Origin of the sequence: Acetobacter aceti NBRC 14818, from assembly GCF_000193495.2 — a bacterium.
Classification (GTDB): Bacteria; Pseudomonadota; Alphaproteobacteria; order Acetobacterales; family Acetobacteraceae; genus Acetobacter; species Acetobacter aceti.
Genome location: NZ_AP023410.1, coordinates 115343 through 230141 on the forward strand (window position 1 = coordinate 115343; position 114799 = coordinate 230141).

The window sequence follows — 114799 nt, forward strand, 5'->3', positions numbered from 1 at the left end:
GATACTCTGGAGCAGCTTGAAACGGCGCTTGAGCACGGCGGAGCCGATGCGTTTCTGCTCGATAACATGAGCACGGATCAGTTGCGGACAGCGGTTGCTCTGATCGACGGCCGTGCCGTTGCAGAAGCCTCAGGCGGGATCCGACCGGATACGGCACGGGCCATAGCTGAAACTGGCGTTGATATCCTGTCTCTCGGCTGGCTCACGCAGACGGTAACGGCTCTCGATATCGGACTGGACATCGCGTAGGTCGATTCAGAGACTTCATGACTTTGTGAACTGTGCGCCTGCTGCGTGCTATGGGCGTAAACGCACAAAACTCTGAAGCGCCCGGGCGAAAACCGCCCCGTCTGTTTCCGGCCCCGTTACAATAAAATGAGTGGGCCGACTGTGGTCTGATAGCCGATAATCACCCTGTAAAGAGCGCAAACAGCCTTGCATTTTTATGCATTGATTCTCTCTGCGCTGAGGAAACTTCGGGTTGGAGAAGGCGTTTTATCCTTTAGTGAATGTCCGCAGATCATAACGCTTAGAGGATACGATGAACAAGATGTATGGGCCCTTGCCGGGATTTTGATACTTCAAAATGTAACTAAAGGTTTCTTTTGAAGGTAGTAAATCGACATACCGGTTTGTACTGAACCGATCACATTTGATGATCGACAGGGATAGTTGAAGGAGTGCCGATGTCTTCGCGCTCTCGTCTCGCAGCATTTACGGCCTCCCTCCTGCCAGCTGCCATAGATGTCTCAGTTACGGATTACTGCAACGCTGATTGTGACTTTTGTGGATTTGCAAAGTCGAAGATGAAGGGGAAACCGCGTCATTTCATCGACACCGATGAATTTGTCCGCGCTCTTCCCATCCTTGTCGAACGTGGTATTTCCTTTGTGGACTTTCAGGGCGGCGAGCCATTGCTTCATCCCGAAATCATCCGGATGGTTTCCGCCGTTCGCGACCATGGTATGAAGAGCAATCTGATTACGAACGGCTGGTCACTGCCCACTCATGCCCGGGATCTTGCCGAAGCCGGTCTGAAGGCTCTTTTTATTTCCATCGACAGCCATGACATGGTTCTTCATGAGAAGAACAGAGGTCTGAAGGGAGTTGAGGAGCGCATCAAGGACGGAACTGCCCTGATGAGCTCTTACGGCATCCCGGTCATGGCCTCAGTGACCGTGTCGCGTCTTGTCGATATACGCAGATTGCCTGACACTCTGGGCTCGTTGGGGTTCAGTGGAGTGACCTTTTCCTATCCACGGCGTGAGGCGTTTGAGTCTTCATCTCTTGTTTTCAACGAGAATAGCGAACTGATTGATTTCACTGGCGCGGAACTGATTGCTGTGCTCGATCAGATTCTGAAAATGAAAAAAGAGTTTCCAGTCCTGAATCCAACAGCTTCCGTGCAGGATATCCAGCGCCATATTCGCGGCGAAAAAGAGCATTTCCCCTGTGTAGGAGGTTTCAAATACTTCTACATGGACTGGGAACTGAATGTCTGGCGGTGTGAAGCCTGGAACAAGCCGATGGGTTCTGTCTTTGACTTCGCCAAATTCCCGGATGACAGAACCAGGTGCACTGCCTGCACGATGTCCTGCTACCGTGATTCCAGCACCATGATGTTTGCGCCTCTGGCAGCCTCGGCTGCTCTGGACAAGCTGGCTCATGCTGAACCGGTACAGGCGGTCAAAACCCTGTTTGACCCTCGTGTTATGGAATCAGCAAAATCGGCCATGCAGGAAGCTGGCCTGTTGCTCCGTATGTGCAAGGGTTACGCCAGAAACTGAGGGCTTCTTTCCTGAACAGTGGAAAACTGTTCAGGAAATCTCTAGAGGTTAGATCTTCAGTCCCGCTCGTCCGCATAAGGGTTTTTCGTCCCCCGTAACTGCAGACGGATAGGCACGCCGGTCAGACCAAAGGTCTCACGTAGGCCATTCACCAGATAACGCTTGTAGTCGTCAGGCAATTGTTCGGCGCGGGTGCCGAACACCAGAAAGGTCGGAGGACGACTTTTGACCTGCGTGATGTAACGCAGCTTCAGGCGTCTGCCCTGAACCAGAGGCGGCGCGTGACGCTCCAGCATCATGTCGAACCAGCGGTTCAGTTCGCCTGTCGGGACGCGACTGTTCCAGATCTCGGCAGCGTGGCGGACAGCAGGGAGCAACTTCTGCACGCCCGCACCGGTCTTGCCGGAGAAGGAAACGACTTCGATCCCCTTCATCTGGGCCAGTGAGGTCTGGAGACGATCATAGATCGCCTGACGCGTGGCGGTGCGATCTTCCACCGCATCCCATTTGTTCAGAGCCAGCACGCAGGCCCGGCCTTCACGCTCGATCAGGCGGGCGATCTGGAGATCCTGCTCGTGCAGACCGAGCGTGGCGTCGATGACCAGAACAACGACTTCGGCACGCTTCAGCGCTTCAATGGTCGCGGAAGTGGACATCTTTTCCAGATGCTCTTCAACCCGCGCTTTCTTCCTCAGACCTGCCGTATCGACAATCTGCACTTCACCATGTTCGTCACGAAGGAGAACGGCAATCGAGTCACGCGTCAGACCGGGTTCCGGCCCGGTAATCATGCGTTCCTCGCCGAGAAGGCGGTTCATCAGGGTCGATTTGCCAGCATTTGGCCGCCCGACGAAGGCGATTTTCAGAACTCCCGGTTCTTCGGTCTCGTCTTCAATGAAAACGGCTTCTTCTTCAAACTCTTCCGGAATCTCGTCAGCCTCGCCTGTCAGCGTGGCAAAACTCACCGTTTCTTCAACCGGAGCTTTCGGTTTCTCTTTCTTTTTGACAGGTTTCTCTTCAGCGACAGGCGGCAGTATACCCTGCGGCAGGGCATCAACAATTTCCGTCATCAGATCGGAAATGCCTTCGCCATGTTCAGCGGAAATGCCGATGGGCGTGCCAAGTCCCAGGGAGAAGGCTTCCATTGCGGAAGCCGCACCAGCACGTCCTTCCGCCTTGTTGGCGACCAGCAGGACCTTGCGGTTCTGGCGACGAAGCCACGTAGCGAAATGCTGGTCGGCTGGCGTGATACCGGCCCGGGCATCAATGCAGAACAGGATCAGATCAGCCTGCTGCACCGCCAGCGCAGAAGAGTTCTGCATCCGTCCGAACAGCGAGTCAGGAGCCGCTTCTTCCAGCCCTGCCGTATCGATCAGACGGATCGTACGGCCGCGCATCAGGGCCTCGCCTTCCTTGCGATCGCGTGTGACGCCCGGGAAGTCCGCAACCAGCGCATTCCGTCGTCCGGTCAGACGGTTATACAGGGTGGATTTTCCGACATTCGGGCGTCCGGCGATCACGACGGTCGGCAGACCAGAGGCAGGAAGCGGGGCTTCCGGTCTCATGGGTTGTCTTGGTCCGCGCTTTCCGGACTTTGTGCGTGGGCGATCAGCCATAGGAATTGAGGTCGCCTCGGTTATCGATGATCAACATTTGTCCGTCAGAGAAGATGGGCTCGACCGTGGTCGGCGCGGGAAGAGTGTCGATGGAAAGAATTTTACCTGTGACAGGATCGAGAGAAACGATGCCGTTTGCAGGAAGTGTGCTGACGCAGAGCAGTTTGCCGCCCGCCAGAACCGGTCCCGTCCAGGCGACACCATCTTTTCGTGCGTCAACGCGGGCATACTGGCGCAGCTGGGTGATCCAGCGGACCTGACCGGTAATACGGTCAAGGCAGGCCACCTGTCCATCAAGGGTGATGACATACAGCCAGTCCTGCACGACGAGAAGAGGAGAGGCGCCAGCAATGGCCCGCTCCCAGAGACGTCGCCCGGAACGCATGTCAAAAGCGACCAGCGAGGCTGAGACGCTCATGGCGTAGGCTGTGCCATTCTGAATGACGGGCAGGCTGCGGACGCAGGAAAAGTCGCCTGCGGCCGATATGCTACTGCCAGCGCCCAGCGTGTCACTCCAGACGACTTCGCCACTTTCCTCACGCAGGGCGACGATATCGCCGGAGCCGAAGCCGGCCAGCACAATCCCGTCCACGACAGCGGGAGCGGGAGCGCCGAACATCACTGTCGGCGCCATGCTTGCGGCATAGGTCCAGAGCTGATGCCCGGATGTCGCATCAAGAGCGAAGAGGCGGGCGTCAATCGTGCTGAAGAACACACGGTTCTTTTCGATGGTCGGAGCCGAGCGACCGGGCGTGCCGACGTTGACGCGCCATTTTACCTTGCCCGTTGCCGCTTCAACCGCGACGGTTTCAGCAATGCCGTCCACGATGTAGAGCGTATCGCCATTCACGCCCAGGCCACCGCCCAGATTGCTGGACTTCATCCGGTGAGGCTTGGGGTTGAACGTCCAGAGGTGACGCATCTCCGGCCATGTGAATGCCCTGACGTCGCCTGTCGCATCCAGTGTGAAGATGCGCCCGCCCTGAATGACCGGAGAGGCTTGCAGAATGCTCTGCCCGTTCGATCCAAGGGCAATGAGAGCGAGCGGATCGGGCTCGGACGTGCTCGAACCGATGGACCGGGTCCAGCGACGCTTCAGGCCACCCCATGCATAGTTCGACCCGACATGACTGGGTGTGCGGCCGCTCATCGGCCAGTCTGTCGTTGAGACCGGAGCAGGCAGGGTGATCGGTGTCAGGGCGTCCTTGCTTCTGGTGACGGTCAGACCGCCATGTGAAGGGAGCACAGGAACACGGTGACCGACCACAAGAGGCTTTTTATCGTCTTCAAACAGGTGACAGCCTCCAAGCGGCACAACGGCGGCTCCGGTCAGCAGTTTGAGAAGAAAACCGCGGCGGCTGTCAGAAGGTGGCTGGTGCATGAAAGGCTCTCGGCAGACGGAGTAGAAAGGAAGAAAGAACGATCCTGATCCCCGGGGTTTACCCCTGTTGGTCGAGGGTTTGCAGCATGCCGCCAGCACGCATCCGCACGCCGTTGGGCGCATTGTAATCCTGCTGCAGGCGGGTCAGCCGGTCACGGGCGGATTTCACGTCGCCAGCCCGCAGATTGAGAGTCGCCAGCTGCTCATTGGCGAGAGCCGCAAAGGGTTTGCTTTCATTGGAAAGAAGGGACAGCCGCGAACGGATGGTCGCGATGTCACCGCTATCCACCTGCCACTGGCACCACAAAAGGGTCGCCATATGGCGCAGCGTCGCATCCAGCTTTGTATTCTGCTGAATGTTGTCCCAGATCCTGAGCGCTTCCTGCGTCTTGCCGTGCGTGGCGTAGGAAGACGCTTCACGGAGTTGCGCGAGCGTCGCCAGCCCTGACGGGGAGGCGTTTCCAACATCTGCGAGGGTTGTCAGAGCTTTCTGCTGGGCCGGTGTGAGAGGCAGGCTGGTCCCCGCGACTGAGCTGTCTGCACCCAGATCGTGCAGCGCACTCATGTAGGTGGTGGATTTTGCGAGGGCTTCCTTATGGAGGCTGGAGAGGTGATATTCCCAGCCGCCGATCCCCGCTCCAATGAGAACAAGACCGGCAAGACCAAGCCCCGCGAATCGACGCGCACTTTTGCGGAGGCGTTCCATCCGCATGGCGTCATCCACTTCCCTGAAAATATCGTCAGCCACGGGAACCTACTCTCTCCTTTTGATAAGGCCGTGACGAGCCATGATTCCCCGGAGAAATCGCAGCATATTCCCATCACAACCTCAAGAACTGACCGGACAATAACCGGGAGCCAGCCCCGCGGCAAACCTGTTCCTTGAGCCGGTCATGCAGGCTGAATTCAGGCGGGCAGATTATCGGGTTGGGGAAGGGGGTGCGGTAAGGCTTTATTCACCGGATTGACAGACAATACGACCATGCACAGCACGCGTCTTTTTGTCCTCTGTCTTCTGCCGATGCTCGCGGGATGTTCTGTCCCGCAGATCGGTTCGTTCGCCATGGGGCGGACATGCAGCACGTCCGAACTGATGAAAGGCACGGGCTGGTGCTCGCCTCCTGAAACGCCGCCGCCGCCCCAGCCTTATTGCACACAGGGATGGAGCGGTGTGGACTGCTGGAGCCGACCGGACCTTATGCCCAACGTGGCCCGATCCGTTGCGGAAGGCCCTACAGGTCTCACGGCGGAGCAGAATGCCGTGCGACTGAACAAGTCCTATACGGATGTGCCCCCGTCCAATCAGAACAGCTACTGAACCTTAAAGCAGTGCTCTACAGCGTCCTCCTTCACCTCTGACAGCGTGGCCGGAGACCAGCGCGGTGCATTGTCCTTGTCGATCACTCTGGCTCTGACGCCTTCAGAGAAATCGGGGCGGGAGATCATGTGCAGCACCAGCTGTGTTTCGAGAGCAAAGGCATCGTCGCATGAGGCGTGGGTAGCGTGGAGTTTCTGCTGCATCCTCCATGTGACATGAAGTGAGAACGGGCAGAGACTGCGCAAAGTGGTCAGGTCCGTTTTGGCCCAGTCTTCATCCGACGCTTCCAGTCGCGAGAGCAGCACCGGAAGTCCTTCATGTGGTCCCATATCTTCCACATCATAAACTGTGCTGATCGTCCGGGGGAATGCGTCCGCAAGTGGTGTGAGGTCTGTCGCAGCGTAGCGCTGCAGAATAACGTCCTCTGGTGCTGTGTCGCTGAGTAGCGCGGCTTTCAATGCCTCAAGTTTTTCGGAAGACACAAGGTAATCGGCGAAACCCATGGTGACCGCCTGAGCGCCAGCCATCCGGCCACCTGTCAGCGCCAGTCGCAGTCCGTAGGGACGAGGTGCCTGCGCCAGAAGCCAAGAGCCTCCTGCATCCGGCGTTAGTCCGATCAGATTTTCAGGCATGGCGAGAACCGAGCGTTCCGTGACCACGCGGTAACGGGCATGCGCGCCCAGCCCGATGCCACCGCCCATTGTGATGCCATCCATAAGGGTAATGATTGGTTTGGGGTAATCGGCGATCATCTGCATGGCCTGATAGGGAATGACCATGTTCGTATGAGCGGCTTTCGGACCCTCGTCCTGGATGGTTCGGTAGAGAGACTTGATATCGCCGCCCGCACAGAACGCCTTGCTGGATGAGGAATCTATGAGAATTCTCTGAACTGAGGGATCATCTTGCCATTGGGCAAGAGCCTCCATGATTGCCTCAGCCATGGCGCGATCAATCGCATTGAGGTTTTTGGGCCTGTCGAGTGTAATGTGACCGGCCTGTCCGTGGCGGCTGTACTGGATAGAGCTTATTGTGTCCTGCATACGGTAACCCCTGTTACCAGCGTTTCTGAGACGGTCGCATTTATTCAGAGTTTATATCTGGTTGCGACAATCCATTTAATCGCTAAGGGGTAGGCTGTATGAAGGAGCCACGACTGCACGACTGCGTGAGAGAAGGTAAGAAATTTGAGCGTTGACGGAACTCTCTTTCGGGAAGCTATGGCGCGTCTCGGCGCGGCTGTGACGGTCGTCACTACCGGCACTCTGGCTGAACCGGTCGGGTTTACAGCCTCGGCCGTATGCTCGGTTACGGATGATCCTCCGACCCTGCTCGTCTGCCTCAAACGGGCGAGTCGTGTGCGGGAGGCTTTCCATGAGGGCGGTCCGATGTGCGTCAATGTTCTGGCGTCCGCCCAGCAGCATCTGTCTGATCGATTCGCTAGCGCTCTGGATGCCGTAGAACGATTTACGGTCGGTCACTGGACAACGCTCGAAACCGGTGCGCCGTGCCTTGAAGAAGCCGTTTCCTCGCTCGACTGCCGCATTGAACGGATTGTTGAAGTCGGTACGCACAGTGTGCTGTTTGGTCAGGTGCAGGCCGTCAGAATGGGAAGTCCGGTTCCAGCGCTTGTCTACTTCAACCGCGCCTATCATCATCTGCCACACAGCTGATTTCGTCTCTTTCCCGGAATTCCCCTCTTTTCAAAGAAAGATCATGTCATGGCGACGTGTAGCCCCAAAACTGAAGTGCCTGTTATCACTCTCCGTGCTCTTCTGATTGCTCATGCCTGTCTGGCCGTGTTCATTGCACTCATGGCGTGGCTTGACTGGTCACTGCCCAACTGAGTCTCGGAGGATCTATCGCTGGATCCACGCACATGTTTCAGGCAGTCGGCGGTAGTATTTCCCGCACGATTTCCGCTGGACGACAAACGCGTGCACCGAGAGTGGTCACGACGACAGGCCGGTTCAGCAGGATCGGATGGGCCGAAATCGCGATGAGAATCTGCTCATCCGTTGTTCCCTTTTCCGTCAGCTTGAGTTCCGTTGCTAGAGGCTCCTTGGTTCTGAGCAGGCTGTGGGCTCCTGAGGGCAGAAGACTGGCGAGATCGCGCAGTGTCGCAAGATCGGGTGGCGTCTTCAGATAATCGATGATCGTCAGATCTGTAATTTCGTCCTTGAGAATATCCAGAACCTTGCGGGACGTCCCGCAGCGTGGGTTGTGGTAGAGTGTTGCCTGCATCGGGCTGTTTCCCGCTCGTGGTGAAAGGATGAGGTCTTGGTGCAGAGATCTTTCTGTCAGCCCACAGTGTCAACCGGATCGAAGTGTTTGTGGAGACTGCGGCAAGAATTCTCTTGCCAGTCTCGGATTGTCGGTTTCGTATGGTGCCAGAACGGAGCTGAGGGCTCCGGTTTCCCGAGAGGATAAAGAGTATGGCTACCGGCACTGTGAAATGGTTCAATGTGACCAAGGGTTACGGCTTCATCAAACCCGACGATTCCGACAAGGATGTGTTTGTGCACATCACCGCCGTTCAGACAGCAGGATGGCAGGGTCTTGCGGATGGCGAGCGTCTCAGCTTTGATCTGACGGAAGATCGCGGCAAGACAGCTGCGACAAATCTCCAGAAAATCTGAAGCGTTCCTGAAAGAACGCTCTCTGCTGAACTGAAGAAGGAAATCCCCACAGACCTCCGGCTGGTCCGGAACCGTCCGTGGCGAGATGTATTTTGATGACAATTTTTCGATCATTGAGAGGCGGACTGCTGTCCGAAGCTTCCCGGACGATTGCGGCCTGCGCGTTGTTGGGACTACCGGGTGCGCCCTTGGCGGCGCACGCAGCTGATAGCGTAGAACAAAGCTTTGTTCCGTCAGGTAATGTGCATGTTCTGGCACGGTTTTCTGATGCGCAGCCTTCCGGCATCGCTCATCTTGCCGACGGTCGGTTTGTACTGTCCTTTCCCACCAGCGCGCAGACGCATCCCGGTCCGGTGCTGGCTGTCTGGAAAGGTGGTTCGGAACTTCAGCCATTTCCTGATGCCGCGACCCAGAAAGAAATGAAGTCCCCTCTGGGCATGACCGTAGATGCTCAGGGCAGATTATGGGTGATCGACGAGGGTGTTGTTGCAGGTCAGACGGAGCCTCAGACGCCTGCGATCATTCTGATTGATCCAAGCACGAACAGCATCGTCCGGCGCTTTGCTCTGACGGCTCCGGTTGTGCTGCCGGACAGTCATATCAACGATATTCGTGTCGATCTGACGCATGGCAAAAGCGGAACGGCCTTTATTTCCGATACGTCCCAGACGACGCATCCGGCCCTGATCGTTCTTGATATCGCAAGTGGTCAGGCCAGACGGATTCTGGCGGAAGATAGAAGTGTCAGCGCGGTGGCGGGCCATGTCATGGAAGTGGACGGAAAGCTGTTCCGTTATAATCCGGATCACCCGCAAATGCCGCAGGGTGGGGTGAACGGCATTGGCCTCAGCGCAGATTCTTCCCGGCTGTTCTGGGCGCCTTTTTCTTCCAGACGTCTCTACAGCGCGCCGACAGCCGTGCTGTCTGATCCTGTGATCAGCGAAGCCGGTCTCAGTCAGGCTGTACGTGACGAAGGTGAAGTCGGCGTTGTCGATGGCATTTTCACCGCTCCCGATGGCAGTCTCTATATGGCTGACGAGGAACGGCATGGGGTTATTCGCCGGACGCCTGATGGCACTCTCAGCCTTGTTGCGCATGATCCCCGCCTGATCAGCCCGGATAGCGTGGCCTTGGGTGAGACCGCGAACAGTCTGATCATGACGGTTGGGCAGTGGGCCAGACTGCCTGTTTTCCATGATGGTCATGATATGCAGCAGCGTCCCTATCTGGTCGTGCGCATTGATCTGAAAAACTGATTATCTGTTTTTCAACCGGGGTGTGTTGCCTGACCGCCCCGGGTTTCTGTGGAAATCTTCTCTCCTGATATCTGCTTCATGGATGACAGTCTGCATGATTTCCAGATATGCCAGCAAAACGGGCAACGGCTTGGTCTGTTGGTCGTTGGGGTGTGATCTGTGCGTTTTCTGACAGTGATTGCTAGAGAAGAGTGGGAATAATCCTCTTCACATAAAAGCTGAAGATATACCCTTGGCTATCAAGAAGAGTGCACGAAAAAATCTGTGAAGGATAAGCCTGCTCCCTTCATTTTAATACAATCCTAAATAACCCATTTGATATTGGTTTTATGAACCAATTTTTTGGATATTGGCTTGTTATGGCTGGCCTTGTCATGGGGCTTGCGCCGGTCAAGGCTCAGGCAGCGCAGGTTGTCTCGTGCGACAAGGCAGCGGCTATTGTGGAGAAAAGCCTGGATATTCCTCTGGGTCTGCTTGTCGCGATTGCGCGGGTTGAAAGCAATAATCAACCCCTTGCCGTCAATGTAAACGGCCTCACTGTTTCCTTTTCCCGTCAGGAACTGGCGGTTGATGCCGTAAAAACAATGCTGAAATCGGGTGCTTTCGGTCCTCGGCCGCATGTCGATATCGGATGTTTCCAGATCAATCTCGGTTGGCATTCCGATGCATTTCCGTCGATTGAAGCAGGTTTTGATCCCGTGACAAATGGACTGGCAGCTGGTCTTTTCCTGCGCGAAATTCATGCAAAGACGGGCAGCTGGCACGAAGCGGTCGCCCGTTATCATGCGGCTTCTCAGGCTGGAGCCCGTTACGCCGAAGCCGTTTTCCGGAAATATGAGGGCCGTTCCGGGCAGAAGGCGACGGGATACTATGCACCGCCGGAAGGGGAAGCCACCGTGTTGCAGCATGAGGGGCGAAGCTGGGTTAAAACAGCATCCGCATATGGAGTGACCGTCTTTGAACCTGATGCCGGACAGTGATCATTATTCTGCGTAAATTCTGCCCATAGCAATCGGATCGCACGTGCAGCGTCAGTCTGGTTAGGGAAACAAGACCGCGATTGCGTCGTGACTATTCCGCATTCATTCATTGCGGTCATGAGCCCCATCTGATTGCTAGTGGAAAAGAAGACAGCCTCTCCCGATTGCAAAAACCACCAAAAAGGTCATCGTTTCAAAGAGCTATTGGTATAAGTGTAGTCTGAAAAGAAGTTGCGAGGGTTGGCCCAGATAGGGGCTGGGACAGTTCTTGCTCTTCATGCCTTTCGAGGATGCTTTTTCTTGTGTTCCATGCAGTTCATCCTCTCTTGGTCGCTGTGAGGATGGTGTGTGGGGGGTATCCCGAGGTGCTGACCCGATACGCTTTTCTGTCCTTCAAGAAATTCGGGATAATCAGCAGCAGTGACGTGGACGATAGCTGCCGAGACGGTCTACGACGGCGAGTTGAACGGTCTGCCGCGTTTCATCAACGGACGTAAAGACATGAGTGCGTGCGCGTCGTTCAATCTCCAGACTGTCTTCATGTTGAGAGGATGGTGCGGCTGTTTCCCGGATCAGGTCCGCTACCGTTATGCCTGAATGAACGGCAAAGCGCGCCACACGAAAAGCAAGACTGTTAACGACAGTTTCGGATTCCATGCGTCCGAAAGCGCTTTTGTGAAGCAGTAGGCGGTTTTTGGCGTCAGCGTAAAGCGTGACGACATGTCGTTCACAACACGCATGGAAATAACGCTGATGCCATAAACGGGTCTGCTCGTGCTCCGCCTGAGCCAGAGAGGCGTCGCGTGCCGCTTCCCGGTCACCGCTTTCGCGTGCTTTTACTGCGCGCGCCGCGAGCCAAGCACCGGCAAAATCGGAGTAGGCGCTGTTCTGCCAAAGAGAAGAGCCATCAGATGCCTCAGACCCGACACGGAACCGACGCTGCCCGTCTACGCCATAGATCACATGGAAAAGTTCTGGCTCCGGGTCACGGCCAATGACCAGCACGTCTGAGGGGCTGCCGGGATGGAGATAACGCTGGGTGGTGAACACATCGTAGAGTGCTTCATCATCATATGATTGCTCGAGATGCTTCTTCACATATCCAAGAAAACGGGGCGCTTGCATTTCCAGGATACTGCGTGGGCAGAAATCGAAACTCCACCACCGTGACATCTTGACCAGATTGAACGCCAGCGCATTGCGGAGAGGGAGGAGGGAAGCCGGTTTACTTCCATGTTCGCAGAGAAAATGCACATCGCGAAATCTGGCGATCAGTCTGTTTATCTGTCCGACAAATGGCTGGGCAAGATCAAGATAGGAGAGCAGTTGGGCCGGGTGGGAACGTTCGAGGTGCCATTCAGCAGTGAATTCCGTTGCAGTGTTCATCAGGAAAAGCCCTATTCGATGCAGGATTTCAAATAGCGTATTGCAATTAAGAATTGTTCGCAATAGTGGAGTGGGTAGGGCCAGATTAAGAGAGTGTCATTTTCTCTTTTGGGTTTGGCCTCTATCGGCTCAACACGGTGTGGAGATCAGTAGTTGTCGGAAATGACAACATAAGCTGTTTACGTATTCCGCAAATGCAATAGTGCTGATTCTGGCGCAGACAGATCGAATCTGTCTCTGTCCCTCATATTGAGATCAAAAAATGACGTCTAACCGTTGAAAGCGCATAGCCTTGAGAAGGTAATTCAAAGCAAAAAATGCCATAAAAAAAGAGGCCATATAGGCCTCTTTTTGCGGAAGTAACTGGCTTCTTATTTTTGAACTTTATGCTTTGGTGCCCGATGATGTCGGAACATCGGGTGAAAGCGTCGGGGAGCACGATAATTCTGCTCAATGGTGCCCACATCTTCCGGAGCTTCAGCTACTTCCGAGCCAGCATCCGCCGCAACAGTCATCCGCTCCGCTGAGGCGGTCATGACAGGAGAAGCGCCCTCGCTGCGAGGATAGATGAAGCCGAAGGTTGGATAGATGGACCCGAAGGTTCCCTTCTGGCCACTCAGTTCGACACGGACAGCGGACCAGTCATTGTCAGGTGAAACATCGACGACACGAACGTTGCGGCTGATGCCACTCTGTCCCCAGTGAGACTGGTCAATGGTGATGACACGGCTGTTCAGGGCATTGGTTACGACAGCAACATGACCAAGCGGCATGCGGCGGATCGGACGGAAATTGAGGACGCTTCCAACTTCCGGGGCTGAACCGCGCGCATAGCGACCGGCAGCTTTGTACCACCAGTCACGCGCATTGCCCCTGATTTCAACAGCGGATTCCGCTTTGGCAAAAGCGACGCACTGGATCACATGGTTGTTGTAGTGGTTATGCCGGACCCAGCGACCATAGTAGGCTGGCGCGTAATGTGTGTGGTAGCCATGCTGCACGACATTGAAGGAAATGCTGTGCATACGATGACTGGTGTTTTTCGTGGCCGCATGCCGTGCGCGGGCATGACCGGAAGAGGGGAGCAGTGCATTGGTTGCCGCTACTGTGAGGGTCGCCATGGCAAGGCGACGAAAGCCAGAAGTCCTCAGCAGATCCATAATGCGCAGCCCTCAAAATTCTCTGTGATCGTGCGTAGCAAGGCTGCTTTGCATCTGACAAGAGCCGCAACGGCACTTACTGACCTTAAAAGTCAGATCCTATCAATCTCATAAAATGAACAGTGAAACATGGGATTAAAATCCTATGTTTTGTAAATAAAAGTCAATTTTTGCCTTATTTCACATTAATGATTTATTTAATATGCATTAATTCTTAAGCGTAGATACCAAACCGTGCAGTTTGATTCGCTTGATGGGCCAAAGGGGAAGAACGGCAAGGCCGTGTAGCCAGCACTCAAGAGGACTCAACGGGATAGTCCGTCGTGAGGTAGCAGAGGCTTTCCTTAAACAAAGGGAAAAGCCTGTTCCTGCAGATATCAGTCCGGGAAAGAGCCTTAGCTGTGTTGGTAACTAAGAAACCAGCGTGAAAACTGTTCCAGCCCGGTTTCGAGCGACGTAGCAGGCTGCCAGTCGATCAGTTGCTGGATCTGCTCAAGAGAGGCCCAGGTATACTCAACATCAGCCGATGGCCGCGGCGTCATTTGAATATCAGCTTTTCGGCCCAGAAAGTTTTCCAAAAGACTGATGAGCCGCGCCACTGGTTCGGGAACATTGCTCCCGATATTCAGGATGCGAACCTGATCGGAGGGCGGCAGGTCCATTACGGCACAGATGGCATCGACGGCATCATCGATAAAAGTGAAATCGCGACCGAGAGAAGCACCTTCATACAGCGTGACCGGACGGCCCTCCGTTATGGCCTTGGCAAACAGATAATAGGCCATGTCAGGCCTTCCCCACGGTCCGTAGACCGTGAAAAAACGCAGTCCTGTCAGGGGAAGTTGATGAAGGTGATGGTAGCACTCTGCTGTCAGTTCGGCGGCCCGTTTGGAGACCGCGTAAAAGGAGCCGGGCTGGTCGACGCGGTCTGTTTCCCTGAAAGGTAACGCGGCATTCCGGCCGTAAACAGAGGATGATGAGGCATAGACGATGTGCCGCAGGGCAGGGAGCCGCTGGGCCAGTTCGAGAATGGCGACCTGCCCCCGGACATTGGCGTCTACAAAGGCAAACGGCATCATGACGGAATGGCGCACACCGGCCTGTGCTGCAAAATGCAGGATTTCGGTAATGGAACGCTGCTCGAAAGCCGTGAAAACAGTCAGCAGATCATCGACGGCGATGTCGATTTTTCGGATCGTGAAGTTCGGAAAAGCCTCAAGCTGGGCTAGGCGTGCATTTTTGAGGGCGGGATCGTAATAGCTGTTGAGATTATCAATCCCGATAACCTGTTTTCCGGACGCAAGCAGGCGCAGGCAGGTGCTGAAACCAATGAACCCGGCAGCCCCGGTGACCAGAACTGTCACCGTATGCTCCTGTCGAACCTGCTGCGTGCTGCCGGGTGAGTCATGAGGGTCAGTGAGACTTTTTTGCTGAAGCTGGCGGAGCCATCTTGGCTTCCAGTGAGGAGGATGTCACCCGGTCTCCGACAACGATCCCCAGCTTCGCCGTAATGCCGCCCTGTAGTTCGAGGGTCGCCATGGCCGGACCATGACTGCTGATACGCGCCAGACTCTGTGGCACGGCATTTTCGGTAATGGACTGGATGCGCCCGTTAGCGTCTATGAAAACGATATCGAGCGGAACGAGCGTATTCTCCATCCACATGTCGCTCTGCTGCGGCGCGCTCCAGAGGAACAGCATGCCCTGATCGGCAGGAAGGGACGTGCGGAACATCTCGCCGACCTGCTGCTGGCGCAAGGTGGTGGCCTTTTCAACCGTGAAATCATGCTTTCCGGAGGCCGAGGTGATTGTCAGCGTCTCTTTCGGAAGCGGCGGCTGGGCCGCTGTGGGGGCGCCGGATATGGCATCATCGGCAGAGGCCGGAAGGGGCAGCGAAAGCCCGCCTGAAGCAAGCGCAAGGGACAGAAAGAGAGTGCCAAACGTCTGACGGTTCACCGATGATGTGCCTCTGCTGATCGTTCCGAGGAACGGCTGGAAAAGGAAATAGGGGATCAGGGAAAATAAAGTCTTACTGCAGGAACTGGTTGTTCACCCGTTCCATGCCGATCTTCGTGGGCGCGCCATGTCCCGGCACGACGACAACTTCATCACCAAGGGGGAGAAGTTTCTCGCGGATTGCCGTGATCAGCTGACGACTGTCACCATAGGAAAAGTCGGTGCGTCCGATGGTGCCGCGAAACAACGTATCGCCCGCGAAAACAATCTGCTCCGCTGCGTCAAAAAACACGACATGGCCCGGCGTGTGACCGGGAACATGCAGCACCTGATAGTGGTGACCGAGAAGATCGAGCGTCTCGCCATCCGACGTGTATCGGTCAGGACTGACGCTGTGCAGGTCCGCCAGACCGAAATGACGCGCTTGCTCCTCGACGGAGTTCAGCAGGAACTCGTCATGGGTGGTGGGACCGATCACTTCGGGAGTCTCGGTCTGCGTACCAGCCAGAAGTGTTCTGAGAGCCACGGTGCCGCCGACATGATCCAGATGACCATGCGTTAGAAGAATGGCGTCCACTGTCAGACCGGCCTCGGTGATCCGGGCATGAATGCGTTCGGCATCCCCGCCCGGATCAACCACGAGAGCCTTGTGCGTCACCGGGTCCCAGACAAGGGAACAATTCTGATGGAACGGGGTGACAGGGAGCCGTTCTGTAATCAGACGTCCTGTATCGCTCATCATATGCTCCTGTCTGGTCTGGAAAAGGCTACGCAGGGGGTCAGGCGGTCTTCCAGCCTGTTTCCGGAATGTCGAAGTGGGAAGCCAGATCGGCAACCGGAATGTTGATCAGGTCCTTGTCGATCGACTTGATCAGCTTGGCCTGTGTCGGCTTGGCGAGGTGCTCACGGATGACGTGCAGAACCTTGGCCGGAGCCGCCAGAACGAAACCGTCCGGCTTGCTGCTGCCGTGAAGCTGGTCGTTCATCCATGTGGCGACGCGCTTGCCGAATTCTTCCTTGTGATGGTCGGCGACGGAGAAATCACCGCGACCATTGTCTGAAGAACCTGCAATTTCGGCTGCTGCGAAGTGGGAGACTTCGTGCATGTGGCCGTCCTTGTGCTGAAGGACGCGGGCCTTGCCGCCATCGGCAACGATATAAATGACTTGTCCGTCGAAGCTGTTCGGCATCGTATGTGCTCCATGATTGGCACGTTATTGTCCGAAAGTGCGAGGCATGCCGATAAGGCACGCCGGGATTCGGAGCTCGGCGCCAAGATAGAGCCCTGATCGGGGTTTGGGGCAACCCCCCTTTCTGTCAGCGCGGCCTTGCCTCACGGCTCGGGTGGAGAAACACAGCATTCATTGTATAGTGCAAAATATGTCCAGCTCCGCTCCTCCCGCAAAATTATCCTGCCCTTTTGCTTTGGCGCAGGAATGGCTCACACAGGGCAGAGCGGTCGCTTTCGCTACTGTCGTGGGGACCGGAGGGCGTTCGCCCCGGCCTCTTGGCAGCATCATGGTCATGGATGACAGCGGACGTGTTGAAGGCTCCGTCAGCGGTGGTTGCGTTGAGGCGGACGTCATGTCCATCGCAAAAGAGGTGATGGATGGCGCGCCGCCCTGTGTCCGCAGTTATGGCGGTGAAGAAGTGGGGCTCTGGTCGGTGGGGCTGGCCTGTGGCGGTCGTCTGGATGTGTTTGTCGAGGCCGTGCGGTCGCCGCTTTCCCCGGAGGGCACGTTTCCCGCTGAACTGCTTACGTGGATCACCGATCGACGCACCAAGGGAGAGCCTCTGGCTATCGGCATGGCGCTTGATGGCTCACGGCATGCGGTGCTGGCAGGAGAAGGGGCATTATTCTGTCCTGACGAGGAGGTTCCGTCTGCGATTGTGAGCATCATGACAGAGCGGGTCGCGACGGGAGAGGCAGGAGCGGTCAGTCCCGCGATAACGCCCGACTGGTTTGTGCAACTGCTGATGCCTGCGCCTCGTCTGCTGATCGTAGGAGCGGTTCATATCGCGCAGGTGCTGGCGGCGATGGCGACCAATGCGGGTTATGATGTCACCATCATTGATCCCCGCACCAGTCTTGCGACGCCCGAGCGTTTCCCCGGTGTCAGACTGGTGGATGACTGGCCCGATGACGCCCTCTCGGCAGCCAGACCGGACAGGATGACCGCTATTGTCACGCTGACCCATGACAGCAAGCTCGACGATCCAGCGCTTATGGAAGCTTTGAAAGGTCCGGCTTTCTATATCGGCGCTCTGGGATCGCGGGGAACGCAGGCCTCGCGTCTGGAACGGCTGCGCGAAGCAGGCGTGAGCGAAGAGTCTCTCCAGAGGGTCAGGGGACCAGTCGGCCTGCCGATCGGTGCTGTCGATGTGGAAGAGATCGCGATTTCCATCATGGCCGACATTGTCGCCGTGCGTCGCGGTGCACCGCTCGCCAAGAGTATCAGCTGGTGGTCGCCCGGACAGGTGAAAGCGTGACAGTCGCAGGGTCGGTCGTCGCCGTCGTTCTGGCGGCTGGTCGGTCCTCCCGGTCCGGAGCGCAGCACAAGCTGCTGGCCAGAGATGCGGACGGCCAGACCATGCTCGCCCGCACGCTTGCCGGACTCTGCGCCAGTCAGGTGTCGGCGCTTTGCGTCGTTCTGCCGCCTTTGGCGCGTGAAACTTCCGCAGCCCTTCAGGCGATCGTGCAGAAATCATGTTCAGGCAAACCCACTGAAATTCGTATCTCCAACGCAGCAGACGAAGGTCTGTCCGCGTCCCTGAAAGTCGGCATTGCATGGGCCATGGAACAGCAGGCCGCAGGATGCATCGTCAGTCTTGGAGATATGCCGTTGGTCGGCAGCTTGGTCATTGATGCGCTGGTCAGTCGCTTTCGGCAGGGCGATGCCGATGTCGTTCTGCCGGAATGGCTGGGGCAGGTGGGCAATCCGGTCCTGTGGAAAGCGGGATGTTTTGAGGCTTTGCAGACGCTGACAGGAGATAGAGGCGGGAAGGTTTTGCTAGCTCAGCCGTCTCTGAGAAAAGCGAGAGTTGCAGCCGATCCATCGGTTCTGATGGATTTCGATACCCCTGACGCCCTGCTGGAATTTGCGCATATGCGGGCTGCGGGAAACATCTGATGATCTGCTTGTCGCGCAACAGGCTGTGATTAAAAATCATTTCCTAAATGAAATGAAGTCCGGTAAGGCTTGAAGCCAGTGCGTGACCAGATTGGGCATGCCTTCTGACTGACATTCAACGGGAGACCCCATCCGATGGCTGTCGTGCAAACCGGAAATGGTGTCCGGATCACCGGCGATGACGGGCTGGATGTCCAGCGCACGGCTTTCACGGAAATACCGGTTGTTGATCTCGCGGGCATGATGTCGCCGGATGAGACGGAGCGACAGAGAACAGGGGCAGAGGTCCGGAAGGCCTGCACCGAGGTCGGTTTCTTCTACGTACGCAATCACGGTGTGAACCCTGACGTGCTGGCAAAATGCTATGAAGAAAGCAAGGCTTTCTTCGCGTTGCCTGAGACTGAAAAGTGCCTCGTCCACATCAGAAACTCACCCAACCATCGTGGTTACGGTCCACTGCTCGAAGAGAACACCAATCCTGACTCGCAGGGCGACCTGCACGAGGCCTTTGATCTTGCGGGCGATATTCCTGCCAGCGATCCGGATGTGATGGCGGGCAAGGCGCTGTATGGTCCCAATCTCTGGCCTGAACGACCGCTCGGGTTTAAACCGGCGGTGCTTGACTGTTACAGAAGTCTGGTGGCGCTGGGACACACACTGTTCCGGGCGTTTGCTTTGGCTCTTGAGCTGGAGGAGGATTATTTCCTCCCGCTGATCCGCAAACCCTGCGCGCATATGCGTATTCTTCGTTATCCGCCACAGGAAGTCGTCGTCAGCGAAAAGCAGATCGGTATCGGCGCGCACTCGGATTATGAGTGTTTCACCATCCTGAACCAGAACGGCGACTCTGCGCTTCAGGTGCTGAACGCGGCAGGTGTCTGGGTGGAAGCGGCGCCCATTCCAGATACATTCGTCATCAATGTCGGGGACATGATGGCGCGGTGGACCAATGACCTGTTCTGCTCGACCCTGCATCGCGTCATCAACCGATCCGGAAAAGAACGTTACTCCATCCCGCTTTTCTTTGGACCTGACTACGACACCGTCATCAGTCCGCTGCCATCCTGTCAGGATGCGGATCATCCGCCGCTCTACCCGCCCATCAGGGCTGGGGATTACATCCTCTCCCGGTTTGACGAGACATATGATTATCGTCAGGCGCAGCCAGAAAAAGTCTGAATTCTTTCCAACAGGATTATGTAATTATGCAAGTTGAGGAAACCGGTAGCGCGGCCGTTCTGGAACCCGTGTCAACCCATTTGCGGACAACCCGCGTGGATCGGGTCTTCTGGAGCCATTTCTCTCCCAACCTTGCGCCTTCAGCCTGGGTGATCGGCGTGCTGGTGGTGGTGCTTGGACTGCCCGGATGGACCGGTTTCTCGGTTCTGCTGATCGGCAATCTCCTTGGCTCGCTACCTGTGGCGCTCTGTGCCGTGATGGGGCCTGAGACGGGACTTCCGCAGATGGAAGCGTCACGTTTCTCGTTCGGCCGGACCGGCAAGCGGCTGCCTTCCCTGATCAACTGGGCGAACTGCGTCGGCTGGGATGCGGTCAATAATGTGCCGTCCGCACTGGCCTTCATCCTGCTGCTGAAGATGGTTGGTCTTGCAGTCCCGTTCTGGCTCGCTCTGGGTATTCTGGCTTTCGCCCAGTTGCTCGCGAGCATGGGTGGACATGACATTGTTCAGGCGATTGAAAAATATCTCGGCTGGGTCCTGCTGGTATCGTTTGCCATCGTCGGAGGGATCGCCGTTTTCCAGTCGTCGGGGCAGGGAAGTGCAGCACCCGCCGCTGCGCCGCGATTTGCTGATATCATGATCGGTATAGGTGCTGTCAGCAGTTTCAACATGGCATGGGCGGCCTATGCATCGGACTACACGCGCTATGTCCCGCCTGGCACGCCGTCTTCCCGTGTTTTCTGGCTGACCTTTGGCGGAACATTCCTTTCTTCCTTTATCATGGAACTGTTCGGCCTGCTGACCGGGGCTGCAATCAGCGACCCGTCGCCGGGTTCGGTGATTGCAGCCTTGCAGAACTGGTCAGGTGTTTTTGCACCGGTGGCTCTGGCCGCCGTGGCGTTTTCTTCCATCGCGATCAATGCAGCGAACGACAATACGGCTGCCTATGCGCTGATTTCCGGAGGCGTGCATGTCAACCGTATGCTCAGCGCTGTGGTGACGGCAGGCATGGGCTACCTTCTTGCTGTGCTGGGGGAGGGAACATTCGTGTCCCTCTATGAGAATTACCTGCTTCTCGCCCTTTATTGGATCGCGCCATGGTGCGGGATCGTGCTGGCCGACTGGTATTGCCGTCCTGCGTCGCTGAAGTCTCTGCGGATGGAAACACTCGCCGGCTGGACATCGTCGGCGACGCTGTTTGTCGTCGTGACGGTTTTGACAATTGGCCTGTTCTCATCGACACCTCTCTACACAGGCCCTGTTGCGGCGATGCTCGGAGGGGCAGATGTCGGTTATCTCGTCGGTTTCTTCCTGGCTGCTCTGGGACAGGTAGCGCTGCTGAATGCACGAGGGCGGCGCGTATCTGTCGCCCATTTTCAGGATGCCTGATACGGCGAGGAATTCATGACGATCGAAACGGGTAAAATCTGACATGATGGATTTGGTTCTGAAAAACGGTGTCCTGCCCGATGGCAGTCGGGTGGACATCGCCATCGCCGACGGAAAAATCGCCGCCATTGAAGCAGGGTTTTCAGGTGAGGCTGCCGAGACGCTGGATCTGGAAGGCTACTTGGTCTCTCCGCCTTTCGTGGACAGCCATTTTCACCTCGATACGACGCTGACAGCTGGACTGATCCGTCACAATACTAGCGGCACCCTTCTGGAAGGTATCCAGATCTGGAAGGAAACAAAGCCCCATCTGACCGAAGAGGATATCTACGCCCGCGCCCGCAAACTGTGCGAGATGACCATCTCGCAAGGTACGCTCGCCATCCGGTCACACGTCGATATCAGCGATCCTGATCTGAAAGCGGTCCGTGCACTGGTGCGTCTGCGGGAGGACCTGAAACCGTGGATGACCATCCAGCTTGTGGCCTTTCCGCAGGACGGTTTTTTCCGGATGGCAGGCGCGGCGGAACTGCTGGTCAGAGCGCTCGATATGGGGCTCGATCTGGTTGGCGGCATTCCGCATTATGAACGGACGACGTTACAGGGCGGTGAGTCGATCGACGCGTTGTTCCGGCTGGCGGCGGATCGCGCGCTGCCGATCGATATGCATTGCGACGAAACGGATGACCCGAATTCGCGCCATATCGAAACCATGGCGGCCTGCGCTGTCAGATATGGTTTGCAGGGCAGGGTGACCGGCTCCCACCTGACCTCGATGCATTCCATGGACAATGCTTACGCCGACAAGCTGATCGGTCTTCTGGCAGAATCAGGCCTGGCCGCCGTTTCGAACCCGCTGATCAACATGACGTTGTCGGGGCGCTACGACACCTATCCGAAGCGTCGTGGACTGACGCGCATTCCTGAACTGCTGCGTGCTGGCGTGCCGGTCGGGTTTGGTCATGACTGTGTGATGGACCCGTGGTACCGCCTCGGCAGTCATGATATGCTGGAAGTGGCCTCCATGGGACTGCATGCTGCCCAGATGACCAGCGAGAGTGAGATGGCCGCCTGTTTCAGCAGTGTCACCGACATGGCGGCAGGGATTCTCGGTCTGGACTCGTACGGGCTGAAAGTCGGCAACCCGGCTGACCTGGTGGTGCTGCAGGCCTGCTCGGTGTTCGATGCGTTGCGGTTGCGTCCATGTCGTTTGTATGTGCTGAGAAACGGACGGATCATTTCCCGCACAGCACCACGTCTCAGTCAGTTGACGCTGTCCGAGGAGCGGACGGTCGATCTGGCGCGGATCTGATCGTGGCAGGATGGAGCGATGACCGCTCCATCGCTCAAGAGAAGATACTCTCTCAGAAGTCCAGATTGGCGTAATACTCAGGCGGATTCATGCCGGGCACGCGGTCGTTCAGCAGAGGACGGAAGCACGGACGGGATTTGACCCGCGCATACCATTCGCGGGCTGCGGGCTGCTTGCTCCAGTCGATATCGCCAATGAAGTCGAGGCAGGAGACATGCGCGGCGGCGGCGAAATCGGCCAGCGACAGCGTGCCGCCCGCAAGCCATGTGCGCGCTTCCGCAAGCTGGCCGATATAGTCGAGATGCGGACGAATGTTGGCGTAACCTTCCCGCAGGGCAGTGCCGTCCGGATTGCCGCGACCGCTCAGGCGTTTGAACACCTTCTCGCCCAGCAGCTTGCGGGTGACGTCGCGTGCGAAAACGCTGTCGAACCACGCGACCAGCCGACGGACTTCAACACGTTCGGCAAGGGTGCGACCAAGCAGGCAGGGGTCGGGATAGGCTTCTTCCAGATATTCGCAGATCACCGACGAATCCGGAACCACAAGCCCGTTGTCCTCCACCAGAACCGGCACTTCCTGTGCCGGGTTCAGGCGGGCGAATTCAGGACGGTTCTCCCAGACGCGCTCGGTCAGCGGCTCGAACGGGAGACGTTTTTCACCCAGTGTCAGCCGGACTTTGCGGCAATAGGGTGACAGGGGAAAATGATGAAGGATTCGCATGTGCCCGCTTTAAGCGATCCTTGCGTCACGCGCCAGTAGGTGCATGCAGGGTGTGTACTGTCCGCGCATATGTGCGCGACAGGGAGGCGTCAGAAAGAGAAGCGCTATTGTCAGGGAATAGTCAGGACGCATGATGTCCGCCCTCGACAGGCGGATTAGCGAGATGTTACCACGAGGTCATGATTCTCAACCGGTCGCAATGGTGACGCGCCGGACAATTTTTCAGACCAGGGATGAGCCCCAGATCGTGACGTCGTCCACAGCTTCCGTCGATCCTGCAAGCCTGCCGCGCATCCGGGCTGGCGGTCGGTCCTTTCTCGCTCTGGTGCTTACGCCCGAAGCTCCGCTTGATATCTGGCTCGTCGCTCTGGATCATCAGATCAGTCGCTCCGCCGGTTTTTTTGCGGGCAAACCGATTATCCTTGATCTCACGCTTGTGCCGCTGGACACGCCGGGCCTTGCCGGGCTGCTACCAGCACTTGATGAGCGCAATATCCACGTGATCGGGATTGAAGGCGCGGATCGGAATGAAGAGGTTTTTGCCGACTGGAACTGGCCAGAAGGTCTGAGCGGGGGGCGTTCTACCGCCGAGGAAGATATTCCGCTTGATGACGTCGAGGAACTGGAGCCCACTCCCGGTGCGCTGATTGTTGAAGAGCCGGTGCGTTCCGGACAGCATATTGTCTGGGCGGAAGGTGATGTCATCATCCTGGGTTCTGTCGCATCGGGCGCGGAAGTCTCGGCTGGCGGCTCGATCCATGTGTATGGCGCGCTCAGGGGACGCGCCATTGCGGGGATTGTCGGGCGTCCCGAGGCACGGATTTTTGCCCGTGTGATGCAGCCCGAACTGCTGGCCATTGACGGCTTTTATGCGATTGCCGAAGAAATGTCGGAAGATCTCATCGGAAAACCATCGCAGGCTGTACTCGTTGACGAAGTGCTTACTCTTAAGCCTCTAACGTAGGGCATATTTCGTCGTAATATTAATTTCCGGGCCTGGCCCTGATTTGGACACACATTCGGCCCATTTGATGCGATGATTAAGGGGTCGACACAGAAATAAGGACGAACAGTTTATGGCGCAGGTTCTCGTCGTCACATCCGGCAAGGGCGGCGTCGGTAAGACCACCACCACCGCTGCCCTCGGCGCGGCGCTTGCAAAGACGGGCAAGTCCGTTGTCGTGGTCGATTTCGACGTTGGCCTGCGGAATCTCGATCTGGTGATGGGTGCCGAGCGTCGGGTCGTTTTCGATCTGGTGAATGTCATTCAAGGCGATGCGAAGCTGAATCAGGCGCTTATCAAGGACAAGCGCCTTGATACGCTCTCGCTGCTTCCGGCTTCCCAGACCCGTGACAAGGATGCTCTGACGGAAGAAGGCGTGGCGAAGGTCATGGCCGAACTGAAAGAGAAGTTTGACTGGGTGGTCTGCGACAGTCCGGCCGGTATCGAGCGCGGTGCCCAGCTGGCCATGGCGCACGCCGATCAAGCTGTGATCGTCACCAACCCGGAAGTCTCTTCCGTGCGTGACAGTGACCGTATCATCGGCATGCTGGACAGCACGACAGAGAAGGCGAAGACGGGCGAAAAGATGCCCAAGCATCTCCTGCTGACCCGTTATGATCCAGCCCGCGCCGCTCGCGGAGAAATGCTGAGTGTTGATGACGTTCTGGACATTCTCTCGATCCCGCTGATCGGCATCATTCCGGAAAGCCAGGATGTCCTGCGCTCCTCCAACCTCGGTGCGCCTGTTACTCTGGCCGCTCCCGAAAGCGCACCCGCCCGCGCGTATTTCGAGGCTGTGCGTCGTCTGGCCGGAGAAAAGGTGGACGTCACGGTTCCTACGGAGAAGAAAGGTCTGTTTGACTGGCTCTTCAAGCGGGGTGCTGCATGAGCTTTCTCGCAAACCTTTTCAACCGCAAGTCGTCCGCGCCTGTGGCGCGTGACCGGTTGCAGATTCTTCTCGCTCATGAACGTGCCAACCTTGGCGAAGGCAAGTCCGATCTTCTGGTCCAGCTCCAGAAAGAGATCATGGAAGTGATCAGTCGGCACGTTGCCGTCGATCAGGACAAGGTTCAGGTCAAGTTGGACCGTGGTTCGGGATGTTCCATGCTGGAAATCGATATTGAGGTTCCGGGAATTGAGCAGAACGACAAGGAAAAGAAAGGCGATGCCCATTCTGTGTGAATGTGGTTAGTCCGACTGAATGATGAAATGGCGTCCCGGATGATTGGGACGCCATTCTCATTTCAGAAGTTAAGGTAAGATCAACCAGCCTTGTCACTGTGCGGTTAAAATGGCGGCAGACCAAAAACGTCCGCCGCCTGCTTCATTCAGCCACCAAAGGGGTGGAACGAACGCCGTGGACGATGCGGTCGGTAGTCACTCTCGTTCATACGGAAATCCGGCACGCCACCCATCAGTGGATCGGTAATGCTGTCGCAACCGTTTTCCAGATGTCCGGCAAGCTGAACCTTGAAGCTGGAATCCCCCTCAACCTCAATCGTCAGATCATACCAGCCACCTGTCTCCTTGGTCATGACCGTCAGCACATGGGACTCCATCGGCTCAAGTACATGACGTCCACTCAGCACTTCGCCTGAGTAGCCATCCGTGATGCGCAGACGGGCGCTTGTGTGAGCGTGATTGACCACATCAATCAGAAGGATGTTCTCAAAGCGCTCCGAGCGGCTGTTCACGCCGATCTGAGCAAACGATCCTCCGCGTAATGTGCCTTGGAACAGACGATAGAAACCGTTGGGGCCATGCACGGACAGATCAAAGGTCCGGTTGGAGTCCGAGGCTGACCATGTGTCACTCAGACGCTTGTGGTCTTCAATGGTGTAGAAGCGGGCCACGTCGGTCGCATTGGCATCGCGGACATGGAAAGCAACGCCTGCGTCACCAGTATTGTGGAAACCCAGAACCATCTTCCCGGCGCTTGCGTGCGGGGTCGAATGGATGTGCAGGTCGTAAGGAAGCGCTCTTGCCCGACGTACGCCTTTTTCCTGCACAGGCACGCTCTGGTTTGTGGGCACTGCCGGGACGTAACTGTCATGTCTTTTCGTATCGATCGGTGCGAAGCTGGTTGTGGAAGGCAGCGGAGCGACACGCGTATTCGGGTTTTCAAAATCGAACGCCGATGTCAGATCGCCGGAAACCACGCGACGCCAGGGTGAGATATTGGTTTCGATCAGCCCCGGATAGTGCGGTGCAAAACGGGCTTCAAGGAAGCGGATGAGAGAGGTGTGGTCGAACATCTCCGAGTTGACCCAACCACCACGGCTCCACGGAGAGACGACCAGCATCGGCACACGTGGACCGAAACCATAAGGGCCAGCAACATAGCTGGATGAGCCGGGATAGATCTCGTTTTCGATGGAAACTGTCGAGTTGCCCTGCGTCGTTGACGGCGGCGGTGAGGGAGGAACGATGTGATCAAAGAAACCGTCATTTTCATCGAACATGATGAACAGAGCAGTCTTGCTCCAGACATCCGGGTTATCCGTGAGAATGTCGAGAACCTGCGAAATGTACCAGGCACCATAGTTTGAAGGCCAGTTCGGATGCTCGGAATAGGCTTCCGGTGCGACGATCCATGAAACCTGCGGCAGTGTTCCGGCTTTGACGTCAGCCTTGAAGATATCAAACAGCGTGCCGGACACGGCCGTGTTGGTGCCTGTGCGCGCCTTCTGGGCCAGTGGGGAGGAGTCAGCAGCGTTCTGATACTGGTGGAAATACAGCAGCGATGTATCGCCATAGTTTCCAATATAGGGATTGCTCGTCCAGCCCCATGAGCCGGTAGCACTCAGACCGGTGCCGATATCCTGATACACTTTCCACGAAACGCCAGCCGCTTCCAGACGCTCAGGATAGGTTGACCAGCCATAACCGGCTTCAGCGTTGCTGACCACCGGACCGCCGCCCGTGCCGTCATTTCCGACATAACCGGTCCACATATAATAGCGGTTGGGATCGGTCGCGCCCATGATCGAGCAGTGATAGGAATCACAGATCGTGAAGGCGTCGGCCAGAGCGTAATGGAACGGTACGTCTTCACGCACCAGATGCGACATGCAGGTTGTGGTCTTGGCCGCGATCCAGCCATCCCAGTTGCCGTTGTTCCAGGCTTCGTGGGTCGTCGCCCAGTCATGCGGGAGGTCGGCAAGGAACTGCATGCCCATATCCGGCGCATCTGGATGGAACGGCATGACCCTGTCGGTGCCATGAGGTTGGCTCCAGACCGTGTTGCCGGAAGGCAGACGAACAGCGCGAGGATCATTATAGCCCCGGACACCCTGAAGCATGCCGAAATAATGATCGAACGAGCGGTTTTCCTGCATAAGGAAAATGACATGTTCGATGTCGTCAATGGAACGGGTGCGGGTATTGGCCGGCATCGCAACGGCCTTGCCGATGCTCTGCTGCAGCGTTGTCGCCATAGCGCCCGATGTCAAAAGCTTGAGAAAATTACGGCGATCTGTCTCGGTCATCACTTTGCTTTCGTGACTGGTGTGGACTCACGAATGCGCTGATAGCCTTGGAGAGAAGAGCGTAGGTGACAGTATAATTAACGTGCTGTTAATGTTTGATGCAGATGGGACACTTTTGTTTATAAAAAGATACAAATATAATTAACCGTGGAAATTTATAGTGTTTGAGCTTTCATTTGGTGAATGTGAAATATTACTTTTACAGTTTTTGATTTCGCAAAACAAAAGGAGACTTTCCGGAACAGAAAAATGCTTCTGTCCAGAAAGTCTCCTTACAGGGTCTGCCTCATAAAGCAGTGATGATCCGGTCAGGGGAGCCTTCCACCTGTCCGGATCAGGAAACCTTTCAGTCTTCCAGACGAAGGGCTTCCGTTGTGTCTTTGCGGAGTGCCTCGCAAAGCGGCTGGTTGTCAGAGAGCTTTTGCCCAAAGGAGGGGATCATTTCCTTGAGCTTTGCATCCCATGCCGGAAGCTGGGCGGCAAAGCACTTGCGGATCACGTTGAGCATGATCGGGGCAGCCGTGGAGGCTCCCGGTGAAGCACCAAGAAGCGCTGCCACCGATCCATCGGCGGAACTGATCACTTCCGTGCCGAACTGAAGCACGCCGCCTTTTTTCGCATCAGACTTGATGACCTGCACACGCTGACCAGCAACAACCAGTTCCCAGTCCTCGTCACGGGCATCGGGCACGAATTCCCGAAGCGCTTTCATCCGGTCCGCATTGCTCTGGAGAACCTGCTGGATCAGATATTTGGTGAGTGCCCAGTTGTCGCGGGCCACGGCCAGAATGGCGCCGATATTACCGGCATTGATCGAACGCGGCAGATCGAGCAGCGAGCCTTTTTTCAGGAAGCGGGTCGAGAACCCGGCATACGGTCCGAACAGCAGGGCTGGTTGGCCGTCAATCATACGGGTATCGAGATGCGGCACCGACATTGGCGGTGCGCCGACCGATGCCTTGCCATACACCTTGGCGCGGTGAGCGGCGATGACATCGGGGTTCTTGCAGCGCAGGAACTGTCCGCTGACCGGGAAGCCGCCATAACCGCGAGCTTCCGGGATGCCGGTTTTCTGAAGCAGCGGAAGCGCCGCGCCGCCAGCACCGATAAAGAGAAAGCGCGTGGTGATCGTGCGTGACTGGCCCGTATGCAGTGCCTTCACGCGCACATTCCACAGGCCATCAGCGCCGCGTTTGATGTCCTCGATCTCATGGCCCGTATGCAACGCGACACCGGGCTTTTCTTTCAGAGCCTTGATCAGAAGACGCGACAGGGCACCGAAATTGACGTCCGTTCCGGAAGCAATCCACGTCGCCGCCAGTTTCTCACCCGCCGGACGGTTCTTCATCACCAGCGGGATCCACTGACGCAGCTGCTCAGGATCTTCCGAATAGCGCATGCCGGAAAAAAGCGGATGGTCTTTCAGCGCCTCATAGCGACGACGGAGAAAATCGACGTTCTTGTCGCCCCACACGAAACTCATATGAGCGACCGGGGTGATGAAGTCCCGCGGATTAGCGATCTGGCCGGTTTTGACGAGGTAGGACCAGAACTGGCGCGACACCTGAAACTGTTCGTTGACGTTCAGCGCCTTGCTGATGTCGATGCTGCCGTCGGCATTCTCGGAGGTGTAGTTCAGCTCGCAGAGAGCGGAATGCCCGGTCCCGGCGTTGTTCCAGGCGTTTGAGCTTTCCTGCGCTACATCGTCGAGGCGCTCGAAGATGTCGATCGTCCAGTCTGGCTGCAACGTGTTGAGAAAGGTGCCGAGCGTGGCGCTCATGACACCTCCGCCAATCAGGAGAACGTCCGTCGAAGCACGGACTTCAGTCGTTGCAGCACTCATAACACTCTCCGGTAGATAACGTGTGACAAACCACAGGAATATATTGGCTGAGACGGGCCATCAGCCGGGAGAATGGCCCGGTCAGGACCATAAGGAAAGCCTTTCCCCCGCCATGTTTTCTCCAGCGTTTCATCTTGGACTGGCCGTTCACCGCCCCTGAAGCCTGTACAATTCCAAAACATCGTCACCGGTATGCACATGATTTGTCCGGTTTGCTGCATCATCTCTTTGCGAGCATCCGGAAACGGCTCTGGTTCTCGGGCGTTCTGACTCCCACATGGTCTGCGTATGGCGATTCCAGCCGGAACGCAGACTGCCTTGAAGGAGTGACTGCAATGACGATCAAAAAATACGGCACAGCCCACTGGGAAGGGAACATCAAGGAAGGCAAGGGCCTGATTTCCACCGAAAGTGGCGCGCTGAAGGACCAGCCTTATGGCTTCAATACCCGCTTTGAAGGCAAGCCCGGCTCCAATCCGGAAGAGCTGATCGGCGCAGCCCATGCATCGTGCTTCACGATGGCGCTTTCTCTTATCCTCGGCAATGCGGGCTATACAGCCACGGCTCTTGATACAAAGGCTGTTGTGTCGCTGGACAAGCTGGATGCCGGGTTCGCCATCACTTCAATCCACCTGACGCTTACAGGCACGGTTCCAGGCGTCAGTCAGGAAGAATTCAAGAAACTGGCGGAGAAGGCCAAGGAGAACTGCCCGGTTTCGAAGCTGTTCAAGACCGAGATTTCTCTGGATGCTACCCTTAACTGAGAACTGTCCCGGTGCAGGATATCAATACTCCTGCACCGGACTTCACAGTTATTTTGCCGAAACGGTGGTGCTCATGCCCAGCCGATCGAGCAGCTGGCGGTCCCGTGTAGCCGCCGGGTTCGGGGTCGTCAGCAGACGCTCGCCATAGAAGATCGAGTTTGCCCCGGCGAGGAAGCAGAGAGTCTGCGCCTCGTCCGTCATGTTCTCGCGTCCAGCCGCCAGACGCACATGACTGGCTGGCATTGTGATGCGTGCAGCGGCGATCACACGCACAAAATCGATCGGATCGACTTCCTCCGCTGTTTGCAGCGGTGTTCCGGCAACCTTCACGAGCAGGTTGATCGGCACGCTCTCGGGATGCTTCGGCATGGACGCCAGTGACGCGATCATCCCAGCGCGATCTGATTCACCTTCGCCCATGCCGACAATGCCACCGCAGCACACATTGATGCCTGCGTCGCGGACGTTGGACAGCGTGTCGAGACGATCCTGATAGGTGCGTGTGGAGATGATCTCGCCATAAAATTCCGGCGAGGTGTCGATATTGTGGTTGTAATAATCCAGCCCGGCGTCCTTGAGACGATGCGCCTGCCGGTCATCCAGCATTCCAAGCGTGACGCAGGTTTCAAGGCCGAGCGCCTTCACGCCTTCGATCATGGAGCAGACCGTTTCCAGATCATGATCCTTGGGGGAACGCCAGGCAGCACCCATGCAGAAGCGGGCGGCCCCGGCCTCCTTGGCCCGCTTGGCCTCAGCGATCACACCGTCAACCGCCATGAGCTTTTCCGCCTTGATCCGCTCGTCATGGCGTGAGCTCTGCGGGCAATAGGCGCAGTCTTCCGGACAGCCGCCTGTCTTGATCGACAGAAGCGTCGAGATCTGGATCTCCGTCGGATCGAAGAACTGCCTGTGCAGGGTCTGTGCCCGGTAAATCAGCTCGGGGAAAGGAAGATTCAGAAGCGCTTCGACTTCGTCACGTGTCCAGTCGTGCCGTAACGGCGTTCCTGCGTTCGTCTGGGACGGAGAAAGGGCGCTGAGGGAGCTGCCGTCTGCCATGGCCGGAGGATGTTCCTGTTATCTGCGGGATATCTATCTTGGCACGGAATGCCTCCTGTTTTCAACGAGCAGAAGAACGCTTTCCGGTAGAGGATGCAGTAGAAAAGCAACGCTCCTCATGGGGTGGGTGACCATGAGCCGGAAGCTTAAGCACTTTTTATCTTCTGCCGGGCATCATTGCGCATTGAACTGCGATGAGTGTGCTGGGTCAGATGGGGCTCCACGAAAATGATAGAGCCAGCGCTTCCGTAGAGCGTAGGTTGGAACAACTGGCGGCCCTGGCGTTTGCTGCGGCAGATGTGCTGTTTGAAGTGGATCGCGCCTTCCGTATCCGTCATGTCGGCGGTGCTATTCAGAAACTGACCGGGCACACTGCCAGGGCAGTCAGAAACATGTCGCTGTTCGACATGCTTATTCCGTCGGATCGTATCTTTCTGAAGCGGGTTGTAGAGGCATTCGATCAGGGAGAACCGGTCAGGCGCACGGCTGTCCGGTTTTTGCATGGCGAGAGTGAAAATACAGTTGTCATGCTGAGCATGACGGTCATGCCGGGCACCGTTGGGGAACGTCTTGTGACCGCGACCATTCTGGATCGTGGTTTTACGTCGGCTTCCTCCGAGGATGGTTTTCTTGATCGCTCCTCCTTTCTGAGTGTTGCGCAGCGGTTGACTTCGGTAGGCGAAGAAAAGGCGCAATTTAATCTTGTGATGCTGGGTCTGCTTCAGACGGTAAAAAATGCCGCGATGCAGGACACCGTCCTTGGCAAGGCGGTTTATGCGGAAATCGAGGCGATTCTCCGTTTGATCAGCGAAAGCGGGGCTGTCACCCGTCTTGGTAACGGCGCCTTTGCCTATTTTCAGAAAGTTGAGGACGACCCCGGCCTTGTCGCGGAAAAAATTGCGTCGGCGACAGAGATTCCGCTGACCCGTCCCTTTATCCAGAAGCTGCCTCTCGACGCGATGCTTATGGAGCACAAGGAAATAGTGAAGGCCCTGAACTATGCGCTTGAAGCATTTGCTGATGAGAGGACGCGGCAGGGGATAGCATTCGAAAATCTGCCGGACTGTCTGGCAGCGGCGAACAACCGCGACCGGGGAATGGTGACGTCCTGCCGCAACATCATCAAGGACGAGACATTCTTTCAGGTGCTGCAGCCCATTCTCACACTGAAGAACGGGATCATTCAGCATTATGAAGTTCTGACGCGGTTTGCTGAGGGTGTTGCCCGGGGTATCGCCAACACAGGTGATTTCATTCAGATTGCCGAGCAGATCGGCATGATCAACACCTTTGATCTCCTGAACTGCGTCAAGACCATCAAGCTGCTTCAGCAGCTTCCCAATGAAATAAAGCTGGCTCTGAATGTCTCCGGGCGTTCAGTGCAATCCGCTGAATTCGCCAGTCAGATGATGAATCTTCTGGACTCTGCGGAAATGAAGGTCAGTCCGTCACGTCTGCTCATCGAAATTACCGAAACGCGTGGAATTACCAATTTTGAAGGCGCAACTTCTTTTCTTCAGTGGCTGGTGAAGCGGGGCCACAGGATCTGTCTGGACGACTTTGGCGCGGGTGCGATGAGTTTTGAATATCTCCGCCGCTTTCCAGTGGATTTTGTGAAAATTGATGGACATTTCTTTCGGAACGCCATGAGCAGTGGACGCGACAGAATTCTGATCAGGGCGATTGCCCGCTGTTCCTTTGAACTCGGTTGCAGAACGGTTGCAGAAATGATCGAAACCGAAGTCGATGCGGCTCTGGCGAAAGAACTGGGTGTGGAATGCGGGCAGGGGTGGCTGTTCGGACAGCCGGTCACAGCCGATCAACTGCTTGCGTCGGTGGAGCGTGTGACCAGAACACAGATTCGTTCTGGTTCGGAAAGTTTTCTGCTGTCTCGCACAGCCTCCCTGTCCTCTCAGCGTACGGATATCGAGAAGGGCACCTCTCCGACTTTAAAAGCAAAGGCTCCGCGAAAAAAGCTGACGGCAAGAGATAATTCCTGACAGCTCTCGGTGTTTTCGTGCAGGCTCAGCCCGTCCGTCCTTTTTGAGCTTTTCTCTTGACCTGCCTGGCATTTAGGCGCAGGCGAGGGCGTTTGACGCCATAGGTTCAGGACGGGGGAGGCAATGAAGCACTGGCATATCGATCAGATGGACTGGAGCAGTTTCGAGCCATCCAAAGTTGACCCGGATATTGTGGCCGTTGTGAAGGCTGCCTCTGTCGTTGAGCGTAACAGTGTGGATTACGCTGTTTACCTGAATCACGTCTTTTCTGACGATGCGGATTTTCAGGAAGCAGCCGACAATTGGGCGCTTGAGGAAATCCAGCACGGGGATGCTCTGGGACGCTGGGCCATGCTGGCTGACCCGTCATGGGATTATCCGACAGCGTTCGAACGCTATCGCAACACGTTCCATATTGACCTGAACACGACATCGTCCGTTCGCGGTTCCCGCACCGGTGAGTTGATTGCACGATGTATGGTGGAAACCGGGACATCTTCTTTCTATTCATCGCTGGCGGACGCGACGGAGGAGCCTCTTCTAAAGGCCATCTGCAAGCAGATCGCCGCTGATGAATACCGGCATTTCAAACTGTTCTACGACCACATGCGCCGTTATCTGAAGCGGGAGCGCCTCGGTGCCTGGGCGCGCACACGGATCGCTCTGGGCCGTATTACGGAGAGCGAGGACGATGAACTCGCTTCCGCCTATTACACGACAAACGAACCGCCTTCGGTACGTTATGAACGCAAGCGCTGCATCGCCGGTTATATGTCGCGCGCGCTCAAATCCTATCGCCAGAAACATATCGATCGGGTGACGGGCATGGTCTTCAAGACCATCGGTTTCAAGCCGCATAGCCGGCTGCACGCTCTTGCTGCGCGACTGGTATTTGCCCTGATCCGCCGTCGTCAGCGCAGTTTTGAGCGGGAAGCGGTGGTAATCGGCACCTGAACGTATCCCAGGGGACAGCATGATTTTGACCGGTGCCAATCGGCGTCCTACCATGATCGCAACAGATCGTTGAAACAGGGAGCGAGCGATCGTTCCTGTGTCACCAAGGTGTTGTCCCTGTATGTCGCGTTTGAAGAATAAAGTCCGTCAGTCCGTCCTTTTTTCCTCCCTGTCCAGCCTGATGCTGGCCTCAAGTCTGGCCACACCAGCGATGGCCGCCACAGCCGAGCATGGGCCTGCCATCAAGCCCTGGGGGTTTGATCTGGCCGGACGCGATACGACGCTTTTGCCCGGCAATGATTTCTTCGATTATGCGAATGGACAGGCCGTAAAAGCCATTACGATCCCGCCTGACCGGACGTCTTTCGGTGTGTTCGACGCCCTGCGTGATCTGTCCCAGAAGCGCGTGCGTGACATCCTTGCGGATCTGGCGAAAAAACGCATTGTCGCGCCGCAGACGACGGAGCAGAAGCTGGCGGTGTATTATACCAGCTTCATGAATGAAAAAGCGGTCGAGGCGCTGGGAGCGAGGCCCCTTCAGGACGATCTTGCGGCCATCCGGGCGCTAAAAACGTCAGCTGAATTCGCTCATCTGATCGGAACCGGACAGACATCTTTCCAGTTTTCCGCCTTCTCCCTGTACATACAGCCGGACGCCAAGGATCCGACACGGTTCGCGCTCACGCTGGATCAGGGTGGTCTGGGCATGCCCGACCGGGACTATTATCTGAAGCCGGAATTCGCTGCGAAAAAGACGGCGTATGAAGCCTATATCGCGAAAATGCTGACCCTTGTGGGCTGGCAGGACGCCGAGGCTCGCGCGAAGGATATTGTTGCGCTGGAAAGCAAGCTGGCCGAAGTGCACTGGCCGCGTGTTGATCTGCGTGATCCCGACAAGACCTACAATCCGTTTACAGTCGCCAGCCTGACAGAAAAAGCGCCGGGCTTTGATTGGAGCGCGTGGCTGGATGGCGCTGGCCTGACAGTGCAGCAGGCAGACGCCGCCAGAATTATCGTTGGTGAGCCTTCCGCGATTACCGGACAGGCGAAACTGCTGGGGGCTGCGCCACTGCCGGTTTTGCAGGCGTGGCTGGCCTTCCATCTGATCAACAACTCCGCCTCGACGTTGTCTTCCGCCTTTGTAAACGCGTCCTATGACTTTAACCGCAAGACCATAGCGGGGCAGCCGAAACTGGCAGCGCGCTGGAAACGGGCAACGGACGCCACGGACAACGCGATGGGCTGGGCGATTGGCAAGATTTATGTCGACCGGTATTTTCCGCCTGAGAGCAAGGTCAAAATGGAGGCGCTCACGACCCGCCTGAAAGCGGCGTTCCGGGTCAGGCTCCAGAATAACAGCTGGATGTCCGAGGCCACAAAGCAGCACGCGCTTGTCAAGCTGGATCACTTTGACATTCAGGTCGGTTATCCCAAGAAATCCCGTGATTACAGCGATCTGACGGTCACATCGGGTGACGTGTATGGCAACGCCGCCCGCGCAGTCGCCTTTGAGTGGCGTTACTGGTTGGCGCATCTCGGCAAGCCGGTGGATCGCGATGAGTGGGATATGACGCCGCAGACGGTGAACGCCTACAACAATCCGGTCTTCAACGAGGTTGTGTTCCCGGCCTCGATCCTTCAGCCGCCATTTTTTGACCCGCACGCGGATGACGCCGTCAATTACGGTGCGATCGGCGGCGTTATCGGCCACGAGATGACGCACAGTTTCGATGATGAAGGTCGCAAATTCGATGAAAATGGCCGTCTGAGCGACTGGTGGACCAAAGAGGATGCCGCCCGTTTCGAGAAACTCGGCGAACGGCTGGGCGCGCAGTATGATGCGTTTGAAGTGCTGCCGGGCGTGCATCTGAACGGCAAGCTGACAATGGGCGAGAACATCGCTGATCTCGGCGGTCTGACTCTGGCGCTGGATGCCTATCATGCTTCCCTGACTGGCAAGGATATGCCGATTCTGAACGGTATAAGCGGTGATCAACGCGTGTTTCTGGGATGGGCGCAGGTCTGGCGGATGAAGGTGCGTGAGGATCGCGCCAGACAGCTGGCCGTGATCGACCCACATTCGGCTCCCGCCGCCCGCGTCAATCTGCCTGCGCACAACATCGACGCCTGGTACAAGGCCTGGAATGTGCAGCCTGACCAGAAGCTGTATCTTTCACCGGACCAGCGGGTAAAAATCTGGTAGTCTGCGACTGACTTTCGGAGGGCCGTCCTGAACTGACGGACCCTCGTTCCGCCTCTTCCTTCTTTGGATACAGAAAAGAACATTTCCTGATGACCGCATTTACACTCGCCTATCGGAACACTCCTCTGCACGCTGTGGTTGCGGCAGCCGTTGCGCGAGTTCTGGAGGCTTATGAGATCGAGCCGGATTACATCGCGGGAGATGACGCCTCTCTTGCGAAAATGATGACCGACGGGGAGATTGATCTTTTCGCCACGGCATGGCTGCCGACGATGGATGAGGGACTTCTCTCTCCCGTCGTGGAAACACTGGGTAATCTGTATCGCCCCAGCTTCGGTTTCTTTGTTTCGGAAAGTGCGGGAAGCGCCCTGTCAGGACTGTCCTCAATCGAAGGGCTGGCGGCGTCATCCGTTGCGCGCAATCTCATCACCCCGGAAAGCCTTGTTTCCCGGGTGCGGCAGGTTGTGGCGGGCTATCGTCTGACGGAAGCGGGATTCACCATAGAATCCCAGCCGGATGAGCAGGCGTACGAGACAGCCGCAGCTGCGGTGGAAGCTGGAGAGCCTGTCGTCCTGCCGCTTTTCACGCCGTGCTATCTCATTCACTCCATCCCACTTCGTCCGCTTGCTGACCCTAAAGGTGCGGCAGGCCCAGAACTGGAAGCGCGTCTGCTGATCAACAAGGAATCGCGCGCAAAGGCGGATAGCGATCTGATTGACGAGCTGGATGAACTGACGCTTGGCAACAAGGTTGTGAGCGCCCTCGACAACGCAGTCCGTCATCTGGGCATGAGCGCTGATGAAGCTGCCGAGGAATGGCAGCGCGGCAAGCTTCTGCCTCGCTGAGGAGGGCGGAGAGTGTCGTCGGTCACGCCAGATTGCATGGACCCGCAGGCTGTTCCGCAGCTTCATGGCGTGGAGGGTATCCGCCTCGCCATGGCTATGACTGACACACATCAGTTGAGTGTGGGTGAGGGAAGCGAGGCGGTGGCCGTGCAGCTTCCTCCGCAGGCACGCGGAATTTTTCCGTTGATCGACGGGCGCAACACGGTGGCGGATCTCGCGGCCCGGCTAGAGACGCGCGGGGTTGATGCATCCCAGTTCGAAACCGTGTGGCGGGACACCGTGGCGGCGTTAGCTCCTTTTGGACTGCTTGCGGTCTCTCTGCCGTCTTCCTGAAGAACCGAGATGCTTCCTGTCATCGTTTTTGGCGCCGCTCTATATCCTGACGGCTCGCCGCGGCCCACTCTCTTGGCGCGTGTGCGGACCGCACTTGGTTTTGGCGCACAACACAGTGACAGCCTGTATGTCGTGACCGGTGGCATTCCGCAGGCCGGACGGACCGAAGCGGATGTGATGGCCGATCTGCTGTTGTCGGCGGGCGTGTCGGAAGAAGCCATCCTGCGGGAGGATGGCTCGGCTGATACGTGTGATTCCGCCATTGCCTGCACGAAGCTTCTGCATGCGCGGGGATATGGTGGCCCTGTAGCAGTCGTCACAAGTGATTTTCACATGATGCGCTGTGTCGCCATGCTGCGGGCGCTGGGCTGGATCACCGTATCTGTTTCCGCGCCTTCGCGCACCGATTTGTCACGCAGGCGCAGGCTTTGGGTGCATCTGCGGGAATACCCGGCGACAGTCTGGGATGTCCTGCTGGTGCTGATCTGGCGCTTTTCTCAGTAGGACGCTTCGTTCTTAGAGAGCGGGGTTGGGATGCGGACGTAAGCCGTGTTCATCGTAACGGTCGCTGCGAGGGCAACCCGCCCAGTGGCGTGTTCCGCATGAGCTTGCATCGTGCCACTCTTCGATGGGCCGTGCAGACGGACATGCCCCTTGCATTCGCGGCACCGGAAGCTTCGTGCCTTGCGGTCATCAGGTTTCATGGAGAGCGCCGTCAGTACAGTCATCGGCCGCCAGACGCCGTCCGTGCCTTTGACATCAATATCCGTTGCCAGAACCATTTTCGTCCTCACGCTTTCAGAAAAAGAAAAAACTGGGTTTCCTGCAGGATGTCTGACGTGGAATGACGATTTGTTAACAAGGGTAACAATGGCCTCTGCATTGACATTCCGTGACGTTTTCCTTTCATCACCCTGTGTATTGCCGGATTTTCCGCACTTACAGGCCCGCCGGACGACGGGCTGATCGCATTCCATCATCAGTCCAGGAGCTACTGAATGTCTGTCTACGCCTTTGTTTTTCCGGGTCAGGGAAGTCAGTCTCCCGGCATGGGACAGGATCTGGCGGATGCGTTTCCGGCAGCGCGGGAAGTCTTTCAGGAAGTTGATGACGCGCTTGAACAGAAGCTTTCCAAGATCATTTTTGAAGGCCCGGCGGAAGAACTGACCAGCACCGAAAACACCCAGCCTGCCCTGATGGCGGTTTCGATGGCCGTGGTCCGGGTTCTGGAGCGGGAAGGGGGCGTGGATTTCGCCACCAAGGCGACGCTGATGGCCGGTCACTCTCTTGGTGAATATTCCGCGCTTGCTGCGGCCCGCTCTTTCGGAATTGCTGAAACGGCCCGTCTGCTGCGTCTGCGTGGTCGTGCGATGCAGCGCGCTGTGCCCGCTGGTGAAGGTGGTATGGCCGCGCTGATCGGCGTGACACCTGAGCAGGCGCAGGAAGTGTGCGAGGAAGCGGCGGTTCTCAAAGTTGAAGGACTGCCGGATCAGCGCGAGATTCTTGAAGTGGCCAATGACAATGGCGGTGGTCAGATCGTGATTTCCGGTCAGATGGCGGCCATCGACCGGGCAATTGTGATCGCCAAGGAAAAGGGCATCAAACGGGCCGTCAAACTGCCTGTATCTGCTCCATTCCACAGTTCCCTGATGCGTCCCGCGGCGGATGAGATGGCAGAGGCTCTGGATAAAGCTGAGGTGAAAGCGCCCATCGTGCCGATCGTTGCCAACGTGACGGCCGCGAAAGTGACATCTCCCGACATGATTCGTGAACTGCTGGTCAAGCAGGTGACCGGTACGGTCCGCTGGCGTGAGAGTGTCGATGCGATGGTCGGCATGGGCGTCGATCATTTTGTGGAACTCGGAGCGGGCAAAGTTCTTTCAGGCCTGATTCGTCGGATTGCGCCGGATGCAAAAACCGAGTCTGTCGGCACGCTCGACACGATCGACAGTTTTCTCCGGACCCTCTGACGGTCCTTTCCTCCTTCGGTCTGATTTCATTCGAACAGGACAGAGATTTATGTTCAGTCTTTCCAACAAGGTTGCGCTCGTTACCGGCGCAACTGGCGGCATCGGCGAGGCCATCGCCCGTCAGCTTCACCAGCAGGGCGCGACGGTCGTGCTTTCCGGCACCCGCGAATCCGTTCTGGAAGAACGGGCGGCGGCTCTGGGTGGAGAGCGTGTGCATGTCGTGGCAGCCGACCTGTCCGACCCGGCTGCGGCGGAACAGCTTGTGTTCCGCGCCGAGGAAGTCGCCGGAGCGCCTCTCGATATTCTCGTGAATAATGCGGGGCTTACGCGGGACATGCTGGCCATCCGCATGAAGGACGAGGACTGGTCGAAGGTGATCGAGGTCGATCTGGCTTCGCCGTTCCGACTCTGCCGTGCAGCGCTCAAGGGCATGCTGCGTCGGCGTGCCGGACGCATCATCAGCATTGCATCAGTGGTCGGGACAACCGGCAATGCCGGTCAGGCCAACTATGCCGCCGCCAAGGCCGGTCTGGTGGGCATGACCAAGTCTCTGGCTCAGGAAGCCGGCTCCCGTGGCGTGACGTTGAACGTGGTGGCCCCGGGCTTTATCGCCACGGCGATGACGGATGTGCTGCCGGATGCGCAGAAGGAGAAGCTGGTGGGGTCTATCCCGCTTGGCCGCATGGGCTCGCCCGACGATGTGGCGTCCGCCGTGGTTTATCTGGCGTCGGAAGAGGCAGCATGGGTCACCGGTGCGACATTGCATGTCAATGGCGGGATGGCGATGATATAAGACGAATTGCTTGGAATTCGTTGCTGAGACTACCTTTTCTCAAAAACGTGAGCTAAGGAAGGTGACCGGTTTTGAACACGGTGCGATCATGAAACGTCATGCTTTTCATGCATCCGCTTGGCGGCGGGAATATTTCCGTGCTAATCGCCCCCGCAGCCTCGTTGGGCATACCTCGGTTGCCCCGTTCGAATGCCCTGCTCCGGCTTGTGGCCGGGACGGGGTGAGCGCCAACCATTAGCCCTAAATGCTTGGGCATACAGGAAGCAGAAACAGATGAGCGAAATCGCTGATAAGGTTAAGAAGATCGTCGTCGAGCATCTCGGCGTTGAAGAGAGCAAGGTGACACCGGACGCGTCGTTCATCGACGATCTGGGTGCAGACAGCCTCGACACGGTCGAACTGGTGATGGCGTTTGAAGAGGCTTTCAACGTAGAGATCCCGGAAGACGCAGCCGAGAAGATCGCAACCGTGAAAGACGCGATTGATTACATCGAGGCACAGAAAGCCGCTTAAGGTTCTCTGTATCTGACGGGTCCATGCAACTGGTGCGCGGACCCATTTTGTTCTGGAAATCAGGGGGCGAGTGAGCTTGCTGCAGTCGGGCGGATCAGATTTGGGACGGAGACGCGTGGTCGTCACCGGTATGGGGATGGTAACGCCTCTCGGACTTGGTACCGAGAACGTCTGGAAGCGTCTCATCGCGGGTGAAAGCGGGATTGACCGTATTCACTCGTTCGATCCGAGCGAACTTGCGGCGCATATCGGTGGTGAGGTGCCGGAAGGCCCTACCTCCGAGGGCAAGCTCACCATTTCGGACTGGATTCCTGTCAAGGACCAGAAGAAGATGGATCGCTTCATCCATCTCGGAATGATCGCGGCCGCAGAGGCTGTCGAGGATTCCGGGTGGAAGCCCGAGTCGGAGGAAGATCGCTGCGCTACCGGCGTGCAGATCGGCTCCGGTATCGGTGGTCTTCAGACAATCTACGATGCCTCCATCACGGTGTATGAGGGGCGGGCAAAGCGTCTGTCTCCGTTCTTCATTCCGTCGGCGCTGGGCAATCTGGTATCCGGAAACGTATCGATCCGGTACGGTTTCAAAGGGCCGAATCATTCAGCGGTGACAGCCTGCGCCACAGGCGTTCATGCGATTGGTGATGCCGCGCGTCTCATCATGCTCGGCGACGCCGATGTGATGATCGCCGGTGGTGCTGAGGCAACGGTCTGCAAGCTCGGTATCGCTGGGTTCTGCTCGGCCCGTGCGCTTTCCACCGGTTTCAACGATCGCCCGAAACAGGCTTCCCGCCCGTGGGACCGCGACCGTGACGGTTTCGTCATGGGCGAGGGCGCCGGCATCGTTGTGCTTGAGGAATACGAGCACGCGAAGAAGCGTGGCGCCAAGATCTACGGTGAAGTCGTGGGTTACGGCATGTCCGGTGACGCGCATCACATCACGGCTCCTGCCGAGGGTCATGAGGGTGCGTATCGCGCCATGTTCGCGGCTGTCCGTAGCGCCGGTATCACGCCGGGTGACATCGGTTATGTGAACGCTCACGGCACGTCCACCATGGCGGATGATCTTGAGCTGGATGCAGTCGAGCGTCTCTTTGGTGACGATGGACGCAAGGTGGCCATGTCTTCCACCAAGTCAGCCATCGGTCACCTTCTGGGTGCTGCCGGTGCTGTGGAAGCCATGTTCTCCATGCTGGCCATTCGTGACGGCGTTGTTCCGCCGACGCTCAACCTCGACAACCCATCACGGGAAAGCATTATCGACCGCGTGGCGCATGAAGCGCAGCAGCGTAAGGTCAATATTGCGCTCTCAAACAGTTTTGGCTTTGGTGGCACCAACGCCAGTGTGATCGTCCGCGGCGTCTGAGCCAGACGCTCTTCGAACGGTTATCATTCAGCAGGCCATCTTCGGATGGCCTGTTTCATATCTGACCCGATACAGGTGTTTGTTTCATGAGCGATACTCTTCCAGACCGTCTGTCCGTTGATCCGGAAAGCCCATTCTACAACGAAGAGCTTCTGGCCCGTGGAATCGGTATCCGCTTCAAGGGCGTCGAAAAGACCAACGTTGAGGAATATTGCCTCAGCGAAAACTGGGTGCGGGTCGCAGTGGGCAAGTCGCTTGACCGTCGTGGCAAGCCGATGACGATGAAACTTCAGGGGCCAGTTGAAGTTTGGATCAAAGGCAACGAAGAAGCCTGAGATATGAAGCCTGCCGTACGATGAGTGCGGCGGGTGGTCGCTACACTTTCAGCACGTCCAAAAGGCTGTGTTGATTGCCCAATGCGGATATGCGCGCTCTCATGAGAGAGAGGCCTTGATGCAACTCTCCTCTGAGCGCAGGCTTACACACACTCGTGATGTGAAACTGCATTCCTTTGAAGGAGACGAAGATCATGACTGAAGTCGCCACGCCGGTTCAGCCTGACAAACAGTTCACCATTCTTATTGTCGGAGGCGGTACAGCAGGCATCGCCATAGCGGCCCGTCTTCGCCGTGAACGCCCGTCTCTCTCCATCGGAATCATTGACCCGGCAACGACCCATGCCTACCAGCCCGGCTGGACGCTGGTGGGGGCAGGGGTCATGACCCTCAAGCAGACCCTGCGGCAGGAAGGGGGACTGATTCCTGCCGATGTGACGTGGCTGCGCGCTGCGGCTGAGTCTTTCCAGCCTGATGATCACATTGTCACTCTGGATGACGGTCAGCGCATCGGCTATCGTCGCCTGATCCTGTGTCCCGGCCTCCAACTCGACTGGAACAAGATTGAAGGTCTCAGCGAGACGCTCGGCAAGAATGGTGTGTGCAGCAACTATTCGATGGAGCATGTCGAATATACCTGGACCTGCATCCAGACGCTCAACGGCGGTAAGGCGCTGTTCACGCAGCCGCCGATGCCGATCAAATGCGCAGGTGCTCCGCAGAAGATCGCCTATCTGGCCTCGGATTTCTGGCGCAAGGAAGGCGTTCTCAACCGCACGGAAGTAGACTTCCTGCTGGCGGGTGACGCCCTGTTCGGCGTAGCCTATTACCGTCCATCGCTTCAGTATGCCGTCGATTATTACGGCATCAATCTGCACTACAAGCACAATCTTGTCTCAGTGGATGGGCAGGCAAAGGTCGCGGTGTTTGAAGTGACAGCACCGGACGGCAGCAAGTCACGTGAAACACGTAACTTCGACATGCTGCACGTAACACCTCCGCAGAGTGCCCCGGACTTCATCAAGAACAGTCCGTTCGCCGGAGCGGGTGGCTGGGTCGATGTCGATCCCTCGACGCTTCGTCACACAAAATATGACACCGTTTTTGGTGCAGGCGACGTGATCGGCACAAGCAACGCCAAGACCATGGCGGCAGCCCGTGCGCAGACGCCTGTTATTGTGGCGAATGTGCTGGCGTCGTTGGAAGGTAAGCCGCTTACAGGTATCTACGACGGCTATGGCGCCTGTCCGCTCACGGTCGGTTACGGCAAGGTGGTGCTGGCGGAATTCCTTTACGGTGGAAAACCTGCGCCCAGCTTCCCCTATGACCAGCGTAAGCCCAGCAGCTTCGCGTGGATGCTCAAGGCCAAGGTCTTCCCGCATGTGTATTGGGATCTGATGCTGAAAGGCCGTGACATCACGGTCAAGCATCACCCGGAATGGGCCAAGACCAACGGTTGATCTCACCATTGAGGCAGAAAGATTTTCCTTTCTGCCTCAAGTCGAGGTGGTTAGTCGCCTGAACCATAGCGTCGGTAGACAAAGGTCTCCGACGCAGGGCTGATCGCTCCATTGATTTCCGACAGGGCCGCATCCACCACACCACGGTCAGAAGATCGACGGCAGACAGGATCAGCAGCGTCAGCGCGCCCGGTCAGGGCAAGTGCCTGACAGCGGCAGCCACCCCAGTCGATTTCCTTACGATCACAGGAGCGGCAGGGTTCCGGCATCCAGTCCACACCACGGAACATCTGGAACAGCTTCGACTTTTCCCAGATATCCTTCAGTGACGCTTCACGCACTGTCGGGAACACAACGCCCGGTATGGTCTCCGCCGCATGACACGGCAGCACCCGACCAGATGGCGTGATGTTGAGAAAACGCTGCCCCCATCCTCCCATGCAGGGCTTGGGTTCGTCGGCGTAATAGTCCGGTGTCACAAAGTCGATGGCAAGACGTGAACCAAACCGCTCCCGCGCTTCTGCGACAGCCTTTTCAGTCGCTTCAAGCTGGTGACGTGTGGGCAGCAGGGCCGCACGGTTTTTCAGCCCCCAGCCGTAATACTGCGTGTGGGCGATCTCGACCCGACGTGCACCCAGTTCTTCCGCCAGATCCAGCATGGCCGGCACCCGGTCGGCATTCAGGCGATGAATGACGAAGTTAAGGGTCAGCGGCATCCCGTCTTCCACGACCAGTCGGGCTGCTTCGATCTTGCGGGGCTGCGCACCTTTCATGCCGCCGATGATTTCAGCCAGCTTCGGGTCAACGTCCTGAAAGGAAAGCTGGACATGATCAAGTCCGGCGTCAGCGAGCTTCGCCAGACTGTCTCGATCCATCAATACGCCGGACGTGATCAGGTTGCTGTAAAGACCAGCCTTGGCGGCGTGGCTCACAAGCTCCGGCAGATCCTTGCGCGCCATCGGCTCGCCACCGGAAAAATGCACTTGAAGGATGCCGAGAGCCGCCGCTTCATCGAGGACGCGAAGCCATTCCTCGGTAGAGAGTTCGTTGTTCTTCGGCTCCAGAGCCAGTGGATTGGAGCAGTAGGGGCATTGCAGCGGGCAGCGATGTGTCAGCTCCGCCAGCAGGCTCATCGGTGGTGGGGCGGTCATGCCTTCCATATCAGCACCTGACGCTCAGCCAGCGAGGTGACCATGGTCAGCACATCACCCGCAATCACCTCACGCGGGGCTGCAAAATCTGCGGCCAGAATGTCGATGATCGTCTGGAGAGACGTCGCGCCATCCACCCGCTTCAGGATTTCCGCAGCGATCGGGTCAGCCAGAAAGGCACGCTCCGGAGCCTGAACGATCCACTGGTCGCGCACCCTGTCATGCTGAAGCCGTGTGCCCCGCGCGAAAGCCGGGACAAGATTTTCTGACAGGGCAGGAGAGGGAGATGTCATCATGCAGGCCGGAACGCACCCGGCGGAATGTTGCCCGGCGTGACATAAGCATAATCCAGCGCATCCAGCATGGACCACAGGACGCCACACTTGAATTTTAGGGCGTTGAGTACGGCGTTCTGCTGTTCCACGGTGCGGGCATGCTCCTTCACATAGGCAAGCGCGAAGTCGGAATCACGCGGAGCCTGTGTCAGCCGGGGCGTGAAGTAGGCCAGAGTTTCCTCTGTGATGAAGTCGTAGTTTCGCAGCATCCCGGCGACCCGCTCGGAAATGATGGTCGGCGAGAACAACTCGGTGAGAGAGGAGGCGATGGCTTCCAGAATGGTCTTTTCCCCGACGAAATGCACATAGGCATCTACAGCGAAATGGGTGCCGGGCAGCAGGCCTTCAAGGGATTCCACATACTCACGGTTCAGACCGAGGCCGTCCGTCAGACGCAGCCAGCGGGCGATGCCGCCTGTGTCCGGAGTGTCGCCATCATGATCCTCGATGCGACGTCGCCATTCACGGCGAAGCTCCGCCGTAGGTAGACGGGCGAGAAGAGTGGCGTCCTTGGCCGGGATACGCGCCTGATAATAGTAGCGGTTCAGCGCCCATGCCTGCACCTGCCCCTTATTGAGCTTCCCGTCATGCAGCGCCCGATGGAACGGGTGCCGGTTATGATAGCGCTCGGCACCGATCGCGCGCAGTGCGGCTTCCAGCTCGGCGGGGGAAAGAGGGGATACGCTCATAGGGTGATCCTCATGCCGTCATAAGAGACTTCCCACCCTGCGGCTTCCGTCTCGGCTCGTTCGGGAGTGTCGGCCAGTAGAATGGGATTCGAGTTGTTGATGTGGATGAAGACCTTGCGCTGCACGTTCAGATCGCGGAAGGCGGCAATCGTGCCGTCTGTGTCATTGACCGACATGTGGCCCATACGCTTGCCGGTTTTTTCGCCAAGTCCCGCCTTGATCATCTCGTCGTCAGTCCACAACGTGCCGTCGAACAGCACAAGGTCTGCATCTTTCAGGCGTGCGCGAAGCCGATCGTTCATGCAGGCGCAGCCCGGAATGAACAGAGTGCGGTGCTTGCCGTCCGTGATTTCCAGCCCGACAGTCTCACCGTTTTCAACGATTTCCGCCGGGTTCGCGCCCTTTTCTGCGTAAAGTGGAACCTTTCCGGGCACAGCAAAAGCCGTGACGGATAGTCCGGCTGGCGTTCCATCTGACTTTGTGAGCGCAATGCTTTCGTCGAGCGGGAATTCCTTGCGTGTCACGACGGAGCGGTTCACGGCTTCAAAAATCGGATTGGCGTCGAGTTGGTCAAGAACCTGCCGGGTCGCCAGAATTTCGAACGGCTGACGCTCACGCATAGTGAGAAGGCCGGTGATGGTGTCCACTTCAGCGCCGGTCAGAATGACACCAGCGATGGGTGTAGACCGCAGGCCGGTCTTGGGATGAAGGGCTGGGGTCTGGTTGATCTGTTGACGAAGGTCGGGCGAGGCGTTGACCACGAACCACTCCTCACCGTCACCGCTGATGGCAATGGACGCCTGCGTGCGGGCAGGAGCGAGAGGGTCGCCGGAGCGGGCGCGTCGGCAGCCTTCCGCGTTAGAGTTCCACTGGGGGAAGCCACCGCCAGCAGCGGCGCCGAGGACAATAAGGTCAATCATGATACTGGTCTGTAAATGCAAAACGCCGCCAGCGCGAGGCGGGCGGCGTTTCTGGCTGTGGAAAACAAGATCCCGGAAAGGATCTTACTTCTTCTGGCCGCAAACGTAGCTGTTGATCTCAGCGCCCAAAGGCACTTCGGTGATTTTCGGTGTGTTCCATGCCATGACACGTCATCCTTATTCTGTGTGGCTGTGACTAGGAACGATACCTTGCCTTGACGCTCTTCGCCACAGTTCTGTCGCATGGCAGCCCTTAGCCTCCAGAGTTGGGAATGATCAGGTCAGGAGAATGTATGGTGTTCAGTTACTAAATTGATTTTACAATATAAAATGTAATTTTCATCAGTGAATTTGGACCCCGCGAGATAAGGCTATGAGCGATTTGTTGACGCTTCTCACGGTCTTGTGAATGTGTGAAAGGGCCACTGACAAAAGAATCTTGCTCAATGTTTGTGGAGAGATTTTTTCTGCACCTGAATCTCCCCAATTCATTTTAACCCTTTGAAATGAAGCATGAATCTGGCGCGGAAAATATTTTCCGATCTCGGCATTACAGGCTTGCACTGCTTATGCACCTGCGCTAGAAGCCACCCACCGCAAGGCGGGCCGGTTTAGCTCAGTTGGTAGAGCACGTCATTCGTAATGATGGGGCCAGGGGTTCGAATCCTCTAACCGGCACCAGTGAACCTCGCGGTTTTCTCAGATAAAGAGCGTTGCGATCTTCAGTCTGAACAAGGCAGGATGACGCGCATTTATGGCTGTACGGACTGCGGGGGCGAGGCTGTGTCATTATCGTTTCGTCCGGTCCAGTTCCACCCAACCGGAAATATCCATGAGGTAAAGTTTGAGCACTTCCGTTTATCGGAGAATGCTGGGGATTTTTGTAAATAAGACGGTCAGTATTTCGAGCAATTAGATTTATATTCACCCGAACCACCGTAACTTTTTATGGCCGTTTCTTCAGATTGGCCCACAGTCTGTAAATGAGCGTCAAACATCTGACTATACTGTGCGGCGCATTCTTCATCATTATATTCTGATAAAGCTTCTTTTTTACAGAGAGAGTCTGCATTGGCTGCGGCCATGGCGATGCATAATGCTTTCTCCGCAGTTTCGTGTACGGATGAACCTCCGGACGATGAGTTGATCCTGGCGACTAAAAACAAGGCTTGGTCCTGCGCTCTTTTGCATTTCGGGTGGACGACACATTCCGCGAAAGCATTGGTCGACAGAAAGAGTAATGAAAACAATACGGCAAAAAATCCAGGAAGGTGAGACATTTTATGTGTCCTTCTATTTTTCATAAATATCCATTCATTTTTTAATCAAATAAAGAGACAAATAATTGCGATAATGTCTTTGTATTGCAGATTGAAAAAACTGTCTGTCGATCCGGCGTTCTTCACACAAACTCCAGACAAACTCGGGCGTTTGTTCTCTCATGGACCGCTCGTGGAGAGCCGGTGTGGGAGAAGACGGAATGCCTGTTTCACCCGCGTTGTCCTTTCAGGGCGGCATATCGCAATTTTGCGCGGCTCTACGGCTTGCGGAAAAGCAGTGGAATCAGGTCGCTGTCGACAGCGAAGAAGATTTTCCTTTCCCGGAGCTCCGGAAATTCGCACAGATCGGGGCTCTGTCAGTAACGCTGTCGGTTGCAAACGGGGGGCTTGGTCTTCACGATTCCAGAGCCGGGATGGTGGCGCTCGCCGATCTCCTGCGGCTCGCAGGGCGGCTTAACCTTGCTCTGGGGCGTTGTCTGGAAGGCCATATCAATGTCGTTCGTCTGGTGTCGCTCTATGGCTCCGCGCAACAACGTGCTGTTCTGGCAGAATATCTCCAACACAGTACTCTTGCTGGAATCTGGGTAACAGACGGCACTCCTCCTGTGGCTCTTGTCCAGAACGTGAATGAAATCAGGCTTACTGGACAAAAAGGTTTCGCAAGCGCCGTGCGAGTTGTCGGTGTGGCGTTGATTACGGCCCGAACGGAACAGGGCGATACAGTCATGGTGCTCGTTCCGGTTGGGGAAAAGACCCGCATGGGACCGGGACCCGGTCATCTCACCGGCATGAGCGGCAGCGGCACAGGGTCCTATGATTTTACCGGCGTTGTCGTTCCATCGACCAACATCATTGGAAAACCGGGCGATTATCTTCGCCAGCCCGAATTTTCGGCAGGAGCATGGCGAGGCTCGGCTGTCGCGCTGGGCGGCATGGATCATCTGGTCCATCTGCTGCTGGAGGAATTGCGTGGGCGGGATCGTGCCTCGAACCCGCATCAACAGGTACGGATCGGCGAGGCGCTGATCCTTCGGGAAACAGCGTCCATGTGGGTGAGACGGGCGGCTATGGCGGCCTGCAATTCCCACGCGGAGGCAGGAGAAACGGTTGCCATCGTCAATCTTGCCCGCATCGCGGTCGAGCAGGCGGCACTTGCGCTCATCCCGCTTGTGCAGCGTGGTCTCGGCGTGATGGCGTTTGTCAGAGGACGACCCGTGGAGCGCGTCATGCGTGATCTGGCGACATACCTGCGTCAGCCGGCTCCGGACGAAACCCTGACCGACGCTGCTGGCTGGTTTACGGAGAATGAATGGCCGGAGGACGTGACATGAGAGTCGCGGATTTCCTTGCGGATCTTGCCGAACTGCCTTTGCGCGAACTGGATGCCATCGCTCCCGGCACTTCTCTCGTCATCGCGCCGCACCCTGACGATGAGAGTCTTGGATGTGGCGGTTTCATCGCCGAAGCGGTCAGGCTGGGGCGACCTCCCGTCGTCGTCATTGCGTCAGATGGCATTGGTTCTCACCCGAACTCCCGTCTCTGGCCTGCCGAACGATTGCGGGAGCTGAGAGAGAATGAAGCCCGCGACGCCTTGCGTCTGCTCGGACTTCCGCCTGAGCGCGTGATCTTCCTTCGTCTCCGTGACACGGCAGTTCCGACCAGAGGACCAGCATTCGATGCTGTTGTAGAGACACTGGCCGAACTTTGTCGGCGTCATGCGTGCGCGAATGTGCTCGTGCCGTGGCGTCATGATCCTCATTGCGATCACGAAGCCGTCTCGCTGATGGGGGATTCGCTCGGGTCTCTATGCCCGGACCTGACTGTGCTGGCCTACCCGGTCTGGGGGCTTACATTGCCTCCAGAGACGGTGATTAATGAGCCGCCACCCGTCGGCTCGCGTCTCGATATCGGCGCTCATCTCGCTGTGAAGCGGGCGGCGGTCCATGCGCATCGGAGCCAGCGTGGACTGGTGATTGAAGATGATCCGGACGGCTTCATTCTTCCCGAGGTGCTTCTGGAAAAACTGCTTCGTCTTTATGAATGTTTCATCACGTCATGACCAAGGAAACCTGGCCACCGGATGTCTTCGAAGCGCTGTTCCGCGCCAGTGCCGATCCGTGGGATTTTGAGACTACGCCTTATGAACGGAGCAAGCTGGAGCACCTGCTGTCCTGTATCCCCGGCGAGCATACCGGTTTCGCAGTGGAGTTGGGCTGCGCCATAGGGGTCGGCACCCGGAAGCTGGCAGAACGCTGCGATCGTGTTCTGGCCGTGGATGCCTCCGCGACAGCTCTTGGCATGGCACGGACGCGTTGCGCGGAAATGCTGCATGTCAGTTTTGTCGAAGCGTTTCTGCCGGGCGGCTATCCTGCTTTGCAGGCCGCCGGGTGTGATCTGATGATCGTATCGGAACTGCTCTATTTTCTGACGAAAGATGATATTCGCAAACTGGCTGCCTGTGTAACGACCAGTCTGAAGAAAGACGGAGCGCTGCTTCTGGTCAACTGGACAGGACATACCGATACACCCTGCACGGGCGACGAAGCCGCCGACTGTTTTATACAAGTCTGTGCGGAGCGCTTCTGGGAAGTGGATTACAGCGAACGTTCGAAATCGTATCGTCTTGAAAGAGTGCGCTACGCTGGTGAACCAAAGCTTGAAGACCCGCACGAGACCGGTTGAGGAAGGCAATTACGCGTTCAGCGCGTTGGTGATGCAGGTGCAGTTCAGCGCGCCGGATGGGGGAGGGGTTTACCGTTCTCTCCACAAATGAATCCTGAGTCCGACTACCTTGACGCTGTGAAAGATACTGTCTGACGCGAAGCATCCGTGCAGAGACCGGTTCTAGCGCTTCATCAATATAGTCATCCTGAGCGATGACCCGGCGGGCGAGGGTTTCCGCCATGCCGCCTCGCGCCCGACCGACAAAACGTGCCGAAACATAGACTTTCACGTCGGGCGAGTGACGGACCGGAAAATGGCTGCGGCGTAACGCATGATAGAAGGCGCGGTCTTCACCGCTCGGGATCAGGGGAATACCCCCAACCTGCTTCCAGGCCTCATGAGTGACGGCGATGCTTGCGCCGGAATGTTCGGCATGACGGGGCCAGGGATCATGCGGCTCAGGGTTTATTTTTGCCGTGATCTGTTCAAGTAGCGCGCCATAAGCCTGTTCCCTGTCATCGTCCTGATGCAGGTGGGTAGGGATCTTCAGGGCTTCGTCGGGGAGCAGGAGCGCTCTTCCGAAGACAGCGGCGACATTGAAGCGGCTGAACGCCTCGAGTGTTTTCTGCATCCAGTCTGACGCAACTTCTGCATCGGCATCCGTGGTGAACAGGAGCGTGTCATCCGGTGCGCCGAGCGTTGCATGACACATGGCGTCGCGTCGGGCGCGTCCGGCGTGAGCGTTGTCGGGGGAATAAGTGACATTCACCATGTCCAGTTCGAACGGCAGGCTGGAAAGCAGGGAAAGTGCGCGCTCGCAGGTAGTGTCCTGCGTGTTGTTGACCCAGAGGACGACCTTGTGAGGCTTCGGGCCTTCCTGCCGGGCCAGCGCCAGAAGACAGGGAACGATATGTTCGGCCTCATTGCAGGCAGGGATGGCGACGATACGCCTTCTTTGGAGAAATGAATCCTCTTTGGCAGAAGCTACAGAAGGAAAAGGCTGAAGCATGCGGGTCTGATCCTCGCCGCCATGAAGGCGGTCTTAATCAAGACGCGGGAAGTGGGAGAGGGTTTGTGTATCTGGAGACAGTAAATTTCTTTAGTGCTGCCGACATCGTGCCTGTTCAGACGGAGACACGCACCGGGCAGCAAAGGATGTGGCCGCGTCAGATTCCGGGTCGGGACGTGAGGCTGAAATGGGCCTGATTTCGAAAAAACCGCGGCCGTGTTTGGATTGATGGACTGTCCATGATCAAATATATACAGGGTCAGGTATCTTTAATTGAAAAATTCAATATAAAATGTGTATAACGCTTTTGCTTGCGATTGATGTTGAGTTGGATGTGACGGGTGAGGAGATTAGATGGAGGGTTTTATCGCTCTTATTGCGGATATCGGGATATTTGTTTTGGTTCCGTGGGTGTTGTGGAGGCTTATCGGTAAAGTATTGCCGATAGTTGTTCTTCCTATACTTCTGGGTATGGGAATGGCTGTTCTTCATATTCCTGTCGCGGATATGGGTATCCCTTCCGTCATCGGCGATGAAATTGGCTGGGTAGCTGTTCTGGTTCTGGCTTTTACGGCGGGACTGGAGATGTGGCAGCACCCCGGAGAAGACACATCTCCCCATGCTGTTCCCCAGACCTCCGTAGGTCGGCTGCTTGCCGGAGCCGCTGTCGCACTAGGCGGTCCGCTCATTACTGGCTCCATTCTCGCCTACATGTTCTTTCTGCCCCTGAAAGGCTGGCATCCTCCTCAGGCCACGCCCTGGGTGGCAGCCGTTTCAATCGGTCTCTGCATCGCAGTGAGCGCCTTGCCGGTTCTGATCGGTGTGGTGCGGGAACTCGATGCTTCCCAGCGTCCGCTCGGTCAGCTCGCTCTCAAGCTGGCTGTTGTCGATGACGCGGCGCTGTGGATTGGTCTCGCCATTCTCCAGTTCGCGGAAAAGGGGAGCGCCGCCCTGCATGGCTGGACCGGACTGGAGTTCCTGGCCGTCGCGCTGCTGGTGGGTCTGGCTGCCGCAGGAACATGGGCGTCCCGGCATTTCAAACATCCCCCTTCGTGGGTCATCTGGGCGACGGTACCGGTTTATCTGGCGGCCGGTTCATGGGCGAGCAAACAGCTCGGCCTGCATGAGCTTATCGGCGCTTATTTCGCTGGTGCGATCATGCCGCCGAGCTGGGTCCGTCGTCTCCCTGTGGAGGAGGTCGGAACCTTCGCCCTGATCTGGCTGGCGCCGCTTTTCTTTGGTCACAGTGGTCTGCATATCAATGGAGATGCGCTGACATGGCCGTCCGTGGTGGCTTCTTTCAGTCTCGTGGCCATTTCGATTATCGCCAAGATTGCGTCGGTCTATGTCTTCCCGCCCGCTCCCAATCTGAGCAGGCGACAGGCGCTGGCAATTGGTTCCCTGTTGCAGTGCAAGGGGCTGATGGAAATTGTCGCGGCCACCATTCTGTTGGGGCAGGGGATGATTTCGGAGTTTGCGTTTGCCTCGCTCATGATGCTGGCGGTGATTTCCACCATGCTGACAGGGCCCATGTTCAAACTGGTCGCACCGCGTGGGGGTAAGGTAAAAACCTGATAAAATTTTATCTGTTTTTTCTTCCGCGAGAGAGGAAATAGAAAGGATTTCTATCCAGAATATTTCGGGAAGGGGTCAGTGAGCTTTGCAGGACTACGCCAGCACATAGCTGGAATTTGTTGCCGGTCTATCGGCCCCTGTCGGTTCACGCTAAGGTAGTGCTGTCATGGCGTCGTCCTTACCTTCCCGGCTGTATCGCAGCGCATTGAATTTTACGCGCGGCAAGCAGCATCACAGCAGTCATGTTCAAGTCGTTGACGATCTGGTTGAGTGTCCCTGTTGCGGGGAGTTCCAGCAGCTGGAGGAGATTGCTCCGGGCACTGTCGCTCGCTGCGTGCGCTGTGATCAGTTGCTGGAGCGGCGCAACAAGGGTGGGCCTCTTGCGACCCCGCTAGCTTTCTGCATCACCTCTGCCGCCCTTTATCTGGCGACGCTGGCTTCTTCCCTGATGACGCTCAATCTGTATGGGCGGGAGAGGTCCGTGGATCTCCTCACGGGGCCGATGGAGCTGCTCCATGAAGGCTGGGGCGAGGTCGGCGTTCTGGTCGGGCTGGTCACCATTCTTGCGCCAGGTATCGTCATCGCGATGATGGGCATGATCCTGACGGCGGCTTTTTTTGAGGAACTGCCGGACTGGGCGCCGCATCTTCTCGCCTGGTACGAAAAGCTTCGTCCATGGTCGATGATGGAAGTCTACATTCTCGGGATTTTCGTGGCCTATACCAAACTGGTGGACATGGCGCATGTGGAGGTGGGTCCCGCGGCCTATCTCATTGCGGCCCTGATGATCAGTATGGCGGCAACGGATCAGACGCTGGATCAGGAGCGGATCTGGCAGCGTCGTCGGGTTGAAGGGGCCATTCAGCTCCCCGATGGTAATCAGGTGCAGGTGGATCGGGTTTCCATGGCGGACCTTGGCGGACATATGCCTCCCCCGGAGCATATGCTGTCCTGCCACTCCTGTGGGCTTGTCGGCGTGTTCCCCGAGCCAGTGCCGCAGACCCGCAGCGTCGGGCTATGTCCACGCTGTGGCCATAATCTCTGCAAACGGAAAAACAATAGTCTGAGCCGCACCTCGGCGTTGGTGCTGTCAGCCTTCGTTTTCTATCTGCCAGCCAATCTTTTCCCTGTCATGACAGTCATCAAGGTCGGCAGCGGTGGTGGTCACACCATCATCGAGGGTGCGATAGAACTGTGGGAGGATGGCATGATCCCTCTCTCCCTGCTGGTTCTGTTTGCAAGTGTTACCGTCCCGGTCGCCAAGATTCTCGGGCTCAGTTACATGATCGTTACGACCAGGCTTGGATCGACAAAAAAGCTGATGCTCAGATCGAAGCTGTTCAGGATCATCGATGTTATCGGTCGGTGGTCCATGATTGACGTGTTCATGATTTCCATTCTGGTGGCGGTGGTCCGCTTCAGCTCATTGGCCAATGTGGAGGCCAATGCTGGTGTGGTGTCGTTCGCAGCCGTCGTGGTGATCACCATTTTTGCAGCGCACTGCTTTGACCCACGCCTGATGTGGGATGTTGCGGGACGCAATGGTCAACTTCCGGAGGATGACGCCTGTGCCGGAAACGCAGTATTAGAATCTTCCGGGACACCAAGCCCTGAGGAACAGGACAAGATGGAGCCGGTAAGAGCGTGACTTCCGAGCAGAACAATTCTTCTTCGCAACAGTCTGTAGGGAATGAAGAGCAGGGCGACAGCAGGTTGCCCGAAGCGACTGTCAGCAGGGCGCGCTTTTCCATCATCTGGATCATTCCGATCATATCGGTTCTGATCGCCGGTTTCCTGCTGTGGCGCAGTCTGTACAATCGCGGGCCGGAAATCCTCATCACCTTTGATACGGCAGATGGCCTGACCAGCGGCCAGACTCAGGTAAAGAACAAGGCCGTGACGCTCGGCACTGTCTCGTCCATCACGCTGTCGAAGGACATGCATCACGTTGATGTCCGCGTGCAGATGAATTCCAGCGCGTCCGGACTTCTGACGGACAAATCCCGTTTCTGGGTTGTGCGTCCGCGCATCAATGGCGCCAGTGTCACGGGTCTGGAAACCCTTCTGTCAGGAGCCTATATCGCGTTTGACCCCGGTACAGCCGGGGGACAGCGCACAACAGCATTCAGGGGCCTTGAATCACCACCGGGCATCCAGTCTGATCAGCCCGGCCGGACCTATACGCTTGTCGCTCCGGCCATTGGTTCGATCGGTCCTGGCGCGCCAGTCTTCTTCCGTGATGTCGATGTTGGTGAAGTGCTGGGCTATACGCTTCCTCCCGGCGGCGTGGGACCGGTGATGATCCAGTTTTTCGTCAGAGAGCCTTATGATCATTATCTCCACACCAACACGCGTTTCTGGAATGTGTCGGGTGTGAAGGTCGGCTTTGGAGCCGGTGGTCTGAAGGTGCAGATGCAGTCCATTCAGGCGCTCTTCTCCGGCGGTATCGCGTTCTCGCTCAATCGTACCAGCACGGATGACGAGGCGACTGAAGCGCCCGCCAATACGATTTTCCAGCTCTATGATGACAAGGAAAGCGCGGATAACGCCGGCTATCACGAGCGTGTTCCGGTCGCGACCTATCTGTCGTCTTCCGTCTCCGGACTGGCTGTTGGTAGTTCGGTCACAATGTTCGGTATTCAGGTCGGTTCCGTGACAGGTGTGAAACTGCAGATCGATCAGGCAACCGGTCATGCACAGGTCCGTGTCGCCATGGATATCCAGCCTGAGCGCGTCCTGTCTCCGGAACAGATCCACAGCGATACGCTTGTGAGCACGCTGCAGGCTCTGGTCGCGAACGGCATGCGCGCCTCAGCCGCCAGCGTCAGCATGCTGACGGGTGAGACCAACATCTCTCTGGATTTCGTCAAGTCAGCCAAGGACGTCAAAACCTATATGGAGGGCAATACGCTTATCCTCCCAAGTCAGGCGGGTGGTATCAGCGGGATCATGCAGTCGCTGTCCACAGTGTCTGACAAGCTGGCCGCCATGCCGCTGGACAAGATTGGCGACAATGCGAACAATCTGCTCGCCCATGCCGATCAGCGGATCAACAGCCCGGAGGTCAAGCAGGCTCTCGTAAATCTGCGGGATTCCCTGAACAGTCTGCATCATCTTGCCGACCATGCGGACAAGGGCCTGCAGCCTCTGATGAAGCGTCTGCCTGAAATGAGCGAACAGCTTGATAATACACTGAAGAACGCCAACAAACTTCTGGCCAGTTATGGCGGCGATACGGACTTCCATCGCAGCCTGCAGAGCATGGTGGTGCAACTGGGTGAAACAGCCCGCTCACTACGTTTCATGACCAACTTCCTGGCCAACCATCCTTCCTCGATTGTCACGGGACGCTGATCCATGGAAAAGAAAAAACTCCTAGCTTCCACCGGGTCTTTTTCTCGTGCGTTATTGGGGGGCTTTCTCCTTGCCGTTACCAGTGTGACACTGACGGCATGCAGCTCGTCTGATCCGGTTCTCTATACGCTCCAGCCCGTGACATCGGCAGTCCCGACAGTTTCGTCGTTCTCGGGGCTGACGGCGCCGACACTGGTTGAAATCCGCAGGCCGACCATTCCGGAGACGCTGGATCGGGATCGTGTCGTTCTGAGTGACAGTGGCTATAAGCTGGATGTTGCAAAAACGGATGCATGGAGCGCGCCTCTTTCGGATCAGATCCCGCATGTTCTGGCGAACGATCTGCGTCACCGCATGCCCGGTACAAGTTTCTTTGTGCAGGATGATGCGACATCAGCGGATCCGCAGGCTTTTGTTGAGCTGGTCGTAACGCGTTTTTCGCGGGACACTTCCGGAAATGCTGTTATGGATGCTCAGGTCTCCGTGCATCGTGCTGATAGTGATGCGCTAAAGACCAACCGGTCCATTCACCTTTCAATGCCTGCGGCAGCGGGTACGGAGGGACTGGTGAGCGCACTGAGCACGCTGATAGGGCAGGCGGCAGATCAGATCGCTGGAGATATCCGCACACTTCCTCCTGTTCCCAAACAATAATTTCCGAACAGATGGTCTTTTTCTTTTTAGACCGGATAATAAAGATCTGATCTGTTGGATGGGCTGTCTGAGACCGCTGAATTCAGCAGCGGATTTATTTCTGCTGCTGAACGAAAAATCCAAGCTTCCCGGTTCATAGCGCTCACATTACGCGTGTAGGCGTGGGAGATGCTGCTGTGTCTGGAGGCTGACATAAACACCGACACTAAATATTCGTCAGTTCTTATCCTTCTGGATAAAGCTGGGCAGGAATGGATTATCCGTCTGCATGGACCCCTTGCTGGGCAGGGAAGATGCATTCCAGCCACCCCCCAGCGCTTCGATCAGGCTTACTGAATCCACCATACGGCTTTGCTGGATCGACAGTACCGTTTCAGCATTGGACAGGGCTGTGACCTGAGCCGTGATGACGGTGGTGTAAATCTCCGTGCCTGCCAGATACTGGTTCATGGCGACGGTGACGGCCTTGTTGGCCGCGTCCAGGGCGATCGCCTGCTGGGCGGCCTGTTCAGACAGAATACGCAGATTGGAAAGCTGATCTTCCGTTCCCTGCAATGCCGTCAGAACTGTCTGACGATAGGTGGCGGTATAGCTGTCATAATTGGCGTTGGCCTCATGAACGGCGGCTGTACGCGCGCCACCTTCAAAGATGGTTTCCGTGGCAGCGGCACCGAGTGACCAGATACGGTTGGCCACCTGCACAAGCGCCCCAACCGGATCACCGCTGTAGGAGTAGGAAGCCGTCAGTTTCACATCCGGATAGAAGGCCGCGATCGCCGCACCAATCTGGGCGTTGTATTCCTCCATCCGTCGTTCCGCCGCGGCGATGTCAGGACGACGCTGCAGCAGGTCGGCAGGCACCGAAACCGGAATGGTGGGAACGGTATCAGGCAGGCGGCCAGCTGCTATGGTCAGATCAGCAGGCGCTTCGCCCATCAGCACGGCGATGGCATGTTCATATTGCGCTCGGGCAATCCCGGCCTGCACTTCCTGCGCGCGGGTCTGCTCCAGCTGCGTCCTGGCCTGAAGCAGGGCCGTCGGTTCAGCAACGCCTGCGTTGTACTGGTTCAGCGTGATCTGGTAGGAATGTTCGTAAAACTGTACGGTCCTGTGCAGCAGATCTTTCAGGCTATCCTGATAGCGCAGGTTGAAGTAGGCGGTCGCAAGCTGGGCCTGATAGGACAGTTTGGCGTTCGCAAGATCGGCTGCGCTGGCCTGGGCTTCCGTTACCTGCGCCTGAATCTGGCGGCGGATCGCGCCCCACAGATCCAGATCCCAGCTTGCGGTCGGACCCATGCCGTATGTGGTTTCAGTCGAATTGGACGGCGTATAGGTGGTGGTGGTGGAGCCTCCTGTGCCGTAATTGACCAGCACGCCGGAAGACGCATTGCGCGAACCACGACCGGTGCTGTTGCGGTTGAAACTCAGCGAGCCGCTCAGTGTCGGGTAGAGCTGCGCCCGAATGGCGTTGATGGCAGCGCGGGCGTTACGATACCGCGCCTCATACTGAATGACATTCTGGTTGTTGATTTCGACCTTGTCTTCCAGCCCGTTCAGGATGGGGTCGTTATAGATCTCCCACCATTTACCCTTGGGAACAGCCGCCAGCGCGGGATTGGCGTATTGCCAGCCAGCTGCGGGCTTCAGTTCCTTGAATCTGGGAGAGATGATGGCCGTAGGTCGCTTGTAATCCGGGCCAACCATGCAGCCGGACAAAAGGAGTGGCGCCAGCAGAAGGGCGATACGACAGCGGGAGGGGCGAGTGTGGGTCTTCATTCCGCGTCAGGCGTCCTGAGGGTTGGCGTGGGGGGACAGGCGATTACGGCGACGTTTGTTAAACCGCAGCGCGAGGCGATCCAGCGTCAGATAGACAACCGGGGTTGTGTAAAGGGTCAGAGCCTGACTGACCAGCAGGCCTCCCACGATGGCGATGCCGAGCGGACGGCGCATCTCCGCGCCATAGCCGTTGCCATAAACAAGCGGCAGCGCGCCAAGGGCGGCGGCCAGTGACGTCATGATGATGGGACGGAAGCGGAGCAGGCAGGCGGTGCGGATGGCCTCGAACGGCGGAATATTGTTTTCCCGTTCGGCAGTAATCGCAAAATCCACTAGCATGATGGCGTTCTTTTTCACGATGCCGATCAGCAGGATCACGCCGATCATGGCGATCAGGGAGAAATCCTCGCCGAAGAGTTCAAGCGCCAGCAAGGCACCGACACCGGCTGAGGGCAGGGTGGAGAGAATGGTCAGCGGATGCACGTAGCTCTCATAAAGAATACCCAGCACGACATAAACGGCGACCAGCGCAGCCAGAATCAGAAGCGGCTCATCATTGACGGACTTCTGGAACTGGGCGGCGTTACCGGCAAAACTGCCGTGAATGGTCGAGGGCATGTGCATGGCCACCGTCTCATCCTGAATGATCTGCACGGCGCGACTGAGCGCGACGCCTTTCGCCAGATTGAAGGAGATGGTGGAGGCGACGGACTGACCTTCATGATTGACGGAAACCGGCGTCCGCGACGGGGTGATGTCGGTGATGAACGTCAGCGGCACCATGGAAGCACGCCCCGTGGACACGGCGGAACCATTGGACGCGGAAGCGCCGCCCGCCAGCTTGTTGGCGATCTGGTTCTTGAAGTTCTGGCTGCTGATGCTCGCCTGCGTGCTGCTGCTTGTGCTGGCCTCACTCGTGCTCGTTCTGACACGGATGGTATTGGAGGCGGTGCCACCTGCTGCTGAACCGCCCGTTGTGGCCACCCAGACCTGCCGGATGGTGTTAGGGTCGCTCCAGAACTCCTTCGACGCTTCCATGACGACACGATACTGGTTAAGCGTGTTGTAAATGATGGAAGCCGCCCGCTGTCCGAAGGCGTCGTAAACCGTATTGGCGATCAGCTGCGGCGTAATCTGGAACCGCGCCGAAGTATCACGGTCTATTTTCGCGACGATAGCGGAACCGCCCTGCTGAACATCGCTGGACAGATCGAGAATTTCCGGATGCTTGCGCAGTTCCGCCATCAGTTTGGGAGCCCAGCTGTAAAGCTCGGTGGCTGAATCACCCTGCAATGTGTACTGATAGGACGCATTGCCCTGTCGCGCCCCGGCCCGCACGCCGCCCGGCTCCATCAGGAAGAACTGTGCGCCGACAAGATTATGCAGACGGTTCGCAATACGCAGCATCAGGCTGGGAGCCGGTCCGCGCTCGCTCTTATTCTTGAGTTGCAAAAACAGACTGGCCTGATTGGAAGAGCCGCGTCCGCCGAGGAATCCGGCAATGCTGACCACTTCCTTTTCCTGAAGAACAGCTTTTTCGACCGTGTCGATCTTCTGAGTCATGGCTGTGAAGGAAATGGACTGATCACCTATCAGATGACCCATCAGCATGCCGGTATCTTCCGTAGGGAAGAAACCTTTCGGCATCGCCATAAATACGACCACCATCAGGATGATGGTCGCGGGAAGACTGAGCAGGACAAGCCGGTTGTGTCGCAGCGCAACATCGAGCGTGCGGGCATAGCCGTTTTCCACGGACGTAATGGCGGAGCCGAACAGGGCTCCCAGCCAGCTCACGCTTCTGTGCCACCAGTTCGGGGAGGCGGTGTTGCTGTCTGTATGGTTGTGCGGGCGCAGGATGCGTGACGCCAGCATCGGGGTAAGGGATAGGGACAGAAGCATGGAAATGACGATGGTGATGGACACTGTCATCGCCAGTTCATGGAACAGACGCCCGGCCAGACCGCCAAGCAGCAGGATCGGCAGAAACACCGCAATCAGTGAGACGGTGATCGAGATGACTGTGAAGGCCACTTCTTCCGCGCCCCTGAGCGCTGCTTCCCTGGGCGGCACACCTTCCTCAATGTGACGGGCGATGTTTTCAAGCACGACAATCGCGTCATCGACCACAAAACCGGTCGAGACCGTCAGGGCCATCAGCGACATATTGTCGAGCGAATAGCCCAGCAGGCGCATCACGCCGAAGGTCGCGATGATCGAGGTCGGCACCACGATGGCCGGGATCAGGGTCATCCGCAGCGAACGCAGGAACGCCAGCGTCACCAGCACCACGAGGATGACGCCGATAATCAGGGTGGCCTGCGTGTCTTCCAGCGAGGCGCGAATGGTCAGCGACCGATCCAGCGCCAGATGCAGCGACACGTCCTGAGGCAGGGCGGTGCGCAGCGCCGGCAGCATGGCCTTGATCTGGTCGATCGTGTGAATGACGTTGGCGCCAGCCTGCGGAAACACGATCCCGATCACGGCCCGCTGCTGGTTGAAGAAACCGGCGTTACGAATGTCTTCCACGCCGTCGCTGATGACCGCAACATCCGAGAGACGCACCGGCCTGTTGCTGCGATAGGCGATGATCAGATCACGATAGGCCTGCGCCGAGCGCGCCTGATCATTCGTGTCGAGCGTGAAGCGCAGGCCGTTCTGGTCGATGATCCCCTTGGGTGTATGCGCATTGGCCGAGGCCAGCGCTGCACGCACGTCTTCAAAGCCGATGCCATACTGAAACAGCTTCAGGGGATTCATCTCGACGCGCACGGCGGGCAGGGCGCTTCCTGCTACCTGCACCAAGCCAACGCCGCGCACCTGCGAGAGATGCTGCTGCAGCACATTGCTTGCGAGATCATACAGCACGGCGGCGGTACGGGTCGGGGACGTCAGGGCGAGAACAAGAACCGGTGCGCCATTGGGGTTGGCCTTGCTGTAGCTCGGGTTCTGGCGCAGCGAGGATGGCATGTCCGCACGGGCTGCCTGCAGGGCTGCTTCCACGTCACGCGCCGCGCCGTTGATGTCACGGGTCAGCTCGAACTGGAGCATGATCCGGACCTGATTCTGCGTCGATTGCGACGTCATTTCAGTCAGACCGGCAATCTGCCCCAGGTGACGTTCCAGAGGGGCCGCTACCGAACTGGCCACTTCCTCCGGCGAGCCACCCGCCTGCTGGCCCTGCACCATGATGACCGGAAAATCGACGTTCGGCAGATCGGAGACCGGCAGCTTCAGGTATCCGAGGATGCCGCCAATCAGCAGTGCCACCGTCAGCAGGGTGGTGGCGACCGGTCTTTCAATGAACAGACGGCATGGACTCATGCCCGATCAGCCCTGCTCACCGGCTGGACGGGTTTCATGCGGCTCATGCGCGTTGCTGAAACGGCGGTTCCATTTCTGCGCCATCGTATCGAGTGCGAGGTAAATCACCGGCGTGGTAAACAGCGTCAGAAGCTGGGACACCGCCAGACCGCCGACAATGGCGAGACCCAGTGGACGGCGCAGTTCGGAACCCGTGCCTGAGGAAATCACCATCGGTAGCGCGCCGAGCATGGCGGCCAGTGTCGTCATCAGGATGGGACGGAAACGCAGGGTCGCGGCCTGCCGGATCGACTGGAGCGAGGACATGCCATGCTCACGCTCCGCTTCCAGCGCGAAGTCGATCATCATGATGGCGTTCTTCTTGACGATACCGATCAGCAGCACGAGACCGATGATCCCCATCACATCCAGCCCCGCGCCGGAGATGCGCAGCATCAGCAGTGCGCCGATGCCGGCGGAGGGCAGGGTGGAAAGGATCGTGACCGGGTGCACGAAGCTCTCATAGAGAATACCGAGCACGATATAGACCGCGATCAGCGCCGCCGCGACAAGGAACAGCTCATTGCTCAGAGAGCCCTGAAACGCGGCCGCCGTTCCCTGAAAGGACGTCTGGAAAGCTGTCGGCAGTTTCAGCTGCTTCTCGACACGCCGGATCGCATCCGTCGCCTGCCCGAGCGCATAGCCTTCCGACACGTTGAAGGAGATCGTCGTGGCCGGGAACTGACCGAAATGCGTGATCAGGAGAGGTGCCGTTTCCCGCGTGATGGTCGTGACAGCCGCCATCGGAACGAGGCCGGACGTCGGCGAACGGGTCGGGCCGGAGGTGCTCTCGCCGGAGTTGCCGGAGATGCCTGGCAGGTAAAGCTGGTCGAGCGAGGCAAGGTTTTTCTGAAAAGCTGGGTCAGCTTCCAGAATTACGCGATACTGGTTCGACTGGGTGTAGATGGTCGAGATCTGACGCTGACCGAAGGAGTCATACAGCACGTTGTCGATGGTCTGCGGCGTGATCGAGTAACGCGCGCCGGTCGAACGATCGAGCGTGACGCGGGCGACCAGCCCTTCCGCCTGAAGGTCGGAGGTCACGTCAGACAGGGAAGGTTCCTGCCGCAGAGCATCAACCAGCTTCGGAACCCATGTCTTGAATTCGTTGTAGTCCGGGTTTTCCAGCAGAAACTGGTATTGCGTGGCAGCAACCGTCGTGTCGAGCGACAGATCCTGCACGGGCTGGAGATAGAGGCTGATTCCCGCGATGTTTGCGGTTTCTTCTCTCAGACGTGCCGCCACTTCCTGAGCGGAACCACTGCGTTCGTCATGTGGCTTGAGGTTGATCAGGAAACGGCCCTGATTGAGTGTAGAGTTCTGTCCGTCCACACCCACGAAGGAAGACAGCGACACGACATCCGGATCTTTCAGGATCGCCTGAGCAAGTTCCTGCTGATGTGTCTTCATCGCATCGAAAGACGTGGCCTGAGCCGCGACGGAAATACCCTGAATGACGCCGGTATCCTGAACCGGGAAGAAGCCTTTGGGAATTTCCCATGCCAGAAAACCGGTCAGCAGCAGGGTCGCGCCAAAGACCAGAAGCGTGGTGCCCGAGTGCGCCAGCACGACATCCAGCGCCCGGTCATAGGCCGCGATGAGCCGGTTGGTAGCCACTTCCATACGGGCCGACCAACGCTGGAACCATGTTTTGGCGTCTTCCACGGTGTGCGGACGCTCGCTCAGCAGACGGGCGCACATCATCGGCACGAGCGTCAGGGAGACAACGGCGGACAGAATGATGGTGATGGCCAGCGTCAGCGCGAATTCGTGGAACAGACGCCCGATCACGTCGCCCATGAACAGCAGCGGGATCAGCACGGCGATCAGCGAGATGGTCAGCGAGATGATGGTGAAGCCAATCTCGCCCGCGCCCTTCATAGCGGCCGTCATGCGGTCGTCACCCTGCTCGATATAGCGGGAGATGTTCTCGATCATGACGATGGCGTCGTCCACGACAAAGCCGGTGGCGATGGTCAGCGACATGAGCGAAAGATTGTCGAGCGAAAAGCCCAGCAGATCCATGACAGCAAAGGTGCCGACGATGGAGAGAGGCACGGAAAGGCTCGGGATGATCGTGGCCGGAACGTTGCGCAGGAACACGAAAATCACCGCGACGACGAGCGCCAGAGCCAGAAACAGCTCGAACTCCACATCCGCGACAGAAGCGCGGATAGTGGTGGTGCGGTCGGTGAGGGGAACAATGTCGATCCCCGGCGGCATGGATTCCTGAAGTCTCGGCAGGATCGCCTTGATGTTGTCCACCACCGCGATCACGTTCGCACCCGGCTGACGCTGCACGTTCAGCACAAGACCGGGGGTCGTGTTGGCCCACGCGGCCAGCTGTGTGTTTTCAGCGCCGACGATAACCGTGGCGACATCCTTCAGACGGATCGGTCCGTTGTTCTGATAGGCGATCACCTGATTCAGAAGCTGCGTCGCGCTGGCGATCTGCCCATCCACGCGCAGGGTCGAGGCGCGTTGTGCGCCGTCGAATGTGCCGGTCGGGGAGTTGACGTTCACATTGCCTATGGTGGTTCGCAATGTGTCGAGATCAAGGCCATAGGAGGTCAGCTTCGGAATGTTGACGCGAACCCGCAGAGCCTTGCGGTTGCCGCCTGACAGGGTGACGAGACCAACGCCGGAAATCTGGCTGATCTTCTGCTCAAGCCGGGTATCGACATAGTCCTCGACCTCCGGCAGCGGGATCGTCTTCGAGGTAATCCCAAGCGTCAGAACGGGAGTGTCGGCGGGATTGACCTTGGCGTAGGTTGGTGGCGCGGGCAGATCGGTCGGCAGCAGCGAGTTGGCCTGATTGATTGCGGCCTGCACTTCCTGCTCGGCCACATCCATCGACATGCTCAATCCGAAGCGCAGCGTGACGACGGATGCGCCGCCCGAAGAACGGGAGGTCATCTGGTCCAGTCCTGGCATCTGCCCGAACTGGGTTTCCAGAGGCGCCGTGACGGAGGTGGCCATCACATCCGGACCCGCGCCCGGATAGAAGGTCTGCACGGTGATGGTCGGATATTCGACCTCCGGCAGCGCGGACACGGGCAGGAAATGATAACCCAGAAGACCGGCGATCAGGATCGCCACCATCAGCAGGGTGGTGGCGACGGGCCGTTCGATGAAGATGCGTGAGGGGTTCACGGTCTGGCGTCAGTTGGTGCTGTTGTGGTGACGATGTGACGAGGCCGGATGCGCGTCCTGCTGCTGTTTGGTCGTGTCCGGATGATCGGCGGGAATGCTCACTTTGGCTCCGGCGCGGAGATGGTCGGTACCGTCCGTCACCACGCGATCGCCCGGTTTCAGACCATCGCTGACAACCGTGCGCGTGCCGTTCGTGATGCCTTGTTTCACATTGCGGACCTCGACAGTGTTGTCGCTTTTCACAACGTAGACGAACTGGCCGTTCGGTCCGGTCTGGAGCGCATTGGACGGGACGATGATGGCGTTATGCAGCGTCTTCACCAGCAGGCGGGCGTTCACGAACTGGTTGGGGAACAGGTGCTCGTCCTCGTTCGGGAAAATGGCGCGCAGGCGGACCGTTCCCGTCGCCGTGTCGATCTGGCTGTCGAGCGAACTGACGCTTCCGGTGGCGATCTTCTGCGTGTTGGAGCTGTTCCAGGCCTCGACCTGCAACGGATTGCCTGCGCGAAGCTGATCGGCAACTTCCGGCAACTGGTCCTGCGGCAGGGTGAAGATGACGGAAATCGGCTGCATCTGGGTCAGGATGGCCAGACCGCCTGATTGTCCCGCCGTGACATAGTTGCCCCTGTCCACGGCGCGGATGCCGACACGACCGTCAACCGGGGCCGTGATGTGGCAGTAGACGAGCTGAAGTTTCTGGTTATCGACCAGCGCCTGATCGACTTTCACAGTGCCTTCAAGCTGTTTGACCGTAAATTCCTGATCCCGTGCGGTCATGGCAGCCACACTGTCCTGCTTGATCAGCTTCTGATAGCGGGCGTTGTCGATGCGGGCGCGCTCAAGCTGCGCCTGATCCTGAGCAAGCTGGCCCTGATACTGGTGCAGCGCGACCTCGTATGGACGCGGATCAATGATGGCGAGCAGATCGTCCTTCTTGACGTGCTGGCCCTCCGTGAACTTCACGTCCATCAGATAGCCCTCAACACGGGTCTGAACTGTCACGTTGGTGATGGGCACCACGGTTCCGAGTTCGGTCAGAATGACGGGCATGTCACCGGTCGCGACGGTCTCGACCGTAACCGGCTGAGCCACACCCGTGGTCGAGCCGACCCTGCGGCTGGTTTTTTCACGATGACTGAGAAAAGCGTAAGCGACTATGCCGATCAGCAGCAGGACAAGAATGACCCATATCCAGCGGCGGGTACGGGAAGATCGGCGGGGCGAAGGGGACGGAGAGGGAGCAGGAGAAGAATTGTGTTCACTCATAACTTCTGTCGATTTCCGTCCACAGGTTCTGTTGGGGCGTTCTGAAAGGGCTCGTGTCGATTAAGCAGAGGTCTGACCCGAGGTCTGCATAGCAGTAAAAAGCCCATCTTCAACATTCAGGAACGGTGCTTTCAGCCCTTAAAAAAGTTTTCATATCACATCAGTGTTTAATTTTATCACGCTGAAAATACGAAATTTTTTTCTGTGAGGTGTAAACACACATAAACATGAAATTTTGTTAATTTTTATAGGACAATTGCAAACCATTCTCATTTGAAGAGGTATTGTGAAATATTGCAACGGGCCAACAGGTTTTTGCTACGTTTAGTATCAGAAAAGCTGCCGGGAGAATTATTTTAGATTTCACGGAAATACCGATTCGGCATCACTGGCAAAAAAGTGTTTTTTTTACTAAGTGATGAGGTGCTGGGAGTACCAATCGCACAATGTACAGCTTCTTCTGTTCTGATATGAAACGCCGGTCCGTCCGGCAGGGGCTCATACCTCTTCTGCTGCTGGCAGGGGCGGTGTGTGTGACGCCCATTCACTGCGCCCACGCGCAGGATGCGGATCAGGAGGAAGCGGAAGACGCCGCCAAGCAGGCCGAAGCCAGACGGGACGCCCGCAAGGCGGCGCCACCTGCGGCGTTGCCGGGCGCGCAGTCGAACGAAGATGAAGCCGGTCACTCCAACGGCGACATGGAGCCGACCGCTGCCCTGTTTGAAGCGATCAACCGGGGCAGTCTGGGCGCTTCCAAGGAAGCCGTCAGTCGAGGCGCGGATCTGAACGGGCACAACGTTCTGGGGCAGACGCCTCTGGATATGGCCATCGACCTGAACCGCAACGACATCATGTTCTTTCTGCTGTCCATGCGCACCATTGATGATTCTGCCGGTGTGACAACCAGCACGGTGGCGAATTCCGGTATCAGCATGAGAAATGGCTCGGGTCATCTGAGTATCGGCGGTCGCGCAGCCCGCGACAAAACCCAGTCGGTCATCGATCGGCGTTACGATGCCTCAGGCGGACAGGCCCAGCCATCGGTCGGCTTCCTCGGTTTTGGTGGCAGCTAGGGCTGGCTGCTTACAGATTGAGTGATTGCAGGGGGCGTTCTTCGGAGCGCCCTTTTGATTCCCGGCAAGAGTGATGTCAGGAAAGCCAAACGTTTTTGCTGAAACTGCAGTAAAACGCTCCAGTTTCAGATGTTTCTTACCTACTGATTGTCGGGAAATCTTCCGGCTGTGCTTTTACGTCTGCCGGATCAGACACAGACTCACGCGATAGAGGCTACCACCGTCACTGAGCGGCGATGGGAACCTCGGCGCTGGCCAGAGTAAGAGCTTCCGCATCAGCGGCAAGGCTCTCCGACCGCAACGCATCCAGCGGCACCAGCGTATCGTCGCGCTCGAAATGCCAGAACGTCCAGCCGTTGCAGGATGGAGCATTCGTCAGCAGCGCGCCCAGCTTGTGGATGGAACCGCGCTGTGTGCCGCTGACCAGCGTGCCGTCCGGCGTCACTGTGGCGGACACGCGGCGTTGGCGATCATAGACCACCGTTCCGGCAGTGATGAAATTCCGCTCGACCAGACTGCCGAACGGAACACGCGGCGCTTCCCGCTTCATCGGCGTGGTGGCGACGGCATCCTGTGGCAGAGCCTCTTCACGCTCAACGCGCTCGGCAGCAGCCTTTGCGTAATCAGGATGACGCTCGATCCCGACAAAATGACGACGCAGGCGCTTCGCCATGGCGGCTGTCGTCCCGGTTCCCGTGAATGGGTCGAGGATCACGTCGTTCTCAGCCGTGGAGGCCAGCAGTACGCGGTGCAGCAGGCTTTCCGGCTTCTGCGTCGGATGCAGCTTCAGTCCGTGCTCGTTGCGCAGACGCTCATTGCCCGTGCAGAGCGGCAGATACCAGTCCGAGCGCATCTGCACGTCATCGTTCAGAGCCTTCATGGCCTGATAGTTGAAGCGATACTTGCTGTCCTGACTGCGGGCCGCCCAGATCATCGTCTCATGTGCGTTAGTGAAGCGACGGCCACGGAAGTTCGGCATCGGATTGGATTTGCGCCACACGATATCATTCAGAATCCAGAAGCCCAGATCCTGCAGGATCGCGCCCAGACGGAAGATGTTGTGATAGGAGCCGATGACCCAGATCGTGCCGTCCTTGTGCAGCAGACGCCGTGCCTCGCTCAGCCATTCCCGTGTGAAACGGTCATAGGTTTCCAGATCCGAGAACTTGTCCCAGTCATCGTCCACACCGTCCACGACGCTGTCATCCGGACGACGCAGTTCGCCACGAAGTTGAAGGTTGTATGGTGGATCAGCAAAGATGCAGTCGACGCTGGCCGTCGGCAGGCTGCGCATGACATCGACGCATTCACCACAGAGGATCTTGTCGAGCGGAAGGTCTGAAGTGTTCTTGATAGCGCCGCTCATGCAGGGCCTCCGTTGGCGAGAGTGAGTTCAAGCTGCTTGCGGACGGTGCCGAAGCCGCGGCGATGGTGCGGAGTGCACCCTTGTGTCGTAATGGCGTTTCGATGAGCGGCGGTGCCGTAACCTGCGTTCTTCGCCCAGCCATAGCCCGGCCAGCGCGCATCCAGGCGGCTCATGATCTTGTCGCGCGTAACCTTGGCGAGGATCGAGGCGGCGGCGATGGACAGGCTGATGCCGTCTCCACCCACAATCGTGCGCACAGGCACGTCGAGAGGCGGCTTGCGGTTGCCGTCGACCAGCGCGATGCGGGGAGGGGACGGCAGCTTGCCCACGGCGCGGGCCATGGCGAGCTGTGCTGCCTTCAGGATGTTGAGCTGAAGAATTTCTTCGACCGAGGCGGCGGAGATCCCGATTTCAATTCCCGGAACACTCGGCAGGCGCGCGGCAATAGCCTCACGACGGGCCGTTGTCAGCGCCTTGGAGTCATCAATGCTCGCTGCCAGATCCTCAGGAACTCCTGCGCCGAAAACAACCGCGGCCGCAACGACAGGGCCGGCGAGAGGACCGCAACCGGCCTCATCCACTCCGGCCACGCGGCCCCCATATTCTGTTTCCAGCAAAAAATCCGGCATGGTCCCCTTTCCGAAGCCTCAAAACGACTCGATATGAATCATCGAGTCGTTTGAATCACGATTCGCAATAAAGGAAAACCATTTTGTCCCGTGACCGCGCAAGAGTCGCAGGCAAAAAAAATTCCCCGGAAGGGGAAAAAACACTCAGACTCTTCACGAGTCGTAAAAAAAGAGCCGGATACTGGACCCGGCTCTCCTTTCTTGCTGGCTCAGCCCTTGCGGCGCGGCATTAGTAGCCAGCCGATGAACGTGCCGACCACTGAAGCAATGCCCAGTGAGAGGAGCGGCTTGTCACGCACGAAGGACACGCCTTTTTCGACAAGGCTCTCGCTCTCTTCATACAGGTCGGCAAATTCCTCACGGGCGATGCCGGCCAGTTGGTCGACCTTGCCTTCAGCCTGAAGACCCAGATCACCTGTCAGGCCGCCGACAGCATCCTTGATGTGACCTTTGGCCTGATCGACGACGCCATGAATTTTTTCTTCTGTGGTGTTGATCTTGTCGTCTGACATGTCTGTCTTCCTTTCGAACATCCTGAGGCGTCAGTGGGACGCGGAACCGCAATACGGTTCATGTGGGTATAGTTGGAACCGATCTCACTGATGATGCAACGCTTTTTATGGCAAACAGTTTTAACGGGTAACTCTGATCAGACATGAGTGACTGCGGTCATCCGTCTGTTGTGCCCCGATTGGAAAATCTGTTTTGTGGCCCGCATGCCAGCTCTTCGCCGATCCCAGATCATCGCCCTGACCATCTCCAGCCTTCTGTTCATGGAGCAGCTCGATGGCACCATTCTGGCAACGGCCCTTCCGGCCATCGCGTCTTCCCTGCATGTGGACCCGGTGGCGGCCTCCGTGGCGCTGACCTCCTACATCGTCGGACTGGCCATCTTCATCCCCGCCTCAGGCGCGGTGGCCGACCGCTTCGGCAGCCGCACGACCCTGATGACGGCGATCACCCTGTTCATTGTCTGCTCCATCCTCTGCGGGCAGGCGAGCAGTCTTCCCGTGCTGGCCTTCGGACGCATGTTGCAGGGAGTAGGGGGCGCACTGATGGTGCCTGTCGGCAGGCTGGTGCTGCTGCGAAGCGTCGCCAAGTCCGAACTGCTGAAAACCATGACATGGATGATGATGCCCGCCACCCTTGGCCCGATGCTCGGCCCCGTGCTGGGCGGCTTCATCACAACCCTGCTGTCATGGCGCTGGAATTTCTACCTCAACGTGCCCGTTGGACTGCTCGGACTTTACCTGACGTGGAAACACGTCCCCCAGTTGCGGGAAAAGCAGAGCCGTCCCTTCGACTGGCCCGGCATGGGGCTGGCTGGCGGCGGTCTGGCGCTGCTGTCCTTCAGCGCGGAGATGATCAGCCACAACACAAAGCCCTACTGGCTTTCCGCCAGCCTGCTGATCGCCGGAGCCTGTCTGTTTCTCGGTTATTTCCGCCACATGAAGCGCTGCCCCAATCCGGTGCTTGATTTCCGGCTGATGGATGTCCCGACCTTCCGCCTGTCCGTCCTGAGCGGTGCCGCCTCCCGCCTTGCCGCCGGGTCATTTCCGTTTCTGATGCCCGCCATGTTGCAGATCGGCTTTGGACTGAGCCCGGCACAAAGCGGCATGGTCGTCTTTGCGGCCCCCATCGGAGCGCTTTGCTCGCGTCTGTATGTGCCGCGTCTGTTCCGTCGCTTCGGTTTCCGGGCCGTGATGATGACGATGGGTTGGGGCGGCGCGCTCACTTTTGGCGCAATCGCCTGTTTCCAGCCAGGCTGGCCGCTCTGGACGCTGACATTGGTGCTGCTGGCGTCGGGCGCTGTGCAGGCCATCCAGTTCTCGGCCTACAACTCCATCGCCTACGCCGATCTGCCGGAAGAGCGGATGAGCAATGCGACCAGTTTCTATTCCACTTTCCAGCAAATGATGCTGTCAGCCGGCATCTGCGTGGCCGCACTGGCTGTGACGGTCTCGCGCGCTGTTCAGGATCATCCGCAGGCGGTGGCGGCGGATTTCAGAGTAGGGTTTCTGGTGGTGGGCGCGTTGACCTGCATCGCAGTGCCGGTGGCAGCACGGTTGCGGCCGGATGCGGGAGCGAATGTTAGTGGGCATCGGAAGAAGTAGAAGGTTTTGTTTCTACAACAATCGGCTGAAACAAGTCTGCTTTCGTCCGTTTGTCGGACGCAGGAGGAGTTGCTGGAGCTTCCGAAAAGTAGCCCATACATCTGGATGATAATATGTGCATAGTTATGTGTATTGATATGTGCTAAGCTTCGATTTTCAGGACATGGAGTAAAGCTATGGTTCGCTCGCGTTCCGTCAGCCCATCACGTCGCCCCACCAATGTGACGTTACCGGCGCAGTTACTCGAAGAAGCCAAATCGCTTGATCTCAACATATCGCAGGCCTGCGAACAGGGGTTGAAGTCTGCGATCGCTTCGATCCGCGCTCAGCAATGGCTCTCGGAAAACCGTGCCTCCCTTGAAGCATCCCGACAGTATGTCGAAGAGAATGGTCTTCCTCTCGCGGATTACCGGAAATTCTGAATGGCCCGTTTTGATGTGTATCGTCTGGCCGGACGAGGTGAAGCGCGTTTCGTTCTGGATGTACAGGCAGACTTGCTGGGTGAGTTGGGCACCCGCATCGTAGTGCCGCTTTTATCACGGAAAGCAGCGCCCAAACCGGCAAAGAGACTCAATCCGGTTTTTGTAATAGACGACCATTCGTTCGTCATGATGACGCAGTTTATGGCTGCCGTGCCTAACCGTGATCTGAAGAAAATCGTGACTTCATTGTCTCTTTATCAGGATGAAATCACCCAAGCGCTTGATCTGCTTCTAACTGGTTTCTGAAACAGAGTCTTGGTCGGTTTTCGTCTTCATCTACGCCATTGATACGATGCTCGCTGTTTTTGAAGACGGGCACTTGCACGTATATGTTACGCTTCTAATGGCAGTGGTGAGGCAGCGACTGCTTTAGGAGCGAAATCGTGGATGATGATCAGAAAGGTCGCGGAGTAAATCTTGAAGAAGCTGAACAATTACGTCGGCTGCTTACAGCGCTTGAGGAGCAGGTGAGAAGCCGTCAAGGTCAAGCTGGCGTAGATGAGCTCTCGATGGAAGTTGCGAAGATACGAGAAGCGGTTCAGGCCGGAAATCGTACAACTCTCTTCACGGAGATCTTCAAATCGGTTCGTAGCATCGCTGAAGGAATTGTTGGCGCTACAATTTACGACCTCATCCCCAACGGGGTAAAGTCTTCACTTAAAGAGGAGCTACTCGGGGCACCTCAAGACCCCCGCGATGTCGATGATAGACGCCTTTACGCAATTCGCGTTCAGATTATGTGCGAATCGGTGTTAGCTTTTCAATTCGCCGTCAATACATGCTTGCCATTTGCCTTTACTTTGAACGGCTTAGATATGCGTATCTGGTGCGGTCCTCAGTTGGCGGCAATGTTACGATTAGCTTTTGAGAATAGCGGCATCGAATACGCGGTCAGTGAGGATTTTGGAATAAGACTTCACGTTCTGTCGGCACGGGAGGCAACGATTGTGAAAGCATGGCTGTCGCAAGTCCGAGAAAAAGTTGCACTCGCGGTCTTGCGAGTGTCTGGATCATCACCAGAGGAAGCGGTAATCGACGCTTTGGCGGAGCTGTATACGATTTTGCCCCAGATCCGGCCGTAACGACGGCGGGGGGAGGTAAGCTGATCACTGTCGGGGGCGGCATTATCGCTGTCGCCTGTTCTCGAAGGATGTTGCTATGCCAAACCAATGCAAATCGTGCAGGGGTTACGAGACAGAGTAAAGGTATAGTGAGGTGGGATTGGTGGTGATGTCTGCTTGTGAGCATTTGTGTCGGGAGTCCGACAATCAGCTTTTCCCCTCCAAGCCAGCCATTCAAATAATTGGCCACAGATAACAAATAAGCCAAACAACAAAAAACCGGGACAGGCCACACCCATCATCCCGGTTCCATTAGCGCATCAGAGCCATTCAGCTCCAATCACCCATCAATCTGGCTGAAATCCGCAATCAGACGCGTCATCCGCACCAGTTCCGACAACAGCTTCAGACGATTGCCACGAACCTGCGCATCATCGGCATTGACCGTCACCTTGTCGAAGAACGTGTCCAGCACCGAGCGCAGGCTGGCGGCCTCACGCATCGCATCCGAATAGCGCTCCTCGCCAAAGGCCGCTTCCACCTTGGGAATGACCGCACCCAGCGCATTGGCCAGAGCGATTTCCTCCGGCTGCGTGTAAAGCGCGGCATCGGGTGTCCCTTCGTGCGGGCCGTCCTTCTTGTCCTCGATCCGCAGAATGTTCGCAGCCCGCTTGGTCGCGGCAAGCAGGTTCTTTCCATCCTCCGTCGCCAGCATGGAAACGAGCGCATCCGTACGGGCCAGCAGACGCACGATATCGCTGTCCGTATTGCCAACCGAAACGGCGGCGAGAATGTCGTGACGCGCGCCTTCACTACGCAGCTGCACGCGCAGACGTTCGGCGATAAAGCCCGGCAGCAGATCCAGATCAGGTGCGTTCTGAAGGGCAGGGGGCAGAGCCGCGGACGCCTTCACGAACAGTGCCACCAGATCAAGACGCAGACTGTTGGTGCGGATCAGGTTGATAATCCCCAAAGCTGCGCGACGCAGGCCATACGGATCGCCGGAACCGCTCGGCTTCGCGCCCACAGCAAAGAACCCGACCAGCATGTCAAACCGGTCAGCCAGCGCGAGGGCGATGGAAACTGGAGCCGTCGGCACAGTATCGGCAGGACCGCGCGGCATATACTGCTCGGCAATCGCGGTGCAGACATCCTCAGGCTCATGGTCGTGACGGGCGTAATAACCGCCCATCACGCCCTGCAACTCGGGGAACTCGCCGACCATACCGGTGGAAAGATCGCTCTTGCTCAGCAGCGCGGCGCGCGCGGCATGGGACGGGTTGGCACCCACCATCGGCGCGATGATCTCCGCCAAACGCACAAGCCGCTTCACGCGTTCGCCCTGACTGCCGAGATCGGCATGGAACGTGACGCGGTCGAGGCCCGCAACACGTGACTCAAGTGTCTGCTTGCGATCCAGATCCCAGAAATGACGCGCATCGGAGAAGCGGGCGCGCAGCACGCGCTCGTTGCCGGCAATGACCTGTGCGCCGCCATCACTGGGTTCGATATTCGCCACAAACGCGAAGCGTGGCGCTGCGGTACCGTCGCTATGGCGCAGCGCAAAGTAACGCTGGTTCACGCGCATGGAGACCTGCATCACCTCGGCAGGCAGTTCCATGAACGTCTCGTCAATGCGACCGAGCAGCGGCACCGGCCATTCGACCAGTCCGGCGACCTCGTCCACCAGTCCGGCATCGGGGACGATGTTCAGCCCTTCCTGTCCGGCCAGTTCATTGATGCCTTTCAGGATGGTCTGACGACGCTCCGCTGCATCGATCAGCACACGCCGTTCACGCAGCCCATCGCGCCAGCTGTCAAAACCGGAAACGGTGAACGGCTCTGCACGGGTCGCGCCAACCGGGAAGAAGCGATGCCCTTCCGTCTGGTTGCCGCTCTTTAGACCATGGCCATTATCCGTGTCCGTCGCTAGTGAGAAGGGAACAACTGTCCCATCGAGCAGACACAGGATACGGCGAAGCGGACGCACCCACGTAAAGCTGCTGCCCGTGCCCCAGCGCATCGACTTCGGCCATGGGAACTGGCGGAGGATCTCAGGCAGACGCTCGGCCAGAGAAACCTCGGCGGAAATGGCGGGCGTCTGACGGTTCAGCACCCAGAAGCCGTTTTCCAGAACCAGATCGTCCTTGGTCACGCCATGCTTGCGTGTGAAACCGGCCAGAGCCTGTTCCGGCGCGCTCTCGCGTGGGCCGCGTTCGGAAACGGTTTCAGCCGGGACCTCGGTGTTCAGACCGCAGGTAAGGGCGATGCGACGCGGACCGGTAAAGGTCTTCACATCACGAGGATTGAGGGCGGCAAAGGTTTTCTGGAACAGACGCGCCAGATCCTCGCCCGCCGTTTCCTGCATGCGGGCCGGGATTTCTTCCGAGAGAAGTTCGAGCAGAAGTTCAGCCATGACTCAGCCCTCCACCTTCTTTGTGGCAGCTTCTTCGGCCAGCCAGGTTTCACAGCAGAGTTTCGCCAGCGTGCGGACGCGACCGATATAGGAAGCCCGCTCGCTCACGCTGATGACGCCACGCGCATCGAGCAGGTTGAACAGATGGCTGGCCTTCAGACACTGATCGTACGCAGGCTGGGCCACACCCGCTTCCGCCAGCGCCACAGACTCCTTTTCGGCGTCAGTGAAGTGGCGATGCAGCATCTCCGTGTTCGCCAGCTCAAAGTTATGCCGCGAGTAATCACGCTCGGCTCGCAGGAACACGTCGCCATATTTCAGACCGGCGTCGTTGAAGGCGAGGTCATAAACGTTCTCGACGCCCTGCACATACATGGCGAGGCGCTCAAGCCCGTAGGTCAGTTCCGTGGACGGGACCGACACAGGGATACCGCCGACCTGCTGGAAGTAGGTGAACTGCGTCACTTCCATGCCGTCACACCAGACTTCCCAGCCCAGCCCCCATGCGCCGATGGTCGGGTTCTCCCAGTCATCCTCGACAAAGCGGATATCGTGCAGATCCGGGTCGATCCCGATGGCGCGATAGCTCTCCAGAAGAAGCTGCTGGCTCTCTTCCGGCGTCGGCTTCAGCAGCACCTGATACTGGTAATAGTGCTGGAGCCGGTTCGGGTTCTCGCCATAGCGCCCGTCGGAAGGGCGGCGGGACGGCTGCACGTAGGCTGCCTTCCACGGAGTGTCGCCCAGAGCCCGCAGCGTGGTATGCGGGGAGAGCGTACCCGCGCCGACCTCGATGTCGTAGGGCTGAAGGATGGCGCACCCTTGGGCCGACCAGAAGCGATGGAGGGTCAGGATCAGATCCTGAAACGACAGGGGTTTGCCGGTAGGGCGAGGGGACGCCGGGTCCATGGGACTTAACAAGCTCCGCTTATATGCAGGGGCGGGCACCATACAGTGATGAAGCCGGAACGGAAAGAAAGGAGCCGGAGGGGACCGTCGTGCGTTGCGGGAATGGCAGCTCTCGGGGCTGTTTCTTGTCTCCTGACGGACAGGAGGGCATGACTGGGACAAACAAAAAGAAAGAGACCAAGCCGATGAAGCGCTTCTTCAACTCCCGTGAAACTCTGGTGACGGAATCGCTCGACGGCCTGTTGCGTTCTTCCATGGGGCAGCATCTCTGCCGCCTCGACGGCTATCCCGAGATCAAGGTTGTCCTGCGCAAGGAGCGGAATCCAGAGCATGTGGCGATCATCTCCGGCGGTGGCTCCGGCCACGAACCGGCCCACGCGGGATTTGTCGGTGAGGGCATGCTGGACGCGGCGGTCTGCGGCTCCGTGTTCGCGTCGCCCGGCGTCGATGCCGTTCTGGCCGCGATTCTGGCCGTCTCCCGAAAAGCCGGATGCCTGCTGGTCATCAAGAGCTACACCGGAGACCGCCTGAACTTCACGCTGGCCGCCGAGCAGGCCCGCGACATGGGCATCCCCGTCGAAACGGTGATCGTGGGCGACGACATCGCGCTTCCCGGCAGCCGTTATCCCCGCGGGCTGGCCGGAACCGTGCTGGTCCAGAAGATTGCCGGTCACGCAGCCTCACAGGGCGAGCCTCTGGAGGTCGTGGCCCGCAAAGCGCGGGAAGCCGCAGAGAAAATTGCGTCGATCGGTCTCTCCCTGACGGACTGCAACGCCTACGACACCGCGCACGAAACCCGGCTGGAAAAAGGGCAGGCCGAACTGGGCCTTGGCATCCACGGCGAACCCGGCGCCCAGCAGATTGACGTCGCCAAGGCGGACAGCCTCATGGAGCAGGCGGCCGCCGCGCTTCAGAAGGCGCTTCCCGGGGGTGAGAAGAAATACGCCCTCCTGCTCAACATGCTCGGCAGTGTACCGCCGGTCGAAATGACACTGCTGCTCGAAGCCTTTGCGAAAACACCCCTCGCAAAACAGGTCGAACTCATTATCGGGCCAGCGCCCGTCATGACGGCTCTGGATATGAACGGCTTTTCGCTGACCGTCATCGAACTGACTGACGATATTGCGGAGGCGCTGAAGGCATTCGTCGAGCCGCCCGCATGGCCCGGCGTCGCGATTTTCGGCAAGCCCGCTCTCCGCAGGATGCCCGCGCTTCCGAAAACCTTCGAGACCGCGCCGTCTTCCAACCCGCAACTGGAAGCCCTGATGCGCATCGGAGCCGAGGCCCTGATCGCAAACGCGGACAGTCTCAATGCGCTCGACGCCAAGATTGGCGATGGCGACGCAGGCTCGACATTTGCTGAGGCCGCAAAGGAAATCCTCAATGCGCTGGACCGCCTGCCTCTCGCTGATCCGCACGCGCTATTCAGCACCATCGGGCGCGTGCTGGCCCGTCACACTGGCGGTTCCAGCGGGGCTCTTCTGTCGGTTCTGTTCTCGACAGCAGGCCGCAGCACGTCATCATGGGCCGTGGCGCTACAGGAAGGACTGGGGGCCATGCAGACACTGGGAGGCGCGAAACCGGGTGACCGGACCATGATCGACGCGATTGATCCGGCTCTGAAAGCGCTGGCTGAGGGCGGCTCGCTCAGGGACGCGGCAACAGCAGCCCGCAAAGGAGCCGACGCCACCAGAAAGATGGGCAAGGCTCAGGCCGGACGGGCATCCTACGTGCCGGAAAGCCAGATGAACGACGTGCCGGATCCCGGCGCGGAGGCGATCGCACGGCTGCTGGAAGCTATGTCTGCATCGTCATGATTGAAGAAGGGGTCCCGCTGTTTCGGGAATCCCGTTGCCAGAGGCATGAAGTATGAGTCTTGAATCTGTTAAAGCCTTTTTCGCCGCCAATGCGCCCGACGTGGAGATCATCGATCAGGGCGCAAGCACGGCCACCGTCCCTCTGGCAGCGCAGGCGCTGGGCGTGAAGGAAGGCCAGATCGCCAAGACACTGGCCATCAAGGTGGGCGACGAGCGGGTTCTCGTCGTCATGGCCGGAGATGCGAGGCTCGATAACCGCAAGACCAAGGCCGCCTTCGGTGCACGCCCCAGAATGCTCCCCGCCGAAGAGGTGCTGGAACTGACCAGCCACCCCGTCGGCGGCGTGTGCCCGTTCGGTCTGCCTCAGCCGCTGAAAGTTTATTGCGATGTCTCATTGAAGATGTTTGACGAGGTCTATCCGGCGGCTGGGTCGCTCACGAGTTCCGTGCGGCTGACACCGGCGCGTGTGGCGGAATTGGTGGATGCGGGGTGGGTGGATGTTAGTCAGGATATAGCAGAAGTGTAGTTTTGAGGCTACTTTCTAATTTCTAAAAATATTCTTTGGAGGTGAAGAAGATTAATTCAAGTTTCAAAGATATTATGTATAATTTTTATGTTTCAAAAGGTTCTTGTGTATAAATTTTTTATCTATATATTTGATTTTGTATACTTTATTTTTGTGTGAGTAGCATTAGATGCGTCAAAATGAAGTTATTTTTGCAAATTTCACATTGCGATTTGGGAATGGGCCACAGGACAAAGTTTTTCTAGATTTGGCTACAGAAATAGTTCTTCCAGCCTTTTTTGATTCTGGGTTAATCCGTAATTATGGCGATAAAACTAGCTACTTTTTTCATAGACTGTCATTGAAGAAACTAGAAAAAGAAAATGACGATTCTTGGGTGATCTACGGCCAATTTATAAAAAACACGACAATTTCACGCGAGCAAATTTTTAAAGATGGTGAAGGAATAGTTCGCAATCCAGCAGAATTGGCTACCGCACCATCAGCTTTCTTTGTATTGATACTTAGCAATCATCGAATTATTTATCTTTCCGAAACAAAAGATGCTCCTGATTTGAAGGCATTTAAAGCAACCGTATTGCAATTTGTTCGTAAAAAATATGAATTTTATATAAATAAATTGCATGAAGAAAATAAGGAAAAAAAGAATTATCTAAGAACTATATATAAGCCTCCTACTTTAGAGGTGGTTCCTCTTACGGGAAAAGAGGATATATCAGATTTTATTGATCGTTATAAAATACTTCGTCGTATTGAATTTGATATAATTATTCCAAACGAGGAAATTGATGCAAAGCAGATGTTTGATGCGATGAGAGATTTTTCTCAAGCAGTAGATTCAACAAAAACTCAATTTATAATGCAAAATAAAAACGGATTAGATGCAGATCAAGCTAAGGAAGAAATTGAGGAAGCGACCAGAAAAGGCAATCAAACAGTCCATGTTTCTGGTGTTGACCATAATAACCAAAAACTTGTTGGTAATAACGAAGAGTTTAAAATTAGCACTCAATTAGTTAAACCAGAAGTCTCTGAGATAGGTAAAGCTAGGCAGTTGTGGAGTATTTTTAAAAAATACACGAAAGAAAAAATGATAGATTTTGGAGGAACAAGCACGCAAAAAGTATTGAGCCTTCCTGATGTGCGAAATAAAAATGAATAATATAGAAAACGAAATATTTCATGATAAAAATATTTTTTGTCTTTATAAGGAAGCTCGGAAATATGTTGTTTCTGTAAGTAATATAATTGTGTCAATTTTTTTTGGAGTTTCGTTTTTTATTTTATCGGCAATAGGTTTGTTTTTAGTTCACGGATTATTTGATTTTTCTAAGATTCCATCCGTCATTCGGACAGAGGTGTCTTTAGGAATTTCATATACATCAAGTATACTTGGTTTTTTGGTGTCTGGATTCGCTTTATTTTTTGCTCTTATAAGCAAAAAAGAAATTAAGAAATTGGTTTATACTGCGTATCCTATCAAAAAAAATAATGAAAAGAAAATAAGCTGCATGAGAATGACACTTTATAGCTTTATGTATGTTTTTGTGCATTATGCTTTGTTTCTTTTATTGTGTCTCTTAGTATCTTTGTTTTTTCCTGAAGGTGGTCCTCTCCAATATATAACAACATATATTTTTAATTCTCATCAATATATAATGAAAATTACTTGTTTGATATTTTTATCTACTATATCTGGGTGGTTTATTTATATAGTAATGCTACTTAAATCATTTATTTGGAATCTTTATCAGTCTATTCTACTGTCAATTGCATTAGGTTTTGAAGAAGATAGTGTTTGAATTTTATCTATTATTTTTGATCGATAATATATTTAGATTTTGTATTTTCAGATATAATTTGATGCTTTCTGCAAACCTGCAAAAACCTTCCGCATCTTCACAACCTTCGGCGCAACAACAACCTGACAATACCCATTGTCAGGATTTCGTCTGAAGTAGTCATCATGCTCCGCTTCCGCAGGCCAGAATTTGCTCAGCGGCTCAATTTGCGTGACCAACGGCGCACTCCATAGGCCAGACTGTTCGATTTCCTGCCTGACGGTTTCCGCCGTTTCACGCTGTTCCTCACTGGTCCAGAAGATGACCGACCGATACTGAGTGCCTCTGTCGTTGCCTTGCCGGTTCAGCGTGGTCGGATCATGCAGCGTGAAGAAGATCCGCAAAAGCTGGGCATAAGAGATCACTGCCGGATCAAAGATAACTTCCACGACTTCCGCGTGACCGGTGAGGCCGGAGCAGACCTCTTTATAGGTCGGGTTTTCGGTCTTGCCGCCCGCATAGCCGGACTGCACGCTCAGGACTCCGTTGATGGAGACCAGGACAGCCTCTACGCACCAGAAGCATCCTCCACCGAGTATCGCAGTTTCAGTCATGGCGCGTCCTGTCAGTTCATTCTGTGAAGGTTTCTCTTACCTTTAACCACATATGGGTGACAGGGTTTCCCCGCCACCCACGCATAAGGGGAAACCCGCAAAAGCCCCCCAACAGCATGATCTTAAATATAAGAAGTTTTTGGTGAAGCTTTTTTCAAAAAGCTTCAAAGAACACCGCCTTTTTGAAAAAAGGCGGCACCCAAAAACGTTTATCTGCTTAAAAAAACTCAGCACTCACCCCAGACGGGCGAGTGCTGCCTTCAGACGATCCCGGTCACCCTGCTGCGTTACCAGACGCTCGCGGGTTTCCTCAACGACTTCCGGTTTACCACGGGCGATGAAGTCGGCATTGCCCAGCTTGCGCTCGGTCTTTTCGATTTCACCTTCCGCCTTGGTCAGTTCCTTCGCCAGCCGGGCGCGTTCAGCATCCAGATCAATGATATCGGCAAGCGGCAGAACCAGCGTCGCTTCATCAAGCACCGCCTGAGCCGAGCCTTTCGGCACATCGCCGTCCAGAACGCCGATTTCGGAAACGCGGGCCATACGACCGATCGTTTCCTTCCAGCGTGTGGCCCGATCCTGCGTGGTGGCCGACGCATCCTTCAGTAGCACAGGCGACAGACGGGAAGGGGGCACATTCATTTCCGAACGCACAGTGCGGATTTCGGAAATAAAGCGTGTCAGCCAGTCGATTTCCTCAACAGCCGCCTCAGCGCCCGGCACGGTTACAAGCACTGGCCATGTCGCGCCCATGAGTTCGCCACGCGGACCATAGCCGAACTCGTGCCAGAGCGTGTCGGTGACAAACGGCATGATCGGCTGAAGCAGACGCAGGATCGTCTCCAGCACCCACGCCGTGACAGCGCGCAGTTCGTCGGCTTCCGGCGTTGTGTCGCCCGAGAACAGCGGCTTGGTCAGTTCCAGATACCAGTCGCAGAAACGGTTCCAGACAAAACGGTAGCAGGCACCGGCATATTCATCGAAACGATAGGCTTCGAGCGCGCTGGTCGCCTCGCTGATGGCCTTGGACGCTTCGAAGATGATCCAGCGACCGAGCGGGCTCTGCACGGTCGAGGGATCGAAGCCCTCAACCGGCTTCACACCGTTCATTTCGCAGAAACGCGAGGCATTCCACAGCTTGGTGACAAACGCCCGGTGGTCTTCCACGCGCTTCGGACCAAATTTCAGATCACGTCCAACGCCGGTCAGCGCGCAGATGGTGAAACGGACCGCATCCGCGCCGTACTGATCGAGCAGTTCCAGCGGGTCGATGCCGTTGCCCTTGCTCTTCGACATTTTCTGGCCGCGCTCGTCGCGCACCAGACCATGAATGAAGACGGTGCGGAATGGCACATCCTTCATGAAGTGCAGGCCCATCATCATCATCCGGGCGACCCAGAAAAAGATGATGTCAAAACCGGTGACCAGCACATCGGTCGGATAATAGCGGGCCAGGTCCGGTGTCTTTTCAGGCCAGCCGAGGGTAGAGAACGGCCACAACGCGGAGGAGAACCACGTGTCCAGCACGTCTTCATCCTGCGTCAGCTCGACGTCTTCCCCGTAATGGGCTTTCGCCTGCTGCTTCGCGTCGGCGTCGTCATACCCGACGAAAACAGCGCCATCCGGACCATACCAGGCCGGGATACGATGCCCCCACCAGAGCTGGCGCGAAATGCACCACGGCTGAATGTCCCGCATCCAGGCGAAGAACGTGTTCTCCCACTGGCGCGGCACGAAGGTGACATCGCCTTTTTCAACAGCTTCAATCGCCGGACCGGCGAGAGTGGCGGCGTCGCAATACCACTGTGTCGTCAGGCGCGGCTCGACCACGGCGCCACCACGTTCGGCGTGCGGCACCTGATTGGTGTGCGGCTCGATCTCGACGAGGTAACCCAGCGTCTCAAGCTCGGCGACAATGGCCTTGCGGGCGTCCTCGCGGGACTTGCCTTCCAGACCGCGCACAAAAGCAGGATCGGCCAGACCGTCCACGGTGTGAAGATCGTCCTCGATTTCCGCGAGCGTAACGGCAGCACCTTCGTCCAGCACTGTCAGCATCGGCAGGTCATGACGCTTGCCGACTTCAAAGTCGTTGAAGTCATGAGCTGGGGTGATCTTGACCGCGCCAGTGCCTTTTTCCGGATCAGAATAAGTGTCGGCAACGATGGGAATGCGGCGGCCGGTCAGGGGCAGGACAACAAAGCGTCCGACCAGAGCCTTGTAACGCTCGTCCTCGGGATGCACGGCAACAGCCGTATCGCCCAGCATGGTTTCCGGACGGGTCGTGGCGACCACAATGGATTCACCCTCAGCGTCCGCGACCGGATAGCGGATATGCCAGAGATTGCCGCGCACTTCCTTGTTCTCGACCTCAAGGTCGGAAATGGCGGTCCGGAAATGCGGGTCCCAGTTGACGAGGCGCCGGTCACGATAGATCAGCTTCTCACGGTACAGCGTGACGAAGACTTCCTTGACGGCCTTGGACAGCCCGTCATCCATGGTGAAGCGCTCGCGCGACCAGTCGAGGGACGAACCGAGGCGACGAAGCTGGCGGGTGATGCCGCTGCCGGATTCACCCTTCCATTTCCACACACGATTGAGGAACTCTTCGCGGCCAAGCTCCTGTCGCGTGGTGTTTTCGCCTGCCAACTGACGCTCAACCACAAGCTGGGTTGCAATGCCTGCGTGGTCCGTGCCCGGCTGCCAGAGCGTGTCGCGCCCCTGCATACGCTTCCAGCGGATGAGCGTGTCCTGCAACGTCATGGTCAGCGCATGCCCCATATGGAGCGTGCCGGTGACGTTGGGCGGCGGGATCATGATGGTGAAAGGCGTGGCCTTGCTGTTCGGATCGGCAGCGAACCGTCCCTCAGTTTCCCAGGTTTCGTAGAGCTGGGCTTCGGTGTCGTTCGCCTGAAACGTTTTGCTGAGCATCGCCTCTAACCAGATGGAAGGTGTTTGAACAAAAAGAAACGCAGCGCTTGTGTGCGCTGCGTTTCCTCATACCGCTTCGAGCGGGTCTCTGACCAGTCGTCCCGAACTGTTGCCAGTCGGTCGGACCGGGATCAGAGTGATCAGCGGTCGCTAAGACGCTCGATCTCTTTCTGAACAGCCTGCTGCACGATGCCGGACAGGTGCTGATCCAGCCATTCCTTGAGGAATGCACGGACTTCATCGCGAACGATGTCTTCAATGGTCAGGTTTCCACCACGCGTGATAGCCACTCGTCTCTCCTTGTGTTCAAAAGATTGTTTGCGGCGCAGCATCTGCTGCAGCGCACCAAAAGAATGTTCCGTAGCGCCGACAGTCTGCTTGTCCAGAGCGATCTGTACGGGGTCCGGTGCATCAGAGTCGGAATAGCCGGCGGCCGTTTCCGCCGGAGTTCTGTTCTCGCTCATTCTGGTCCTAGCCTGTTGTGTCTCGACAGTCTCCACCAGGTGCGCTGGTCGAGACAAGGGGGGAACTACAGGTAATGATGTTGGCAGGGTGGGGACGGGGACATGAGGTTCGGTTTCTGCCGTTACCGAGTCATGTGTCTCTGCAGGCTGAGCGGAAACGGTTTCCGGTTCAGGTGCAGGAGATGGCGGGGGAGCAGCAACGGGCTCTGGTTCTGCAGGAGCGGGCGCTTCAGCCACGGGAGCTGGCGGCTCAGGTTCTGGTTCCGGCTCTGGTTTGTGCTCAGCTTCTGGTGGCGGTGGAACTGGAGCATGAGCTTCTACAGGTGCTGCCTGCTCCTGCTGTCCTGCGTGTTCGTGTACTTCCGGCTTTTCCTCATCCACAAACATGGATGAGTCGAGCACGAGAACACTGTCGTCATCGTCCTGCGCGGGCGGTGTTGGTGGAGTAACGGGTTCCTCGGCTTTCGGCTCCTCAGGCGTAGCAGCCTGCCGGGATGCTGCGTGAGCCTCTTTTCCTTCCTGCAGAATGCGACGGATGGAACTCAGAACAGTGTTGATGGAACCGTTTTCCGGCTGCGTGTCGTTATTCTCTGTCATTCAAAAACCTTTCCACGCCGCGCTTATCGTCCGGGCTGATCCAACGCATAGTCATTCAGCCCCCACAAACGATCCTTAACCGCGTCATAGTAGGCTTTCTCATTATAAAGCGGCACGTTCAGATGCAGATCAAGCGCTGTCAAGCGCCCGATAGCAGAAGCGACGTTGTAAGAGGACGTGACCATGTTACTCAGGCTCTGAACAAGCGCAACCTGCGCCTGAAGAAGGGTACTCTGCTGCTGCAGCACTTCAAGAGTGGTGCTCGTACCTACAATGGCCTGTCTTTCCACACCATCAAGCGCAATCATACCGGCCTTGATGGCGGCATGATTGCTCTCGATAGCGGCTTTGTAAGACACCAGTCGCTGCCAGTTTGACGCGGCAGCCTGCGCAGCGGTTCGGCGCTGCACGTCAACGGCGCGACTGGAGGCCTGAGCCTGCTGTTTGGCCTGCCGGACTTCAGAATATTCTGACCCTCCCTGATAGAAGGGTACTGACACATCCAGAGTGGCGTATTTATCGTCATTGGTCTGACCGCCAAGCTGCTGGTTGACCTGATGCATATAGGCGATGGAGGCGGCGACAGTCGGCATCAAGGCCGCCATGGCGACCGCCACAGCATCTTTCTGCGCTGATTCGGTGAAGAGCGCGGTGACCACGTCAGGATTGTTCTTCACAGCCATGGCCACGGCCTCGTTTTCCGATTTGACTGGAAGCACGAGTGGCTGCGGGGGAACCAGATTGGGGGGAGGCGCCATTCCCACAACCTGCATGTAGGTTGCCTGTGCGGTCTGGAGCGTTCCTTCGGACTGCTGGCGGGTCGCCTTCGCGCTGGCATAGGCTGATTCAGCCTGCGCCACGTCGGTACGCGTAATTTCACCAACGCGGAAACGCTCGTTCGTGGCCTTGAGCTGCTGTTCAAGCACGCGTTCGTTGTTGATGTTCAGCTGCAGTAGCTGCTCGTCCTCGATCACGCCGACATAGGCGTTCACAACGCTCATGAAAACCTGCTGCTCCGTGGAGATCAGCTTCGCTCTTTCAGCCATGACCTTGTTGACGGCCTGATGGGTCTGGGCCGTCGTCTTGCCACCGGTATAGATCGATTCGGTTGCTGAGACGTTCGCTGCGAAACCGAATGTGCTGTATTTGCGCTGATAGCCGCGAATACCGTCTGCAGAGTCGCCATTATAGTTGTTGCTACCCTTGTAATAGCTGGGATTGAACTGCGCCTTGATCGTAGGATGCCAGCCCGCAAGCGCGGTTGGGACATTTTCGTCCGTCGCCCGCAGTGTCGCCCGTTCCTGCTGAAGTGTCGGGTTGGTCAGGTAGGCAACAGAAAGAGCTTCCTCCAGCGTGTGAGGAATGAAACTGGGCTCACCGCTGCCATCATATTTCTGGGCCATAGCTGTTGAACTACACAGCAAAGCTGCCAGTCCCAGACCCAAGTGGCAGGAATGTTTCATTTAACTTCTCTCTTTGATACCTGCTCCGCACACTCTACCGGAGTTGAGAGCTTATGCCACGCTGATGTCGGATTTTCCACTATTCTACTTAACAGCAGATTGCCACACCAGAATTTATCTCAGCTGGAGAGGTTTCTTTCCTCAGAAAGCAAAGGCCGCAGGCCGTTCAAAAGAGGGAAGCACAGGCGCTTCAGAATCGAAAAAGCGACGGATGGACCAGCCTTCACCTGTTTCTGCTTCAGCCAGAAAAGCTGAAGAGGTCCCATCATCCGGGCGCAGTATCCCGGCCACACGACCGTTTTCTGTCAGCTGGGTGCTGCAGAAACGGGGGATTTCTTCAATGGCGCCGTCAAAAAAGATCAGGTCGAAAGGCGAGCTTTCGGGTGCGCCGCCAGAAAGAGGAGCCTGCTTCCATGATACATCGACAGACGCACGCGTCGTAAATGCCGTGCCGATGGCCAGCAGGGAGGCATCTTCTTCCAGAGCGGTCACCTCTGCGCCGAGCATGGCGATAAGGGCTGCCGTATATCCCGTAGCGGCCCCGACCACGAGCACGCGCTGGCCAGTCTGAATGGCCGCCATTTGCACAAGTCGTGCGGTTACCATCGATTGCAGCAGGTAGCGGCCTTTTCCAAGCGGAAGAGTGAGGTCGGAATAAGCGAATTCCTGCTCATTTTCCGGAACGGCATATTCACGGGGAAGCGCCCGCATTGCCGTGACGATGCGCGGATCATTGACTTCCAGCGGACGCACTTGGTCATCGACCATCCGCTGCCGGGCATCGTCGAAAGCCGAGGCGCTGGTATCCGGGAAGTACGGAGCCATCACGGAGGTCGGGGCCTGATCTGCGGCATAGGTCATGATGGCGGTGTTCCGTTTCAGTCTGTGTGGTCTCCGTGGAAACGCAGCCGTTCCAGGATCATCATACAATAATGAGAAAACCCAGCTGGAGCCCTTCGTCAACCGGTTGTAGCATCAACTGTGCTGACAATGGGTTGAGCAGGCATGATGGCAGAGGAATGACAGACAGGACTTGACCCGCCGCGAGACGTGAGAGATATAGCGCTGGCACCGATGAGGTCCGGTGGCAGAATGGTGATGTAGCGGACTGCAAATCCGCGAATGTGGGTTCGATTCCCGCCCGGACCTCCAATGCTTTAAGAAAACCGCAAAAACCCAACAAAAACCAAACTGGTTTTACAGTCTGGCTATTTCGGTTTTACAGCCTCCAAAAGACCTGCATCCTTAGCCAAGCAAGATGTCTCTGACCTAGGGTTCGACAACATCGAGCCACTCTCGGTAGATTCTTGTTATCGTTCACCGCTGCTGTCTGGTTGGTAGTGGATCCAACTTATACAACCATCTGGCAGACATTTTTCGCAGCCCGTGCGCTGACGGGGTCAAGCAAACAGGACGGACAGCGAATCAGATCCCCGCGTTCTCATTTTTTTCAGAGTTCGATATCGCCGTCCAACCGGAAGCCCGGTTTCCGTCACTCTTTCGCCATCTGGCAGGCGAGGGCGGACGCTGCTCCAAACAGACCCGGCTCAGGGTAATGGATCATTCTGACGGGGATTTTCCGCATCAGTGTTTCGAAGCGACCTTTTTCAATGAAACGATGAAAGAAGTCCGAGCGGGGCAGAACGTTCATCAGACGTTTCCCCAGCCCTCCGGCGATGACAATCCCCGTAGCGCCATGAGCAAGAGCCATATCGCCGGCAAATGATCCCAGCAGTCGGCAGAACCGGACCATTCCCTGCATGGCGACCTGATCATGGCCCTCGAGGGCCAGTGTCCAGAGCTGTTTGTCATCCAGATTACGATTCACTTCGCCCATATCGTCGGCGACAAGGCCGCAGATATGAATGATCGCCGGTCCTGAAATCACGCGCTCGGCTGAGACGCGTCCGTAGATGGCGCGCAGCCGATCCAGCAGACGGTCTTCAAAGTCGTCGCAAGGACTGAAGCCGATATGGCCACCTTCCGCGCCCCGCACGAGAGTTTCTCCTCCATGCCGGATGATGCTGGCCGTGCCGAGTCCCGTTCCCGGCCCAATCGTCAGGATGGTTCCATTCTCCGGGAGCGGATGATCGGGGCCACACAGATAGGGCTGATGATCGTGATCAAGGTGAGCCACCGCGTGAGCGACAGCTTCAAAATCATTCAGCAGAAGAGGGTTGTCGACCGCCAGCTGCTCGGCCAGTTCTGCTCTGACAATGACCCAGGGATTGTTCGCCATCGTCAGAATCTCGCTCTGAACCGGGGCGGCGACCGCTAGAGCAGCCCGGCGGGGGAGAGGTTTTCCCAGATTCTGGCGGAAATGGCTCCAGGCGCTTTCCAGCGTGTCATGGTCCGCCACATTCAGGATCATCGGCGCATCAAGTGAACTGACACGTCCCTGACTCACTGTCGCAATGCTGAAACGCGCATGGGTTCCGCCGATATCGGCGACGACGATCTCTTCCATGATCAGCAGGCTTCCTTTTTGTTTATCAGGGACAAAACGCGCTGTACCTCAGGGTAGATAAGATGTTCCGAAAAGGGTGGTTTTCAGAATGTCTGTTATGAGGCGGGTTTGGTGAAGGGAAACTAGCGTGGTTTCTGGTCTGCTGTGATGCGTGACATGATCGCACTCCGAATAATGCCGGGCGTGAAACGGTCAATCAGCCGCAACAGCCGGAATGGCCACGGGAAAATTGTCTCTCCCGTATTGCGGGCAAGAGCGGCGATGATATGGCGGGACGCTGCTTCAGGCGTGACGAGAAAGGGGCGGGGACCGATAATGCGGCGGCTCATGGCGGTATCCACAAACCCAGGCGCAATCAGGACCACGTTCACCCCCAGCGGAGCAAGCGCGATGCGCGCAGAGCTTGCGAATCGGGCCAGACCGGCCTTCGATCCACCGTAACCGGCAGCAAAAGGGAGATCATGATAGGCGGCTACAGAGCCGATCAACGCGATTTTTCCGCCGCCGCGCGCTTGCATCCTGTTAGCCGCCGCCATGGTGAGGGCCGAAGGCACGGCGTAATTGACAAGCCCGAGTTCCAGAACGGTTTCGGCGCGTTCCGTTTTTTCCGAAGCGGTCTTCATATCGGACAGACCGGCGCAGAGTATGACTGTATCAAACTGTGTCACGTCGTCATCAGCGCGAAAGGCCGTGATGGCTGCATGACCATCAGACAGGTCGATTTCCCGTGTCAGGACAGAGGCGCCACGTTCCCTGCAAATCCGTGAAATATCCTGAAGACGATCGGCATTGCGCCCCCACAGGACAAGCGTATTGCCTGGCCGCGCGTAATCGCAGGCAAGCACTTTTCCGATCCCACCTGAAGCGCCTGTGATGAGAATACGAATCGGTTTCATCGGTGCGTGACTTGTCGCGCCGGACGTTCTGATGGATGAAAAGCAGGAAAACGGAAACAATCTGTTGTGTCGTTTCACGTTGGCAGCGGTTTCTTTCAACGGTATGTCCAATGCCCTTCACGCACCGAGAGCAAGGTGCTGGTTATGGTATCGCGCGGAACCGCGTGTTTGCAGGGAGAGTTCATGACCCAGACGGCGCGCCTTGTCATTACCCCGGTCAGGGGTTTTCGGCAGTTGTCGACCTTTATCCGGCTCCCTCGTCGACTTTATGCAGGCAAGGCGGGATACGTGCCGCCTCTGGACATGGAACAGCGCAATCTGCTCGATCCTGCGAAGTCTCCTTTCTTTCGTCATGGAAAAGCGCAGTATTTTCTGGCCTGGCGCAATGGGCGCGCCGTAGGGCGTATCTCTGCGCAGACGGACGATCTGGTGCGTGACGCCGCGCCGGAAACCGGCCTGACACCGCAGACAGGATTTTTCGGCGCCCTGGATGCAGAGTCGCCTGACGTGGTGGCCCCGCTTCTGGCAGCTGCCGCCGAATGGCTGCGCTCACAGGGCATGACTTCAATGCTCGGTCCGTGGACGCTGAACAGCAACGGTGAATACGGCACGATGATCGAGGGCCAGCAGGCCGCTCCCATGGTCATGATGCCGTGGCACCCGCCATTTCTCAGCGAGGCCATCGAGGCCGCCGGTCTGACGAAAAAGATGGATGTCCTGTCCTATCAGATGGAGATGGGACCGCAGGCCGAGAATGCGCATATCGTTCCAAAAGGACTCTCCCTCGGGGAAGGGCGGCTCGGCGCGCTGTCTGTTCGTCAGATGGATGCGAAGAATATAGAGCGCGACGGCGAGATCCTTCGCTCAATGTATAATGATACGTGGCGGGATACCTGGGGTTTCGTCCCTTATACAGACGATGACATGAGGGGCATGATCCATGAGATCAAGCCCATCCTCAAATCCGAGCATTTCGTGCTCGTCGAGCAGAACGGTGAGCCGGCGGGCGTTGCGCTGGTGGTTCCGAATGTTTTTGACGTGGCAGCCGATCTGGGAGGAGCGCCGTCGCCTCTCGGCTGGGTGAAACTGGGCTTGCGTCTGCTGCGTCACGAGTTTCATTCCGCGCGGGTCATCCTGCTGGGTGTCAGCAAGGCGCTTTCAGGAACTGCTCTGGGTGCGCTTCTGCCCGCATTGCTGATCAGCGAACTGATGAAGCGGGGACATGTCCTGCCTTACCGCCAGATCGAACTCGGGTGGGTGCTGGAAACCAACATGCCGATGCGCCGTCTGATCGAGCGTATTGTGCCGCAGCCGACCAAAAAGCACCGGGTTTTCCATCGCTCTCTCTGACAGCCTGTGTGCTGGCAGCCTCCTCCCCGGATATCATGCCACACACCTGCGCCGTTGACGCTGCGATGTAATGCACTCAGCTTCAGGGGCGTTCAAATAATCATGATGCGCAGTCTGTGAATATCACGTCGAACAGTGACGCATGGACTGCCACGTTTTGTTATTTGTAATTCTGCCCGGCACAGTTGATGAGAAGTCGTTGATTTCCGTCAACTGAGTAGCGAGGGTGGAGAGTGGGGTGAACGCGCGCAGTCAGACACCTGCCACGCGCTGGTCGTCGCTACGACGACTGGTGTGGATGCCGTCACCCAGCAAAGAATACTTTCCAGCAGGCTGGTTCATGTTCTGTGTGCGGACATGGCTGGCCGTCTGGCTCGCTCTGGCCGTGTCATTCTGGTTGCAGATCTCCTCTCCGGGATCATCAGCCGTGACCGTCATGATTCTGGCCCAGCCTCTGCGTGGCCAGATGCTGTCCAAAGCCCTCTACAGACTTGCTGGCACCTTTGTCGGAGCGTTTGTCGCGCTGGCGCTGACATCCTGCTTCAGTCAGGATCGTTCCCTGCTTCTGGGTGGCGTCGCCCTGTGGCTCTCTCTGTGCTGCATCATGGGAACACTGGAGCGGGATTTCCGTGCTTATGCCGCCATGCTGGCAGGCTATACCGTGGCGCTGATCGCCATCGGCTGCATCGACACACCGGAGTCCGCCTACGATGTCACGGTCAACAGGGTGTCGGCCATCGTCATCGGGATCGCCGCTACGGCCGCCGTCAACGATGTCTTCGGTTCACCCACAGCCTGGAGCAAGCTGACACACGCGCTTGATTCGCTGGCCGCAATGGTGGCGCGGATCGCCCGTGATGCTGTTGCAGGCCGATCGGTGCCGGATGCTTCCGCTGCCGCCGGTATTGCAGGCCAGATCATGGCTCTGACCTCGCAGGTCTCCTTTGCCCGCACCGAGATTTCCGACGGGCGTCTCCGTATGGTCGGCGCTCGCTCCGCGATGGTCGCCCTGCTGGAGATGCTGAATTGTAGTCGCGCGATTGCCATGGCGCTCGAGCGCGGGCTGGTGTCGGACGCTGTTATCAAGCGTGTCCGCTCGGCGTTCGGCACGGGCGATGCGGTGTCATCGCCCCGCATCGCTGTGGAGGATCTGGAACAGCTGGCGCGGGAGACCCATCTGGACGCGGCGGGCAACGAAACCAGGCTGACACTGGATGAAGCGTGGTTCGTTGAGCGGGTCATGTCCCTTCTGTCCTACTGGCGCTGGGCCGAGGATGGTGTCGATTGCGTCCACAAGGGAGGGCACGCCCGGACGCAGGCGCCTGAACTGAAGATCGTGACGCATCAGGATATCATTCTGGCGCTGCTGAACGGTCTGCGTGTGCTGATCGGTTTTTCTCTCGCGGCCGGGCTCTGTATCCTCACCGGGCTGCCGCAGAGTTATTCCGCGCTGTCCCAGACGGCGATCGTTCTGACGCTGGCGGCAACGACCTACGATGTCCGGGCCTTTGGCATGGGCGCGCTGATCGGCATGCCGCTGGCGATCGCCGTCGCGGCCATTCTGAATTTCGGCATTCTGCCGCACGGATCGGAAATGACGTTCTTTGCGATTATGGTGATGCCCGTCATCTTCGGCAGCTGTCTGCTGCTGCTGAATTCGAAGACGTCCGCGATCGGCTTCAATGCGGGCGTGTTCTTTTTCGTCATTCTCGGCGTCGCCAATGAACAGAGCTATGACCTCGCGCAGTTCATCAACCGTGACGAGCAGTATCTGTTTGCCGGCGTGCTGATCTTCATCACCCTGACGCTCCTGCTGCCGCCCAAGGCGAAAACCCGTCGTTTCCGTGTGGCGATGGCCATCGGGCACGATCTTCACCGTCAGTTCGAAGGGCATGGCGAGCAGGAAGGGTCAGCCCTCATCAGTCGCCATTATGACCGCCTGACCAAACTCAGGATGTGGAACAGCTATCTCAGACCTTCAAAAGGACGGGATCGTGTCTTTGCCCGCTTCGCCAGCCTTGATGATCTCGGGGCGGCGCTGGCCCGTGCCCGACGCCATCTTCAGCGCGCGGTGACCATTCCGGTGGTGAAGGCCGAGGCAGAGGCTGCTCTGCGGTCTTCAATTATTTACAACGTGGATTCCGCAGTCACCCGTATGACCATTCATGCGGAACGTCTTCTGCTGCTGTCCGAAAACCTGCCGCATGGTGAAATGGCCACGGTTCTGGGGGCTGTGTCCGGCATGGCTGGTGCGATCCGGGTGCTGGAGCACAACCGTTCCGCCATCAGGCTTTATGACATCTGTCCGGTTCCATCGATGCGCTGGAGGGCTTTATGAACGCACCGCTTCAGTCCGTCATCAATATCGGTGGACTGCTTGTTTCATCATTTCTCGTACATGTCGGTCTTGGTCTTCTGACCATGCTGATCCTCAAGCCGATCCTGACCAAGACGCGTCTGGACCGGTTCATGTGGAATGTACCGCTGGCCGAGTTCGGCATGCTGATCATCTTTACCGGGATCTACACGATCCTGCTCTGAACTGAATGCTGATCTGGCGCTCTGCCGGACGGAGAAAGGAGCCTTGAGGGGCAATGGAACGACTGCAAAGCGCGATGGAGTCAGAACAGAACAGAGCAGACAGAGGGCCGGCCCGTGTTTGAAAAGGCGCGCAAGGCTCTCCAGTTCACGACCACGGCAGTCATTCTCATCATTGCTGCGATCACGGCTTTTGTCCTGTGGGACTACTATACCTCCGCTCCATGGACACGAAACGGACAGGTCCGTGTCCAGACGGTGAACATTGCGCCGCGTGTCTCCGGGCCGATCATTGCCCTTCACGTCCATGACAACCAGTTCGTGCATGCGGGGGACGTGCTGTACGATATTGATCCGTACGATTTTCAGGTCGCCGTCGCCAATGCGACAGCCGTTGCCGATCAGCGAAAAGCCGACCTGATCCTGAAAACAGCCCAGCATAAGCGACGTGACAAGCTGACCGATGCGGCGGCGTCACCAGAGGAAAAGCAGGTCTACGAAGCGACCGCCGAAGTCGCACGGGCGGTCTATGCCCAGGCGCTGGCGCAGCTTGCCCAGGCCAAGATCAATCTGGAACGAACCCACATCCGGAGTACGGTCACGGGTCCGGTCAACAATCTGATCATGCGGGTGGGTGACTTCGCTACCGCCGGCAAAGCGAACATCACGGTCATTGACCAGAGTTCTTACTGGGTGGATGGATATTTCGAAGAAACCAAGATCGGCTCGATCAACATTGGCGATCCTGTCCGCGTTGACCTGATGGGTTTTCATCATCCGCTCGAAGGGCATGTGGTGAGTATCACCCGAGGCATTGCGACAGCCAATGCGAACAGTGGCGTGCAGGGACTGCCGACTGTGGACCCGGTCTATACATGGGTGCGTCTGGCCCAGCGTATCCCGGTCCGCGTGCAGATCGACCGTATTCCGGAAGATGTAACTGTGGCTGCCGGTATGACGGCGACCGTGACAGTTGTCGGCAGCAAGGGCCACCGTGCACACGATACCCTGCAGGATGCTTTTGAGCGACTGCATGACACGGTCTTCGCAGTCGGTGCGGGAACGCATCGCTGAGCGTGCTTCAGACTATCTTGCGTGAAGAGGCGGATGTCCCCGTTTGGGCATTCTCCGGTACAGAAATGGACATCTGTGAGACGTCATGGACAAGGTGTCTGACAGAATGTGCTCTTTTGCGTACAGGGGACATTTCGTCAGTTAAGGCCTTCTGGTGCCACAGGGCTCGGCTGCTGGCAGCACACGGCATCCGCCAGTTGATCAGATGAATATTGACCAGTTGCCGCCGATGTTTTCGCATATCTGTAGCGTAACGATGGAGCCAGATTCCAGAGCACGGCAGCAAGCACGATCCCGCCGCCGATGAGTGCTCCTGTACCCGGATATTCTGAAAGGACCAGCCAGACCCACAGCGGCCCAAGCACGACGTCAAGCAGTTCCACCAGGGCTGCTTCAGTCGAACTGATGAAACGGCTTCCCATCAGGAACAGCAGGAAGGAAAGGGCTGTCGTCAAAATTCCGAGCGCGAAAAGAAAAGTAAGATCGTGCAGTCCGGGGACCGATCCTGAGGAGAAGGGAAGGGCGACCAGTGAACAAAGGAATGCGGCGACAGCATTGATAAGGGCGAGATTAAGTCGTGGGATGGCGCGCGCTAATATCAGCAGTCCTGCAAAGGTGACGGTCATGAGAAGCGCCAGAAGATTTCCGGCCATATCTGCAAGCTGCATTCCCTGGCCAGCAACAATTCCTACGCCGATGAGTGAGACCACACTGGCGACGAGCGCACGGCGCGGGCTGCGTTCACCGATGAACGCCCAGCCGATCGCAGCCGTAAAGAAAGGCAGCGTCGCATAGAGAATCATCACATTTGCCACGCTGGTCAGTGTCAGGGATGCGGCATAGGCCCCCATTGATGCAGCTGATAAGAGAGAAGCGCCGAATCCTGCCCAGCCGAAAACACTCTCTCGCGCAGGGCAAAGAACAGCGATTGCCAGAAGGGCGCATCCGGCAAAAAAGGAGCGCCACAGGATCAGATCGCCGACCGGCACATCAATAAGATGCACAAACAGGCCTGCCAGACTCCAGAACAACGTCGCGACTGTCACGAGTATCAAGCCGTATTGCCTCTGTCGTTGCATCGAGCACCTCAATTATAGCGGACTCGTAAACATACCGACCGGTCTGTTTACGAGTTTGACGAATTAGGGCGATCGGTCTAATTTTGTCCAATGAAAAAACGAAACACCCGGGAAATTCTTATCGAGGAAGGCCTCAAGGCTTTTCTTATGAATGGCTTCGAAGGCATTGGCATTCAGCCGATCCTCAAGCGCGCCGGGGTCACGAAAGGATCGTTTTACAATTTCTTCCCCAGTAAGGAGGCTTATGCGCTCGAAGTGATCGAAGCCTATTCACTTCGGTACGAGGCCTTTCGGATGCGTAGCTTTGCGAGGGATGTTTCGCCGTTAAGTCGGTTGTGGGCCTATTTCGAGGATCTTGAGACCGAAATGGAACAGACGCCGGAGACGGCGGGATGCCTCTATGGCGTTCTGTCCCAGACGACCACTCCTCACAATGAAGCCCTGCGAAACCGAGTGAAGGCGGCGTTCGCGCATTGGCAGGCGCAAATGGCGGATTTGCTCGAAGAAGCGCAATCAGCTGGAGAGCTGGAAGCTGACGTCGACGCAGCAGACCTCGCCGGTGCTATCATTGATGCATACGAGGGAGCGGTCATCCGTATAAGGGCTGAAGGAAATATGAAGCCAATGCGGCGCTTTCGGGAATTGACTTTGAAACGACTGCTTACGGCGGTGTAACGGCAGCACAAAAGAACACGCTTTTTGCCAGACTAAAACCGTGCAGATAGCTCGTAAAGGTCAATGGCAACCTGAGATCGACAATCCGTGCGGCATCCAGCTTATGTGAGTTCTCGCGGGACTTAATTGACGACATGCTCTCGATAATGTCGTCCGGTTCCCGTCGGGGGACGGGACGTTCAGTTTCACTTTGGCTTGATCTGCCCGACCGCGCCCGATAGGTTTTCCGACAGACCATTCCCGGTCTTTGCATGAGGCAGGCACTGGTGCGTCGGGTGACTGAGACAAAAGTCGGAAAGTGGGGTGTGATTCTGCTGTTGCAGATCGCGCTGCTTCTGGCTGCGCTGTCGCCCGCTCAGGCTACCATGCTGCATACACAGGGCGGCGCATCGTCAACACATATGGACGCCGGCAGTATGGCGATGGTGGGAATGGCACATTCCGATGGCGCCGGTCCATCGGAATGTGGCCACCATCATCACGCTCTGTCTGCTCCGACAGCCTCCCGGCATTGCAGTGTTTCCCATCACGCGCATGGACCTGAGTGCTGCATGGCCGGAGGGTGCGTTCAGTTTTCGCTGACGACAGATCCATGGGTCTCCACCGTTCATGGAAAACGGCTGCTCACTGAAACTGATTACCACAGATCTGCATTCGGCCTGCCGTCGGGTGAAGCGACCATCCCGGCCCTGCCACCCCCCAGAATCCTGTCCTGAAAACCGCCTGAAGCGGTGATCTTGTCCGAAGGACCGCGTCTCCGGCTGTCCTTCCTCTGCGATCTTTTTCAGGATTTTTCAGACATGGTTGAGTCTGTTTTCCCGAAACGTACGTCCATCGGGCGTCGTCGTTTCGTCACCGGTGCTGCGGCTTTGAGTTGCGGAGCCGCGATGTCACCCGCTCTGGCCCGCAAGGCCGCGACTGAAAGCACGCTTTCGGCTGAGCTACCGGAATCTGCTTCATCATTCCTCCTCAATGTTGAGAAGATTCCCGTTCGTGTCGGGGAGCAGCACGCCAAAGGTGTGGGAATCAACGGCTCCGTACCGGCTCCCACTCTACGCTGGCGGGAAGGCGATACCGTCGAGATACAGGTCCGAAATCACCTTCATGAAGACACGTCGATCCATTGGCACGGTATCCGTCTTCCGGCCGATATGGACGGGGTGCCGGGACTGAGTTTCGCGGGCATTCCGGCGGGGGAAGCGTTTACCTACCGCTTCCCGGTCAGACAGAGCGGCACCTATTGGTATCACAGCCATTCCGGTGGTCAGGAACAGGCTGGCCTCTATGGCGCGCTGGTGATTGATCCGGCCCGCAGGCCTGCCTACACGGCGGACCGGGATTACGTGGTGCTGTTGTCCGACTGGACCGACGCTGATCCCATGGACATCGTCTCCAATCTGAAATTTGACGGCGATTATTACAACTTCCGCCAGCGTACGGTCGGCACTTTTCTCCACGATATCCGTAAGGACGGCCTGATGGCGAGTGTCCGGGATCGGCTTGCGTGGGGAGGTATGAACATGGCTCCCACGGACATCTCTGACGTGTCCGGAATCATCTATACCTATCTCATGAATGGCCGGTCGCCGGAGAAAGGTTGGACCGGCCTGTTCCGTCCGGGCGAACGCATCCGCCTGCGTTTTATCAACGCGGCCTCCATGACGCTGTTCGATGTGCGCATTCCGGGGCTGACAATGCAGGTTGTGTCAGCCGACGGTAATGATGTGGAGCCGGTGCCTGTCGATGAGTTCCGTATCGCGCCAGCTGAGACATACGATGTGATCGTGCAACCGACGGTCGACCAACCTTACACGATCTTCGTGCAGTCAGAAGATCGCACTGGCTACGCGCGTGGAACACTCGCCACACAAGAGGATGTTCTGGGGCCGATCCCGCCCATGGACCCGCGACCGCTGCGGACAATGACGGATATGGGCATGGGAGACATGAAGGGCATGTCCATGGGTGGTGAGCATAAAAGCGACCCAATGGCTAGGATGGATATGTCGTCTCACGAGAAGGCTGCCGAGCAAGATACGGCAGCCCATCATCCCGCAGCCATGCACGATATGGATATGAGCGACATGCCGGGGATGGACATGAACGACATGTCTGAGGGGCACATGGATATGCCCGGAATGTCCATGCACCACGCCATGTCGCACCAGGATAGCCAGAAGCCGCAGAACAAAGTCTCTGTCATGCCTCAGCCTGAGAGCCACCTTGTGTCGCTTCAAACGGGTGTGGAAGTGCAAAGTCTTGCCCCGCAGCCCAAAAACCGTCTTGGAGAAGCTGGTGACGGGCTGGATGGCAATGGACGTCGATGCCTGCGTTATACGGATTTGCGTGCCCTGAAGCGCGGAATAGATCCACGCGAGCCTTCCCGGGAGATCGAGCTGCATCTGACCGGAAACATGGAGCGCTTCATCTGGGGCTTTAATGGCAAGAAGTTTTCGGAGGCAGAGCCTATCCGGCTGGCGCTTGGCGAGCGTGTCAGGTTTGTCCTGATCAACGACACCATGATGGAGCATCCCATTCATCTGCACGGTTTGTGGAGTGAACTGGAGAACGGGCAGGGGACTTTTCAGCCCTATAAGCACACGGTGAACGTCAAGCCGGGAGAGCGGTTAAGCTACCTCGTGTCGGCGGATACTCCCGGATTGTGGGCGTATCACTGTCATCTGCTCTACCACATGGACACCGGCATGTTCCGGACAGTGGTGGTGTCATGAGGAGGCGTCAGATCTCACCCCTTCTCATGATCGCAGCTTCATGGAGTTTATCTGCGCATGCAGCTCCGATGAACAGAACGATGGCTGTTCCCTATGTGAAAGGCATCATGCCCGTCATGGATCAGCGGGTGTATGTCCATGCGCTGCTGGATCAGTTCGAAGCACGTTACAGTGGAGCTGGAGGGCAGTTCCGTTATGACGGGCAGGCGTGGTTCGGTTCCGATTACAACAAGCTCTGGCTGAAATCGGAGGGGACTGTTGGAACGGATGGTCGTTTTGGCGACGGAGATCATGAGATCCTCTATGATCGCTCAATCTCACGTTATTTCGATGTTCAGTCGGGTGTGCGGCTGGACATTGATCATGGCCCCACACGCGCGTGGGGTGCCATAGGCCTGCAGGGCCTGGTGCTTTATTTCTTCGATGCCGAGGCGACATTCTATTTCAGCGACAGGGGGGTCGCCGGACGCCTGACTGGTTCCTACGATATCTTCATTACCAACCGATTGATTCTTCAGCCTCAGGCAGAACTTAATTTTTATTCAAATTCTGACCCAGCTCGCGGAGTGGGACGGGGACTGTCGGATATCGATACGGGACTGAGGCTGCGGTACGAATGGCATAGAAAAATTGCACCTTATATTGGAATCACCTATTCAAACATGTTTGATAAAAGCATGTTTTTTCGAGAAAATAACGGGAAAAACAATTCTGGCGTCAATTTTACATTTGGCATTCGCAGCTGGTTTTAATGTTTTGCTATCGGAAGAGATTGTTTGAAAAAATTCTCTTCCGATTAGGTGGAAAACAGGCGTTTATCCCTGCGTCATTAACTATTGATTAAATGTTTTGCGGCAAATCTCTAGCAAGCCCGCGAGTGCGAAAGACCATGACCGCTCCATAGGGCGCAACAGGTAACTCACTGTGACGACAGGATCAGGACGCATGGACTACTTCATTGTTCAGAAAATTGCCGAAAGCAAAGCCGCTGAACGCATTCGCGCTCTTCTTAGTGACCGCGAGGGTGTGACGGCTATCGAATATGCTCTCATTGCCGGGCTGATTGCTGTTGCATCGTTTGGTGCGATGAAGCTGCTTGGGTCTTCGCTGCAGACTCTTTTTAGCACGATTTCTACGACGCTCGGTAGCGCACCGACATCATCGGGTACCTAAAACTTCCTGAAGGCAGACTTCAAAGATGCTGCAATGTATTGCGTTGAATGCAGCATCTTTCCTGCTTGTCTTTTCAGCTGGTACAGACATACGTTCACGTAAAATATATAATTCAGTTTCTCTCTGTATTTTTTTTCTGGCTATTTTAGTGTCTTGTGAGCGTGGCGACTTAATAAAAGAGATAATAACAGTTATATTTATTTTTCCTTTTTTCTATATGTTGTGGATTTTACGTATATTCGGTGGAGGAGATGTCAAGCTTCTTTTGGCAGTAGTTCCTCTTGTTCCTCTTTGCCATTTAATTTCTCTGTTTTTGTCAATTTCAATTGCTGGAGTGTTTGTGGCGTTATGCTGCATCGCTGTGTCGTTGTTTGGCAGGTGGAGCGGTGAAGCCAAGGCATCTTTGCGTGGAGTTTCTGCCTTACGCATGAGGTCACCCATTTCAGTTCCATATGGCGTGGCTATCGCAATGGGTGTTCTTGTTGAAACATTCAAAGATCAAGGCATGTAATGAAACTTTACCGTTATATACTTTATTTTTGTGTTGTTGTTCTGACGATTGTTTGTTTCATCCTGATTTTCAGGCTGGCGACAAAACAGCAACCAGCTCCCAAAGTTGTACAGGTTGCGAAGCCCGAACCTATGGTTGCAGTACTGGTAGCCAACCGGCAACTTTACGCTGGTGAGGTTCTTCACTCTTCCGATATCACTGGTGCAAGTATTCCTAAGGCTTTTGTTCTTCCAGGAACAGTTATGGATTCACCGGCTGCCCGACAGAATGTAGTTGACGGTCTGTTGCGTGTATCAATTCCCAAAAATGCTCCTGTTCGAGGAGAGGATGTTGTGCATGCCGGAGATGGAGGGTTTTTGGCGGCACTCCTGAGCCCAGGCAAAAGAGGCGTTGCAATGCCGGTTGATCCCGCCAACGCTGTTGGTGGTTTGATATGGCCTGGAGATTATGTGGACGTTCTACTCATGCCAACACAAGAGCACAGTGAAGGTAATGCAGATTCGCAAATGTCATCTGTTAAGACGCTTTTGCAGAATGTTCATGTTGTGGCTGTAGACCAGCATCTTGTTCGAGGGCAGGGGCCTACGGCGGGAACCACTCAGAGTGCCCGGACTGTTGTATTGGAATTGAATGCAGAAGATGCACAGAAATTAGCCCTGGCGGAGAAAGTTGGCCGTCTTACCTTGACATTAAGATCTATGACGAAAGCATCGGAAGACGCTCTTTCTGCGGGATCTACTTGGAATGATGATATTTTTGAGTCCAAAGTTAAAGAGAAAAAAGTGAAAGAACGTGATGCAGCAGAAATTGAAAGTTCTCTTCATGTTTTTAATGGTTTGACGGAAGTTAAAGACAATGTGCACTAATTATATGAAATTTCTTTTTAGAATATCATTGTTTAGTTTTTTTGCTTTTGTTCTTGTGGAAAAAACAAGTTTTGTAGCTCAGGCGCGGGTATCATCGAGTGTTAATCTTGAGGTCGGTAGTGGAAGGCTGATTGAGCTGGATTCAAATGTTACCAGTGCATTCGCGGCAGATCCTAAAGTTGCTGAAGTAAGGCCTGCGAGTTCAAAAACACTTTTTGTATTTGGAACCGGTGTGGGGCGAACCACAATCTCTGCTGTTAATAACGAGGGACGACCTGTTGGGCAGTATAATATAGTTGTTAATCCGTCACAATATGCTGCACATCAGACGAAAGAAAGCGTCTCTCAATTTTCAGGAGTAAATTATGGGGCGCATGGTGGTCAGAATGGACTTGATTTTACTGGAGATGCTCCAAATCCTGAAAATGCTGAACGTGCTTGGGAAATGGCAAAGGATCAGGCCGGGAAATCTGAAGTTTATGACCATGTGCGCTTAAAGGACTCTACGCAGGTCAATCTACAGGTTCAGATTGTTGAAATGTCCAGGCAACTCGTAAGGGAAATTGGGGTTGAATGGCAGAATATGAATGCTTTGGGCACAAGTGCAGTTATTGGTCTGGCAACCAAAAATCCATTGGCTGCCTTAGCTTCAAGTCAAAGTAGTTTTGCCTTTTTGTCGCGATTTAAGATTGGAGGGCAGCAAACAACTTTAGAAACAATAATTGATGCTCTTGCTCAGGATCAATTAGTGCATATGCTGGCAGAGCCTAATCTGACAACATCTAGTGGTGAACCAGCAAGTTTTCTTGTCGGTGGTGAATATCCAATACCCATTTCATCTTATAATAACACAATATCTGTTCAATTTAAGCAGTATGGCGTGTCTTTGTCGTTTGTGCCGACAGTTCTGTCAGCTGGACGGATAAGCCTTCATGTAAGGCCAGAAGTCAGTCAGCTTTCAAGTAATGGTGCTGTCTCATTTGGTGAAGGAAATTCAACCATAAGTATTCCTGCAATAACTGTAAGTAGAGCTGATACAACTGTAGAATTAGGGAGTGGGCAGAGTTTTGCTATTGCTGGTTTGTTCCAGGATAGCACAACAACGCAAGGACTTGGTTTGCCCGGTCTTGGAGATATCCCAATATTGGGTGCATTATTTAAATCGAATAGTTTTCAGCATAATCAAAGCGAGTTAGTTATTATTGTTACTCCTTATATAGTAAAACCGGTTTCTAATCCGGATTTATTGTCAAAGCCAAATGATCATTGGTCAGCTCCGGATGATTATCAGAGAGTGTTTCAAATGAGTCAGACTGGAGGAGAAAGAAAAGGTATTAGAAAAAATGGAAATTATAAAAAGGAAGAGACGATTCCCTCTGATGTAGGTTTTGTGGTGGAATAAAATGAAAAATAATCTTAAAGTTTCTATTTTTTATTTTTATATTGTTGTTACTTTAAGTGGTTGTGCTCAAATAGATCCTCTATATCAAGCATCTGCATGGAATGCACAAAACTCAAATAGAAAAAATTTATTGTTACAGGTTGAAAATGCAAATGATCTTTCTATCGGAAGATCTGTTTTAGATTATGATGGCTCTTTAGCTGTAGATGCAATAAAGAGACTGCGCGATGGAAAAATAAAAAATCTTGAAAAAATCAAGCTAAACGATGTTGCTAATAATCAGTCAGGTGGATAATGAGCCAGTTTAAATCGATTGATCATGGGCACCCATTTGAATCAACTTCAAAGAAAAACTCATCAGAATTTACTATTCAAGGTTTTGTTTCTGATGTTGCTAGTGAAAATGTTCTAAGAGAAGTGTTGGATGAATTTCATCCAGGAAAATTTTCTTTATCATGTTTGTCTTGTTCTCTTGCTGCAGTAAAGCTGAGTAGAGGTCTCTCTCCTGACATATTAATTATTGATGTTTCAGGCGAAGAGCAGCCAATTACTGCTCTTGTTGAACTTTCTAACGTGCTTGAACCTGATGTTAAAGTTCTTGTTGTTGGTGATAGACAAGACGCAAATTTTTATAGACAATTAACAAGAGGTCTCGGTGTTGCCGAGTATTTATATAAGCCTCTCAATAGATCAATGGTTTCAAGATTTTTTGGTCCTTTTCTTAATGAGGATGAATATACGCCAGAAGCCACTCGTGGAGGTAGGGTATTAGGTTTTGTGGGAGCCAGGGGAGGGGTTGGAACAACAACAATTGCTGCAAATTTTGCGTGGTACTTAGGTGAGATTGCTAGGCGTCATAGCCTTGTTATAGATGGTGACTTATATACTGGTGCATTGTCGATACTCATGGGTACTAAGGCTGATAGCGGACTTCGAACCGCGTTTGAAACACCTCAGCGTGTAGATGAATTATTCATTGAAAGAAGTGCCCAAAAAATAGGAGAACGGTGTGATATTTTAAGTAGTCAGGCTGATATGTCGGAAATTATTTCAATATCACGAGATGGGCCAAGGCACCTTATTGATGTGGTAAAGAAAAAATATAATTATATATCTATAGACATTCCAAGAGGTTTCGGAGAAATTTCTAGAAGTATGATAGATTTATGTGAACAAAAAATAATAGTAATAGATCCATCTCTTACTTCATTAAGGAATGTTTTACGATATATAGCGTATCAAAAAAATAGTCGTTATGGCACAAGACCCTTAGTTGTTTTGAATAAGCTAGGCAAACCAGGAACTCTTTCTCTTAAAGAGGTAACTGATGGTCTTGGAAGAACGCCTGATGTAGTTATACCATTTTTGCCTAGGGTTATTAATGAATGTGAAATATCAGGATATCCTGCTGCTCGATCAAAAAATTCATTTAGCTCAGCTATATCTATTCTTGTCCAGGAAGCAGCTTCAGTAGCCATGGAAAAAAAACAGAGTAAAGTTGGAAAAATAAGAAACAAAATAGAAAGTCTGTTTGCTAGGTGGCCGTCATGAGTTTAAGTCCACGATTCGGAAAAGTATTGCCTCAAAATACTTCTTATCTTGGAAAAGATGAGGATGTATTTGGTGTTCAGCATAGAGAAACTATTGTTCAGTGGGCTGAACTGCATGGATTGTGTCTTGAAAGATTAGATCCAGTTGCTGTTTCTAAGCTACCACCTGAGCGGCTTATTCCTGAAATTGAGCGTGTAGTTGATGAAACGGCTACTGAAAAAAGAATTCAGCTTAATGCTCGTGAACAAAAAATTTTAGCAAATGAACTTGTAAATGATATAAATGGTCTGGGACCTATTCAACCACTTTTGGATGATGATAGTATTACTGACATTATGGTGAATGGTCCATTTAAGATATTCGTTGAAAAGTCAGGAAAACTTGTCGAGAGTGGAACAAAATTCCGAGATAGACGACATTTAATGGCTGTAAGTCAAAGAATTGCCTCTGCTGTTGGAAGGAGAATTGATGAGTCAAGTCCAACTGTAGACGCTCGTTTAGAAGATGGGTCTCGCGTCAATATAGTTTTCCCGCCCTTGGCTCTGGATGGTCCTTATTTATCGATACGTAAATTCTCAAGGAAAAAAATAGACTTTAAACAATTAGTTGAAAATGGCAGTTGCTCTATCCAATTGGCTAAAATATTGGAAATCGCTTCTCGCATACGATTAAATGTAATTGTTTCTGGTGGGACTGGATCTGGTAAAACAACACTAATGAATGCGATGTCACGTTTGATAGATTCAAGTGAACGAATAATTACAGTTGAAGACGCGGCTGAATTGCAGTTTCAGCAGCCTCATGTTGTCCGACTGGAGACGCGTCCTCCTTCTATTGAGGGGACTGGTGAAATTACCCAAAGAGATTTAGTGCGAAATGCATTGCGTATGAGGCCAGATAGAATTATTATTGGTGAAGTTCGTGGACCTGAAGCGTTTGATATGTTGCAAGCTATGAATACGGGACATGATGGAAGTATGTCTACAATTCACGCCAATACAACAAGAGATGCTATAACTAGAATAGAAAACATGGTTCAAATGGGTAACTTTGGATTGCCTACATCTTCAATAAAAGCCCAAATTGTTGGAGCCGTTGATCTTATAGTGCAGATAGAACGGCAACGTGATGGTGTAAGGCGAATTGTGCAGGTTACTGATGTTTCTGGTATAGAAGGTGAAATAGTTACATTGAATGATATAATATCTTTTCACATTGATGGTGAAAATTTTAATGGTAAAATAAATGGACACTATTCTGTTTCCAGGTCCAGGCCAAGTTTCTATAAAACGTTAATATATTATCAGCTAGATCATGTTTGGTCAAGCATATTTGAGGAGTAATTTTGTGTATATTTTTAATGAAGTTATTTTTTATATAACTATTGTTGTTGTTTGTAATTTATTGTGTGTTATTGCTTTTTTTAAGCAGAAAGAAATGGATTCTTATATAGAGACAAGGTTTGATGGTGTTGTTGAAAGTGGTAAATATTCAGAATTCTATGATGATATTCCTACTAAAATTATAACTAATAAAGTTATTAAGAAAACATATTTTGACCATATTCTTAAAATATTGTTTTCATTTGATAGAAATTCAGAAATATGTTCAGGTGATGAATTTAAGAGATTTTCTTTGTTTTCTTTTATTTTCTTTTTTTTGATTTTTATTTTTTGTATATCCTATATCCCGTTTAATTTTACTGTTGTTTTTATTTTTTCTGCTTTATGGATTGTATTTATTAGATTTCATTTTGTACGTAAAGTAAATAAGTTTAGAAAAAATCTTGTTGAACAACTACCAGATACTGTTTTTATGATGGCAAGAAGTCTAAAAATAGGTGTTTCATTGTCTCGTACTTTGGAGCTTATTGCAAGACAATCACCTGAGCCGACAAAGGCTTTATTTGAAGATGTTGTAAAAAAAATATCTGTTGGAAAAGAGTTAGGTGAAGTTTTGGACGAGCTAGCAATTAAATCTGGTATGAATGAGTATAGATTTTTTTCAATTATTACAAAATTGCAGAATAAAACAGGAGGGGGGCTTGCTGATATTTTAAATGAATTTGGAAAAAATATTAGAAAAAGAATTTCAGCTAGAAAAAAAGCTATAGCTTTAGCATCGGAAGCTCGTATGAGTTGTTATGTTTTATCGGCTCTTCCAATATTTATGGCTGTTGTATTAAGCATAATGAATCCACAATATGTTTCTGTATTGTATAGAACAGATTCAGGATTAAAATTGCTATATGTTGCTATGGTTTTATTTTTCTCTGGGATAAGTTCTATGTTTCTTGTGACAAAGCTTACGCTGAGGTGAGTGGTGATGTTGTTTTTTTTGATTGTATATATATTATTTTTATTGGCTTTTTTTATCGACGTTAATAGTTTGATTTCATTTAATAAAAGAAAGTTATTGAGACTGGATGGTATTTGTAAAAATTTTGATTTTGTGGAGAATGATAGTGATAATAAGTCAATAATATCATTTATTCTTTTGAAATTATCTGGATTTGTATCTAGATCAAAGCTGTTTAATGTTTATGGAGATAGTAATGAAAGAAAATATTTGGATATATTTGGATTTGATTATAGTTATTTTGTGTCTTTAAAAATATGTAGTTCATTTTTGTTCTCATTAATTGTATTGTTATTTTCATTTCTGATAAATTTAGAAATATTTTATTTAATTTTTATTTGTATTGTTTTTGGATTTGTGGGGTTTAAATTTCCAAATTTTATTTTTAAACAAAAGAGAAAATGGCATTTTTCACGAGTCGAAGCTGGAATGGCAGATGCTCTGGATCTATTTTTGGTGTGCGCAGAAGCGGGTTTGGCAATGGAATCTGCAATGGAATGTGTTGCTGTCGAGATGATGTCACTAAATAAAGATATAGCAGAGGAGTTTAGAATTACCATTAATGAAATGAGAATTAGTAGTGATAGAATAAAGGTTATAGAAGATTTTGGCAAAAGAACGGGTTTGGTCGCTATGCAGCGATTAAGTGGCGCTTTAATTCAAACATTTGAAACTGGATCTTCTTTGGTTTCTGTTTTGAGAGTGTTAGTTTCTGAGATAAGAGAAGATTCATTAATTAAATTTGAAGAAAAGGCTGCAAGGCTTTCTGTTGTTCTTACTTTTCCTATGATACTATTTTTGCTTCCATGTATATTTATAATTATTGCTGGTCCGGCAATGTTGGGTATTTTTGGTGTTCTTAAGAATTGATTTTATTTATAATTTAAATTTTTTCTTCTATGGGTCTATTTGGAAAATCACGTGTGAACATTTCTGCGCATGAGATTGGCGCCCAAGGCGACGAAGATCATGGCCTGTGACACGTCGACGCGGCGCTCGTAATCACGCACGAGCTGGCGCCAGTGGATCATTCTGCAAAGGTCCTCTCGACCACCCAGCGTCACGGCAACACCTCGAAGCCCTTTACTCTGTCACGACGACGGATAATCTCGACGATGAAATCCAGATAAGTCGCCTTGTGTATCAACTTCAAGCGGTCATAGGCGCCATCGGCGAACAGATGCTTCCCCCACAGCCAACGCTTGCGGATCGTATCTAGGATCATCTGAGCGCCGGCACTGTCGGAGATGTCGGCCCATCAGGAGGCGCCCGTCCGTGTCGACGGCGATATGCCGCTTGTGCCCGACGATTTTTTTGCCAGCATCGTAACCCTTGTCCTCGCATGAGGCGCCTTGATGCTCTGGGTGTAGATCACCGCGCTGTCGGACTGGCCTCGCGGCCTGCCTGCTCCCGGTCGAGCATCAGTTCAACGTCATGGATGGTCTGGAACAGGAGCCGTCGCGCCAACTCAAGAAACCAGCCATAGACCGTGCGCTAGTGCCCGAAGTGGATCGGCAGCATTCGCCAACCGCAGCCTGAACGAACGAGATAGCGCACCGCATTGATCACCTCACGAAATTCGACCTCGCGTGGGCGGTCACGACGCCCAAGACTTGGCATCAGCGGCGCGATCCGCTCCCATTCCTCGTCTGTCATGTCAGACGGGTAGCGTTTCGTCTTGCAGGTGATCCTGGCCATCCGGCCCCTCTGTTCTGGCGTCCACATCCAGAGATTGAAGCACATCAGACCGATTTTCCAAACAGGCTCTCAGAAACTTTGCCATCTACGGTGTGTCGTCAGTTAAGCCCTGAAAGCTTGAGGTGAAGGTTGTACTTTCTGTCGCTCTGTACTGACTGTTTTCCCGGCTTTGGAGAAGAACAACAGATGCGGCGCCATGGCTTACCTGACGACCAGTGGGAGCGGATAAAAGACCTTCTTCCGGGGTCGCGAGGGCCTTGTCGGCGGCACGGCTGCAGACAACCGCCTTTTTCGTAGAAGCTGTGCTGTATCGCTAGCGTGCGGGTATTCTCTGGCGTGATCTTCCGGCCCGTTTCGGGGGACTGGAAAAACGTGCACCAGCGACTGCGGCGCTGGTGTGAAACTGGTGTGACCGAAAGAATATTTCGCCTTCTCGCCGCCGATCATGACAATGAATACATGATGATCGACAGCACGATAGTCCGTGCGCACCAGCACAGCACGAGTGCCCATAAAAAAAGGACGCGAACTGACCACGACGATCAACGTCATCGTCGATGCCACGGGAAAGGCTGTGGCTCTTTCCCTGACGTCCGGGCGGAGAGCCGGTATCAATGAAGCAGAGCCGCTTCTGGATGAAGTCGATCCCAAGACCATCATCGCCGGTTAGGTTTGTGATGTGCCGCTCATCGAAAAACCCAAGGAACGGCACGTCACCCCGGTTATTCCGCCAAGGAGGAACCGATGCTATCCACGGCAAATCAGCTTCCTGCTCTGCAAAAAGAGAAACGCATCCAAACAGTTCTTTGCCAGACTGAAGCAGTTCAAAGGCATTGTAACGCCCTACAACAAGCTGGATACACCTTCCTCGCAGTCGTCCAACGTGTCGCCGTTATCGTTGGAATTAACTGGCGACACGTCCTACGAACGCGGTGAAGAAACTGACCTTCAGATCAAGGTGTTGCTTTGACCTGCTCCAGCGGCACACCTTTGTATTTGCCGGTCAGCGTCTTCAGGAATGCTGTGATGTCGGACACGTCCTGATCGGAAATCTTTCCGTCTGGTGTCTGGTAATACGCCATCTTGCGGACGGCATCTTCCAGCGTTTTCACGCTTCCATCATGGAACCACGGTCCGGTCAGAGCAACGTTGCGCAGGGTTGGCACCAGGAAGCGCGACTTGTCCAGCGGGTCATGGGTCACGTCTTCCCGACCACTATCGGCAGCCGTGAAAGCGCCGCCTCTATCAGCAAAGTAATCATGCTCAAGCCCCATGACCTCCATGGCGCCGCCGCCCATGTCGGGTCCACTGTGACAGCCGGAGCAGCCAATGCTCTTGAAGAGGGCGTAACCGTGCTTCTCCTGATCCGTCAGGGCCTTGTCATCACCTTTCAGATACAGATCGAACTTGCTGTCGGGGGTGATGAGTGTTTTCTCATACTCCGCGATCGCATCCGTGATGGTATCCTTGCCGATCGGCTGGTCTGGATAGAGTGTTGCGAACTGCGCTCCATAATCCGGATCGTTCATGATCTTGGTCGCGACGTCTTTCCAGTCATGCGACCCCATTTCCACGGGGTTCATGACCGGTCCTGCCGCCTGCTCGGCCAGTGTCGCGGCGCGACCATTCCAGAACTGCACGATATTGTAGACAGAATTATAGACGGTCGGCACATTGATCGGACCTTTCTGGCCCCCGATGCCTGTCGCCGTCACAAGATTGTCCACGCCGCCCTTATCCAGACCGTGACAGCTTGCGCAGTTCAGCGTGTTGTCACCTGACAGACGCTTGTCAAAAAACAGTTTTTCGCCCAACGCCACCTTGTCGGTGTTCACAGGCCAGCTTTCCGGAATGGGCTGAACCGGTTCGCCCGCGAACTTCGCCGCCACGCCGTTGCCTGCGTAATGCGCCCGACGTTCCGTATCGATCCATGTCAGGACAGCTTTACGCTGGCCCTCATTCAGGTGGGCGTGCCAGTGAATCAGCAGATACAGTGACGGTGGCATGCGGTTCTGCGTGATGACTTCTTCGATGCGGGATAGCTGTTCCTCTGTGGGAGAATCCCCTTTCTGGAAGGCGGCGATCACCGGCTCCATGCGGAAGTGGCGCAGACCCTGTTCCAGATCACGCTGCATCAGCGTGCTGGCCACGGGGAGGTGGAAATAGAAGGGCAGATCAGCGCCTTTAGTGTGACAGTAATCACACCGGGCTTCACGCAGCACATCGAAAGCGGCTTTTGCTGCCGGATCTTTCAGTGTCGGTGAATCTGCCGAGAGGGTTGGGCCTCCCTGATGATCGAAATGCTGGATATAGGCGACGGTCCCGCCATAGGCCGCCAGTCCGGCACCGATCAGTCCTGCGACGATACGTTTCACAATGCTCTCCAGAATTAAATGTCTGTAACCCGTATGTGCAGGATATCGCTGCGTCCTGTCAAAGCGATTATATTTATCTAAATAATCGTCAAAATCGATCAATGATCGAGATCAATCGGAAGACTGATCTTTCAGTCTCTGACGAGCGATTGCCACGTAGGCAGGATCGATTTCGATTCCGATACCGTGCGCTTTCAGGCGGGCTGCGGCCAGCAATGTTGTTCCCGTGCCCATGAAGGGGTCGAGAACAACAGGCTCAGGCTGACCATGCAGCCGGATGCAAAGCTCGGGCAGTGCAACCGGAAAAGTGCCCGGATGATTGAATTTCTGCTGTCTGTCACGAACGGTTTCATAAGGGACGAACCACGTATCGCCGCGACAGCGTCGGTCCTGTGCGTGTCCCCGACGGGCAATGTTGCTCTTGTCCTTGAATGGTACACCGGCATCGAGCCGTTTGAGCGGCACATCACCCTTTAATGTCAGATGAAACAGATGCTCGTGATTGCGGTTGAGGAAGCGTCCGCTGTTGACCGGTTTGAAATGGCCGAACGATGTCTCGCCGACTGCAATCGATTTGACCCATGAAATATGATTCTGGAGCACAAAAAGTTCACGCAGACGCACTGCCAGCTCGAACGGAAGCCAAGGCTCTGAGGACGTGCCTGCGATATTGAGGAAAAAGGACCCTTCCGGCTTCATGACACGACGGACGGCGCTGGCCACGCCCATCATCCAGTCGAGATAGTCCGCTTCGCTGCGGCGATCCTTATAGGAAAGATAGCCGAGACCGATGTTGTAGGGAGGAGAGGTGATGACGACATCGACCGTTTCCGCCTTCATCCTCTTTAGAACGCGAAGGCAGTCTCCCTGAACAATCTCTTGCTGACCAATGTGATACCGGCGGGTGCGGGGAAGCGGGGAGGCTTTTTCGGTTTCCGCTTTCCTCGCAGAGGCGCCGTCAGTTCTGGACTTCACGCACTCCGGGCCGCCGCAAGTCGCCAGCTTGAGCCGGCGACACCGAGCAGTTTCTCGAATGTCCAGAGATCGGAGAATTCGGTCACGGCATCGGTGCCGGTGACAGGCTTTCCGTCCTTGTCCAGAAGAAGGCTGATCTGGTCGGAAACAATGCGCACATCAATGGAGGCTGCTGTTCCGGCAGGGCCATCAGCGAGACGGACATCCTCGATTGCCAGACTGTCGATCCCCCGAATTGCGCTCTTCTGGGTTTCGTCCGCCTGTTCGCGTGCCGTGATGGCTGCGTCAAAAGCAGTATAGGCGTCGGGAGTCAGGCGCTCCCTGAGCACATTACGGTTGCCCGTTGCGTAGGCTTCGACAACCTGTCGGAAGGCGCCTTCAACGCCCGTCATGAACTGCTGGGGAACAAAGCCGGATTCCTTCTGGGCGACCTGAGCGAGAATGGAACCAACCCGGGTGTTGGGACCTGGGATATCGAGACGCGTGTCAGGAGCTGGCTCAGCCTTGCCATCAATAACCGGTCCTGCAGGCGCTTGCTGTGCCGGAGGCGGCATGGGTGCGATCTGGAAGCCGACTTTCTTGCCGAGAACACTGCGCAGGCGCAGGGCAAGGAAGGCTGCAATCAGCGCGAAAATTACAATATCGACCGGAAAATGGCCGAGAGAGCCGTCCATCAGCAATGCCACCCAACATGGATGCCGGGGCGGTTGTCGCCCGGCAAAAGAAATCAATTACCTAGAATAAGGTCCGCTCTCCTGCCATGCAATGACCCTGCTCATATTTGCTTCGATAACACGACATTCATGTCCGGGTGACAGGCTGCTTTTCTGCTCTGTCCGCCATTGCGGACAGGGGCACGTTACCCCTATCTGGGAAGCCATGATCGTTCTTCGCCATTGTCAGTCCGAGTTCAACCGGCTTTTCACCGCGACCCGAAAGGATCCCGGCATTGCCGATCCGCCTCTCTCCGAGAAGGGAGAGAAACAGGCGGAAGAGCTTGTTCAGGCGCTGGTGGGCGAGGGGATCAGACACATTATTGTCTCTCCTTATACAAGGGCTCTGCAGACCGCAGAACCGATTGCCCGTGCGCTGAACATTACGCCGACCATCAATCCTCTGATCCGGGAGCGTGCTGCTTTCTCCTGCGATATAGGCAGTCCGCCTGCCGCATTGGCATTGAATTGGCCCGAGCTCGATTTCTCGGGACTGGATGAAATGTGGTGGAGTTCCGCCATCGAGTCTCCGGAGGCCGTGGAGGAACGGGCCGCGTTGTTCCGCGCCGAAATGGCGGCCTCGCCGATGTGGCGTGACACGCTGGTGGTTTCCCACTGGGCATTTTTACTGGCGTTTACCCGAAGCAGCGTTGAGAACGGTTCATGGTTCAGACTTGATCCGACCGTGCCGCCTGCCATCTCCTGAAGCGGACGGTTGGCGAACGGGGTTCGTCATGCTACCGCCGGGCACTACACAAGGGCGAATTCGTCCGAATATGAAGGAAAAAGGACCACCATGTCTGACAC

At 55.7% G+C, this 114799-nt stretch carries 108 protein-coding genes, 2 tRNA genes and 3 pseudogenes (2 of these 113 cut by a window edge); 67 read left to right on the forward strand and 46 right to left on the reverse strand.

Annotated elements, in window-relative coordinates; all coding sequences use genetic code 11:
• Positions 1–249, forward strand: the end of a protein-coding gene (gene nadC, locus EMQ_RS00480; protein ID WP_010666232.1) for a carboxylating nicotinate-nucleotide diphosphorylase. It extends 606 nt beyond the left edge of the window; 249 of the gene's 855 nt are visible here — the last part of the coding sequence; the start codon falls outside the window, past its left edge; it ends in the stop codon at positions 247–249.
• A 437-nt stretch (positions 250–686) separates the two neighbouring features.
• Positions 687–1787 (forward strand): radical SAM protein, encoded by a 1101-nt coding sequence (locus EMQ_RS00485; protein ID WP_231367890.1) that lies wholly within the window; start codon positions 687–689, stop codon positions 1785–1787.
• A 56-nt stretch (positions 1788–1843) separates the two neighbouring features.
• Here EMQ_RS00485 and der read toward each other — a convergent pair whose 3' ends face one another.
• Genes der through EMQ_RS00500 form a run of 3 tightly spaced genes read right to left on the reverse strand, consistent with a single transcriptional unit; the run spans position 1844 to position 5532 of the window.
• Positions 1844–3352: a ribosome biogenesis GTPase Der gene (gene der / locus EMQ_RS00490; protein WP_010666229.1), complete on the reverse strand. Its 1509-nt coding sequence runs from the start codon at positions 3350–3352 to the stop codon at positions 1844–1846.
• 43 nt (positions 3353–3395) lie between these two features.
• Positions 3396–4784 (reverse strand): PQQ-binding-like beta-propeller repeat protein, encoded by a 1389-nt coding sequence (locus EMQ_RS00495; RefSeq protein ID WP_010666228.1) that lies wholly within the window; start codon positions 4782–4784, stop codon positions 3396–3398.
• A 58-nt stretch (positions 4785–4842) separates the two neighbouring features.
• Positions 4843–5532: a tetratricopeptide repeat protein gene (locus EMQ_RS00500; RefSeq protein ID WP_010666227.1), complete on the reverse strand. Its 690-nt coding sequence runs from the start codon at positions 5530–5532 to the stop codon at positions 4843–4845.
• A 234-nt stretch (positions 5533–5766) separates the two neighbouring features.
• On the opposite strand from EMQ_RS00500, the gene EMQ_RS00505 reads away from it, so the two are divergent.
• Positions 5767–6102, forward strand: coding sequence for a hypothetical protein (locus tag EMQ_RS00505; protein WP_010666226.1), 336 nt, complete (start codon positions 5767–5769; stop codon positions 6100–6102).
• On the opposite strand, the gene EMQ_RS00510 is transcribed toward EMQ_RS00505, so the two are convergent.
• Positions 6096–7145, reverse strand: a complete 1050-nt coding sequence (locus EMQ_RS00510) for an enoyl-CoA hydratase/isomerase family protein (RefSeq protein ID WP_010666225.1) — start codon at positions 7143–7145, stop codon at positions 6096–6098. The two genes, EMQ_RS00505 and EMQ_RS00510, sit on opposite strands and share 7 nt — an antisense overlap.
• A gap of 177 nt (positions 7146–7322) precedes the next feature.
• Between EMQ_RS00510 and EMQ_RS00515 the strand changes: the two genes are divergently transcribed.
• Both EMQ_RS00515 and EMQ_RS17290 read left to right on the forward strand, forming a co-directional pair.
• Positions 7323–7775, forward strand: a complete 453-nt coding sequence (locus EMQ_RS00515) for a flavin reductase (RefSeq protein WP_018307660.1) — start codon at positions 7323–7325, stop codon at positions 7773–7775.
• 48 nt (positions 7776–7823) lie between these two features.
• Positions 7824–7949, forward strand: a complete 126-nt coding sequence (locus EMQ_RS17290; protein WP_010668953.1) for a hypothetical protein — start codon at positions 7824–7826, stop codon at positions 7947–7949.
• Between the two features lie 37 nt (positions 7950–7986).
• Here the strand turns inward: EMQ_RS17290 and arsC are convergent, their stop codons facing one another.
• Positions 7987–8346: an arsenate reductase (glutaredoxin) gene (gene arsC / locus EMQ_RS00520; protein ID WP_010668952.1), complete on the reverse strand. Its 360-nt coding sequence runs from the start codon at positions 8344–8346 to the stop codon at positions 7987–7989.
• A 191-nt stretch (positions 8347–8537) separates the two neighbouring features.
• On the opposite strand from arsC, the gene EMQ_RS00525 reads away from it, so the two are divergent.
• From EMQ_RS00525 to EMQ_RS00535, 3 genes are all read left to right on the forward strand, one after another.
• On the forward strand, positions 8538–8741 hold the full coding sequence (locus EMQ_RS00525) for a cold-shock protein (protein ID WP_010668951.1): 204 nt from the start codon (positions 8538–8540) through the stop codon (positions 8739–8741).
• A 95-nt stretch (positions 8742–8836) separates the two neighbouring features.
• Positions 8837–9997 carry an L-dopachrome tautomerase-related protein gene (locus EMQ_RS00530; protein WP_018307659.1) on the forward strand — a complete coding sequence of 387 codons (1161 nt, stop codon included), beginning with the start codon at positions 8837–8839 and terminating at the stop codon, positions 9995–9997.
• Between the two features lie 359 nt (positions 9998–10356).
• Positions 10357–10977: a transglycosylase SLT domain-containing protein gene (locus EMQ_RS00535; RefSeq protein ID WP_010666560.1), complete on the forward strand. Its 621-nt coding sequence runs from the start codon at positions 10357–10359 to the stop codon at positions 10975–10977.
• 411 nt (positions 10978–11388) lie between these two features.
• Here EMQ_RS00535 and EMQ_RS00540 read toward each other — a convergent pair whose 3' ends face one another.
• From EMQ_RS00540 to EMQ_RS00565, 6 genes are all read right to left on the reverse strand, one after another.
• A complete protein-coding gene (locus EMQ_RS00540; protein WP_010669251.1) occupies positions 11389–12363 on the reverse strand; it encodes a hypothetical protein in 975 nt (324 codons plus the stop codon).
• Positions 12364–12734: 371 nt separating this feature from the next.
• Complete coding sequence (locus tag EMQ_RS00545) at positions 12735–13523, reverse strand: CHAP domain-containing protein (RefSeq protein ID WP_010668807.1); 789 nt, start codon at positions 13521–13523, stop codon at positions 12735–12737.
• 395 nt (positions 13524–13918) lie between these two features.
• Complete coding sequence (locus EMQ_RS00550) at positions 13919–14887, reverse strand: NAD-dependent epimerase/dehydratase family protein (RefSeq protein ID WP_010668808.1); 969 nt, start codon at positions 14885–14887, stop codon at positions 13919–13921.
• 49 nt (positions 14888–14936) lie between these two features.
• Positions 14937–15479 carry a DUF192 domain-containing protein gene (locus EMQ_RS00555; protein ID WP_010668809.1) on the reverse strand — a complete coding sequence of 181 codons (543 nt, stop codon included), beginning with the start codon at positions 15477–15479 and terminating at the stop codon, positions 14937–14939.
• Between the two features lie 73 nt (positions 15480–15552).
• Entirely contained in the window at positions 15553–16221 is a 669-nt protein-coding gene (locus EMQ_RS00560; protein ID WP_010668810.1) for an MBL fold metallo-hydrolase, read from the reverse strand.
• A 37-nt stretch (positions 16222–16258) separates the two neighbouring features.
• On the reverse strand, positions 16259–16669 hold the full coding sequence (locus EMQ_RS00565; RefSeq protein ID WP_010668811.1) for a host attachment protein: 411 nt from the start codon (positions 16667–16669) through the stop codon (positions 16259–16261).
• Between the two features lie 190 nt (positions 16670–16859).
• On the opposite strand from EMQ_RS00565, the gene EMQ_RS00570 reads away from it, so the two are divergent.
• The 5 genes from EMQ_RS00570 to EMQ_RS00590 all read left to right on the forward strand — a co-directional run bounded on the left by EMQ_RS00570 (position 16860) and on the right by EMQ_RS00590 (position 22489).
• Positions 16860–17969: an XdhC family protein gene (locus EMQ_RS00570; RefSeq protein WP_048874166.1), complete on the forward strand. Its 1110-nt coding sequence runs from the start codon at positions 16860–16862 to the stop codon at positions 17967–17969.
• Entirely contained in the window at positions 17942–18610 is a 669-nt protein-coding gene (locus tag EMQ_RS00575) for a nucleotidyltransferase family protein (protein ID WP_010668309.1), read from the forward strand. Before EMQ_RS00570 ends, EMQ_RS00575 begins: the two co-directional genes overlap by 28 nt.
• Before the next feature lie 135 nt (positions 18611–18745).
• The gene (locus EMQ_RS00580) at positions 18746–19789 is read left to right on the forward strand and encodes an isopenicillin N synthase family dioxygenase (protein ID WP_010668308.1); all 1044 of its coding nucleotides are present in this window, start codon (positions 18746–18748) and stop codon (positions 19787–19789) included.
• Positions 19790–19815: 26 nt separating this feature from the next.
• The gene (locus EMQ_RS00585) at positions 19816–21177 is read left to right on the forward strand and encodes a purine-cytosine permease family protein (protein WP_010668307.1); all 1362 of its coding nucleotides are present in this window, start codon (positions 19816–19818) and stop codon (positions 21175–21177) included.
• 43 nt (positions 21178–21220) lie between these two features.
• The gene (locus EMQ_RS00590) at positions 21221–22489 is read left to right on the forward strand and encodes a cytosine deaminase (RefSeq protein WP_010668306.1); all 1269 of its coding nucleotides are present in this window, start codon (positions 21221–21223) and stop codon (positions 22487–22489) included.
• A 52-nt stretch (positions 22490–22541) separates the two neighbouring features.
• Here EMQ_RS00590 and fzlA read toward each other — a convergent pair whose 3' ends face one another.
• On the reverse strand, positions 22542–23210 hold the full coding sequence (gene fzlA, locus EMQ_RS00595; RefSeq protein WP_010668305.1) for an FtsZ-binding protein FzlA: 669 nt from the start codon (positions 23208–23210) through the stop codon (positions 22542–22544).
• 199 nt (positions 23211–23409) lie between these two features.
• Between fzlA and minC the strand changes: the two genes are divergently transcribed.
• The 3 genes from minC to minE all read left to right on the forward strand — a co-directional run bounded on the left by minC (position 23410) and on the right by minE (position 25395).
• Entirely contained in the window at positions 23410–24174 is a 765-nt protein-coding gene (gene minC / locus EMQ_RS00600) for a septum site-determining protein MinC (protein WP_010668304.1), read from the forward strand.
• Between the two features lie 112 nt (positions 24175–24286).
• Positions 24287–25102, forward strand: coding sequence for a septum site-determining protein MinD (gene minD / locus EMQ_RS00605; RefSeq protein ID WP_010668303.1), 816 nt, complete (start codon positions 24287–24289; stop codon positions 25100–25102).
• Positions 25099–25395 carry a cell division topological specificity factor MinE gene (gene minE, locus EMQ_RS00610; RefSeq protein ID WP_010668302.1) on the forward strand — a complete coding sequence of 99 codons (297 nt, stop codon included), beginning with the start codon at positions 25099–25101 and terminating at the stop codon, positions 25393–25395. Before minD ends, minE begins: the two co-directional genes overlap by 4 nt.
• 146 nt (positions 25396–25541) lie before the next feature.
• Here minE and EMQ_RS00615 read toward each other — a convergent pair whose 3' ends face one another.
• Together EMQ_RS00615 and EMQ_RS00620 are read right to left on the reverse strand one after the other, a co-directional pair.
• The gene (locus EMQ_RS00615; RefSeq protein ID WP_010668301.1) at positions 25542–27701 is read right to left on the reverse strand and encodes a phosphocholine-specific phospholipase C; all 2160 of its coding nucleotides are present in this window, start codon (positions 27699–27701) and stop codon (positions 25542–25544) included.
• Positions 27702–28047: 346 nt separating this feature from the next.
• The gene (locus EMQ_RS00620; protein ID WP_018307653.1) at positions 28048–29544 is read right to left on the reverse strand and encodes a malate:quinone oxidoreductase; all 1497 of its coding nucleotides are present in this window, start codon (positions 29542–29544) and stop codon (positions 28048–28050) included.
• A gap of 335 nt (positions 29545–29879) precedes the next feature.
• Here EMQ_RS00620 and EMQ_RS00625 point away from each other — a divergent pair, with 335 nt between their 5' ends.
• Positions 29880–30308, forward strand: a complete 429-nt coding sequence (locus EMQ_RS00625) for an OsmC family protein (RefSeq protein WP_018307652.1) — start codon at positions 29880–29882, stop codon at positions 30306–30308.
• A 48-nt stretch (positions 30309–30356) separates the two neighbouring features.
• Here EMQ_RS00625 and bioB read toward each other — a convergent pair whose 3' ends face one another.
• The gene (bioB, locus tag EMQ_RS00630) at positions 30357–31364 is read right to left on the reverse strand and encodes a biotin synthase BioB (RefSeq protein WP_010667216.1); all 1008 of its coding nucleotides are present in this window, start codon (positions 31362–31364) and stop codon (positions 30357–30359) included.
• A gap of 194 nt (positions 31365–31558) precedes the next feature.
• Between bioB and EMQ_RS00635 the strand changes: the two genes are divergently transcribed.
• The 6 genes from EMQ_RS00635 (at position 31559) to EMQ_RS00660 (ending at position 38203) form a co-directional block, all read left to right on the forward strand.
• Positions 31559–33364, forward strand: a complete 1806-nt coding sequence (locus EMQ_RS00635; protein WP_018307651.1) for an EAL domain-containing protein — start codon at positions 31559–31561, stop codon at positions 33362–33364.
• Between the two features lie 123 nt (positions 33365–33487).
• Positions 33488–34318 (forward strand): ferritin-like domain-containing protein, encoded by an 831-nt coding sequence (locus EMQ_RS00640; protein WP_010667214.1) that lies wholly within the window; start codon positions 33488–33490, stop codon positions 34316–34318.
• Between the two features lie 121 nt (positions 34319–34439).
• Complete coding sequence (locus tag EMQ_RS00645) at positions 34440–36521, forward strand: M13 family metallopeptidase (RefSeq protein ID WP_010667213.1); 2082 nt, start codon at positions 34440–34442, stop codon at positions 36519–36521.
• An 89-nt stretch (positions 36522–36610) separates the two neighbouring features.
• Positions 36611–37366, forward strand: coding sequence for a glycine betaine ABC transporter substrate-binding protein (locus EMQ_RS00650; protein WP_018307650.1), 756 nt, complete (start codon positions 36611–36613; stop codon positions 37364–37366).
• A gap of 12 nt (positions 37367–37378) precedes the next feature.
• A complete protein-coding gene (locus EMQ_RS00655; protein WP_231367889.1) occupies positions 37379–37699 on the forward strand; it encodes a hypothetical protein in 321 nt (106 codons plus the stop codon).
• Positions 37700–37708: 9 nt separating this feature from the next.
• Positions 37709–38203, forward strand: coding sequence for a YdcF family protein (locus EMQ_RS00660; protein WP_010666869.1), 495 nt, complete (start codon positions 37709–37711; stop codon positions 38201–38203).
• On the opposite strand, the gene EMQ_RS17080 is transcribed toward EMQ_RS00660, so the two are convergent.
• The gene (locus tag EMQ_RS17080) at positions 38197–38481 is read right to left on the reverse strand and encodes a hypothetical protein (protein WP_231367888.1); all 285 of its coding nucleotides are present in this window, start codon (positions 38479–38481) and stop codon (positions 38197–38199) included. The two genes, EMQ_RS00660 and EMQ_RS17080, sit on opposite strands and share 7 nt — an antisense overlap.
• Before the next feature lie 216 nt (positions 38482–38697).
• Here EMQ_RS17080 and fabD point away from each other — a divergent pair, with 216 nt between their 5' ends.
• From fabD to EMQ_RS00695, 6 genes are all read left to right on the forward strand, one after another.
• Positions 38698–39669: an ACP S-malonyltransferase gene (gene fabD, locus EMQ_RS00670; RefSeq protein ID WP_010666871.1), complete on the forward strand. Its 972-nt coding sequence runs from the start codon at positions 38698–38700 to the stop codon at positions 39667–39669.
• Between the two features lie 49 nt (positions 39670–39718).
• Positions 39719–40462, forward strand: a complete 744-nt coding sequence (gene fabG / locus EMQ_RS00675; protein ID WP_010666872.1) for a 3-oxoacyl-[acyl-carrier-protein] reductase — start codon at positions 39719–39721, stop codon at positions 40460–40462.
• A 273-nt stretch (positions 40463–40735) separates the two neighbouring features.
• Entirely contained in the window at positions 40736–40975 is a 240-nt protein-coding gene (locus tag EMQ_RS00680; protein WP_010666873.1) for an acyl carrier protein, read from the forward strand.
• A 115-nt stretch (positions 40976–41090) separates the two neighbouring features.
• Positions 41091–42338, forward strand: a complete 1248-nt coding sequence (fabF, locus tag EMQ_RS00685; protein ID WP_373278055.1) for a beta-ketoacyl-ACP synthase II — start codon at positions 41091–41093, stop codon at positions 42336–42338.
• 86 nt (positions 42339–42424) lie between these two features.
• On the forward strand, positions 42425–42673 hold the full coding sequence (locus EMQ_RS00690) for a DUF3297 family protein (RefSeq protein ID WP_010666875.1): 249 nt from the start codon (positions 42425–42427) through the stop codon (positions 42671–42673).
• Between the two features lie 194 nt (positions 42674–42867).
• Positions 42868–44133, forward strand: a complete 1266-nt coding sequence (locus tag EMQ_RS00695; RefSeq protein WP_010666877.1) for an NAD(P)/FAD-dependent oxidoreductase — start codon at positions 42868–42870, stop codon at positions 44131–44133.
• Positions 44134–44183: 50 nt separating this feature from the next.
• On the opposite strand, the gene pqqE is transcribed toward EMQ_RS00695, so the two are convergent.
• From pqqE to pqqA, 5 genes are all read right to left on the reverse strand, one after another.
• Entirely contained in the window at positions 44184–45284 is a 1101-nt protein-coding gene (pqqE, locus tag EMQ_RS00700; protein ID WP_026199912.1) for a pyrroloquinoline quinone biosynthesis protein PqqE, read from the reverse strand.
• Positions 45281–45580, reverse strand: a complete 300-nt coding sequence (gene pqqD, locus EMQ_RS00705) for a pyrroloquinoline quinone biosynthesis peptide chaperone PqqD (RefSeq protein WP_010666879.1) — start codon at positions 45578–45580, stop codon at positions 45281–45283. The genes pqqE and pqqD overlap by 4 nt, the downstream gene beginning before the upstream one ends.
• Entirely contained in the window at positions 45577–46308 is a 732-nt protein-coding gene (gene pqqC, locus EMQ_RS00710; protein ID WP_010666880.1) for a pyrroloquinoline-quinone synthase PqqC, read from the reverse strand. Before pqqC ends, pqqD begins: the two co-directional genes overlap by 4 nt.
• On the reverse strand, positions 46305–47228 hold the full coding sequence (gene pqqB, locus EMQ_RS00715; RefSeq protein ID WP_010666881.1) for a pyrroloquinoline quinone biosynthesis protein PqqB: 924 nt from the start codon (positions 47226–47228) through the stop codon (positions 46305–46307). The genes pqqC and pqqB overlap by 4 nt, the downstream gene beginning before the upstream one ends.
• Before the next feature lie 84 nt (positions 47229–47312).
• On the reverse strand, positions 47313–47393 hold the full coding sequence (gene pqqA / locus EMQ_RS00720; RefSeq protein ID WP_010666882.1) for a pyrroloquinoline quinone precursor peptide PqqA: 81 nt from the start codon (positions 47391–47393) through the stop codon (positions 47313–47315).
• 440 nt (positions 47394–47833) lie between these two features.
• Here pqqA and EMQ_RS00725 point away from each other — a divergent pair.
• Positions 47834–47909: transfer RNA gene (locus EMQ_RS00725), tRNA-Thr, on the forward strand.
• A 215-nt stretch (positions 47910–48124) separates the two neighbouring features.
• Here the strand turns inward: EMQ_RS00725 and EMQ_RS00730 are convergent.
• On the reverse strand, positions 48125–48508 hold the full coding sequence (locus EMQ_RS00730; RefSeq protein WP_048874167.1) for a hypothetical protein: 384 nt from the start codon (positions 48506–48508) through the stop codon (positions 48125–48127).
• 200 nt (positions 48509–48708) lie between these two features.
• Here EMQ_RS00730 and EMQ_RS00735 point away from each other — a divergent pair, with 200 nt between their 5' ends.
• The 3 genes and pseudogenes from EMQ_RS00735 to EMQ_RS17085 form a co-directional block, all read left to right on the forward strand.
• Positions 48709–49839: an acyl-CoA dehydrogenase family protein gene (locus EMQ_RS00735; protein WP_018307647.1), complete on the forward strand. Its 1131-nt coding sequence runs from the start codon at positions 48709–48711 to the stop codon at positions 49837–49839.
• On the forward strand, positions 49836–50567 hold the full coding sequence (locus EMQ_RS00740; RefSeq protein ID WP_026199911.1) for a PIG-L deacetylase family protein: 732 nt from the start codon (positions 49836–49838) through the stop codon (positions 50565–50567). Before EMQ_RS00735 ends, EMQ_RS00740 begins: the two co-directional genes overlap by 4 nt.
• Positions 50564–50992: pseudogene (locus tag EMQ_RS17085) on the forward strand (SAM-dependent methyltransferase); the annotation flags it as partial. The gene EMQ_RS00740 and the pseudogene EMQ_RS17085, both read left to right, overlap by 4 nt.
• 73 nt (positions 50993–51065) lie before the next feature.
• On the opposite strand, the gene EMQ_RS00745 reads toward EMQ_RS17085, so the two are convergent.
• Positions 51066–52181 carry a glycosyltransferase gene (locus EMQ_RS00745; protein ID WP_010666298.1) on the reverse strand — a complete coding sequence of 372 codons (1116 nt, stop codon included), beginning with the start codon at positions 52179–52181 and terminating at the stop codon, positions 51066–51068.
• Between the two features lie 354 nt (positions 52182–52535).
• Here EMQ_RS00745 and EMQ_RS00750 point away from each other — a divergent pair, with 354 nt between their 5' ends.
• From EMQ_RS00750 to EMQ_RS00765, 4 genes are all read left to right on the forward strand, one after another.
• Positions 52536–53756 (forward strand): cation:proton antiporter, encoded by a 1221-nt coding sequence (locus tag EMQ_RS00750; RefSeq protein WP_026199910.1) that lies wholly within the window; start codon positions 52536–52538, stop codon positions 53754–53756.
• A gap of 166 nt (positions 53757–53922) precedes the next feature.
• Positions 53923–55404: a paraquat-inducible protein A gene (locus EMQ_RS00755; RefSeq protein ID WP_010666300.1), complete on the forward strand. Its 1482-nt coding sequence runs from the start codon at positions 53923–53925 to the stop codon at positions 55402–55404.
• A complete protein-coding gene (locus EMQ_RS00760; protein WP_010666301.1) occupies positions 55401–57110 on the forward strand; it encodes a PqiB family protein in 1710 nt (569 codons plus the stop codon). The genes EMQ_RS00755 and EMQ_RS00760 overlap by 4 nt, the downstream gene beginning before the upstream one ends.
• 3 nt (positions 57111–57113) lie before the next feature.
• Positions 57114–57764, forward strand: a complete 651-nt coding sequence (locus tag EMQ_RS00765; RefSeq protein ID WP_010666302.1) for a PqiC family protein — start codon at positions 57114–57116, stop codon at positions 57762–57764.
• A gap of 216 nt (positions 57765–57980) precedes the next feature.
• On the opposite strand, the gene EMQ_RS00770 is transcribed toward EMQ_RS00765, so the two are convergent.
• From EMQ_RS00770 to EMQ_RS00785, 4 genes are read right to left on the reverse strand one after another with little or no spacing between them, the layout of a single operon-like run.
• A complete protein-coding gene (locus EMQ_RS00770) occupies positions 57981–59540 on the reverse strand; it encodes an efflux transporter outer membrane subunit (RefSeq protein WP_010666303.1) in 1560 nt (519 codons plus the stop codon).
• Positions 59541–59546: 6 nt separating this feature from the next.
• Complete coding sequence (locus tag EMQ_RS00775; protein WP_018307642.1) at positions 59547–62864, reverse strand: efflux RND transporter permease subunit; 3318 nt, start codon at positions 62862–62864, stop codon at positions 59547–59549.
• A 6-nt stretch (positions 62865–62870) separates the two neighbouring features.
• Entirely contained in the window at positions 62871–66056 is a 3186-nt protein-coding gene (locus EMQ_RS00780) for an efflux RND transporter permease subunit (protein WP_010668132.1), read from the reverse strand.
• A 9-nt stretch (positions 66057–66065) separates the two neighbouring features.
• The gene (locus tag EMQ_RS00785; protein ID WP_010668131.1) at positions 66066–67322 is read right to left on the reverse strand and encodes an MdtA/MuxA family multidrug efflux RND transporter periplasmic adaptor subunit; all 1257 of its coding nucleotides are present in this window, start codon (positions 67320–67322) and stop codon (positions 66066–66068) included.
• Positions 67323–67792: 470 nt separating this feature from the next.
• On the opposite strand from EMQ_RS00785, the gene EMQ_RS00790 reads away from it, so the two are divergent.
• Positions 67793–68395, forward strand: a complete 603-nt coding sequence (locus tag EMQ_RS00790; protein WP_026199909.1) for an ankyrin — start codon at positions 67793–67795, stop codon at positions 68393–68395.
• A gap of 223 nt (positions 68396–68618) precedes the next feature.
• Here EMQ_RS00790 and EMQ_RS00795 read toward each other — a convergent pair whose 3' ends face one another.
• From EMQ_RS00795 to EMQ_RS00805, 3 genes are all read right to left on the reverse strand, one after another.
• Positions 68619–69761: a site-specific DNA-methyltransferase gene (locus tag EMQ_RS00795; RefSeq protein WP_010666320.1), complete on the reverse strand. Its 1143-nt coding sequence runs from the start codon at positions 69759–69761 to the stop codon at positions 68619–68621.
• Positions 69758–70390, reverse strand: coding sequence for a ribonuclease HII (locus tag EMQ_RS00800; RefSeq protein WP_010666319.1), 633 nt, complete (start codon positions 70388–70390; stop codon positions 69758–69760). The genes EMQ_RS00795 and EMQ_RS00800 overlap by 4 nt, the downstream gene beginning before the upstream one ends.
• Positions 70391–70599: 209 nt before the next feature.
• Positions 70600–70902 carry a CsbD family protein gene (locus EMQ_RS00805; protein WP_010666318.1) on the reverse strand — a complete coding sequence of 101 codons (303 nt, stop codon included), beginning with the start codon at positions 70900–70902 and terminating at the stop codon, positions 70600–70602.
• 204 nt (positions 70903–71106) lie between these two features.
• Between EMQ_RS00805 and EMQ_RS00810 the strand changes: the two genes are divergently transcribed.
• From EMQ_RS00810 to EMQ_RS00825, 4 genes are all read left to right on the forward strand, one after another.
• A complete protein-coding gene (locus EMQ_RS00810) occupies positions 71107–72504 on the forward strand; it encodes an MFS transporter (RefSeq protein WP_010666317.1) in 1398 nt (465 codons plus the stop codon).
• Positions 72505–72680: 176 nt separating this feature from the next.
• Positions 72681–72926: a type II toxin-antitoxin system CcdA family antitoxin gene (locus EMQ_RS00815; RefSeq protein ID WP_010666316.1), complete on the forward strand. Its 246-nt coding sequence runs from the start codon at positions 72681–72683 to the stop codon at positions 72924–72926.
• Positions 72927–73232, forward strand: coding sequence for a CcdB family protein (locus EMQ_RS00820; protein ID WP_010666315.1), 306 nt, complete (start codon positions 72927–72929; stop codon positions 73230–73232).
• A gap of 137 nt (positions 73233–73369) precedes the next feature.
• Positions 73370–74068 carry a hypothetical protein gene (locus EMQ_RS00825; protein ID WP_018307640.1) on the forward strand — a complete coding sequence of 233 codons (699 nt, stop codon included), beginning with the start codon at positions 73370–73372 and terminating at the stop codon, positions 74066–74068.
• A gap of 319 nt (positions 74069–74387) precedes the next feature.
• Here EMQ_RS00825 and glyS read toward each other — a convergent pair whose 3' ends face one another.
• The gene (gene glyS / locus EMQ_RS00830; RefSeq protein WP_018307639.1) at positions 74388–76463 is read right to left on the reverse strand and encodes a glycine--tRNA ligase subunit beta; all 2076 of its coding nucleotides are present in this window, start codon (positions 76461–76463) and stop codon (positions 74388–74390) included.
• Positions 76464–76466: 3 nt separating this feature from the next.
• Complete coding sequence (locus tag EMQ_RS00835) at positions 76467–77369, reverse strand: glycine--tRNA ligase subunit alpha (protein WP_010668107.1); 903 nt, start codon at positions 77367–77369, stop codon at positions 76467–76469.
• A gap of 149 nt (positions 77370–77518) precedes the next feature.
• On the opposite strand from EMQ_RS00835, the gene EMQ_RS00840 reads away from it, so the two are divergent.
• From EMQ_RS00840 to EMQ_RS00855, 4 genes are all read left to right on the forward strand, one after another.
• On the forward strand, positions 77519–79186 hold the full coding sequence (locus tag EMQ_RS00840) for a dihydroxyacetone kinase subunit DhaK (protein ID WP_010668108.1): 1668 nt from the start codon (positions 77519–77521) through the stop codon (positions 79184–79186).
• 52 nt (positions 79187–79238) lie between these two features.
• Positions 79239–79712: a YbaK/EbsC family protein gene (locus EMQ_RS00845; RefSeq protein WP_010668109.1), complete on the forward strand. Its 474-nt coding sequence runs from the start codon at positions 79239–79241 to the stop codon at positions 79710–79712.
• 169 nt (positions 79713–79881) lie between these two features.
• Entirely contained in the window at positions 79882–80874 is a 993-nt protein-coding gene (locus EMQ_RS00850) for a hypothetical protein (RefSeq protein ID WP_132012011.1), read from the forward strand.
• A complete protein-coding gene (locus tag EMQ_RS00855) occupies positions 80867–81514 on the forward strand; it encodes a hypothetical protein (protein WP_132012010.1) in 648 nt (215 codons plus the stop codon). Before EMQ_RS00850 ends, EMQ_RS00855 begins: the two co-directional genes overlap by 8 nt.
• Positions 81515–81561: 47 nt before the next feature.
• Here EMQ_RS00855 and msrA read toward each other — a convergent pair whose 3' ends face one another.
• From msrA to EMQ_RS00880, 5 genes are all read right to left on the reverse strand, one after another.
• Positions 81562–82107, reverse strand: a complete 546-nt coding sequence (gene msrA, locus EMQ_RS00860; RefSeq protein WP_010669166.1) for a peptide-methionine (S)-S-oxide reductase MsrA — start codon at positions 82105–82107, stop codon at positions 81562–81564.
• Between the two features lie 234 nt (positions 82108–82341).
• Positions 82342–85035, reverse strand: a complete 2694-nt coding sequence (locus EMQ_RS00865) for a valine--tRNA ligase (RefSeq protein WP_010665726.1) — start codon at positions 85033–85035, stop codon at positions 82342–82344.
• Positions 85036–85175: 140 nt separating this feature from the next.
• The gene (locus tag EMQ_RS17090; protein WP_231367887.1) at positions 85176–86096 is read right to left on the reverse strand and encodes a DUF2497 domain-containing protein; all 921 of its coding nucleotides are present in this window, start codon (positions 86094–86096) and stop codon (positions 85176–85178) included.
• Between the two features lie 23 nt (positions 86097–86119).
• Positions 86120–87559: a TolC family outer membrane protein gene (locus EMQ_RS00875; RefSeq protein WP_026199904.1), complete on the reverse strand. Its 1440-nt coding sequence runs from the start codon at positions 87557–87559 to the stop codon at positions 86120–86122.
• 141 nt (positions 87560–87700) lie between these two features.
• Positions 87701–88420 (reverse strand): protein-L-isoaspartate O-methyltransferase family protein, encoded by a 720-nt coding sequence (locus EMQ_RS00880; RefSeq protein ID WP_010665730.1) that lies wholly within the window; start codon positions 88418–88420, stop codon positions 87701–87703.
• Between the two features lie 217 nt (positions 88421–88637).
• Here EMQ_RS00880 and EMQ_RS00885 point away from each other — a divergent pair.
• Positions 88638–88711, forward strand: a tRNA-Cys gene (locus EMQ_RS00885).
• Between the two features lie 340 nt (positions 88712–89051).
• Here EMQ_RS00885 and EMQ_RS00890 read toward each other — a convergent pair.
• Positions 89052–90026 carry a glucokinase gene (locus tag EMQ_RS00890; RefSeq protein WP_010665731.1) on the reverse strand — a complete coding sequence of 325 codons (975 nt, stop codon included), beginning with the start codon at positions 90024–90026 and terminating at the stop codon, positions 89052–89054.
• Positions 90027–90148: 122 nt separating this feature from the next.
• Positions 90149–90922 carry an SDR family NAD(P)-dependent oxidoreductase gene (locus EMQ_RS00895; protein WP_018307636.1) on the reverse strand — a complete coding sequence of 258 codons (774 nt, stop codon included), beginning with the start codon at positions 90920–90922 and terminating at the stop codon, positions 90149–90151.
• Positions 90923–91105: 183 nt separating this feature from the next.
• Between EMQ_RS00895 and EMQ_RS00900 the strand changes: the two genes are divergently transcribed.
• The 4 genes from EMQ_RS00900 (at position 91106) to EMQ_RS00915 (ending at position 95884) form a co-directional block, all read left to right on the forward strand.
• Complete coding sequence (locus tag EMQ_RS00900) at positions 91106–92272, forward strand: hypothetical protein (protein ID WP_010665733.1); 1167 nt, start codon at positions 91106–91108, stop codon at positions 92270–92272.
• Between the two features lie 238 nt (positions 92273–92510).
• Entirely contained in the window at positions 92511–94610 is a 2100-nt protein-coding gene (locus EMQ_RS00905; RefSeq protein ID WP_026199903.1) for an FUSC family protein, read from the forward strand.
• Complete coding sequence (locus tag EMQ_RS00910; protein ID WP_010666693.1) at positions 94607–94813, forward strand: DUF1656 domain-containing protein; 207 nt, start codon at positions 94607–94609, stop codon at positions 94811–94813. Before EMQ_RS00905 ends, EMQ_RS00910 begins: the two co-directional genes overlap by 4 nt.
• Before the next feature lie 114 nt (positions 94814–94927).
• A complete protein-coding gene (locus EMQ_RS00915) occupies positions 94928–95884 on the forward strand; it encodes an efflux RND transporter periplasmic adaptor subunit (protein ID WP_010666692.1) in 957 nt (318 codons plus the stop codon).
• Between the two features lie 137 nt (positions 95885–96021).
• Here the strand turns inward: EMQ_RS00915 and EMQ_RS00920 are convergent, their stop codons facing one another.
• Positions 96022–96939, reverse strand: coding sequence for a DMT family transporter (locus tag EMQ_RS00920; protein ID WP_269208671.1), 918 nt, complete (start codon positions 96937–96939; stop codon positions 96022–96024).
• 114 nt (positions 96940–97053) lie between these two features.
• On the opposite strand from EMQ_RS00920, the gene EMQ_RS00925 reads away from it, so the two are divergent.
• From EMQ_RS00925 to EMQ_RS00985, 13 genes are all read left to right on the forward strand, one after another.
• Positions 97054–97638, forward strand: a complete 585-nt coding sequence (locus EMQ_RS00925) for a TetR/AcrR family transcriptional regulator (RefSeq protein WP_018307634.1) — start codon at positions 97054–97056, stop codon at positions 97636–97638.
• Positions 97639–97913: 275 nt separating this feature from the next.
• Positions 97914–98354, forward strand: a complete 441-nt coding sequence (locus tag EMQ_RS00930) for a hypothetical protein (protein WP_132012009.1) — start codon at positions 97914–97916, stop codon at positions 98352–98354.
• A gap of 84 nt (positions 98355–98438) precedes the next feature.
• Positions 98439–100370, forward strand: a complete 1932-nt coding sequence (locus EMQ_RS00935) for a copper resistance system multicopper oxidase (RefSeq protein WP_031941581.1) — start codon at positions 98439–98441, stop codon at positions 100368–100370.
• Positions 100371–100396: 26 nt separating this feature from the next.
• A complete protein-coding gene (locus tag EMQ_RS00940; protein ID WP_018307632.1) occupies positions 100397–101122 on the forward strand; it encodes a copper resistance protein B in 726 nt (241 codons plus the stop codon).
• Between the two features lie 193 nt (positions 101123–101315).
• Positions 101316–101543: a Flp family type IVb pilin gene (locus EMQ_RS00945; RefSeq protein WP_010669156.1), complete on the forward strand. Its 228-nt coding sequence runs from the start codon at positions 101316–101318 to the stop codon at positions 101541–101543.
• A gap of 25 nt (positions 101544–101568) precedes the next feature.
• Positions 101569–102054: a prepilin peptidase gene (locus EMQ_RS00950; RefSeq protein ID WP_081471048.1), complete on the forward strand. Its 486-nt coding sequence runs from the start codon at positions 101569–101571 to the stop codon at positions 102052–102054.
• On the forward strand, positions 102054–102920 hold the full coding sequence (cpaB, locus tag EMQ_RS00955) for a Flp pilus assembly protein CpaB (RefSeq protein WP_018307631.1): 867 nt from the start codon (positions 102054–102056) through the stop codon (positions 102918–102920). Before EMQ_RS00950 ends, cpaB begins: the two co-directional genes overlap by 1 nt.
• Before the next feature lie 4 nt (positions 102921–102924).
• Entirely contained in the window at positions 102925–104322 is a 1398-nt protein-coding gene (locus tag EMQ_RS00960; RefSeq protein ID WP_158320007.1) for a type II and III secretion system protein family protein, read from the forward strand.
• Position 104323: 1 nt separating this feature from the next.
• Positions 104324–104617 carry a hypothetical protein gene (locus EMQ_RS00965; RefSeq protein WP_132012008.1) on the forward strand — a complete coding sequence of 98 codons (294 nt, stop codon included), beginning with the start codon at positions 104324–104326 and terminating at the stop codon, positions 104615–104617.
• Entirely contained in the window at positions 104617–105873 is a 1257-nt protein-coding gene (locus EMQ_RS00970) for an AAA family ATPase (RefSeq protein ID WP_190653914.1), read from the forward strand. Before EMQ_RS00965 ends, EMQ_RS00970 begins: the two co-directional genes overlap by 1 nt.
• Entirely contained in the window at positions 105870–107216 is a 1347-nt protein-coding gene (locus tag EMQ_RS00975; RefSeq protein ID WP_081617474.1) for a CpaF family protein, read from the forward strand. Before EMQ_RS00970 ends, EMQ_RS00975 begins: the two co-directional genes overlap by 4 nt.
• A gap of 4 nt (positions 107217–107220) precedes the next feature.
• On the forward strand, positions 107221–108192 hold the full coding sequence (locus EMQ_RS00980; RefSeq protein ID WP_018307629.1) for a type II secretion system F family protein: 972 nt from the start codon (positions 107221–107223) through the stop codon (positions 108190–108192).
• Positions 108193–108198: 6 nt separating this feature from the next.
• Positions 108199–109101 carry a type II secretion system F family protein gene (locus EMQ_RS00985; protein ID WP_018307628.1) on the forward strand — a complete coding sequence of 301 codons (903 nt, stop codon included), beginning with the start codon at positions 108199–108201 and terminating at the stop codon, positions 109099–109101.
• A 47-nt stretch (positions 109102–109148) separates the two neighbouring features.
• Here the strand turns inward: EMQ_RS00985 and EMQ_RS17360 are convergent, their stop codons facing one another.
• The 3 genes and pseudogenes from EMQ_RS17360 to EMQ_RS17370 form a co-directional block, all read right to left on the reverse strand.
• Positions 109149–109262, reverse strand: a complete 114-nt coding sequence (locus EMQ_RS17360; protein WP_010669106.1) for an IS5 family transposase — start codon at positions 109260–109262, stop codon at positions 109149–109151.
• Positions 109263–109291: 29 nt separating this feature from the next.
• Positions 109292–109541, reverse strand: a pseudogene (locus tag EMQ_RS17365) (transposase).
• A 184-nt stretch (positions 109542–109725) separates the two neighbouring features.
• Positions 109726–109929: a transposase gene (locus tag EMQ_RS17370; RefSeq protein WP_018307626.1), complete on the reverse strand. Its 204-nt coding sequence runs from the start codon at positions 109927–109929 to the stop codon at positions 109726–109728.
• A 186-nt stretch (positions 109930–110115) separates the two neighbouring features.
• On the opposite strand from EMQ_RS17370, the pseudogene EMQ_RS00995 reads away from it, so the two are divergent.
• A pseudogene (locus tag EMQ_RS00995) lies at positions 110116–110865 on the forward strand (IS5 family transposase).
• Positions 110866–110882: 17 nt separating this feature from the next.
• Here EMQ_RS00995 and EMQ_RS01000 read toward each other — a convergent pair.
• The 3 genes from EMQ_RS01000 to EMQ_RS01010 form a co-directional block, all read right to left on the reverse strand.
• The gene (locus EMQ_RS01000; protein WP_010667558.1) at positions 110883–112304 is read right to left on the reverse strand and encodes a cytochrome-c peroxidase; all 1422 of its coding nucleotides are present in this window, start codon (positions 112302–112304) and stop codon (positions 110883–110885) included.
• Positions 112305–112415: 111 nt separating this feature from the next.
• Positions 112416–113144, reverse strand: coding sequence for a DNA-methyltransferase (locus tag EMQ_RS01005; protein ID WP_018307624.1), 729 nt, complete (start codon positions 113142–113144; stop codon positions 112416–112418).
• 131 nt (positions 113145–113275) lie between these two features.
• The gene (locus EMQ_RS01010) at positions 113276–113953 is read right to left on the reverse strand and encodes a Tim44/TimA family putative adaptor protein (RefSeq protein WP_018307623.1); all 678 of its coding nucleotides are present in this window, start codon (positions 113951–113953) and stop codon (positions 113276–113278) included.
• A 205-nt stretch (positions 113954–114158) separates the two neighbouring features.
• Here EMQ_RS01010 and EMQ_RS01015 point away from each other — a divergent pair, with 205 nt between their 5' ends.
• Both EMQ_RS01015 and secB read left to right on the forward strand, forming a co-directional pair.
• Positions 114159–114698, forward strand: coding sequence for a histidine phosphatase family protein (locus EMQ_RS01015; protein WP_010668728.1), 540 nt, complete (start codon positions 114159–114161; stop codon positions 114696–114698).
• Between the two features lie 90 nt (positions 114699–114788).
• A protein-coding gene (gene secB, locus EMQ_RS01020; RefSeq protein WP_010668727.1) for a protein-export chaperone SecB crosses the window boundary here: on the forward strand, positions 114789–114799 show its 5' end (the start). Its footprint extends 490 nt past the window's final position; the window shows 11 of its 501 coding nt (coding positions 1–11); its start codon is at positions 114789–114791; its stop codon lies off the right edge, out of view.

Bases quoted from the DNA above. Each gene is read 5' to 3' on its own strand.
- EMQ_RS17360 (WP_010669106.1), bottom strand. From the start codon at position 109,262: ATGATCCACTGGCGCCAGCTCGTGCGTGATTACGAGCGCCGCGTCGAC.
- EMQ_RS17080 (WP_231367888.1), bottom strand. From the start codon at position 38,481: ATGGTTCTGGCAACGGATATTGATGTCAAAGGCACGGACGGCGTCTGG.
- EMQ_RS00580 (WP_010668308.1), top strand. From the start codon at position 18,746: ATGGCTGTCGTGCAAACCGGAAATGGTGTCCGGATCACCGGCGATGAC.
- EMQ_RS00750 (WP_026199910.1), top strand. From the start codon at position 52,536: ATGGAGGGTTTTATCGCTCTTATTGCGGATATCGGGATATTTGTTTTG.
- EMQ_RS00880 (WP_010665730.1), bottom strand. From the start codon at position 88,420: ATGACCTATGCCGCAGATCAGGCCCCGACCTCCGTGATGGCTCCGTAC.
- EMQ_RS00585 (WP_010668307.1), top strand. From the start codon at position 19,816: ATGCAAGTTGAGGAAACCGGTAGCGCGGCCGTTCTGGAACCCGTGTCA.
- pqqE (WP_026199912.1), bottom strand. From the start codon at position 45,284: ATGACCGCCCCACCACCGATGAGCCTGCTGGCGGAGCTGACACATCGC.
- EMQ_RS00735 (WP_018307647.1), top strand. From the start codon at position 48,709: ATGCCTGTTTCACCCGCGTTGTCCTTTCAGGGCGGCATATCGCAATTT.
- EMQ_RS00745 (WP_010666298.1), bottom strand. From the start codon at position 52,181: ATGCTTCAGCCTTTTCCTTCTGTAGCTTCTGCCAAAGAGGATTCATTT.
- EMQ_RS00495 (WP_010666228.1), bottom strand. From the start codon at position 4,784: ATGCACCAGCCACCTTCTGACAGCCGCCGCGGTTTTCTTCTCAAACTG.
- fzlA (WP_010668305.1), bottom strand. From the start codon at position 23,210: ATGCGAATCCTTCATCATTTTCCCCTGTCACCCTATTGCCGCAAAGTC.
- EMQ_RS00815 (WP_010666316.1), top strand. From the start codon at position 72,681: ATGGTTCGCTCGCGTTCCGTCAGCCCATCACGTCGCCCCACCAATGTG.
- EMQ_RS00570 (WP_048874166.1), top strand. From the start codon at position 16,860: ATGTCCAGCTCCGCTCCTCCCGCAAAATTATCCTGCCCTTTTGCTTTG.
- EMQ_RS00850 (WP_132012011.1), top strand. From the start codon at position 79,882: ATGCGTCAAAATGAAGTTATTTTTGCAAATTTCACATTGCGATTTGGG.
- EMQ_RS00890 (WP_010665731.1), bottom strand. From the start codon at position 90,026: ATGGAAGAGATCGTCGTCGCCGATATCGGCGGAACCCATGCGCGTTTC.
- EMQ_RS00505 (WP_010666226.1), top strand. From the start codon at position 5,767: ATGCACAGCACGCGTCTTTTTGTCCTCTGTCTTCTGCCGATGCTCGCG.
- EMQ_RS00660 (WP_010666869.1), top strand. From the start codon at position 37,709: ATGCTTCCTGTCATCGTTTTTGGCGCCGCTCTATATCCTGACGGCTCG.
- fabD (WP_010666871.1), top strand. From the start codon at position 38,698: ATGTCTGTCTACGCCTTTGTTTTTCCGGGTCAGGGAAGTCAGTCTCCC.
- glyS (WP_018307639.1), bottom strand. From the start codon at position 76,463: ATGGCTGAACTTCTGCTCGAACTTCTCTCGGAAGAAATCCCGGCCCGC.
- EMQ_RS00965 (WP_132012008.1), top strand. From the start codon at position 104,324: ATGAAAAATAATCTTAAAGTTTCTATTTTTTATTTTTATATTGTTGTT.
- EMQ_RS00945 (WP_010669156.1), top strand. From the start codon at position 101,316: ATGGACTACTTCATTGTTCAGAAAATTGCCGAAAGCAAAGCCGCTGAA.
- EMQ_RS00845 (WP_010668109.1), top strand. From the start codon at position 79,239: ATGAGTCTTGAATCTGTTAAAGCCTTTTTCGCCGCCAATGCGCCCGAC.
- EMQ_RS00645 (WP_010667213.1), top strand. From the start codon at position 34,440: ATGTCGCGTTTGAAGAATAAAGTCCGTCAGTCCGTCCTTTTTTCCTCC.
- EMQ_RS00975 (WP_081617474.1), top strand. From the start codon at position 105,870: ATGAGTTTAAGTCCACGATTCGGAAAAGTATTGCCTCAAAATACTTCT.
- EMQ_RS00695 (WP_010666877.1), top strand. From the start codon at position 42,868: ATGACTGAAGTCGCCACGCCGGTTCAGCCTGACAAACAGTTCACCATT.
- cpaB (WP_018307631.1), top strand. From the start codon at position 102,054: ATGAAACTTTACCGTTATATACTTTATTTTTGTGTTGTTGTTCTGACG.
- EMQ_RS00650 (WP_018307650.1), top strand. From the start codon at position 36,611: ATGACCGCATTTACACTCGCCTATCGGAACACTCCTCTGCACGCTGTG.
- EMQ_RS00855 (WP_132012010.1), top strand. From the start codon at position 80,867: ATGAATAATATAGAAAACGAAATATTTCATGATAAAAATATTTTTTGT.
- minE (WP_010668302.1), top strand. From the start codon at position 25,099: ATGAGCTTTCTCGCAAACCTTTTCAACCGCAAGTCGTCCGCGCCTGTG.
- EMQ_RS00865 (WP_010665726.1), bottom strand. From the start codon at position 85,035: ATGCTCAGCAAAACGTTTCAGGCGAACGACACCGAAGCCCAGCTCTAC.
- EMQ_RS00565 (WP_010668811.1), bottom strand. From the start codon at position 16,669: ATGCCGAACAGCTTCGACGGACAAGTCATTTATATCGTTGCCGATGGC.
- EMQ_RS17090 (WP_231367887.1), bottom strand. From the start codon at position 86,096: ATGACAGAGAATAACGACACGCAGCCGGAAAACGGTTCCATCAACACT.
- pqqA (WP_010666882.1), bottom strand. From the start codon at position 47,393: ATGGCATGGAACACACCGAAAATCACCGAAGTGCCTTTGGGCGCTGAG.
- EMQ_RS00790 (WP_026199909.1), top strand. From the start codon at position 67,793: ATGAAACGCCGGTCCGTCCGGCAGGGGCTCATACCTCTTCTGCTGCTG.
- der (WP_010666229.1), bottom strand. From the start codon at position 3,352: ATGAGACCGGAAGCCCCGCTTCCTGCCTCTGGTCTGCCGACCGTCGTG.
- EMQ_RS17370 (WP_018307626.1), bottom strand. From the start codon at position 109,929: ATGGCCAGGATCACCTGCAAGACGAAACGCTACCCGTCTGACATGACA.
- EMQ_RS00960 (WP_158320007.1), top strand. From the start codon at position 102,925: ATGAAATTTCTTTTTAGAATATCATTGTTTAGTTTTTTTGCTTTTGTT.
- pqqD (WP_010666879.1), bottom strand. From the start codon at position 45,580: ATGATGACATCTCCCTCTCCTGCCCTGTCAGAAAATCTTGTCCCGGCT.
- EMQ_RS00820 (WP_010666315.1), top strand. From the start codon at position 72,927: ATGGCCCGTTTTGATGTGTATCGTCTGGCCGGACGAGGTGAAGCGCGT.
- bioB (WP_010667216.1), bottom strand. From the start codon at position 31,364: ATGGCAGACGGCAGCTCCCTCAGCGCCCTTTCTCCGTCCCAGACGAAC.
- EMQ_RS00540 (WP_010669251.1), bottom strand. From the start codon at position 12,363: ATGAACACTGCAACGGAATTCACTGCTGAATGGCACCTCGAACGTTCC.
- EMQ_RS00525 (WP_010668951.1), top strand. From the start codon at position 8,538: ATGGCTACCGGCACTGTGAAATGGTTCAATGTGACCAAGGGTTACGGC.
- EMQ_RS00740 (WP_026199911.1), top strand. From the start codon at position 49,836: ATGAGAGTCGCGGATTTCCTTGCGGATCTTGCCGAACTGCCTTTGCGC.
- EMQ_RS00625 (WP_018307652.1), top strand. From the start codon at position 29,880: ATGACGATCAAAAAATACGGCACAGCCCACTGGGAAGGGAACATCAAG.
- EMQ_RS00935 (WP_031941581.1), top strand. From the start codon at position 98,439: ATGGTTGAGTCTGTTTTCCCGAAACGTACGTCCATCGGGCGTCGTCGT.
- EMQ_RS00800 (WP_010666319.1), bottom strand. From the start codon at position 70,390: ATGCCGGATTTTTTGCTGGAAACAGAATATGGGGGCCGCGTGGCCGGA.
- pqqC (WP_010666880.1), bottom strand. From the start codon at position 46,308: ATGAGCGTATCCCCTCTTTCCCCCGCCGAGCTGGAAGCCGCACTGCGC.
- EMQ_RS00805 (WP_010666318.1), bottom strand. From the start codon at position 70,902: ATGTCAGACGACAAGATCAACACCACAGAAGAAAAAATTCATGGCGTC.
- EMQ_RS00840 (WP_010668108.1), top strand. From the start codon at position 77,519: ATGACTGGGACAAACAAAAAGAAAGAGACCAAGCCGATGAAGCGCTTC.
- EMQ_RS00730 (WP_048874167.1), bottom strand. From the start codon at position 48,508: ATGTCTCACCTTCCTGGATTTTTTGCCGTATTGTTTTCATTACTCTTT.
- minD (WP_010668303.1), top strand. From the start codon at position 24,287: ATGGCGCAGGTTCTCGTCGTCACATCCGGCAAGGGCGGCGTCGGTAAG.
- EMQ_RS00485 (WP_231367890.1), top strand. From the start codon at position 687: ATGTCTTCGCGCTCTCGTCTCGCAGCATTTACGGCCTCCCTCCTGCCA.
- EMQ_RS01015 (WP_010668728.1), top strand. From the start codon at position 114,159: ATGATCGTTCTTCGCCATTGTCAGTCCGAGTTCAACCGGCTTTTCACC.
- EMQ_RS01005 (WP_018307624.1), bottom strand. From the start codon at position 113,144: ATGAAGGCGGAAACGGTCGATGTCGTCATCACCTCTCCTCCCTACAAC.
- EMQ_RS00515 (WP_018307660.1), top strand. From the start codon at position 7,323: ATGGCGCGTCTCGGCGCGGCTGTGACGGTCGTCACTACCGGCACTCTG.
- EMQ_RS00545 (WP_010668807.1), bottom strand. From the start codon at position 13,523: ATGGATCTGCTGAGGACTTCTGGCTTTCGTCGCCTTGCCATGGCGACC.
- EMQ_RS00970 (WP_190653914.1), top strand. From the start codon at position 104,617: ATGAGCCAGTTTAAATCGATTGATCATGGGCACCCATTTGAATCAACT.
- EMQ_RS00940 (WP_018307632.1), top strand. From the start codon at position 100,397: ATGATCGCAGCTTCATGGAGTTTATCTGCGCATGCAGCTCCGATGAAC.
- EMQ_RS00510 (WP_010666225.1), bottom strand. From the start codon at position 7,145: ATGCAGGACACAATAAGCTCTATCCAGTACAGCCGCCACGGACAGGCC.
- msrA (WP_010669166.1), bottom strand. From the start codon at position 82,107: ATGACTGAAACTGCGATACTCGGTGGAGGATGCTTCTGGTGCGTAGAG.
- minC (WP_010668304.1), top strand. From the start codon at position 23,410: ATGGTGACGCGCCGGACAATTTTTCAGACCAGGGATGAGCCCCAGATC.
- EMQ_RS00835 (WP_010668107.1), bottom strand. From the start codon at position 77,369: ATGGACCCGGCGTCCCCTCGCCCTACCGGCAAACCCCTGTCGTTTCAG.
- EMQ_RS00690 (WP_010666875.1), top strand. From the start codon at position 42,425: ATGAGCGATACTCTTCCAGACCGTCTGTCCGTTGATCCGGAAAGCCCA.
- EMQ_RS00755 (WP_010666300.1), top strand. From the start codon at position 53,923: ATGGCGTCGTCCTTACCTTCCCGGCTGTATCGCAGCGCATTGAATTTT.
- EMQ_RS00775 (WP_018307642.1), bottom strand. From the start codon at position 62,864: ATGAGTCCATGCCGTCTGTTCATTGAAAGACCGGTCGCCACCACCCTG.
- EMQ_RS00615 (WP_010668301.1), bottom strand. From the start codon at position 27,701: ATGACCGAGACAGATCGCCGTAATTTTCTCAAGCTTTTGACATCGGGC.
- EMQ_RS00900 (WP_010665733.1), top strand. From the start codon at position 91,106: ATGACCCAGACGGCGCGCCTTGTCATTACCCCGGTCAGGGGTTTTCGG.
- EMQ_RS00680 (WP_010666873.1), top strand. From the start codon at position 40,736: ATGAGCGAAATCGCTGATAAGGTTAAGAAGATCGTCGTCGAGCATCTC.
- EMQ_RS00910 (WP_010666693.1), top strand. From the start codon at position 94,607: ATGAACGCACCGCTTCAGTCCGTCATCAATATCGGTGGACTGCTTGTT.
- EMQ_RS00785 (WP_010668131.1), bottom strand. From the start codon at position 67,322: ATGAGTGAACACAATTCTTCTCCTGCTCCCTCTCCGTCCCCTTCGCCC.
- EMQ_RS17290 (WP_010668953.1), top strand. From the start codon at position 7,824: ATGGCGACGTGTAGCCCCAAAACTGAAGTGCCTGTTATCACTCTCCGT.
- EMQ_RS00810 (WP_010666317.1), top strand. From the start codon at position 71,107: ATGCCAGCTCTTCGCCGATCCCAGATCATCGCCCTGACCATCTCCAGC.
- EMQ_RS00590 (WP_010668306.1), top strand. From the start codon at position 21,221: ATGATGGATTTGGTTCTGAAAAACGGTGTCCTGCCCGATGGCAGTCGG.
- EMQ_RS00620 (WP_018307653.1), bottom strand. From the start codon at position 29,544: ATGAGTGCTGCAACGACTGAAGTCCGTGCTTCGACGGACGTTCTCCTG.
- EMQ_RS00560 (WP_010668810.1), bottom strand. From the start codon at position 16,221: ATGATGAGCGATACAGGACGTCTGATTACAGAACGGCTCCCTGTCACC.
- EMQ_RS00770 (WP_010666303.1), bottom strand. From the start codon at position 59,540: ATGAAGACCCACACTCGCCCCTCCCGCTGTCGTATCGCCCTTCTGCTG.
- EMQ_RS00875 (WP_026199904.1), bottom strand. From the start codon at position 87,559: ATGAAACATTCCTGCCACTTGGGTCTGGGACTGGCAGCTTTGCTGTGT.
- EMQ_RS00535 (WP_010666560.1), top strand. From the start codon at position 10,357: ATGGCTGGCCTTGTCATGGGGCTTGCGCCGGTCAAGGCTCAGGCAGCG.
- EMQ_RS00635 (WP_018307651.1), top strand. From the start codon at position 31,559: ATGAGTGTGCTGGGTCAGATGGGGCTCCACGAAAATGATAGAGCCAGC.
- fabG (WP_010666872.1), top strand. From the start codon at position 39,719: ATGTTCAGTCTTTCCAACAAGGTTGCGCTCGTTACCGGCGCAACTGGC.
- arsC (WP_010668952.1), bottom strand. From the start codon at position 8,346: ATGCAGGCAACACTCTACCACAACCCACGCTGCGGGACGTCCCGCAAG.
- EMQ_RS00640 (WP_010667214.1), top strand. From the start codon at position 33,488: ATGAAGCACTGGCATATCGATCAGATGGACTGGAGCAGTTTCGAGCCA.
- EMQ_RS01010 (WP_018307623.1), bottom strand. From the start codon at position 113,953: ATGGACGGCTCTCTCGGCCATTTTCCGGTCGATATTGTAATTTTCGCG.
- EMQ_RS00895 (WP_018307636.1), bottom strand. From the start codon at position 90,922: ATGAAACCGATTCGTATTCTCATCACAGGCGCTTCAGGTGGGATCGGA.
- EMQ_RS00530 (WP_018307659.1), top strand. From the start codon at position 8,837: ATGACAATTTTTCGATCATTGAGAGGCGGACTGCTGTCCGAAGCTTCC.
- pqqB (WP_010666881.1), bottom strand. From the start codon at position 47,228: ATGATTGACCTTATTGTCCTCGGCGCCGCTGCTGGCGGTGGCTTCCCC.
- EMQ_RS00925 (WP_018307634.1), top strand. From the start codon at position 97,054: ATGAAAAAACGAAACACCCGGGAAATTCTTATCGAGGAAGGCCTCAAG.
- EMQ_RS00950 (WP_081471048.1), top strand. From the start codon at position 101,569: ATGCTGCAATGTATTGCGTTGAATGCAGCATCTTTCCTGCTTGTCTTT.
- EMQ_RS00765 (WP_010666302.1), top strand. From the start codon at position 57,114: ATGGAAAAGAAAAAACTCCTAGCTTCCACCGGGTCTTTTTCTCGTGCG.
- EMQ_RS00985 (WP_018307628.1), top strand. From the start codon at position 108,199: ATGTTGTTTTTTTTGATTGTATATATATTATTTTTATTGGCTTTTTTT.
- EMQ_RS00795 (WP_010666320.1), bottom strand. From the start codon at position 69,761: ATGAGCGGCGCTATCAAGAACACTTCAGACCTTCCGCTCGACAAGATC.